The 104,382-nt window shown below is 47.0% G+C and carries 88 protein-coding genes, 2 tRNA genes, 1 rRNA gene, 1 pseudogene and 2 other annotated features; of the genes and pseudogenes, 12 read left to right on the plus strand and 80 right to left on the minus strand.

Going from position 1 to position 104,382, the window contains the following annotated elements; all coding sequences use genetic code 11:
- The 47 genes from PAEAM_RS12225 to PAEAM_RS12455 form a co-directional block, all read right to left on the minus strand.
- Window positions 1-387: ribosomal RNA gene (locus PAEAM_RS12225) — 16S ribosomal RNA — on the minus strand; the annotation flags it as partial.
- Between the two features lie 550 nt (window positions 388-937).
- The gene (locus tag PAEAM_RS12230) at window positions 938-2,560 is read right to left on the minus strand and encodes a LysM peptidoglycan-binding domain-containing protein (RefSeq protein WP_100527737.1); all 1,623 of its coding nucleotides are present in this window, start codon (window positions 2,558-2,560) and stop codon (window positions 938-940) included.
- A gap of 195 nt (window positions 2,561-2,755) precedes the next feature.
- Window positions 2,756-3,640 carry a branched-chain-amino-acid transaminase gene (gene ilvE, locus PAEAM_RS12235; RefSeq protein WP_100527738.1) on the minus strand — a complete coding sequence of 295 codons (885 nt, stop codon included), beginning with the start codon at window positions 3,638-3,640 and terminating at the stop codon, window positions 2,756-2,758.
- 148 nt (window positions 3,641-3,788) lie between these two features.
- Window positions 3,789-4,661 carry a prephenate dehydratase gene (gene pheA, locus PAEAM_RS12240; protein ID WP_100527739.1) on the minus strand — a complete coding sequence of 291 codons (873 nt, stop codon included), beginning with the start codon at window positions 4,659-4,661 and terminating at the stop codon, window positions 3,789-3,791.
- Entirely contained in the window at window positions 4,658-5,626 is a 969-nt protein-coding gene (gene thrB / locus PAEAM_RS12245) for a homoserine kinase (RefSeq protein WP_100527740.1), read from the minus strand. The genes pheA and thrB overlap by 4 nt, the downstream gene beginning before the upstream one ends.
- Window positions 5,623-6,693 carry a threonine synthase gene (thrC, locus tag PAEAM_RS12250; RefSeq protein ID WP_036605915.1) on the minus strand — a complete coding sequence of 357 codons (1,071 nt, stop codon included), beginning with the start codon at window positions 6,691-6,693 and terminating at the stop codon, window positions 5,623-5,625. Before thrC ends, thrB begins: the two co-directional genes overlap by 4 nt.
- A gap of 115 nt (window positions 6,694-6,808) precedes the next feature.
- On the minus strand, window positions 6,809-8,095 hold the full coding sequence (locus tag PAEAM_RS12255) for a homoserine dehydrogenase (RefSeq protein WP_017692626.1): 1,287 nt from the start codon (window positions 8,093-8,095) through the stop codon (window positions 6,809-6,811).
- 58 nt (window positions 8,096-8,153) lie between these two features.
- Window positions 8,154-8,591 carry an ACT domain-containing protein gene (locus PAEAM_RS12260; RefSeq protein WP_017692625.1) on the minus strand — a complete coding sequence of 146 codons (438 nt, stop codon included), beginning with the start codon at window positions 8,589-8,591 and terminating at the stop codon, window positions 8,154-8,156.
- 229 nt (window positions 8,592-8,820) lie between these two features.
- Window positions 8,821-10,131, minus strand: a complete 1,311-nt coding sequence (gene obgE, locus PAEAM_RS12265) for a GTPase ObgE (protein WP_036673545.1) — start codon at window positions 10,129-10,131, stop codon at window positions 8,821-8,823.
- A 17-nt stretch (window positions 10,132-10,148) separates the two neighbouring features.
- Window positions 10,149-10,946 carry a Spo0B domain-containing protein gene (locus tag PAEAM_RS12270; protein ID WP_017692623.1) on the minus strand — a complete coding sequence of 266 codons (798 nt, stop codon included), beginning with the start codon at window positions 10,944-10,946 and terminating at the stop codon, window positions 10,149-10,151.
- A 90-nt stretch (window positions 10,947-11,036) separates the two neighbouring features.
- Window positions 11,037-11,348 carry a 50S ribosomal protein L27 gene (gene rpmA / locus PAEAM_RS12275; RefSeq protein ID WP_017692622.1) on the minus strand — a complete coding sequence of 104 codons (312 nt, stop codon included), beginning with the start codon at window positions 11,346-11,348 and terminating at the stop codon, window positions 11,037-11,039.
- Window positions 11,349-11,371: 23 nt separating this feature from the next.
- Window positions 11,372-11,701 (minus strand): ribosomal-processing cysteine protease Prp, encoded by a 330-nt coding sequence (locus tag PAEAM_RS12280; RefSeq protein ID WP_047841180.1) that lies wholly within the window; start codon window positions 11,699-11,701, stop codon window positions 11,372-11,374.
- Window positions 11,702-11,715: 14 nt separating this feature from the next.
- A complete protein-coding gene (gene rplU / locus PAEAM_RS12285) occupies window positions 11,716-12,027 on the minus strand; it encodes a 50S ribosomal protein L21 (RefSeq protein WP_017692620.1) in 312 nt (103 codons plus the stop codon).
- A 14-nt stretch (window positions 12,028-12,041) separates the two neighbouring features.
- Window positions 12,042-12,126: a sequence feature (ribosomal protein L21 leader region), on the minus strand.
- 56 nt (window positions 12,127-12,182) lie between these two features.
- Entirely contained in the window at window positions 12,183-13,433 is a 1,251-nt protein-coding gene (locus PAEAM_RS12290; protein WP_100527741.1) for an Rne/Rng family ribonuclease, read from the minus strand.
- 106 nt (window positions 13,434-13,539) lie between these two features.
- Window positions 13,540-14,400, minus strand: coding sequence for a M50 family metallopeptidase (locus PAEAM_RS12295; protein ID WP_036605910.1), 861 nt, complete (start codon window positions 14,398-14,400; stop codon window positions 13,540-13,542).
- Window positions 14,393-15,244 carry a M23 family metallopeptidase gene (locus PAEAM_RS12300; RefSeq protein ID WP_100527742.1) on the minus strand — a complete coding sequence of 284 codons (852 nt, stop codon included), beginning with the start codon at window positions 15,242-15,244 and terminating at the stop codon, window positions 14,393-14,395. Before PAEAM_RS12300 ends, PAEAM_RS12295 begins: the two co-directional genes overlap by 8 nt.
- Before the next feature lie 149 nt (window positions 15,245-15,393).
- Entirely contained in the window at window positions 15,394-16,188 is a 795-nt protein-coding gene (gene minD, locus PAEAM_RS12305) for a septum site-determining protein MinD (RefSeq protein WP_017692616.1), read from the minus strand.
- Between the two features lie 3 nt (window positions 16,189-16,191).
- Window positions 16,192-16,854, minus strand: coding sequence for a septum site-determining protein MinC (minC, locus tag PAEAM_RS12310; protein ID WP_017692615.1), 663 nt, complete (start codon window positions 16,852-16,854; stop codon window positions 16,192-16,194).
- A 74-nt stretch (window positions 16,855-16,928) separates the two neighbouring features.
- A complete protein-coding gene (gene mreD / locus PAEAM_RS12315) occupies window positions 16,929-17,462 on the minus strand; it encodes a rod shape-determining protein MreD (protein ID WP_091037552.1) in 534 nt (177 codons plus the stop codon).
- Window positions 17,462-18,334, minus strand: coding sequence for a rod shape-determining protein MreC (gene mreC, locus PAEAM_RS12320; RefSeq protein ID WP_100527743.1), 873 nt, complete (start codon window positions 18,332-18,334; stop codon window positions 17,462-17,464). The genes mreD and mreC overlap by 1 nt, the downstream gene beginning before the upstream one ends.
- Window positions 18,335-18,519: 185 nt before the next feature.
- Complete coding sequence (locus PAEAM_RS12325; protein WP_017692612.1) at window positions 18,520-19,554, minus strand: rod shape-determining protein; 1,035 nt, start codon at window positions 19,552-19,554, stop codon at window positions 18,520-18,522.
- A 183-nt stretch (window positions 19,555-19,737) separates the two neighbouring features.
- The gene (gene radC / locus PAEAM_RS12330; RefSeq protein WP_100527744.1) at window positions 19,738-20,427 is read right to left on the minus strand and encodes a RadC family protein; all 690 of its coding nucleotides are present in this window, start codon (window positions 20,425-20,427) and stop codon (window positions 19,738-19,740) included.
- Window positions 20,428-20,464: 37 nt separating this feature from the next.
- Window positions 20,465-21,076: a Maf family protein gene (locus tag PAEAM_RS12335; RefSeq protein ID WP_036673538.1), complete on the minus strand. Its 612-nt coding sequence runs from the start codon at window positions 21,074-21,076 to the stop codon at window positions 20,465-20,467.
- Between the two features lie 94 nt (window positions 21,077-21,170).
- The gene (locus PAEAM_RS12340; RefSeq protein ID WP_036605903.1) at window positions 21,171-21,413 is read right to left on the minus strand and encodes a DUF4321 domain-containing protein; all 243 of its coding nucleotides are present in this window, start codon (window positions 21,411-21,413) and stop codon (window positions 21,171-21,173) included.
- A gap of 145 nt (window positions 21,414-21,558) precedes the next feature.
- A complete protein-coding gene (locus PAEAM_RS12345) occupies window positions 21,559-22,788 on the minus strand; it encodes an SPOR domain-containing protein (protein WP_165789902.1) in 1,230 nt (409 codons plus the stop codon).
- A 116-nt stretch (window positions 22,789-22,904) separates the two neighbouring features.
- Entirely contained in the window at window positions 22,905-24,224 is a 1,320-nt protein-coding gene (gene murC / locus PAEAM_RS12350; protein WP_047841184.1) for a UDP-N-acetylmuramate--L-alanine ligase, read from the minus strand.
- Window positions 24,225-24,280: 56 nt separating this feature from the next.
- Entirely contained in the window at window positions 24,281-25,657 is a 1,377-nt protein-coding gene (locus PAEAM_RS12355; protein ID WP_100527776.1) for a bifunctional folylpolyglutamate synthase/dihydrofolate synthase, read from the minus strand.
- A gap of 78 nt (window positions 25,658-25,735) precedes the next feature.
- Complete coding sequence (locus tag PAEAM_RS12360) at window positions 25,736-28,402, minus strand: valine--tRNA ligase (protein WP_100527746.1); 2,667 nt, start codon at window positions 28,400-28,402, stop codon at window positions 25,736-25,738.
- A gap of 61 nt (window positions 28,403-28,463) precedes the next feature.
- Window positions 28,464-28,745 (minus strand) — a binding site (T-box leader).
- A gap of 155 nt (window positions 28,746-28,900) precedes the next feature.
- On the minus strand, window positions 28,901-30,484 hold the full coding sequence (locus PAEAM_RS12365) for a LysM peptidoglycan-binding domain-containing protein (protein ID WP_100527747.1): 1,584 nt from the start codon (window positions 30,482-30,484) through the stop codon (window positions 28,901-28,903).
- A gap of 245 nt (window positions 30,485-30,729) precedes the next feature.
- On the minus strand, window positions 30,730-31,635 hold the full coding sequence (locus PAEAM_RS12370) for an RluA family pseudouridine synthase (RefSeq protein WP_100527748.1): 906 nt from the start codon (window positions 31,633-31,635) through the stop codon (window positions 30,730-30,732).
- Window positions 31,632-32,936, minus strand: coding sequence for a glutamate-1-semialdehyde 2,1-aminomutase (hemL, locus tag PAEAM_RS12375; protein WP_036605898.1), 1,305 nt, complete (start codon window positions 32,934-32,936; stop codon window positions 31,632-31,634). The genes PAEAM_RS12370 and hemL overlap by 4 nt, the downstream gene beginning before the upstream one ends.
- 26 nt (window positions 32,937-32,962) lie before the next feature.
- The gene (gene hemB, locus PAEAM_RS12380; RefSeq protein WP_076216943.1) at window positions 32,963-33,964 is read right to left on the minus strand and encodes a porphobilinogen synthase; all 1,002 of its coding nucleotides are present in this window, start codon (window positions 33,962-33,964) and stop codon (window positions 32,963-32,965) included.
- A gap of 102 nt (window positions 33,965-34,066) precedes the next feature.
- The gene (gene cobA, locus PAEAM_RS12385) at window positions 34,067-35,629 is read right to left on the minus strand and encodes a uroporphyrinogen-III C-methyltransferase (RefSeq protein WP_100527749.1); all 1,563 of its coding nucleotides are present in this window, start codon (window positions 35,627-35,629) and stop codon (window positions 34,067-34,069) included.
- 4 nt (window positions 35,630-35,633) lie between these two features.
- Window positions 35,634-36,590 (minus strand): hydroxymethylbilane synthase, encoded by a 957-nt coding sequence (gene hemC, locus PAEAM_RS12390; protein WP_036605896.1) that lies wholly within the window; start codon window positions 36,588-36,590, stop codon window positions 35,634-35,636.
- Between the two features lie 2 nt (window positions 36,591-36,592).
- Window positions 36,593-37,243 (minus strand): precorrin-2 dehydrogenase/sirohydrochlorin ferrochelatase family protein, encoded by a 651-nt coding sequence (locus tag PAEAM_RS12395; protein ID WP_100527750.1) that lies wholly within the window; start codon window positions 37,241-37,243, stop codon window positions 36,593-36,595.
- Between the two features lie 5 nt (window positions 37,244-37,248).
- A complete protein-coding gene (gene ccsA, locus PAEAM_RS12400; RefSeq protein WP_036605894.1) occupies window positions 37,249-38,076 on the minus strand; it encodes a cytochrome c biogenesis protein CcsA in 828 nt (275 codons plus the stop codon).
- A 14-nt stretch (window positions 38,077-38,090) separates the two neighbouring features.
- Window positions 38,091-39,476, minus strand: coding sequence for a glutamyl-tRNA reductase (gene hemA / locus PAEAM_RS12405; protein ID WP_100527751.1), 1,386 nt, complete (start codon window positions 39,474-39,476; stop codon window positions 38,091-38,093).
- A gap of 342 nt (window positions 39,477-39,818) precedes the next feature.
- Window positions 39,819-40,220 carry an adenosylmethionine decarboxylase gene (gene speD, locus PAEAM_RS12410; RefSeq protein ID WP_036673526.1) on the minus strand — a complete coding sequence of 134 codons (402 nt, stop codon included), beginning with the start codon at window positions 40,218-40,220 and terminating at the stop codon, window positions 39,819-39,821.
- Window positions 40,221-40,555: 335 nt separating this feature from the next.
- The gene (locus PAEAM_RS12415) at window positions 40,556-41,143 is read right to left on the minus strand and encodes a hypothetical protein (RefSeq protein ID WP_036605891.1); all 588 of its coding nucleotides are present in this window, start codon (window positions 41,141-41,143) and stop codon (window positions 40,556-40,558) included.
- Between the two features lie 267 nt (window positions 41,144-41,410).
- A complete protein-coding gene (gene yihA, locus PAEAM_RS12420; protein WP_100527752.1) occupies window positions 41,411-42,067 on the minus strand; it encodes a ribosome biogenesis GTP-binding protein YihA/YsxC in 657 nt (218 codons plus the stop codon).
- A gap of 156 nt (window positions 42,068-42,223) precedes the next feature.
- Window positions 42,224-44,563 (minus strand): endopeptidase La, encoded by a 2,340-nt coding sequence (lon, locus tag PAEAM_RS12425; RefSeq protein WP_036605889.1) that lies wholly within the window; start codon window positions 44,561-44,563, stop codon window positions 42,224-42,226.
- An 86-nt stretch (window positions 44,564-44,649) separates the two neighbouring features.
- The gene (lonB, locus tag PAEAM_RS12430) at window positions 44,650-46,404 is read right to left on the minus strand and encodes an ATP-dependent protease LonB (protein WP_036605888.1); all 1,755 of its coding nucleotides are present in this window, start codon (window positions 46,402-46,404) and stop codon (window positions 44,650-44,652) included.
- A 167-nt stretch (window positions 46,405-46,571) separates the two neighbouring features.
- Complete coding sequence (gene ispG, locus PAEAM_RS12435; RefSeq protein WP_017692591.1) at window positions 46,572-47,669, minus strand: flavodoxin-dependent (E)-4-hydroxy-3-methylbut-2-enyl-diphosphate synthase; 1,098 nt, start codon at window positions 47,667-47,669, stop codon at window positions 46,572-46,574.
- Between the two features lie 121 nt (window positions 47,670-47,790).
- Window positions 47,791-49,044 (minus strand): ATP-dependent protease ATP-binding subunit ClpX, encoded by a 1,254-nt coding sequence (gene clpX, locus PAEAM_RS12440; RefSeq protein WP_036605887.1) that lies wholly within the window; start codon window positions 49,042-49,044, stop codon window positions 47,791-47,793.
- A gap of 12 nt (window positions 49,045-49,056) precedes the next feature.
- Window positions 49,057-49,647 carry an ATP-dependent Clp endopeptidase proteolytic subunit ClpP gene (gene clpP, locus PAEAM_RS12445; protein WP_036605886.1) on the minus strand — a complete coding sequence of 197 codons (591 nt, stop codon included), beginning with the start codon at window positions 49,645-49,647 and terminating at the stop codon, window positions 49,057-49,059.
- A gap of 378 nt (window positions 49,648-50,025) precedes the next feature.
- Window positions 50,026-51,366, minus strand: coding sequence for a trigger factor (gene tig / locus PAEAM_RS12450; RefSeq protein WP_036605885.1), 1,341 nt, complete (start codon window positions 51,364-51,366; stop codon window positions 50,026-50,028).
- A 138-nt stretch (window positions 51,367-51,504) separates the two neighbouring features.
- Window positions 51,505-52,485 carry a hypothetical protein gene (locus tag PAEAM_RS12455; RefSeq protein ID WP_370511445.1) on the minus strand — a complete coding sequence of 327 codons (981 nt, stop codon included), beginning with the start codon at window positions 52,483-52,485 and terminating at the stop codon, window positions 51,505-51,507.
- 189 nt (window positions 52,486-52,674) lie between these two features.
- On the opposite strand from PAEAM_RS12455, the gene PAEAM_RS12460 reads away from it, so the two are divergent.
- A tRNA-Arg gene (locus PAEAM_RS12460) sits at window positions 52,675-52,748 on the plus strand.
- 500 nt (window positions 52,749-53,248) lie between these two features.
- The gene (locus PAEAM_RS12465; protein ID WP_100527753.1) at window positions 53,249-54,478 is read left to right on the plus strand and encodes a CynX/NimT family MFS transporter; all 1,230 of its coding nucleotides are present in this window, start codon (window positions 53,249-53,251) and stop codon (window positions 54,476-54,478) included.
- 128 nt (window positions 54,479-54,606) lie between these two features.
- On the opposite strand, the gene PAEAM_RS12470 is transcribed toward PAEAM_RS12465, so the two are convergent.
- The 3 genes from PAEAM_RS12470 to PAEAM_RS12480 all read right to left on the minus strand — a co-directional run bounded on the left by PAEAM_RS12470 (window position 54,607) and on the right by PAEAM_RS12480 (window position 59,999).
- On the minus strand, window positions 54,607-58,566 hold the full coding sequence (locus tag PAEAM_RS12470; RefSeq protein ID WP_279303088.1) for a S8 family serine peptidase: 3,960 nt from the start codon (window positions 58,564-58,566) through the stop codon (window positions 54,607-54,609).
- 392 nt (window positions 58,567-58,958) lie between these two features.
- Entirely contained in the window at window positions 58,959-59,729 is a 771-nt protein-coding gene (locus PAEAM_RS12475) for a class I SAM-dependent methyltransferase (protein ID WP_100527755.1), read from the minus strand.
- A 196-nt stretch (window positions 59,730-59,925) separates the two neighbouring features.
- Window positions 59,926-59,999: transfer RNA gene (locus PAEAM_RS12480), tRNA-Arg, on the minus strand.
- 292 nt (window positions 60,000-60,291) lie between these two features.
- Here PAEAM_RS12480 and PAEAM_RS12485 point away from each other — a divergent pair.
- Entirely contained in the window at window positions 60,292-60,585 is a 294-nt protein-coding gene (locus PAEAM_RS12485; protein ID WP_017692583.1) for a magnetosome magnetite crystal formation protein family, read from the plus strand.
- Window positions 60,586-60,762: 177 nt separating this feature from the next.
- Here the strand turns inward: PAEAM_RS12485 and PAEAM_RS12490 are convergent, their stop codons facing one another.
- On the minus strand, window positions 60,763-61,119 hold the full coding sequence (locus PAEAM_RS12490) for a hypothetical protein (protein ID WP_036605881.1): 357 nt from the start codon (window positions 61,117-61,119) through the stop codon (window positions 60,763-60,765).
- Between the two features lie 31 nt (window positions 61,120-61,150).
- Window positions 61,151-61,450 (minus strand): hypothetical protein, encoded by a 300-nt coding sequence (locus PAEAM_RS12495; protein WP_017692581.1) that lies wholly within the window; start codon window positions 61,448-61,450, stop codon window positions 61,151-61,153.
- A 192-nt stretch (window positions 61,451-61,642) separates the two neighbouring features.
- On the opposite strand from PAEAM_RS12495, the gene asnB reads away from it, so the two are divergent.
- Window positions 61,643-63,487, plus strand: coding sequence for an asparagine synthase (glutamine-hydrolyzing) (gene asnB, locus PAEAM_RS12500; RefSeq protein WP_100527756.1), 1,845 nt, complete (start codon window positions 61,643-61,645; stop codon window positions 63,485-63,487).
- A gap of 147 nt (window positions 63,488-63,634) precedes the next feature.
- Here asnB and PAEAM_RS12505 read toward each other — a convergent pair whose 3' ends face one another.
- The 10 genes from PAEAM_RS12505 to PAEAM_RS12545 all read right to left on the minus strand — a co-directional run bounded on the left by PAEAM_RS12505 (window position 63,635) and on the right by PAEAM_RS12545 (window position 74,017).
- Window positions 63,635-65,332 carry a methyl-accepting chemotaxis protein gene (locus tag PAEAM_RS12505; protein ID WP_100527757.1) on the minus strand — a complete coding sequence of 566 codons (1,698 nt, stop codon included), beginning with the start codon at window positions 65,330-65,332 and terminating at the stop codon, window positions 63,635-63,637.
- A 411-nt stretch (window positions 65,333-65,743) separates the two neighbouring features.
- Complete coding sequence (locus PAEAM_RS12510; protein ID WP_076319732.1) at window positions 65,744-66,604, minus strand: STM4011 family radical SAM protein; 861 nt, start codon at window positions 66,602-66,604, stop codon at window positions 65,744-65,746.
- Window positions 66,601-67,989, minus strand: a complete 1,389-nt coding sequence (locus PAEAM_RS12515) for an STM4012 family radical SAM protein (protein WP_100527758.1) — start codon at window positions 67,987-67,989, stop codon at window positions 66,601-66,603. Before PAEAM_RS12515 ends, PAEAM_RS12510 begins: the two co-directional genes overlap by 4 nt.
- A 47-nt stretch (window positions 67,990-68,036) precedes the next feature.
- Complete coding sequence (locus tag PAEAM_RS12520; protein WP_100527759.1) at window positions 68,037-68,822, minus strand: STM4013/SEN3800 family hydrolase; 786 nt, start codon at window positions 68,820-68,822, stop codon at window positions 68,037-68,039.
- Window positions 68,815-70,065: an STM4014 family protein gene (locus tag PAEAM_RS12525; protein ID WP_165789903.1), complete on the minus strand. Its 1,251-nt coding sequence runs from the start codon at window positions 70,063-70,065 to the stop codon at window positions 68,815-68,817. The genes PAEAM_RS12520 and PAEAM_RS12525 overlap by 8 nt, the downstream gene beginning before the upstream one ends.
- 21 nt (window positions 70,066-70,086) lie before the next feature.
- Entirely contained in the window at window positions 70,087-70,929 is an 843-nt protein-coding gene (locus tag PAEAM_RS12530; protein WP_100527760.1) for an STM4015 family protein, read from the minus strand.
- Between the two features lie 49 nt (window positions 70,930-70,978).
- Complete coding sequence (locus tag PAEAM_RS31780; protein WP_165789904.1) at window positions 70,979-71,164, minus strand: hypothetical protein; 186 nt, start codon at window positions 71,162-71,164, stop codon at window positions 70,979-70,981.
- Between the two features lie 115 nt (window positions 71,165-71,279).
- Window positions 71,280-71,903, minus strand: a complete 624-nt coding sequence (locus PAEAM_RS12535; RefSeq protein ID WP_017692573.1) for an XTP/dITP diphosphatase — start codon at window positions 71,901-71,903, stop codon at window positions 71,280-71,282.
- A gap of 1 nt (window position 71,904) precedes the next feature.
- Entirely contained in the window at window positions 71,905-72,660 is a 756-nt protein-coding gene (gene rph, locus PAEAM_RS12540; protein ID WP_017692572.1) for a ribonuclease PH, read from the minus strand.
- A 301-nt stretch (window positions 72,661-72,961) separates the two neighbouring features.
- A complete protein-coding gene (locus tag PAEAM_RS12545; protein WP_047841205.1) occupies window positions 72,962-74,017 on the minus strand; it encodes a GerMN domain-containing protein in 1,056 nt (351 codons plus the stop codon).
- A 272-nt stretch (window positions 74,018-74,289) separates the two neighbouring features.
- On the opposite strand from PAEAM_RS12545, the gene PAEAM_RS12550 reads away from it, so the two are divergent.
- Window positions 74,290-74,856 (plus strand): phosphatidylglycerophosphatase A family protein, encoded by a 567-nt coding sequence (locus PAEAM_RS12550; RefSeq protein ID WP_017692570.1) that lies wholly within the window; start codon window positions 74,290-74,292, stop codon window positions 74,854-74,856.
- 160 nt (window positions 74,857-75,016) lie between these two features.
- On the opposite strand, the gene PAEAM_RS12555 is transcribed toward PAEAM_RS12550, so the two are convergent.
- The 5 genes from PAEAM_RS12555 to PAEAM_RS12575 form a co-directional block, all read right to left on the minus strand.
- Window positions 75,017-75,670, minus strand: coding sequence for a ferric reductase-like transmembrane domain-containing protein (locus tag PAEAM_RS12555; RefSeq protein ID WP_165789905.1), 654 nt, complete (start codon window positions 75,668-75,670; stop codon window positions 75,017-75,019).
- A 36-nt stretch (window positions 75,671-75,706) separates the two neighbouring features.
- Window positions 75,707-76,750, minus strand: coding sequence for an FAD:protein FMN transferase (locus PAEAM_RS12560; RefSeq protein WP_100527762.1), 1,044 nt, complete (start codon window positions 76,748-76,750; stop codon window positions 75,707-75,709).
- Window positions 76,747-77,163, minus strand: coding sequence for a hypothetical protein (locus PAEAM_RS12565; RefSeq protein ID WP_036605873.1), 417 nt, complete (start codon window positions 77,161-77,163; stop codon window positions 76,747-76,749). The genes PAEAM_RS12560 and PAEAM_RS12565 overlap by 4 nt, the downstream gene beginning before the upstream one ends.
- A 198-nt stretch (window positions 77,164-77,361) precedes the next feature.
- Window positions 77,362-78,345 (minus strand): MBL fold metallo-hydrolase, encoded by a 984-nt coding sequence (locus PAEAM_RS12570; RefSeq protein WP_100527763.1) that lies wholly within the window; start codon window positions 78,343-78,345, stop codon window positions 77,362-77,364.
- 27 nt (window positions 78,346-78,372) lie between these two features.
- Window positions 78,373-79,116, minus strand: a complete 744-nt coding sequence (locus PAEAM_RS12575; protein ID WP_100527764.1) for a class I SAM-dependent methyltransferase — start codon at window positions 79,114-79,116, stop codon at window positions 78,373-78,375.
- Between the two features lie 232 nt (window positions 79,117-79,348).
- Here PAEAM_RS12575 and PAEAM_RS12580 point away from each other — a divergent pair, with 232 nt between their 5' ends.
- Window positions 79,349-80,224: a DUF72 domain-containing protein gene (locus PAEAM_RS12580; protein ID WP_100527765.1), complete on the plus strand. Its 876-nt coding sequence runs from the start codon at window positions 79,349-79,351 to the stop codon at window positions 80,222-80,224.
- 190 nt (window positions 80,225-80,414) lie between these two features.
- Here PAEAM_RS12580 and PAEAM_RS12585 read toward each other — a convergent pair whose 3' ends face one another.
- From PAEAM_RS12585 to PAEAM_RS12615, 7 genes are all read right to left on the minus strand, one after another.
- The gene (locus tag PAEAM_RS12585; protein WP_243391335.1) at window positions 80,415-82,559 is read right to left on the minus strand and encodes a glycoside hydrolase family 88/105 protein; all 2,145 of its coding nucleotides are present in this window, start codon (window positions 82,557-82,559) and stop codon (window positions 80,415-80,417) included.
- Between the two features lie 90 nt (window positions 82,560-82,649).
- Entirely contained in the window at window positions 82,650-83,471 is an 822-nt protein-coding gene (locus PAEAM_RS12590) for a polysaccharide deacetylase family protein (protein WP_165789906.1), read from the minus strand.
- 16 nt (window positions 83,472-83,487) lie between these two features.
- The gene (locus tag PAEAM_RS12595) at window positions 83,488-86,841 is read right to left on the minus strand and encodes a glycosyl hydrolase (protein WP_100527768.1); all 3,354 of its coding nucleotides are present in this window, start codon (window positions 86,839-86,841) and stop codon (window positions 83,488-83,490) included.
- Between the two features lie 20 nt (window positions 86,842-86,861).
- Entirely contained in the window at window positions 86,862-88,367 is a 1,506-nt protein-coding gene (locus tag PAEAM_RS12600) for an extracellular solute-binding protein (RefSeq protein WP_100527769.1), read from the minus strand.
- Between the two features lie 18 nt (window positions 88,368-88,385).
- Entirely contained in the window at window positions 88,386-89,273 is an 888-nt protein-coding gene (locus PAEAM_RS12605; protein WP_017692544.1) for a carbohydrate ABC transporter permease, read from the minus strand.
- A gap of 12 nt (window positions 89,274-89,285) precedes the next feature.
- The gene (locus PAEAM_RS12610; RefSeq protein ID WP_026081491.1) at window positions 89,286-90,215 is read right to left on the minus strand and encodes an ABC transporter permease; all 930 of its coding nucleotides are present in this window, start codon (window positions 90,213-90,215) and stop codon (window positions 89,286-89,288) included.
- 333 nt (window positions 90,216-90,548) lie between these two features.
- Complete coding sequence (locus tag PAEAM_RS12615) at window positions 90,549-92,954, minus strand: AraC family transcriptional regulator (RefSeq protein ID WP_100527770.1); 2,406 nt, start codon at window positions 92,952-92,954, stop codon at window positions 90,549-90,551.
- 215 nt (window positions 92,955-93,169) lie between these two features.
- On the opposite strand from PAEAM_RS12615, the gene PAEAM_RS12620 reads away from it, so the two are divergent.
- The 3 genes from PAEAM_RS12620 (at window position 93,170) to PAEAM_RS12630 (ending at window position 97,961) form a co-directional block, all read left to right on the plus strand.
- On the plus strand, window positions 93,170-94,525 hold the full coding sequence (locus tag PAEAM_RS12620; protein WP_076253298.1) for a dipeptidase: 1,356 nt from the start codon (window positions 93,170-93,172) through the stop codon (window positions 94,523-94,525).
- Window positions 94,526-95,583: 1,058 nt separating this feature from the next.
- Window positions 95,584-96,219: a TetR/AcrR family transcriptional regulator gene (locus tag PAEAM_RS12625; protein ID WP_243391336.1), complete on the plus strand. Its 636-nt coding sequence runs from the start codon at window positions 95,584-95,586 to the stop codon at window positions 96,217-96,219.
- A 155-nt stretch (window positions 96,220-96,374) separates the two neighbouring features.
- Complete coding sequence (locus PAEAM_RS12630; protein WP_100527771.1) at window positions 96,375-97,961, plus strand: oleate hydratase; 1,587 nt, start codon at window positions 96,375-96,377, stop codon at window positions 97,959-97,961.
- A gap of 607 nt (window positions 97,962-98,568) precedes the next feature.
- On the opposite strand, the gene PAEAM_RS12635 is transcribed toward PAEAM_RS12630, so the two are convergent.
- From PAEAM_RS12635 to PAEAM_RS12650, 4 genes are all read right to left on the minus strand, one after another.
- The gene (locus PAEAM_RS12635) at window positions 98,569-98,940 is read right to left on the minus strand and encodes a hypothetical protein (protein ID WP_036605859.1); all 372 of its coding nucleotides are present in this window, start codon (window positions 98,938-98,940) and stop codon (window positions 98,569-98,571) included.
- A gap of 164 nt (window positions 98,941-99,104) precedes the next feature.
- Complete coding sequence (nagA, locus tag PAEAM_RS12640) at window positions 99,105-100,325, minus strand: N-acetylglucosamine-6-phosphate deacetylase (RefSeq protein ID WP_100527772.1); 1,221 nt, start codon at window positions 100,323-100,325, stop codon at window positions 99,105-99,107.
- Window positions 100,322-101,050 carry a glucosamine-6-phosphate deaminase gene (gene nagB / locus PAEAM_RS12645; protein WP_100527779.1) on the minus strand — a complete coding sequence of 243 codons (729 nt, stop codon included), beginning with the start codon at window positions 101,048-101,050 and terminating at the stop codon, window positions 100,322-100,324. The genes nagA and nagB overlap by 4 nt, the downstream gene beginning before the upstream one ends.
- 9 nt (window positions 101,051-101,059) lie before the next feature.
- Window positions 101,060-101,923, minus strand: coding sequence for a MurR/RpiR family transcriptional regulator (locus PAEAM_RS12650; RefSeq protein WP_100527773.1), 864 nt, complete (start codon window positions 101,921-101,923; stop codon window positions 101,060-101,062).
- A gap of 209 nt (window positions 101,924-102,132) precedes the next feature.
- On the opposite strand from PAEAM_RS12650, the gene PAEAM_RS12655 reads away from it, so the two are divergent.
- Window positions 102,133-102,384 carry a hypothetical protein gene (locus PAEAM_RS12655; RefSeq protein WP_243391337.1) on the plus strand — a complete coding sequence of 84 codons (252 nt, stop codon included), beginning with the start codon at window positions 102,133-102,135 and terminating at the stop codon, window positions 102,382-102,384.
- 242 nt (window positions 102,385-102,626) lie between these two features.
- Here PAEAM_RS12655 and PAEAM_RS12660 read toward each other — a convergent pair whose 3' ends face one another.
- Window positions 102,627-103,166: a DUF4303 domain-containing protein gene (locus PAEAM_RS12660; protein WP_100527774.1), complete on the minus strand. Its 540-nt coding sequence runs from the start codon at window positions 103,164-103,166 to the stop codon at window positions 102,627-102,629.
- Window positions 103,167-103,336: 170 nt separating this feature from the next.
- On the opposite strand from PAEAM_RS12660, the gene PAEAM_RS12665 reads away from it, so the two are divergent.
- On the plus strand, window positions 103,337-103,597 hold the full coding sequence (locus PAEAM_RS12665; protein ID WP_036605854.1) for a hypothetical protein: 261 nt from the start codon (window positions 103,337-103,339) through the stop codon (window positions 103,595-103,597).
- Window positions 103,594-103,983 (plus strand): aspartyl protease family protein, encoded by a 390-nt coding sequence (locus tag PAEAM_RS12670; RefSeq protein WP_100527775.1) that lies wholly within the window; start codon window positions 103,594-103,596, stop codon window positions 103,981-103,983. Before PAEAM_RS12665 ends, PAEAM_RS12670 begins: the two co-directional genes overlap by 4 nt.
- Window positions 103,984-104,183: 200 nt before the next feature.
- Here PAEAM_RS12670 and PAEAM_RS12675 read toward each other — a convergent pair.
- Window positions 104,184-104,282 (minus strand): annotated as a pseudogene (locus PAEAM_RS12675) (LuxR C-terminal-related transcriptional regulator); the annotation flags it as partial.
- Window positions 104,283-104,382: the final 100 nt, after the last annotated feature.

Consider the following 104,382-nt stretch of genomic DNA (forward strand, 5'->3'; position numbering starts at 1 on the left):
CCATTGCGGAAGATTCCCTACTGCTGCCTCCCGTAGGAGTCTGGGCCGTGTCTCAGTCCCAGTGTGGCCGATCACCCTCTCAGGTCGGCTACGCATCGTCGCCTTGGTGAGCCGTTACCTCACCAACTAGCTAATGCGCCGCAGGCCCATCCCCAAGTGACAGATTGCTCCGTCTTTCCAGTTCTCTTCAGGCGAAGAAAACAATTATTCGGTATTAGCTACCGTTTCCGGTAGTTGTCCCAAGCTTGAGGGCAGGTTGCCTACGTGTTACTCACCCGTCCGCCGCTAACCATCCGAGAAGCAAGCTTCTCTTCAAGTCCGCTCGACTTGCATGTATTAGGCATGCCGCCAGCGTTCGTCCTGAGCCAGGATCAAACTCTCCAATAAAGTATTGAAAAGAGCGATAAGCTCATTTTGAATCTGACGAGATTAAAAATCTCATTTGTGCTCCAGTCGATCCAGGCCAAGGCTTGTCTCAAACTTTCGCGTTCATTCTGCAAGCAGAATGTTTACTCACTCGTTGTTCAGTTTTCAAAGATCAAACTTGTTTTGTTATCTCTTGTGTTTCCCGTGTCAGCACTGCGTTTCAGCGTCGACTTAAATAATATATCATACGGCTGAATGTAATGCAACAGTTTTTTTCATTTCTTTTCTTTAGTAGTTTTACATTAGCTAAAGCTATCATATCTGTACCCTATCTTGTCCTATCAATCATATTAGGTCATGCTCATAGGGTACAAATATTTTAACACATTTATGAAAGGGTTTACAATAACTTCTTAATAAAATGCTTTCTATTATTTCCTGAGCAACTATATCTCCGTTATGTGCAACTCAATGTTTACTCAGGTAAGCGGGAAGCCAGCTCTCTATTACAGAGCTGGCTTCCCGCTTATATAACAGGCACCTCACTTATTCATCAATCGCAATCTCCAGGTTAGTTCTGTATCCATGGATTACGACGCTTTTTATCGGATTTCCGTTGGCTGGAAGTAGCTGCACCCTCTCTGGACGGTTTCCCGGACACGGACACCTTGGATTTGCTCTTCAGAGGAGCCTTGCTTGTTCTGCGCTTTGCAGCGGCCGGCTTATTCCCCGCTTGCTTAGACTTCCCTTCCGAATCTGATCCAACCTCTTCAATTGCTACCTGACTTAAGTTAGCGTCTTCACGCCCCCCTTTTTTTCCACCCTTCCCTTGCCCCTGAGGAGGATACATTTCACCAAATGCTCCAAGCGGGGACGGGGGAACCATGTTCTGAGTAGGGTACGGATTCTGATAAGCATACTCAATAGGCTGGTTTGGCATCGTTGATGTGGACATTTCAGGCGGCATACCGTACGAAGGACCATACATATTCCAAGCCGGATCCTGATAACCAGGAGAAGGATAAGTATACTGAGGCATATGTGTATGTGAGCCACATCCGCATGGAGGGTACGGAAGCATTGAGTATGGAGATATGAAAGGCGGCTGATGATTCATATGACTAGGTGCTACATACGTTGGGAATGGACTATTCACTTCGCCAGCTGGCGCAATCGGAAATGAGTTGTTTTGCATTTCTGCGGACAGATTCGGCATAACGTTATTGTGGTTATAACCCTGCTCCGCGCCAGTCCACGGACTGTTAGGCAGATCACTGCCACCATAAGGACTAACTTCCGGAATCCCTGGAAACGACGCATTGTTACTCGCTCCAGCCGTGTACATGTCTTGCTGAGCACCATACACCTCTTGTACAGGAACCGGGATTTGAACATAAGGGTGCTCGGCTGGCGCATGATGCAACTTATTACCACAACCACAAGGCTTTTTCGTTGCTGGTGCAACCTCAGTTGGAGACTTTGTGTTAGGCATTACAGGCAAAGGCATAATTTCAGGCGAAAGATTAGGCATTGTGTATTTCTTGGATTCTGCTACCGGTTTTACATAAACTTCGGGTTTAACCTCTTCTTTTTTATGCGTTTCCTTTTCGGGTTTCACTTCAGGAAGCTCCGGTAACTGCGGCAGTACCTCCAGTTCAGGCTTCACATTCGGCTTCTCCGTATTGGCTGGTGGTGGAGCAGGGACCGGAACAGGAACCTCTGCTACCGGAGCAGGGGGAGTTGGCGCTACTGGAGCCGGTTGTTCCGGTTCTTTGACTCCCGTGTATTCCTTACCTTCAGGTGACAACTTTTCATGAGCAGCAATGTTGCCGGCACCCGAATTAGATGTGCTGTTTCCTTGTGCGTGCATAGATGGAATATAAACTGTCTCCCCCACCAGCAGAGCGTTCGGATTTTTCAACTGTGGATTGGCATTGACCATATCTTTTAAAGGAACTCCCCAGGCTTGTGCCAACTTCCATAACGAATCTCCTTGCTGTACCTTGTGACTGTGGAGCAAACCCTCCGGTTTCGGTGTTACTGGCTCTGCAGGGATTTTAACCTTCATGCCAATATCCAACTTGTCGGGATTTGTGATTTGCGGATTAGCCGCGATCAATTTGTCCAGCGCTACATTGTATTTTTGGGACAGCAGATATAATGTGTCGCCTTTTTTCACCATGTGTATTTTCACAGGGAACTAACCTCCTAGACGTCATACTTGGGCAGTACATTCGCCCATACCGTTACTACATCCTATGCAGAAACCGGGCTAATGACATCAACTAAACAAAAAAAATCCTCCTGTCTCTAAAATCCCCATACACCAGGTATGCAGAATTTTATCGGACAAGGAGGATTCCTGTTCCCTATGTTATGCAATTCTAACTTAAGATTCCCACACTTTATATCCATCTTTGTCAACAATCTGACGGAATGCTTCCAGCAGTCTCAGCGTTACCGGACCTGCTACTCCCGTGCCAATTGTTCTTCCATCGACTTCATATGCAGCGATAACTTCTGCAGCTGTCCCGGTGAAAAAGACTTCGTCTGCGATATACACATCATGCAGGGTGAATGGCACTTCTTTTAATTCAAGCTCCAGTTCGCCACATAGATCGATAATCGCTTGACGTGTAATCCCTTCAAGTGCTCCGAGATAACAAGGCGGCGTGTACACTACACCATTTTTGATGATGAAGATGTTATCACTTGAACCCTCAGTTACGTAACCTTGGGAATTCAGCATAATTGCTTCACCAGCATCTGAATAGTTAGACTGGATTTTAACCAGGATGTTATTCAGATAGTTTAACGATTTAATTTTTGGATTCAACGCGTCTGGGATGTTCCGGCGTTGGGATACCGACACGGCTTTCAATCCAGTAAGATACGCTTCCTCCGGATAGATCGCCAATTGCTCCACGATGATGATTACGGATGCCTTAGGGCAACGTAACGGGTCCAACCCCAGATTACCAGGGCCACGCGATACAATAAGACGAATATAACCATTACGCATATCATTGCGGCGCACCGTTTCAGCCATGACTTCCAGCATCTCATCAATGGACAGCGGAATGTTCAAACTAATGGATTTTGCCGAATCATACAAACGATCCAAGTGGGCCTTACATCTGAAAATATTTCCGTTATAGATCCGAATACCTTCAAAAATCCCGTCTCCATACAAAAATCCATGATCATACACTGAAACGGTTGCGTTCTCCTTGGTCACATACTGACCATCCAAATAGATCCATTGTTCTGCCACTGATGACTGCACCTCCATAAAATATCCATTCCCTGTACTCCGAAACGTTATTAACCCGTCCATTGTACACCAAATGACAAGCCATTACTCGCTCATTCTACCCCGACTTATGACAACCTTCTAACATTCCCAAACACCATCAGGTCAATTATCTCGAAGGATATGTATAACAAGGATAGCTACCCAGAACGCGCACCTGACAATTCAATGCTTCAATCTCTGCCATGGCTGCGGTAAGCAATACCGAATCGACCGTTTCCACAACATCAATGTAAAAATAGTAACTGCCCAATCGTTTCTTCGTTGGACGAGATTCGAGACGGGTCAAGTTCAGCTTCCGCCATGCAAAAGCCGACAATACCTGATGTAACGCACCTGGTGCATCTTCTGGCAACGTCACCAGCAAGCTGGTTTTTACATGATCCGGTTCACGCGGAATGTCCACAGGTTCATGGCCGATGAGCACAAAACGGGTATAGTTATTGTCATGATCTGTAACCCGTTCAGCCATAATGTCCAGACCATGCTTCTGAGCAGCAAGTTTGGTACCGATTGCTACCCAGCCCTTACCCGGATTTTTTTTTACAATTTCTACAGCTTCGGCTGTACTGTTCACACCTTCAAGCTCCGCCCCAGGCGAATGCAGCCGAATAAAATTCTGACATTGCGGAATAGCCACAGGGTGAGACATAATCTTGGTGATTCTACCAAAGTCATACTCGCCGCTCTCCGTCTTAAATTCCGAGCCATGTCCAATGACATTCTGGATGGATGGGTATACCCACTCCGCTTGCATTGGAATGTCGACTTCATTCACAAGCCAGTCCATATGCAGACTAACGGAGCCTTCAATGGTATTTTCAATCGGAATGACACTGTATTGTGCAGTCCCGCTATCCGTTGCTCTAAACACATCCGAAATCAGCTTGGAGTGAAGCAAATCTAACGGTTCACCGTTAAAAAGGAAATCAATTGCTTCATGGGAAACTGAGCCTTCAGGTAATACTGCAATTCGTTTCATGCATTAACTTCCCCTTTGATTCTGTCCAGAAAAGGACGTTCGTCTTGATCAGGCAGCACGGTTACACCGTCCAAATCCGGATCGAGCCACAGTGCAGAAGCAGATATACCCTCCCGCTCCATCGTGTCCAGCAAATATTGTTCCAATCCCGCTTTCCGGGTGTCATGACGATCTACCAAAGTCAATACGGTTGGTCCGGCTCCGCTCAGGGCAGCTCCCAAAGCTCCATGATCGACAGCATGTTCCAATATCTCAGCCATGCCTGGCACCAATGATGCCCGATATGGTTGGTGAATTCGATCTGACATCGCCTTCTGAATCATATCCAGTCGTCCACTCGCCAAAGCGGCAACGAGTAGTGAGGATCTGCTAATATTATGCACCACATCAGACATGCCAAATTGCTCTGGAATCACATTCCTTGCTTTTGAAGTAGACAGCTGGAATTCAGGTACAATAACCAAAGTCTGCAGATCCTGGTGTGGTTCAATACGTATATGATCTACCTGTTGACCATTCCATGCAGCCGTAATAATACCGCCATACAGAGATGCTCCCACATTATCAGGATGCTTCTCTAGGGATGTGGCCATATCCAGAAGCTTCGCATCGGATAAGGGAGCACCAATTAATGCATTCGCTGCTGCCAATGCACCAACGATGGCTGATGCACTACTCCCGAGTCCCCGCGTAAGCGGAATATCGGAATACATGGAAATCTCGAATTCAGGGATGGATACCCCAGCTTCATTGAATACCATCTGTGCAACTTCGTAAATCAAATTCGATTTGTCTGTTGGCAGGCCTGTCAAATGATTGCCGTGAAGATGAAATGACGTCTGCTCGGCAGGTTTCATTTCCAACCAGGCATACAAAGACAATGCCATGCCCAGGGTATCAAACCCCGGACCGAGATTGGCTGTGCTTGCAGGTATTTTTACGGTTACCTTTTCACGCAAACTCATACAGATTGCTGCTCCAGTTGTGCAATAGCCGCCATTACTGCTTCTTCCGTATCTTCAACAACAAGTGGCTCAGTCGCTACTGTTTTGATCGCAATATTAGGATCTTTCAGGCCATTACCTGTCAGTACACAAACTACAGTCTCTCCGCCTTTAAAGTACCCTTCACTCTTCAGTTTGTATACACCGGCAAGGGAAGCCGCAGAAGCAGGTTCAGCAAAAATCCCTTCCCGAGAAGCAAGTGTACGATACGCTGTCAGGATTTGTTCATCCGTTACATAGTTGATCTGTCCACCAGATTCCTCAGCCGCAGCTACTGCCGTTTTCCAGCTCGCCGGATTACCGATTCGAATTGCTGTTGCTACCGTTTCAGGTTCAAGGATCGGCTCACCTTTGACTATGGCCATCGCACCTTCTGCTTCGAAACCAACCATACGTGGAAGCGTGTTGGATTTACCTGCCTCTTTATATTCTTTGAAACCTTTCCAATAAGCCGAGATATTTCCCGCATTACCGACTGGAATAGCCAGAACGTCAGGAGCTTCGCCAAGTTGTTCAATTACTTCAAACGCTGCTGTCTTCTGTCCTTCAATCCGGAACGGATTCACAGAGTTTACAAGCGTGATCGGATGTTTGGCTGTGATCTCACGCACAATCTCCAGTGCACGGTCAAAGTTACCATTGATCGCAATCACCTTAGCTCCATAGATCATGGCTTGGGCCAGTTTACCCAGTGCAATGTTGTTATTCGGGATCAGTACGATACAATTGAGGCCACCACGTGCGGCATAGGCCGCTGCAGCTGCTGACGTATTACCTGTGGATGCACACATGATCGTACGGCTGCCCTCTTCCATAGCTTTGGCAACAGCCATAACCATACCGCGGTCTTTGAAAGATCCCGTAGGGTTCAAACCTTCATACTTGAAATAAACATTCAAACCGAGTTCCTCAGACAGATTCTCTGCATGAATCAACGGTGTATTTCCTTCCTGAAGCGTAAGCAGGGGTGTATTTTCATTAACTGGAAGGTGCTCTCTGTACGTTTGCAAAAGTCCTTGATATCTCATTGTGGGTAAACTCCTTTATGTTTTAATAATCTGAAATGATGACCTGTTGAACCGGATATGATTAACTTGTACGTTATAACTGAAATAATTGAGATGCCGTATGGGATACGGACAATTATCCTTCGACCCGGTAGACACTCTTAATGCGGCGAATGACGCTGAGTGATTCAAAATGTTTTAACACTTTATCCATGCTTGCCTTACTTGCGTTATGTGTAACGATAATGATCTCGGCATCCGGGTTGTGCTCATTTGGCTGTTGAACAACCGACGCCAGACTGACATCATATTCTGCAAAAATTTGTGTGATTTGTGCCAATACACCGGCTTTGTCGTCTACATGTAGTAAAATAAAGTTTTTCGACACGATCTGCTCGTCGCTTTGTAGTCGCTTAATCTTATAAGGAACAATTGCTTTGAGACCGTTCACGCCAAGTTTAAGGTTTTTGGTAACCGCCACAATGTCAGCTACAACCGAAGTTGCCGTTGGGAGTTCTCCCGCACCCGCACCGTAGAACATCGTCTCCCCTACAGCTTCACCGTGTACATATACTGCGTTGAACACACCGTTGACTGAAGCAATCGGGTGATTCTGTCTAACCATAGTCGGCTGAACGCTGATCGTGATCTCATCGCCAATACGGTCCGCAATACCAAGTAATTTCATCTCATAGCCCAGTCTTTTGGCATACATAATGTCTTCACGAGTTACGGAGGATATTCCTTTAACGGTTACATCCTTCAACTCCACATTGGTACGGAAACCGAGTGTACTCAAGATCGCCATTTTGCGAGCTGCGTCAAGTCCCTCCACATCGGAAGTTGGATCCGATTCGGCATATCCCAGAGCCTGTGCTTCAGCCAGTACTTCTTCATAGGATGCACCTTCCTGACTCATTTTGGTCAGAATAAAGTTCGTTGTTCCGTTCACAATCCCCATAATGCGGGTAATCCGATCAGAAGAGAAACCTTCAATCAGCGTACGAATGATCGGAATCCCTCCAGCAACACTCGCCTCATAGAACACGTCACATTGTTTTTCCTGTGCCTTCGCCAAAATCTCTGTACCGTGCAATGCCATGAGATCTTTGTTTGCTGTTACGATATGTTTCCCACGTTCCAATGCTTCAAGAATATACTCCTTCGTCTGATCAATGCCGCCCATGACTTCAACGATGACATCAATATCCGGATGACGAATGACTTCCCAAGGATCTTCCGTAAGTTTGGCACGGTCTACAGCAATAACACGTTCTTTCTCTGTATTTTTCACTGCGATCTTCTCGATGACAATCGGCGATCCAACCTGACTGCTCAGATCCTCCTGATTCCCTTCCACAATGCGAACGACTCCCGTTCCGACAGTTCCCAGACCCAACAATCCGACTTTTACTGGTTTCACTAACGATCTACCCCCTAATGTCTATTCTTGTCTGTCAGTCCTGTATGTTAAAGCCTAATTAACCTTGGCCTACAATACGCGTGCGTCTTACTCCAGGCATATCTTGCATTCGATCCAGCATTTCACCAATTTCGCCATGAAGATGTGTCGTTTCCACCGAAATGACAACATTGGCTCTTCCCTGAAGCGGGATACTCTGATTAATCGTGAGTACATTAGCTCCATAACCAGCTACATGTCCAAGCACACGAGACAAGATACCCGACTGATGCTCCAGATCAATGGAGATCGTTACAATCCTCTCGCGCTCAAGCTGGTTAATCAGATGAATTCCATCTTTGTACTTGTAAAAGGCACTCCGGCTTAATCCGACCTGTTCAACCGCCTCATGCACTGTTTTAACATCACCAGAAGCCAGTAGTTCTTTTACCTGCATGGTCTTCACCACTGCCTCTGGTAAAATATCTTCTCGTACTAAGTAATAGCGTTCGTTCACAGAACGTCCTCTCCTCAAAGACTCATGTATTCATATAGTGGACATTATATAGGATCTATGACAAAAGGGCAATACATGACACGCCTATTTTTTGAAATACGTTCCTCACAGTATACAAGTTTATCCCTCTCCCATGTCAGGAAAAAACAAAAAAAACGCAGAGTTGCGGGTCAACTTCCCACTTCTCTGCGTTCCTATATAGATCTCTCTCTTCACGGAAGACGACTACTTAGTAGTAACTGCTGCCTTCCACGAATTCGAATTCAAAGTCTCCAATACGAACGATGGTGCCTTCTACAGCTCCGCGCTTACGCAACTCAGCATCCACACCCATATAACGCAGTGTACGTGCGAGTTTCAGTATAGCCTCGTGCGAGTTCAGTTGCATCCGTTTCATCATGCGGTCAATCTTGGCACTTTCGACAACGAACATTTCATTCTCACGCACAATTTTGAAACCATCGTCTTCTTTTTTGTCCAGACTATATACTTTACGTTCAGATACATCTGCTACCTCTTCAACCACTCGCTCGTCTGGAGCCTGATCCAGCAGATCAGCTGCACGATACAGAAGTTCTTGAATCCCTTTACGAGTCAAGGATGAAATTGGCATCACTTCAATATCAGGTTGAACTTCACGAACTTGCTGTAAAAATTGCTCCAGGTTCGCTTCAGAGTCTGGCATATCCATCTTGTTAGCTGCTACAACTTGCGTTCTCTCGGCGAGAAGCGGATTGTACAACTTCAATTCGTCATTGATTTTCTGCCAGTCTTCAAAAGGATCGCGTCCTTCAGAACCCGACATATCTACGACATGAACAATAATCCGAGTACGCTCGACATGACGTAGGAACTCATGTCCCAGTCCGACACCTTCATGCGCACCTTCAATCAGTCCAGGCAAATCGGCCATAACGAAGCTCCGGCCTTCTCCTACACCGACTACACCCAGATTCGGTGTAATGGTTGTGAAATGGTATGCACCGATCTTTGGCTTGGCTGACGAAACGACAGAAAGCAATGTAGATTTCCCGACACTCGGGAAACCAACCAGACCAACATCTGCCATAACTTTCAGTTCGAGTACGATGTAACGCTCTTGTCCTTCTTCACCATTCTCGGCAAGTTCAGGTGCAGGATTGTTCGGTGTAGCAAATCGGATGTTACCTCGTCCGCCCCGACCACCACGAGCAATAACAACCTGTTGACCGTGACGTGTCATATCCGCCAATACTTCTCCACTGTCTTCATCCAAGATAATAGTTCCTGGTGGAATGCGCACAATCATGTTCTCCGCGTTTGCACCATGCTGACTTTTGTTACGTCCCTTCTCACCACGTGGGGCCTTGAAGTGACGCTGGTAACGAAAATCCATCAACGTACGCAAACCTTCATCCACGCGGAAAATGATGTCAGCTCCTCTGCCTCCATCGCCCCCGGCAGGTCCGCCGTTTGGTACATACTTCTCACGACGGAACGAAATAATTCCGTCCCCTCCGTCTCCGGCTTTTACATAAATCTTCGCTTTATCTACAAACATTGGTTAACCCCTTCTTCCTATATTCCACACGGCATTCTGAATTGTATAAACGTATCCTCAGACGGAAACTGCTCCGTTCTGACTTTTTTTCCTTTGAGTACGGCAGTAAGCTGCCGCAGTGTTTCCGGATCGGGTGTTTGATCCCCATCCAGTCGGACAACCACATCTCCATGATCCTGTCCGAAGTTTAAGGTCAGTTTGCGAACCTCTCCCCAAGAAGACCGGCCGCCGCCATATTGATAGGCCCTGATTGCATCCGCAATCGCCCCGGTAAGTGACTCGCCATCCTCGGGAGAGACCAGAGCACTAAGCTGCAACTCATCTTCTATTTCCACATGCAATTCCAGCGCAATTCCACTGGCGCGAAAAGACTGAAGATAAAATACGAGGGAAGGAATACCTAATCTAGAGATTCGGCTTTCTTCTGTAACCCGCTCTTTTATTCTTTCCACACATTGCAAGGATTTATCAAGTTTGCCCAGCCGAAGATATCCATATAACACCTGAAGGTCGTTCATCCAGTCGTGTCGATGATGATTTAATGAAGCAATTGCTGTTTTTTCCATAGATTGTATGATGGCTCTGCGTTCCGCCTCCGCCTGTTTCTTCATCGCATTCACAGAAATGAGCAATACTGCGACGGACCACAATGCGCACACGACGCTTGAGATCATCGCCGGATACAACATAACGAAAACCAAAGGAATCAGAAGTGAACATGCCGCAATCCACGGCACTCTTTTCCAAGATTTCATGGCTTCTCCCCGTTCTACAAAACTCGGTTGGTCTACACCCACCGTAACCAAGTATAACATGTCTTTTCTGCCAGTTCATTATCGAATAACCGTTGAATACAAAAAACCTTCGGCAAAAATGCCGAAGGCTCCTTAGGCGGAATGCCGATATTACGCTTCTACTGCTGCTGCTACAGGAGCAACATTAACAGGATAGATGCTTACTTTTTTGCGGTCGCGTCCCCAACGTTCGAATTTTACAACGCCGTCGATTTTCGCGAACAAAGTGTCATCTTTACCGATGCCAACGTTAGTTCCTGGGTGAATTTTCGTTCCGCGTTGGCGAACGAGAATGCTACCACCAGTTACAGTTTGACCATCAGCACGTTTAACACCCAGACGTTGAGCATTACTGTCACGTCCGTTCTTCGTGGAACCTACACCTTTTTTCGATGCGAATAACTGAAGATTTAATTTCAACATGATTGGTTGTCCTCCTTCTTTGATTATTTGAATTGCTGTATTTTAATATACTTCCCGTATGACTCTGCAATATTAGAGAGCATAACCACCATGGATTCGAGTAACAATTGTACCTGGGACCAAGTTTCCCCTCTCCCTAACAAAGGTAAAGAACCACTTAAAAAGCCATTCTTCATCTTGGCATCCATTTCGACACCGGTCAATGTTTCAATCGAGTTCACCGTACCCACTGTAACAGCGGATACCCCGGCACATACGATGTCTTCTCCCCGCTTGGCAAAATTAGCATGCCCTTCAATGGAAAAACGTTCGATGTTCCCGTCCTCATCACGAAAGATTTGAACGATAATCACTTATCGCACCTTCTTTACGCTTTGATTGTTTCGATAGTTACTTTAGTGTACGGTTGACGGTGACCTTGCTTCACATGGTAGTTCTTTTTAGGTTTGTATTTGTATACGATAACCTTTTGTCCTTTGCCATGTTTCTCCACTTTAGCCGTTACAGTAGCTCCAGAAATCAATGGTGTACCTGCTGTCAAACCTTGATCGTTAGATACAGCCAGGACACGGTCGAACGTTACGCTTTCGCCATCGTTCGCAGTCAATTTCTCGATGAACAGAACATCGCCCTCTTGGACTTTGTACTGTTTGCCGCCTGTTTCAATAATTGCGTACATTTGCCTTGCACCTCCTCATGTCTCAGACTCGCCCGTTCTCAGGTGACAGTGTCCTTGCGGAACTGTTCTTATACCCGTCCAGTGCGGTTACAGCATGTGCAAGACCATTAGGCTAAACACATACTTGAAGATTATATCACGCAATATATCAAAAATCAATGCAATGGTGAAATATATCTTTTTCCCGTACCATGACAGGAAGAACACGGCTCCACATAGGGCAACGTACTCTCTTCCCGCACTTTCTTACGGGTAAGTTCGAGCAAACCCAGCTTGGTCCAACCCATTACAAACGCTTTGGTCCGATCCTTCTTGAGCTCACCCTCCAAGGTTGCTGCGACTTCATGCCGATTCGATGCTTCCTCCATATCAATGAAGTCGACAATAATCATGCCACCGATATCTCGCAGGCGCATCAGACGAGCAATCTCCACTGCTGCTTGTATGTTGGTCTCTGTCACGGTCTCTTCCAGACTGTCACCGCCAGCTCCCGTATATTTGCCTGTGTTCACATCCACTACAGTCAGAGCTTCGGTATGATCAATGACAATGTATCCGCCTCCGGGCAACCACACTTTCCGGGCAAAATCCTTATTCAACTGTTCCTGCACACCATAGGCAGCAAAGATCGATTCTGTTCCCCGATACACCTGTACTTTGGGTTGATGACCAGGACTAATCTCTTCGAGCAATGCTTTTACTTCACGGGCTTGTCCTTCACTATCAGTGATGACTTCGTCACTCCCTGGCGTATACACATCTCTGATGATTCGCTGTACCATGCTATGATCCCGATGCAAGAGGCTTGGTGAAGGCAAACTGTCCGCTTTTTCACGAATCAGATACCACTGCGCGCGTAATGTTTCCAAGTCCGACTTAATGGCTTCATGCTGCTCTTCTCCAGATACGGTCCGAATAATAAGTCCTTCTTCATCCCGCCTCAGTTGCTCCCCAAGTGCCTTAAGACGGGAACGATCCCCTTCACGGGCAATTTTCTTGGATACCGCTACATAGTCAGCAACAGGCATGTAGACAAGCCAACGGCCCGGGAGTGAATAATGAGTCGTCACCCGGGCTCCCTTGCCTCCTACCGGTTCTTTCAGAACCTGAACAATGACTTCCTGACCCGGACGAAGCAACTCCGAGATGGAAGGCTTCACCTTGGGCTGTTTCTCCAGATGGGGATGCAACACATCGTCCACATAGAGGAACGCATTCTTTTTCTGACCAATATCCACAAAAGCAGCTTGCATACCTGGTAACACATTCACGACCCGTCCCTTGAAAAAGGAACCCAGCAGTCCACGATCACGTGTACGCTCTGCCGTAAATTCCACAGCTTTGCCTTCTTCCAGAAGCGCCATTTGCATGAGGTTATGTTTATTATGTACTATCATTTGTTTCATGGCTTCACCTCTAGAAGACAATTCAAATCATCCACATCCATTTCAGTATCTTTTCAATTCTCATTGTACATATATTAACCCATTTCAGAACAGGTCCACCAGAACACTACAATTTATTACCATTTTGTTGAAAATAGGAACCGATAATCCGTTGCTCAGGCAATACGGCCATAATTCGACCCTGTCTGTTCATCACGTATACCATATGGTATCTTTCTCTCTTTAATAGACGCAAAATAGTGTCCAAAGGTTTCGCCGGAAATGAGATTATCGGCTGCGCCAAACTGCCAGTAGCCGCGTGACGAGCAAACGCACCTTCCCGATTCATGAGAAAACGGATGAAGCGATAGGGCACATTTCGGTAATCCGTTACGTTGGAATAGAATAAAAAAAGGCCGATTAACAGAATGTTGAGCGGTAGGCCGTAGTCTCCAGTAAACCATCGGCTGATAGCATATAAAATAACCCCTACGCTACACAGAATGCTAATTCTGTAAGTCCACATTAATGTTGTATAGTAAGGTGCCCACAGACTGACAAGTGCCTGAACAACTTTACCTCCGTCCAGAGGAAGTACAGGCAGCAGATTAAATAGGGCAATGAGCAGGTTCCCCTGAATGATATAGTTGAGAAATACCGGATCGCCCAGATTGCCATACTGCAACAGCATAACCACGCCAACCATCAGGATGTTTTGTAATGGACCAGCCAGAGCAATCATGATTTCCCGGTAGGCCGTGATCGTACCTCCATCTTCGATAACCGCAACTCCTCCAAAAGGAAGCATCTGGATCGACAAGACACGATAGCCCAGAAGTGCTGCCGCCGCAGCATGTCCACATTCATGAATGAACACGATGGCAAACAACGTAATAAGCTCAATAAAATGTCCAGTCAGAAGGGAGGCCATCATGATAATTACAAAAAACGGATGAAACGTAATATGGACTCCCCACACCCTAATCAAGGGCAACAACTTCCGCCGGGTCTACGTACTCCTCCCCCTCTTTGACTGCAAAATAGAGCGTAGCCGGTTGTTCACCACCCTTAGCCTTGAGACTCCCCACTGGATTCCCCGCTTCCACCCAATCATTCACGCTCACTTCACTTTCGTTCAGCCGACCGTATATTGCCGTGACATTGCCTGTATGTTGGATGACAACTGTGAATCCACTTGCTGCATCTCCGATAACCTCCATGACACGCCCAGCATCAGAACTTGCGACCTGTATAAGTTCTGCACCTGCGGCATCCGGTACGATCTCAATTCCCTTCATGCTCAGCGCGAATGGCTGAACCACTGTGCCTGAGATCGGTTTGCCCAGTAACTGCCTTACTTTCAATCCGTTCACAGCATCCGTCGTATGTCCAAGGACCGGAAGAAACGAAGGCGTTCCTCCAAAATGCCGTTCATACCAAGCCGCTGCTGAGGCAAAATCCATATCCCGATGGAGTGCATCCGCAATTACTGTTTTGGGTGATGTCGTCCACGATGTATCCAACTGAAATAGACCCCATACTCCGCCAAATATCAAAGCGCTAATAACCGTCCGTTTGAGAAGTGACTTGAACAGGTTGAATCTCGAATGCCCCCCTGGAACGAAATGACCATTCTCTTTTTTCCACAACCATTCCGGATCTCTTTCCTGTGTCCCCTCACTAGGCGGCGTAAATGGTTTTGGGTGTATGATCTCATTCTTGTCCAACAGTGAACCTAATTTCTGCTCCTGTAAGACCTCCACAGTTGCACCATCCATCAGTCGCCGGATACGTTCTTCTCGTCTCTGCTTGATTCTGAGTTTCGTGTTCATGGAATGTCCTCCCGCCGAGGCTTGTTTACTACATCCTATGAAGAGGTGGTTGATAATATGAACAAGCCTGCCCGCAGGTAACAAAAAAAGCCGGGCTATAAGCCACGGCTGTCATGTAATCAGATAATGAATAAGTCCATTTAAATGAGTTAACCCATTCCCAAGAACTTTTTGAAACGAGTGAAAGCTCCCTTTTTCTGCTCCAGCTGCATTAATGGGACCGTATCTCCCAGAATGCGTCGTGCAATGTTGCGATACGCAATTGCCGCAAGTGAATCCGGATTCATGACCGTAGGCTCTCCTGAATTGGCCGCTTTGATGACCAGTTCATCATCAGGCACGATGCCAATCAGGTCAATATTAAGTACTTGTAAAATACCATCGATATCTAACATGTCACCCGATTTAACCATATTATTACGAATTCGATTCACCACCAGCTTTGGTGATTGAATGTGCGAACTCTCCAGCAGGCCGATGACACGATCCGCATCACGTACTGCAGCATTTTCCGGTGTAGTGACCACGATGGCCTGATCTGCTCCTGCTACCGCATTTTTGAAACCCTGCTCTATGCCGGCTGGGCAATCAATAATGACGTATTCAAAATCTTTTTTCAATTCAAGGATAATATCCTTGACCTGTTCTGGCGACACTGAGTTTTTGTCTCTCGTCTGCGCCGCAGGCAACATGTATAATTCTTCGAAACGCTTGTCTTTGACCAAAGCCTGATTCAGACGGCAGCGGCCGTCCGCAACGTCGCACAGATCGTAAATAATACGGTTTTCGAGTCCCATCACGACATCCAAATTACGAAGGCCGATATCGGTATCTACCAGACAAACCTTTTTGCCGAGCAGCGCCAGCGCTGTCCCGATGTTTGCCGAGGTGGTTGTTTTACCCACGCCGCCTTTACCCGAAGTGATCACGATCGCCTCTCCCATGAGCTACACTCCTTTAAACACATTAAAATCTCGGCGTAACCGAACGATATTGCTCATTTTGTCTATCTGCATCTGATTGTCCTGTAAGTAAGCAAATTCCATTCCGGTCTCTCGGCTCTCCCATTCATCGGGAGGACGACTGATGATATCCGCAATCCGTAGCTGCGTCGGTGCAAATACCGAAGCGGCAATAATCGCTTCCTCGTCCCCGCCAATTCCGGCATGAGCCATACCTCTGAGTGAACCCAACACATATATATCTCCGGTACACGTCACTGTGCCCCCCGGATTGATATCCCCAAGAAACAGGAGATTTCCTTCATGATGAAGCACCTGACCTGAACGCACCATACCACACATGGTTACAATCGGCGGTGGTCCTTTAACCTCCGGTTGGAGTGCAGGTGAGTCGATGGATCGAATAAGCAGATTCCCTTTTTGCTTCAATATATCGAGGATTGCTTCTTTCTGGTCCTCTGTCACTTCGCGGGCACCCAACTTGATATCCACATGAACAATCGGTCCGGTCAAAATATTTTGATGGCTGTGTTCCAGCTTATAGCGGAGCTCATAGAGCAATTCCTCGAATTCACATTGATCGTCCAACAGGAAAACCAGGCCGTCTCGGATGCCTTTAATCGTTACGTGATTCGATTTTACCGTCATAAGCCTGTCCCTCCCATCTCATTACATTTCGTGCCCGGGGCCCCAAGTTCCTGCTTTGCGCTCCATAAATGTATTTAGGAAGCTTCTTCTGTCTTGCTCCGTCTCTTGCCGATCCGCTCCAGTTGTTTCCGAAGCGGGACATAAATGATCAAGGCAAACACAAAATGAATGAACAAATTAGGAATCATGTATTCAATCAACGCCCAGTCAAAGGTCACGTGGTTAAGTTGGAAGAGCTTGTACAGGAAAAATAGCATGGTGTCATTAAGCAGACTTCCCAAAATGACAACCGATACCATAACCGGCAGTGGTGCACGCGGTGCTTGAAAAATGAGTCCCATCATATATGCCGATAATCCCATTGAGAATCCATAAGGTCCAATCATCTCGCCGTAGAATACGACGTCATGCAATAGTCCAAAAAATATACCGAGCACTAGTGCCGTGTGCCGATGATGATATACAGCGATAAACAAAATTACGATATAGACCAGATTGGCAGAAATACGCATGTGCCAGCCAGAAGGGATGAGCAGCGGCAAAATTGTGCCTTCCGCAATGAACAAAACGAATAGTAACAGGAACAAAACTTGCTTGCGCGTTACCATTATTCTTTTACCTCAGGCGGGATAATGACAATCAGCTCTTTCCAGTCAAGGAAGCTAGCATATGGTTCGATAATCGCAGTCCTTGTTAAACCGTACTCCCCAACTTCGACCTTCTCCACTTTCCCAATCCGCATGTACTTCGGAAAATTGTTAATAATTCCGGAGGAGATAATCTCATCATCCTTTTGGATATTAGAATCTTCTGAGATTTTAGTCATCTTGAGCATGCCCGTCTTCGGATCGTAGCTTTCAATCATACCAAACACTTTCTCTTTACCTACTGCCGTTGCTGCAATGGCATTGGATGTCGGATCATTGGCGTCCATGGACGTTAACAGATTAACCGTTGATGTATATGAGCTGACATGACTGATCACGCCGACCAGCCCTTCCTGGGAGGTAACGGCCATCCCCGGCTTGATTCCCGCATTTTCACCGATATCAATGTTAATGGTTCTGCTATTTGGATCCGAATTGGCACTGATAACCTGAGCAATTCGTGAACCGTAATTATAGCGATTCTTCTGTTCTTCTGTGAAATTGAGCGCTTTCTGAAGCTGCTCATTCACTTGCTCCATATCATTGTACTTCAGCCGATCCCGGGTATAGTGACCCATCGCGATGCGAAGCTCTTCATTCTCTTCATATACCGTACGCATGTTCGCTACATCTTTGAAAAAGCCCGCTACATAGGAAGCGGGCTTGTAAAATACGTATTGTACAAATCCAACTGAATCCTTCAGGAATTTCTCCGGCCAGGATAGAGTGGTTCGCGGACTGAGCGTAAAGCCCATTAACGCGATAAATGTAACAAGGCCCACCAGCAAAACAAAAAGTCTTTTGTTGCCTAGCAGTTTAAACAGTTCGAACACCCTCTAACATCCATATTCTCTTCCGAGCCATGCCCGGCGGGGAGACTGTCAGACCTGTAGTCCCTGCGAGAATATCAGCCGATCCTCCCCTGTTAAGCGGGTAATAGCTCATCCCCGGGGTTAACCGGGTCCTCTATAAAGATATCTTGCCACTTGGTCGCTATGCCAAGTTAGGCAAATACCAATTAACGTTTGGAACGAACTGCCGAACTGCTTCTGCTTTTGAACAAATGAATATTCTCTAGCGCTTTACCTGTTCCGATTGCTACACAATCCAGCGGGTTCTCAGCCACAATGACAGGCATTCCTGTCTCACCAGCGAGAAGCTTGTCCAGATTGCGAAGCAAAGCCCCACCACCTGTAAGAACGATACCCCGATCCATGATATCGGCAGCAAGTTCAGGCGGGCATTTTTCCAGTGTTACTTTTACCGCTTCAACAATTGCATTCACGGTATCAGCCAGCGCTTCACTGATCTCGTCCGAAGTAATCGTAATTGTCTTCGGCAGACCTGTTACAAGGTCACGTCCACGAATTTCCATCGTTTCTACTTGTTCCAATGGCATAGCTGATCCGATGTCCATCTTCAATTGCTCCGATGTACGCTCACCGATCATCAGATTGTATTGGCGTTTGATGTACTGGATAACGGATTCATCCATCTCGTCACCTGCTACACGAACCGAACGGCTCGTTACAATACCACCAAGAGAGATAACAGCCACTTCCGTTGTACCGCCACCAATATCGACAACCATACTACCCGTTGGTTCCCATACAGGCAGATCTGCACCGATTGCAGCTGCAAAAGGCTCTTCAATCGTGTAGGCTTCACGTGCTCCAGCCTGTTTGGTTGCATCTTCAACCGCACGTTGTTCTACTGCCGTGATCCCGGATGGTACACATACCATCACGTTTGGATGACGCTGGAACATGGAACGTTGTTTTTGCGCCTCACGGATGAAATATTTGATCATCGTTGCCGTTGTATCAAAATCGGCAATAACGCCATCTTTCATTGGACGAATGGCACGAATGTTACCTGGTGTACGTCCAATCATTTTTTTGGCGGCTTCACCTACTGCCTCGATGCTATTTGTATCTGTCCGTATAGCGACAACCGAAGGTTCTCGCACCACAATTCCTTTTCCTCGTACATAAACCAACGTATTTGCTGTCCCCAAGTCAATACCCAAATCTTTCGTAAAACCACCAAACATAACATAATCTCCTTTTCTGCCTCATATAGCCGCTCCATTCTGATCCAGAGCGTAATAATTTTATTCCCACGCAATACGTGGAGCTAATATTCGCATTTGTTTTTTTGCATTTGTAAAGTGAACCTATCTTTTACGGACAACGCCGTTAACATTCATAGGAAAACATCAACGCCAACCATTATATTATACTAAGCCCTTCTCCTTCAAACTTACGTACGTTCCATCTCCGATAATAATATGATCAAGCACGTCAATGCCAACAATAGCGCCTGCTTCAATCAGTCTCTTGGTTATTTGGATATCCTCCGGGCTGGGCGTAGGATCACCACTCGGATGGTTGTGTGCGCACACAATCGATGCGCTGCTGCATTTGATGGCAGCCCGGAACACTTCACGTGGATGTACAATCGAAGCGTTAAGGCTGCCCATGGAGAGTGTTTCCTGGGCAATAATATGATTTTTGCTATTCAGAAAGAGACACACAAAATGTTCTTTTTGCAAATAACGCAATTGTTCCATCAGGATATCAGCTGCATCACGCGGTGTACGAATTGAAGTCGACTGTGTGAGTCTGCTCTTGGCAATCCGATGACCCAGCTCAATGCCAGCTTTCAATTGCACAGCCTTGGCATTGCCGATCCCTTTCATCGCGGTCAGTTCTTCCAGACTCAAATCCATCAACGAGCGAATGCCACCCGCTTCGGCCAGAATCCGCTGTGCCATATGCACCGCGGATTCCTGTCTTGTGCCTGTTCGAAGTAAAATTGCCAGCAATTCAGCATGGCTTAAGGCGCCCGCCCCGTATTCCATCATGCGTTCTCTCGGGCGTTCTTCCTGGGGGATGTCGCGCATCATGTAGTGAGGCGACTCCATATGTTCCCTCTTTTCATTTCACAACATTTGGCTTCATTCATGTTCGTGGCAACACATGTACGCCGAACCCGTCCAACATATCACTTAGCAAAGATAGCGGCAAGCCAACCACATTAAAATAACATCCTTCAATGCGGTCGATCAGTGAAGCACCAATGCCCTGAATGGCATATGATCCTGCCTTATCTGAAGGCTCACCTGTCTGCACATAAGCACGGATGGTCGCATCCGACAGCTCTTTCATCGTTACATCGGTCTGGCGGTAATGAACTAACGACTGTCCATTGCCGGCATCAATACAAGCGACACCCGTAAACACCCGATGTACGCGTCCCTGCAGCCGGGATAACATACGTTCAGCATCCGCTTCGTCTAAAGGTTTGCCTAGAATCTCACCATCCAGAACAACAACGGTGTCACTACCAACAATAATGGCTTCCTGCTCGCGGCCTTCAAGCCCGCGATACACGGCAAGCGCCTTGCGCAAAGCAAGTTCCTGTACCGTCTGTTCAGGTGTCCACTCTGGTGGTGTATCTTCATTGGCATGACTTGGTATTACATCAAACGCTAGGTGGAGTGATGCGATCAGTTCTTTGCGCCGAGGCGATGTGGAGGCCAGAATAATAGGGCGCTGTTGTGTGTTATCCAAAATGAACGGCTCCTTATGCCACGGCAACATCCTGTCCGGATCACGATAATAGATGTCACTGGTTTAATTTTTTTCGTCATAACTCGTCATTCTCCTACAGTCTGCGATACAGCCACACAGCGGCAATCATACCGATCAGACTCAGAAGGCTCATTTGAAATTGAAGTGAAATATTATAACTGATAATATCCAGATCAGCCTGTGGCGACCAACGTATGGTCGTGGCTTTCGTAAGAAAGGCTACTGCCTTTACAGGCTGCAGTGCCTTGGCGATCCACGCTCCGGCCATCCAGCCGAGCAGCAGAAACAGCAATAACATGCCGAAGTTTTTTTTCATCGGTAATCTTCCCTCGCCATTTTTTGACACCCACATTATTATACGGGGTTTTGTACGTCAATACAAACACAAATCCGGCAACGGGAACTATTTCCAGTTCCTTGCCGGATGGGTATTTCCAAGCGTTGTTATGGGAAAGAGCATGTTACTGCTTTATCGCTTCAAGCCATTTTTTCTGCTGCAGTACATATTCCATCAGATCGGACTGCACGGACCACATGTGTACATCATCCGGGTTTTTGTTGTACTCCGCGATAGCCGTAATTGCACTGTTCATTGATTTCTCCATTCCACCAATAATAGGTTGTACATCTGCGGTCAGGCCAGGTGTAAGACTATTCAATCCCGTCAGCCATGACTCGTGCTTATTTTGAATCGCGGTCATCGTTTCTGTAGAAACTGCTGCCGGAACAGACTGTCCCAGCTGCTGAATGGACAAGGTAGATAATTGTTCCACCAGTGCAGAACTGTTTGTGAAAAAAAGATGCACATCCTCTTGCTTGCCACCGAATATAGCCGGATTGATCTCAGGGTTCACAATCTCCTTGACATACAGTTCAACTCCCTGGGCTTTTAGCCTGGAGCTAAGTAGCTTGGCCTCTTCACGATCAGCCGAAATGCCTGCATATACTCGATTGCCATCTTCAGGATCAGAACCTGCGGCTATACCTGCCTGAGCCAGTTCAAGCTTAGCCTGCTCAGCTCGTTCAGGAGAACTGAACACGCCGTATTGAAGTGCATAATACGTACTGCCAGTCGCCGCTGTCTGAAGCTGCTGTTCTGTACCTGCAGTCCCCTCCTGACCCGTCACAGTAGAAACTGCCTGATTGACTGGCAGAAGATCGCCTGGCTTCGCAGCTCCTTCTTTATTAAAAAATGAAAGAATAACCATACCAAAAAGTGCTCCGGTAACAAGTGCCCCAGTGACAGAACCAATCAATTTCCAGCCCCTTGGAGGGCGATTGCGTTTATAGGAATAGTTCTCGGAATCTGCAAGCCAGTCGTGGCCTTGATCATCATGGGTATTGGACAGATCACGACGCTCTTCCTCCGGATTATCGGTGTGATTAACATAACCATAACCGGTACGGTTCCCAAAATAATGGGCCTCATCCAAGTTCAAGTTCGAATCATGGCTCACCCGATCGTCAGGTTCAGGTACAGTAGAGCTTGTCAGCACCGTCTCTCCCCAGTCTCCGGGGATATCCTCAGGCGTCCATGATGGGGTTGTATCCATCTGCTTAGGCGTTAGCGGTTGATTATGCGGTAATTCTTCACTTAACGTCACCAATGGACTGGACGCGGATATCCTCTTGTTTTCAGGCTTGTCCGACTGATGATCCCCGAAGCGAAACGTCATTCTAGCATTGCTCACCCGTACCCTCTCCTTTGTCCCATTTATATAAGCTATATGCAGAGACTGGAGAACACATTCCATATAACGCAAAAAACGCCTGCTTCGTATCGAAGACAGGCGATTTCTCAATTGATCTATTTCAAACCTTTGGCAAGTGTATCGCCGACTTTCCAAATATCACCTGCACCCATCGTAATCACAAGATCTCCTGGCTGCAGACGATGCTGCAGATCAGCTACCACTTCTTCTTTTGTAGGAAGGTAACGTGCAGAAGCATTACTGTTTTGAACGATCAGTTCAACCAGTCGGGCTGAGGTTACCCCTTCGATCTGTTTTTCGCCCGCAGGAGAATAGATGTCCGTAATAAGCACCTCATCCGCTTCCGCGAAAGCACGACTGAACGCATCCAGCAGGAAGAATGTCCGCGTATAACGCTGTGGCTGGAATACCGCAATAATGCGTTTGCCCGTTGCTTTGGCCGCACTAATGGTAGCTTCAATCTCAGTCGGGTGATGAGCATAATCATCGATGATCAGCATATCGCGCGCCTCGCCCAATACCTGGAATCTGCGTTTGGCTCCGTGGAACTGGATGATAGCTGCCACAATCTTCTCAAATGGAATGCCTGCTTCCAAACAGGTAATCACAGTAGCCATCGCATTATAAACGTTATGCTTACCCGGCACTGATAATTCCACCGTGCCCATAGCAGCACCCTGATGATTCATCGTAAAGGAAATACGGCGATCGCCCAGTACAATATCCGTTGCCGTATAATCTGCAGCACGATCAATACCATAGGTTGTAATCCGTGACTTGAGTTCTGGCAAAATCGCTTGAACATTCTCGTCGTCAGAACACACAATCGCTGTTCCTTCCGGACGAATCTGGCTCAGGAACTGCACATAAGCCCTTTTGAGCTCCTCAAAATCACTGTTGTAATTCTCCAGATGATCTGCCTCAATATTGGTTACAATACCGAGCCATGGATGGTACTGCAAAAATGAACCATCGCTCTCGTCCGCTTCAGCGACTACCCAGTCGCCTTGACCGGCCTTCGCGTTGGTACCCACATTCATGATTTCTCCGCCAATAATGTATGTCGGATCTGTATCACATTTATCCATAACAAGTGCAATCATGGATGAAGTGGTTGTTTTACCATGAGCCCCAGCTACAGCCACACCTTTACGTTCGTTCAACAAACGTGCAAGCATCTGGGAACGATGCAGAATCGGAATGTTCAGCTCTGCAGCTGCTACCCGTTCCACATTATCAGCAGGCGCTGCTGTAGAGTAGACAACAAGATCTGCTCCAGTGACGTGCTCTGCCGTATGTCCGATATATATTTTCGCTCCCTTGGCTGCCAACTTCTCGGTCAACTCCTGTGAAGCGACATCCGATCCGGTAACGGTGTATCCCATTTCCAACATAACTCTTGCGATGGCACTCATGCCATATCCGCCAATCCCTATAAAATGAACGTGTTCCGATGTATTTAACAAAACTTTCACCAACCTTTTTCAGAATCGGTTTGATGCAAAAGGGCTGCCCGCACATCCGCAATCAGGTACAGTGTGCCGGAGACCACCCCCAGATCTTCCGCTTCCGTCCGTGACTTCAATAGATCAAGTGCCTTTGCCCATTCGGGCTCGACGATGATTTCCAGTTCCTGCTTCGCAATGGCGGGACGTACCCGTTCGACAATCTGCAGCAATTCGGCTGCATCCATTTTGCGTCGGAAATCTGGCTCGGTCAGGATCAGCGTATCCACTAGTGGCAGTATATGCTGCAAATACGCTTCGTGATGCTTATTTGCCAACATACCCATCATCAAAATTAACTTGTTGTGTGGATAGACATCCATAATGCTCTTGGCCAGTGACTCTGCCCCTTCCGGATTATGTGCTCCATCAAGCACAATTCGGGGTTCATCGACGACTTTTTCGAATCTTCCTGCCCAGAAAGCATTCTCCAGTCCAAGTGCAATATCGTTGTCATCCAGCATAAATGCCATGTATTGTCTAAGCAATTCAAGCACCATAAGTGCGGCCGCTGCATTGTCACATTGATGTGAGCCCTGCATGCGTATGCGAACGTCCAGATCACGGAACGGGCCTGTAAAATGAAAAGATTGTCCGTTCTCATTGCTGTCCAGTCTATGATAAGAGAATTGATCTCCAGCCAAATACACGCTTGATTGAAGCTGCTGTGCTTTCTCCTGAATCACCTTCACAGCTTCGGGTTGAGTCGCGCAAGTCACAACGGGTACTCCCGGCTTGATAATACCTGCCTTTTCTCCAGCAATCTGCTCAATCGTATCTCCAAGCACATCCGTATGATCCATACCAATGTTCGTGATGACGGACACAACAGGTGCGACAATATTCGTTACGTCCATCCTTCCCCCTAGCCCCGTCTCCCATACCACAACGTCAGGGTAACACTCCTCTGCATAGTACAGAAGCGCCAGAGCCGTGGACACCTCAAACATCGTGGGTGATCCAAGCGGAGTGGAGGCCATTTCCCTGACCAGTGGATGTAATCGGTTCGAGAGCTTAAGCAGGATTTCTTCAGGAATATCCTCACCGTTGTATTGAAAACGGTTTGTAAACTTGGTGATATAAGGCGACGTAAAGGTACCCACATCATATCCAGCCTGAAGAAGCACTGACGTCAAAAAAGCGCAAGTCGAACCTTTGCCGTTCGTTCCCGCGACATGAATAAATTTGAGACGTTGGTGTGGATTGCCTAACATGGACATCAGACTCTCGATTCGTTCCAATCCAGGTCGGATGCCAAAAGGAATAAGGCCATTGATCCAGTCCACGGCCTCGTTGTACGTAAGTAAAGGAGCTGCTGCATCTGTCACGTCTAATTCCGTCATCTGATTCACCTTCGGTCCCGAGTTTGAGTGAAAAAAGCGGCCGGATGGCATAATGGCTCTCCATCCGCCCCACATATATTAACCTTTAAGTTCCTTGATTCGTGCAATCACTTTATCCCGTTTATCGGAATAATCTGCTTGTTTGGCGCGCTCTTCCTCAATAACTTTGGCAGGAGCTTTGGCTACAAAGCCTTCGTTCGCCAGCTTTTTCTCTACACGGAGAACTTCGCCCTCAAGGTTCTCCAACTCTTTCTCCAAACGAGCCACTTCCTGCTCGATATCAATAAGACCTGCGAGCGGCAAGTATAGTTCTGCCCCCGTAATGATCGCAGTCATTGCCTTATCCGGTGAGTTTAAATCCAGCCCACTATCGAACTCGGACGTATTACAGAAACGTTTGATGTAATGGCTGTTACGTTCAATGATGCTGGACGTCTCAGCACTGTTAGCTTTGACCATCAGCTCGATCTTTTTGCTCATCGGCACATTCACTTCTGCACGAATGTTTCGCACTGCACGAATGGTATCCATAAGCAGGTTCATCTCGGCAACAGCCTCTGGGTTCTCAAGAGCAGGATCATATACCGGCCATGATGCCAGCGTAATGGTCTCACCTTCATGCGGCAGATGCTGCCAGATCTCTTCGGAGATGTATGGCATAAACGGATGAATCAGGCGCATGGTCTGATCCAGCACATAAGCAAGCACGGATTGTGTTTTCTTCTTGGCAACCGGATCTTCCCCATAGAAGGACAGCTTAGCAAACTCAATGTACCAGTCACACAGGTCATCCCAGATAAAGTTATACAACACACGACCCGTTTCCCCAAATTCATACGCTTCGATTAGACGCGTAATATCGCGGGAAGTTTCGTTCAAACGGTGCAAAATCCAATAATCCGCTGTACCAAGCTCTCCGCTAATGTCACGTTCCTCATAGGTGAATCCTTCCAGATTCATCAATGCAAAGCGCGAAGCATTCCAGATCTTGTTGGCGAAATTACGAGCCTGCTCCACCCGTTCCCAACGGAAACGCAGATCCTGACCTGGCGTGCTGCTGGTTGAGATCATGTAACGCATTGCATCTGCGCCGTATTTCTCAATCACATCCAGCGGATCTACACCGTTACCCAGTGATTTGGACATTTTACGTCCATCTGCATCACGGACAAGACCATGCATCAGCACATCCTTGAACGGAATCTCATCGGTGAATTCCAATGCAGTGAAAATCATACGTGCAACCCAGAAATATATGATGTCATACCCTGTCACAAGTACACTTGTCGGATAATAACGTTTCAGGTCTTCCGTATCTTCCGGCCAGCCTAGTGTGGAGAATGGCCATAAGCCGGAGCTAAACCAAGTATCGAGTACGTCTTCGTCCTGTCTGAGCTTGCGTCCAGCATACTCTGGCAGCGTTGTTGGATCTTCAGCAGATACGATGATTTCACCTGTTTCTTCATCATACCAAGCAGGTATACGATGTCCCCACCACAGTTGACGGGAAATACACCAGTCACGAACGTTTTCGATCCAGTTCAGATAGGTTTTCTCAAAACGATCTGGAACAAAATTAACCCCTTCGCCGCTCTGTTGTTTTTTAATCGCTCTCTCTGCAAGTGGCTTCATCTCAACGAACCACTGTGTAGACAGATACGGCTCAACAACAGCTCCGGTACGTTCACTGTGTCCAACCTGATGCGTGTGATCCTCAATGTTGATCAATACGCCCTGCTCTTTCAAGTCAGCAACAATCTGCTTGCGGCAGTCACTGCGGTCCAGTCCCTGATACTTGCCTGCCTCAGCATTCATTGTGCCGCTCTCATCCATTACCGTAATCTGAGGAAGATCATGACGAAGACCTACTTCAAAGTCATTTGGATCATGCGCAGGTGTGATTTTAACTGCACCACTTCCAAACTCTTTATCCACATAATCATCAGCGATAATTGGAATTTCGCGTCCAATGATAGGCAGTACAAGTACTTTACCAATCATATCTGCATAACGCTCATCCTTCGGATGAACAGCAACCGCTGTATCACCCAGCATCGTTTCAGGACGCGTTGTTGCCACTGTAACGTAGCCACTTCCGTCTTTGAGCGGGTACCGCAGATGGTACAGGTGACCCTGAACCTCTTTATATTCAACCTCAATGTCGGACAGAGCTGTCCGGTTCACCGGGTCCCAGTTAATGATACGTTTGCCTCGGTAAATAAGGCCTTTTTCATACAGTTGAACAAATACTTTACGAACCGCTTGGGACAGACCTTCATCCAGCGTAAAACGTTCACGTGAGTAATCAAGCGACAATCCCATTTTGCCCCATTGCTGACGAATGGTAGTGGCATATTGATCTTTCCAGTCCCATACCTTCTCCAGAAACTTCTCACGTCCCAGATCATAACGAGTCAGACCTTCTTCACGCAGCTTCTGCTCCACTTTGGTTTGGGTAGCAATACCTGCATGGTCGGAACCCGGAAGCCACAGTGCGTCATAACCTTGCATCCGTTTGGTGCGGATCAGAATATCCTGCAGTGTAAAATCAAGCGCATGCCCAATGTGCAGCATCCCGGTCACATTTGGGGGTGGAATTACAATCGTATACGGCTCTGCATCTTTACGTTGACCGGCTTTGAAATATCCACGCTCCATCCAGGTGGAGTACCATTTATCCTCTGCCGCCTTAGGATCGTAAGTGGTCGGCATTTCTGTTGCAGCTGATTTTTTTTCCTCAGACATGTGTCATTCCTCCGTTACTTCATCATCTTCGCCAAAAAAAACAAAAAAAACCTTTCATCCATCAAAGGACGAAAGGTTAGCTTTCGCGGTACCACCTTTGTTTCACGCTGACAGCAAGATAGACTTCACCCTCTGTACATGACGTGACACTTCAAGCAGATAACGGCTGCTACCGGCCCATCCTACCTCAGAAATAAATGACGATAGATCTCATTCATCCCTTGTATTCAAACAGGCAACTCCCGGGCGACTTCGATCAGTTGGTTCCTGCGGAATCTCACAGCGTTGCAATTCCACTCTCTGAAAGGTCATACTGTCTACTACTCCCGTTCCACGTTGTTCTTCAAAAAACCTACACACATCATACCTTGCTCGTGCGCGATAGTCAACCTGACAACAGCGGATAAAGAGCGCTGGAATGCAGGTTTAGGACGAATCATACAAAAACCCGCAATCCTCAAGGGGATCACGGGTCGTAACGAAGGCTTTAACTACGGATTAAGGGATGTACAATATCTGACCTTCTTCCACAACCTGCTCAGATAATCGGTTATACAACTGAAGTTCCCTCGTGCTCAATTGATATCGATCTGCAATGGCATCCAGTGTATCTTCTCGCTGAACGATGCACAGTTTCACCTTGCGGAATGGGGTCTGGTCCACGATCGTTCCCAGGAACAGGTTCTTCCATTCCACATCATCAGCTGGATACGTTTCTTCCTGTACTACACCCGCAGGAACCTCATCGCCTCGCTCCACTTCAGCATCGCGTGCCGCTCTACCGGAGGATAACAAGGAAGAGATACCTACGCCCTCTTCTTGCCGTGGTGCGGATTCTTTTTTGCTGCCAAAAGCAACCTTCAGCTCCGGCTTGTCTTCCGTCTCAGCCACAGGTTCAGGAACAAATGCTTCGTTCTGTACGAACTCGTCTACCCCAGTCGCTTCAAAAGACGGCCGATCTTCCTCAGCGTTGCCTGGTTCGGACGAAGCAAATACACCTTGCCAGTTCTCCGCCTGTGATTCAACCGGGACATCGGCAACTGCCTGATTCTCCTGCTGAGGTACAGATCTCGCTGATTCGAAGTGCCATACCTCTGGTGCGTCCGGTACATCCTGTGCTGCCAACTCATTAGATGATTGAGCTGCAGGCTCTGAGACTGCTTGATCTCCACCTCTCGAGTTCGCAGGTAATACATCCACGGAAGGCTCGGACCAACCCGAAGACTCATCTTCCAGAGGCAGCAATGGTTCCGACTCAGGGTAAGAAGCTAATCGATCTGCAGTCTCTGCCATAAATGACGAGATCGGAGAAGGTTCGCTGTATTGCTCATGAGATGCCAATTCATCTCCATTCGCTGTCAGAGATGCAGGATCTTCGTTTGCATCAGGTTGTCTGTTTTCGTTAGCGTACTCCGCACTTTGCTCCTCGGACTGAAGTGGCTCGACCGAAGACGAATCCGCATATTCTTGCTGCCATTCTTCGCTATTCCTTAATGTCTCTTCCCTTGTGGACAGGTCAGCGAATTCCGGAGCACCATATGCAAGTTCTGCTGCATTCGCAAGTCTCTCTTCCTCACTCCGCTGGAGCAGGTACTCTTGTGCAAATGTGTTGGGATCGCTACCTGCCTGTGCTGCTTCATCGGAACGGTTGGATTGCTGAACATCAGGTGAATGAACAACTGTAAACTCATCTGCTGACCATACTTGTGGCTCTTCAACAGGAAAACCTTCGATACCTCGCAGCGACAATACACCTGTAATGTTCAGACTGCGATTGGATAACAGATCCACGTCAAAATTTTCGATCTCGATGGAAATATCCTCAATCGATCTGACCCGGTTCAGCGGCACTGTGATCTCCACGGGAATGAAATGTTTGAGCTCCTCTGAAGCCTCATTTTCTCCTCTGTACGCACCTGTAAGTAAAAGATGCCCTCTTAATGTGGCATGATCATCCTGCCCTATGACTTGAATGCGTGGGTATAGTTCAATCTCCTCCAATTCCTCAATCGCAGGAACTCCCTCAGACAAATGAACGCGCTCATAAATATCGAACCGCAAACCATAAGGTTGATTCAACAAAGGTGGCGTCCTCCTTTCGGCATATGTTCACCATGATCCTTCTCATGGGACTGATCCATGGTCCAAATCCTTCGTTACCCCATCTATATGCCTTGAATGAGGGGAGCATGCCACCTTTTGAAAAACCTTGCTATATAAAGCGAAATAGAGAATGTTGCACCTAATCACTTCGATGACAGAATAACCTTCCGATCACTGTTATCCCCGTTCTCGTGTAACTATTAAAGTTCGCTTTATATCATTTATTAATACCCCCTTTCACGCTCTGCCAATTGTGTGAAGTCGGATGGCCAAGGGTCGTTCACTTCAATCATCGCTCCGGTTAAAGGATGACTAAACTTAAGCATCTCTCCATGAAGTGCTTGTCGCCCAATGGCATCCGCTCTACCACCATACAACGAATCACCAATGAGCGGGTGTCCCGCGTAACTCAGGTGTACACGAATTTGGTGTGTTCGTCCTGTATCCAGCTTTAATCGTACAAGGGTTGCTCTTTCCCACACTTCGACGGTCTCCACATGAGTAACAGCTTCCTGTCCACCTTCCGAGACACGTCTGCGCTGCTTGTGATGTCTATCCTTGCCAATCGGAGCATCAATTTTGTGGAGTTCAAGGGGAATTTGTCCACCTGCAATAGCTACATAATGGCGACCAATCTCTTTACGACGCATCGCTTCATCCAGTTTGGCGAGGGCAAAAGCATTTTTGGCATATAGGACAGGTCCCGTTGTATCCTCATCCAGTCGATGAACATGGCGTACGCTCGCCTGTATTCCGTTCATTTCATAATAAGAGGCAACCACATGATCCAGCGTGATCGCCTGATCGGTACGGCTTCCATCTGGATGCAGTTTCATGCCTGCAGGTTTGTGCATAACCAGACAGAAATCATCCTCATATAATACATCCACATCAGCCCAGCGTGGCTCAACATCGATTGGCTGGGACGCAAAAAGGGCCAGCCGAAGCCGGTCCCCTGCAAGTTGTATTCCTTGGTTTGCTTTCAGCTGACGGAGCAGTTTCTCCGGAAACTGAAGCTCAGACAATAACCATTGCTCTGCGGCCATCGGTTTGTCCGAGCTGCCTGTTACGGCTTTCCCTGGCATCAGCTCAAGCCATTCCCCGCGGCGTTTCCAACTTTTGATGGTCATAGCGATTGAAGAGCTTTACGATTCGCCTCAATCGTATCGTCAATATCCTGCTCCGTGTGCACACCAGAGACAAACATACCTTCGTATTGCGAAGGCGCAACACTCACACCTTGATCAATCATGGCCGCAAAATAACGACGGAATTGATCCAGATTGCTTTCTTTGGCAATATCATAATTGGTTACTGGAACGGCACTGAAGAATGGACAAACCATGGAACCCACACGGTTAATGGTTATCGCAATACCCGTCTCAGCTGCATTTTTCTCGAATCCGGCTTGCAGACGTGCAGACAATGTCTCCAGACGGTCATAGACCTCTGGTGTTAACAATTTGAGCGTTGTATACCCTGCTGCCATAGCCAGCGGATTCCCGCTCAATGTACCTGCCTGATAGATCGGTCCTGTTGGAGCAATCTGTTCCATCAGATCCCGACGGCCACCATAAGCACCGACCGGGAGTCCGCCACCGATAACTTTACCCAGACAAGTCAGGTCAGGTGTAACCCCATATCGTCCCTGAGCACAGTTCAACCCTACGCGGAAACCGGTCATGACTTCGTCAAAAATAAGCAGGCTGCCATATTGGGTAGTCAAACTCCGCAGGCCTTCAAGGAAACCGGAAGCCGGAGGAACAACTCCCATGTTACCTGCCACAGGCTCCACAATAACAGCGGCCAGTTCTTCACCATAACGTTCAAAAGCAAGTCTCACGGACTCCAGATCGTTATAAGGCACCGTAATGGTATTCACAGCTACGCCTTCAGGCACGCCTGGACTATCTGGCAGACCCAGCGTTGCAACACCTGAGCCAGCCTTGATCAGCAAGCTGTCTGCATGTCCATGATATGATCCTTCAAACTTCAGAATTTTACTGCGTCCGGTTACCCCGCGTGCCAGTCGAATGGCACTCATCGTTGCTTCCGTGCCAGAATTAACCATCCGCACGATATCGATAGAAGGTACACGCTCACAGACCAGTTTTGCCATCTCGGTCTCCAGCAAGGTAGGTGCACCAAAGCTTGTTCCTTTGAGGGCTGTCTCACGCAAAGCTTCTACAACGTCAGGGTGTGCATGTCCCATAATGAGTGGGCCCCACGATCCTACATAGTCAATAAAAACATTGCCATCAATATCGTAGATTTTGGACCCTTCACCGCGTTCTGCATAGATCGGAGTAAGTCCCACCGATTTGAATGCGCGTACAGGGCTGTTCACACCCCCGGGTATGTACTGCTTCGCTTCCTCAAACGCGCTGCGTGAGCGCTCATCATTGCGACGATTACCTTGTTGTGCAGTCATGAATATCCTCCTTAATGTAATGTATTTTATTTCTCAGCCAACCAGCGTGAAGCGTCTTTTCCGTAATAGGTAATGATCATATCTGCACCTGCACGTTTCATGCTGAGCAGGATTTCCATGGCAACTTTTTTCTCATCGATCCAGCCTTGAATCGCCGCCGCCTTCACCATGGCATACTCGCCACTTACATTATAGGCAACAAGCGGAAGATCAAATTGATCCTTAATCGTACGCATGACATCAAGATAGGAAAGGGATGGTTTTACCATCAACATGTCCGCTCCTTCGAGCACATCCGTCTCTGCTTCACGCAAGGCTTCACGCGCGTTCGCCGGGTCCATCTGATATGACTTGCGGTCTCCGAATTGTGGTGTGGAATCCGCAGCTTCACGGAATGGACCATAGAATGCAGATGCATATTTAACAGAGTAAGACATAATCGGAATATGACTGAATCCATTCTCATCCAGCCCCGCGCGGATCGCTTGCACAAATCCATCCATCATGTTGGATGGTGCAATAATGTCCGCTCCTGCTTTGGCTTGAGACACTGCCGTTTTCACGAGCAGATCAAGTGATTCGTCATTTAACACATCTCCGCAGATGTGACCGTCAATCTCCACGGTGTGTACCATACCGCAGTGACCGTGATCCGTGAATTCACACAGACAAGTATCCGCAACAACCAGTAGTTCTGGATACCAGGATTTGATCAATCTCGTCGCTTCCTGCACAATGCCATCTTCAGCGAAGCCAGATGAACCCACACTGTCCTTCGTCTCGGGAATACCAAACAATAACACGGCTGGAATTCCCAGCTCGGCAATTTCCGTTACTTCCTCCTGAAGACGATCCAGCGAGAAGCGGAATACGCCAGGCATGGATTTAATTTCAGATTTCACATTTTCTCCATACGTCACATAGATCGGTTGAATAAAGTCGTCCACAGTTAGATGGGTCTCTCTGACCATATTGCGAATACCTGTGGATTGACGTAAACGGCGATGCCGTACAATTGGAAAACTCATACGAGTAAAACCTCCCTGAAAGTTAAATAGAGCAAAAAGGGAAGCGCGCTGGTATCCTATCGAATTCAGCACGCTTCATATGTTGACATGATTACATGTGTATTAATTTCGAAGAGCGCCTTCTTTGGTGCCTGTCCGTTTCCAGTCGCATAGCACTGTGATCAAGCTATCCATCGTTGCTTCCTCTGCCATCAGTGTAACCTTCAGTCCAGCGGCTTCTGCCGTCTTCGCTGTAACAGGCCCGATACATGCAACCTCCACATCTTTCAATAACGGCAGTGGATCTAGCAACCCCATACGTTTCAACATACTCATGAAATTGGTAACCGTCGATGAACTTGTAAAGGTCACCGCATGAATACCACCTTCTTCAAGTAGCTTGAGTAGTTCGTCATCATCCTCACCAGCGAGGATCGTATCGTAGGTGATGGCTTCGGTGACCTGAATTCCTCGTTCTCTCAACTGGTCACGTAACCATGTACGTGCAAGATCACCGTGCGGAAGCAATACTCTCTGGCCTTCCTTCAGCTCACTTTCAAAAGCCTCAAGCATGCCTTCGGCCTGGAAAGGACCTTTGACAACCTCTGCAACGATGCCATGTTTGCGCAAAGCATCTGCTGTGGAAGGTCCTACGGCAGCAATTCTCGCTTGATGAATCGAGCGAATATCCTTGCCTTCCTGTTCCAGATGGCGGAAGAAAAACTCCACGCCGTTCACACTTGTGAAAAACACCCAGTCATAGGTATTTAAAGCACTGAAGGCGTCTTTGACACTTTGCTTGGCAGATTCACTGGACGGCATGACCGTCTCAATGACTGGAAACTCATACGGTTCGCCGCCGAGTTCCTCAATGCGATTCACCAGTTCACTCGCCTGACTGCGAGCACGGGTTACCAGAATTCGTTTGCCAAACAGCGGCAGCGCTTCTGCCCATTTCAACTGTTCCCGCTGATTGACGACATCTCCCACCACAATAACAGCTGGTGGTTGGAAATTAGCTTCGATCACTTTCGCTTCTATATCCTCAAGGGTACCTGTAAGGGTATCCTGTTCCGCTCGTGTTCCCCAACGAATTAGAGCTACCGGTGTTTGCGCTGGACGACCATGACGAATCAATTGTTCGCTGATATATCCAATTTTGGCAACCCCCATCATAAATACAAGTGTGCCCGTTGCATTCGTCACTTTATCCCAATGGATACTGCGATCAAGCTTGTCCGGACTCTCGTGCCCCGTAATAATAGAGATGGAAGATGCATAGTCACGGTGAGTCACAGGAATTCCGGCATACGCAGGTACACTTATTGCAGCGGTAACCCCAGGTACAATCTCAAACGGAATTCCGTTTTTGTGCAGCAAACCCGCCTCTTCGCCCACGCGTCCAAAGATAGTTGGATCGCCGCCCTTAAGCCGAACCACAACCTTGCCTTCAAGAGCCAGATCAACCAACAGTTGATTGATCTCTTCCTGTTTCATCGTATGCCGATCCGGGCGCTTGCCCACGTAAATCTTGACTGCGCCGGGTTTCATTTGTTTCAACAATCTCGGACTTGCCAAACGATCATAGACTACAGCATCGGCTTTCCCGATGGATTCCCACCCTTTTACCGTAATCAGCTTTGCATCCCCAGGACCTGCCCCTACCAAAAAGACCTTTCCCACCATGTCTTCATCCCCTAACTTCTGCCAGTATCTGCTCTGCTCCCCGTTCGATCAATCTCCACGCCACTTCTTCACCCAGACGAACCGGGTCCTTGCCGATCATGGCTTCCTTAAGAATCAGTCCACCATCCGGCGTGCCGACCATACCTGTTAATTGTAACGTGTTTTCACCATTCAGGGAATCTGCATCTTGCTGAGGCACCCACACCGCATGAGCACCGATCGGAACCTGACAGCCCCCATTTAATACACTGAGAAAACGGCGTTCCGCCTGTACAGGAAATGCTGTCTCGGGATCGTTATACAGCTGTAGCAAGTGCAATAGTTCCTCATCGTCTTCACGACATTCGATACCAAGCGCGCCTTGACCCACTGCCGGAAGGCAAGCTGTTTCCGTCAGGTACTCTGTGATTCGGTCTTCCCAGCCCATACGGTACAATCCTGCAGCTGCCAGAATAATCGCATCGAATCCTTCGGTCTCCAGCTTCCGCAGACGGGAATCAATATTGCCGCGAATCGATTCCAATTGCAAATCTGGACGATAGGCCTTTAATTGACTCGACCGGCGCAGACTGCTTGTTCCGACTCTAGCTCCTTCTGGCAGTTGATCCAGAGTAAGTCCACCATTGGAGATCAGCGCATCCCGTGGATCTGCACGACGAGGAATAGCACCATTGATTAATCCTTCGGGTAACTCGGATGGCATATCCTTCATACTATGCACAGCCATATCAATGGTACGATCAAGCATCGCTTGTTCAATCTCTTTGACAAACAAACCTTTGCCGCCCACTTTTGACAACGTTACATCCAGAATGAGATCTCCCTTGGTAACAATCTTATGTACTTCAAAGTCAAAAGCTAATCCTTCCCGCTCACAAATATCGCGTAAATCCTGAATGACATGACCTGTCTGGGTTAGCGCAAGCGCGCTCTGTCTACTTCCAACTTTAATTGTACGCATATCTACACTTCCTCCTGATTACGGGATATCCAATCCCCGATTTCTTCTTCGGTCCACCACCGAAAATGGCCTGTACGAATATCTTCTAATATGTGCATTTCAGTTAATTGCCGAAGCAACGTACTTCTGAGACTTGAAGAAGATACGCGTGACTTCACCTCAGTCCTCATCTGGTGCAAAAACTCAAGGTACGTCTCATACTCATCACCGAACTGTCGTTCGAGTGTGGCACGTATCTCCGCAGCTGCTGCCGGTCCCGCTCCTGCTGTGGATATTGCTATGCTTAATCTCCCACGCCTTACCACGCTTGGCGTAATAAAGCTGCTGTGCTCCGAAGACATCGCGTTATTGACCAGTATGCCCGCAGCCTCCGCATCCCGAACCACAGTTGAATTGACCTCTGAATGGTCAGTCGCTGCATATACGAGAAAGGCCCCCCGCAAATCTCCATTGCGGTAGGACCGGTCTATCCATTGAATTCGGGATTCATGATGCAGTTGTTTTAATACGGGAGTAAGCTCCGGACTAATGACCGTAATTTGTGCCTCAGCATGCAGTAATCCCTTAATTTTACGTTCGGCAACACGTCCACCACCAACCACGCAGCATTTCTTGCCTGAAGTATTCACAAATATCGGCGTGTAACGGTCCATCCCCTTCACTCTCCCGTCCAACGATGAAACGCTGAATACGCATTGGATAAAAAACTTATAATGACAAATCCGTACCCGATCAGTGTCCATCTTGCCATGATAATTGTAGAGAACTGTTTCCTTCTCTTGGATACGAAGTACCCCACATAGATGGCTATAGCAAGACCTGTCGCAATAACTTTGAGATCCAAGAGTAGAATCCAGCGTCTTTCCGCCACAATGGATAATACGGCAAGCATCACAGAAACGCCAAGGAGCGGTGTACCTATGAAATTAGCACCATCCATATACTTACCGATCACTTCCAGGCTTGGCATCCGTCGCATCGTATCATTCCACTTTTTTTTCTTCAACTTACGGTGCAGGAACAGATATAACATGGCAAATACCGTAGCAACGGTTAACGCCGCAAAACCAAGATTCGCCAAGGTAATATGCATAATGAGTAATCCATGTACCGTTTGCCAGTTATGCAGTGATATCTCTCCGGCCGTAAACCACAGTCGGTTTAATACCGTAACGGAAAAACCTACAACATTCAGCAACAAAATCACAAATTCGGAACGCTGGATGCGAGTCATGACGAGAGACATCAGCACAATACTGAATGAAAATATAAACAAAAAATCAAAGGTGGTATAGATGGGGAAATGGCCTTCAGTCCACATGCGCAATATGACATGCGTTACCTGCAATCCCCAAACAACGACAAGAAACCCTGTGCCTGTCCGCTTCGCCCCCGCATTGCGTCGAATGCAGTCCGAGAAATAGAACAGTAGGCTCAGGGCATACATATAGATTAGAGCTTCATAAACTTGTTCAGCAAGGGTCAAGCTACCCACCCGCCTTATACGCCTGCCGGAGCATAAGCCGGCACGGGGTCTTGCCGGTTTTCGTTAAGGTGAGCGGCCGGTTTCGCCAGAGCTGTGGCATCACTCTGACTCACTTTTTCAGCGGCCATCTCTACTGCATCTTCCAGAGCGAAAATCTGAGTAAACATGCGCAGAGCTTCATCACCTTGCTTCGTGCCTGCCATTTCCTTAATCCGATTAATCGGATCTGTCGTCATTTGGTTCACAATACTCTTGGTCAAACGACGAATGACTTTACGTTGATGTTCATCGAGCTCAGGCAGTTTATTAAACAGGCTATCCATCGTTTCTTCATGAATGGAGACACCTTTTTCCTGCAAAGCGCGAATAACGGGACGAACACCTAACGTTTTGAGCCAATGGTAATAATCCTCCATCTCAAGCTCAATCATTCTCTCAATCTTGGCAGCTTCCACCTTACGCATCTCCAGGTTGCTCTCCACGATTCCTTCCAGATCATCAATGTCATAGAGAAATACGTTGGATAATTCACCAATCGCCGGATCAATATCGCGTGGAACCGCAATATCAATCAGGAACAATGGACGAGATTGACGACGCTTCATGCTCTCTCGTACCACTGCTGCATCCATGACATAACGTTCAGCTCCAGTGGAACTAATCACAATATCAACTTCATTAAGTCGATCTAATGCCTGTTCCATCGTACAAGGTGTCCCCCGGAACTTGGCTGCCAATTCTTCAGCTCTTGCGAGCGTACGATTCGCCACGATGACCTCGGATGCCCCGTTGGCATAGAGATGTTTCACGGTTAGTTCACTCATCTTGCCCGCACCCAAAATGAGCACCTTCTTGTCTGTGAACATGCCAAAGATCCTCTTACCGAGTTCAACAGCAGCATAACTGACAGATACGGCGCTCTCCCCGATGGAAGTCTCCGAATGTGCCCGTTTGCCCAGCGTAACTGCCTGTTTGAACAGCATATTAAACCAGGTACCTGTTGATTTCTCTTCTTGCGCTTTAAGAAAAGCCTGTTTCACCTGTCCAAGAATCTGAGTCTCACCAATGACCATGGAATCTAGTCCGCAGATGACGCGGAACAAATGGCGCATGGCTTGATCATCTTCATATATATATAAGTGTTGCGTAAATTCTTCCCGTGGTACGTTAAACCATTGTTCCATGAATGTTCGAATAAAATAACCACACATGTGAAGACGGTCCACCACAACATACAACTCGGTACGGTTACATGTGGTTACGATTACACCTTCCAATACACTCTTGGTCAGCTTGAGCTGCTGCAGCGCTTCAGACAAATCCTTTTCTGCAAATGTGAATCGTTCCCTAACCTCTACAGGCGCCGTGCGATAATTCAAACCAACGACAACGATGTGCATTGCAAGTTCACCTGCCTAATAAATTTCCAATCAAAGTGCTTACTGCATATGTCTATCCATTTATGATTGACAAGGTTAATTATATCACACATCATAGCCGTGACCGGGTCATTTTTATGAAATGTTTATGAAATCACCATGTTCATCATCATATGCACTGTCATTTATTGTAGTGTCTCACCAAAGTTCACCGTTATGCGTTAAAAAGTGTCGATTATGAATATTCATAACGATACGCATATTAAAACAAATAGCCATGGAATTATTCCATGACTATTAGAGTTTGGGAGGTTATGTGTCCATCCCGATATGTGAACATTGTGTATGCAATATACTTTTTATTTAAACCCGTTCAGTCTGGTTGTTCATGTCTGGTGTTTCAACTTGCAATTCGCCCAAACCACGTACCAACTTCTTTGCATACGTTTTTTCAGGCTTTAATACGGATACCAGGTAGTCAATAGCAAGCTGTGGATCTACAGTCTCCCCACATGTGTAACAATCAATCGCTGCAAAACCTCTCTCAGGATACGTATGAATGGAGAGATGGCTCTCAGACAATAGTACAAGTACGGTCGCTCCCTGTGGATCAAACTGCTTGGACTGTACGGACATCACTGTCGCGCCACATGCCTCCGCTGCTTCAACCATTTGGGCTTCCAGATACTCTGCATTGTTCAGTAGATTAAAGTCGACACCCCAAGTATCAACAGCAACGTGTCTTCCGAAAGTTGAATATTCCATCCTTCGGTTCCCCCTTCCTAGGAATAAAATGTTTGAAAAATTTCATCCGCTAGGACCTACGTCATTCACTTCCCGAGGGAAAAATCTCTCGCAACATATAATGTCCTGAGTGAATCCTGGTTCCTATATTGTTTTCAACGAGATTAAAAATAACATTGAATCAGAGTGAAATCAACCCTTTTCCAGAATATTGTAAAATAAATATTTCCAATTCGGAATATTCGATCTCACATCAAAAAATCCCCCTGAAACCTCCACATTGGCGAGTGCCACTGCACGGAAGATACAAGGGAATTCATTATATACATATACGTTTATAAACATACAATTTAAAGCTAATAAGCTTCAAGCTCAAACAACCGTTTTTGATGACGAGCAAGGGTCTCATCAATCTGATGGAGCTGATCAGCAGTCGCATCTTTTCTAGTGTCCAGTAGTGAATCGATCTCGGCATACACACGGTTGATTTCGCGTTCTACATCTCTGGCCTGGAACAGATGTTGCAATTCAAGCAACGTATTTTTGTATTCATAGATCACTCGGGTGTTCTCCCCGGTCTTCTCCACAATTTTGCGGACAGTGCCTTGAGCATAAACATACGTCATGGTGAACCCTTTATAGATCCGATGAACGACCCCGTCACCCTTAAAAGTCACAAAGAGCTTCCGGACAACGTTGGTCAGATGCAGATTCACCAGGCGGCAAGATAACTCACAGATATAAAACCCTTCTATGCGGTCAAAAGGGAAATGCACTTCTTCTCCACTTACATCCCCCAGCACAACCTCCTGACAACCATTGTCCAACACCTTAACCCGGTGATGAAGCCTGCCGTCTTCTGTCATGCGCAAAAACTGATGCATCTGGGGTTCTGACAATTTCATAGTGGCCTTAACGTATTCTGTGGCTAACCGCTGAGCCATACAAATCCCTCAATTCTTTCCCGATTGTTTTGTCTTCCTGCACATGTAGCAGTCATCTCAAAATTCTTCAGGCCGGCATGGCCGGTAATTTTGGTACTGTTGGCAATATGCACCTATGCTCATTATACACTACCCTAACGTTATTTTTCTCCAGACCCAGATGATGAATTGTCACGAAATCCCTTAAAAAACCGGATTAATCTGGATCTCATCAAAGATTCACTTAGCATGCTCACTTTTCTGCACTAAAACGGTATACTATCTCGGTTATCCGTTAATTTCGTTGCTTTCTTCCTCATCAGAAGCACCCTCTGCATCCAGCACTGGTGCATACTTATCTATGCGGGCATGGCGGGTAATGATGTCCCATAACTCTTCTTTCCCCAATCCCTCTTCAGATGAAAAAGGTACAAACAAATCCCCTGAACGAAGACCCAGTGATTCCTTAATGACTTTGATATATTTGGCTCTGCGTGTTTTTGGAATCTTGTCCATCTTGGTTGCTACGACAACCAAAGGCAGTCCATTATGACGAAGCCATTCGTTCATCATCTTGTCCTCCTTGGACGGTTCATGTCTCATATCCACCATCTGCATAACCAATTTCAATTCCTCGCGTCCCAACAAATATTTCTCCATCATTTTGCCCCAGGCAAAACGCTGCTCTTTGGAAACTTTGGCGTAACCATATCCCGGGAAATCGACGAAGTAGAGATCCTGATTAATTTTATAATAGTTGAGTTGCTGTGTCTTACCCGGTGTTGAGCTAGTCCGAGCCAAATTTTTACGATTGATCAAACGGTTGATCAAGGAAGATTTCCCCACATTGGAGCGTCCCGCCAAAGCAATCTCTGGCAGACCGTCCTCGGGGTATTGTTCAGGCCGAACGGCACTGATAATAAATTCAGATTGATTTACTTTCATATTGTATCTTTCCTCTCTTGAAAACCTGTGCTATGCATCACCTGTTGAAGGTATTATGCCATGGATTGTTCTATCATACCAAAAAAACCGTTCCAGCGGACGCCGAAGCCTCCGCAGAACGGTCTAATCTTCATACGAACCTTTCGGATACGTGGATTACAGGTGAATTCCTGTCTGCTCAACAAGTGCATGCTGCAATACCTGATCCATATGGGCTACAGGGACAAACTCCACATCTTCCTTGATGCTGTCTGGAATGTCACGCAGGTCCCGTTCGTTATCCTTAGGCAATAATATTTTTTTATAGCCGGCACGATGGGCCGCCAGTGATTTCTCTTTCAGACCACCAATCGGCAGTACACGTCCACGCAGTGTTATTTCACCAGTCATCGCGATATCCTTGGACACATGTTTGTTCGTCAAGGCTGAGATTAACGCTGTTGCCATCGTAATCCCGGCAGATGGACCATCCTTCGGAATCGCTCCTTCCGGAACGTGGATATGGATATCGTTCTTCTCATGGAAGTCAGGCGAAATTCCAAGCTGTGTAGCTTTGGAACGGGTGTAACTGAATGCGGCTTGTGCCGATTCCTTCATGACATCCCCCAGTTTACCTGTGAGAGTCAATTTACCTGTTCCAGGCACAACAGTCACTTCAATAATAAGGGTATCTCCACCCACTTCAGTCCACGCCAGACCCGTTACGGTACCAATCTGATCTTCCAGTTCGGCCATACCATAACGGAACTTGCCAGGTCCAAGGTAGTCTTTGATCTCATCGGATGAGATGTTAATCTGACCTTCCACACCCGATACGATGTTCTTGGCAGCTTTCCGGCATAACGAAGCCATCTGCTGTTCCAGATTACGCACACCTGACTCCCGTGTATATTCACGAATTACACGCAACAACGCGTCATCCGGGATTTCCAATTGCTCTTCTTCCAGACCATGGTCCTGCTTCTGTTTGGGCAACAAATAGTTTTTCGCAATTTGTTGCTTCTCCAGCTCCGTATAACCAGGGATGTTGAGCATTTCCATCCGATCCAGCAATGGACGCGGAATATTGTGTACCGTGTTGGCAGTTGTTATAAACATAACGTTGGATAAGTCAAACGGCAATTCGACAAAATGATCACTAAACGTATTATTTTGTTCCGGATCAAGTACCTCAAGTAACGCTGCGGAAGGATCTCCGCGGAAGTCTGAAGCCATCTTATCAATCTCGTCCAGCAGGAATACCGGATTGAGTGAACCTGCCGTTTTCATCCCTTGGATGATACGCCCAGGCATAGCCCCTACATAGGTTCGTCGGTGACCACGAATCTCGGCTTCATCCCGCACGCCGCCAAGAGATATTCTTACAAACTCCCGACCTAGCGATCTCGCGATCGAACGAGCAAGTGATGTTTTACCGACCCCTGGAGGTCCAACCAGACAGAGAATTGGCCCTTTGAGCTTCTTGACGAGCTTCTGGACAGCCAGATATTCAAGCACACGCTCTTTGGGTTTTTCCAATCCGTAATGATCTGCATTGAGCACATCTTCGGCTTTTTGGATATCCAGATCATCCGCTGTCATCTGACTCCAAGGAAGGCCAAGCAGCCAATCCACGTAGTTGCGAATAACTCCGCCCTCGGCTGAACTTGCAGGCATTTTCTCCAGTCGATCAATTTCTTTCTCGACCTTTTCTTTCACCTTGTCCGGCAAGCCGAGTTCTTCCATCTGAGTGCGAAGTTCCTCGACCTCACCCGCACGGCCTTCTTTTTCACCCAGTTCTTTCTGGATCGCTTTCATCTGCTCGCGCAAATAATATTCCTTCTGCGTTTTCTCCATCTGTTTCTTCACACGTTGGCTGATCTTGCGTTCAAGCTCCAGCACTTCGCGCTCATTGTTCAGGATATCCAGCAATTTCTCCAGACGTTCCCGAACGTCGATGGTCTCCAGAATTTCCTGTTTATCCTTGATCTTCAAGGACAGGTGACTCGTGATGACATCGGCCAGACGCCCTGGTTCTTCGATGTCAGACACCGCTGCGAGTGTCTCTGGTGTCACTTTTTTGGACAGATTAATATAATTCTCGAACTGGTTCAGAACGGTACGCATCAAGGCATCCGTCTCCGGATGGGTATTCTCCTCTTCAGGCAGCTCTTTAGCCAGTACTTCATAATATTCCTCATTGTCCGTATATTCAATAATTTCAGCCCGTTCCAAGCCTTCAACGAGTACACGAATCGTACCGTTCGGAAGCTTCAGCATCTGTCTGACCTTGGCCACGGTTCCGATTCTGAAAATGTCCTCTTGTGTTGGTTCTTCAATATTTACTTCGGCTTGGGAACATAGGAGAATCAGATGTTCTTCTACCATCGCTTTTTCTAAAGCCTTGACCGATTTCTCCCGGCCCACATCGAGATGCAGTACCATACTCGGGTAGACGAGAAGTCCTCTTAAAGGCAGTAAAGGAAAACGACGACCTTTCGCTTTGCTCGGTCCCATCGCTTTCGCACCTCCAATGGCTCTCAGGTTGTAGTCATTCATTATTCTATCAAATGTTCACATAAAAAACCAATGAAGGGAAGCGCTTAGCAGCTTCCCGAATCTGTAACCTGTCCTGGACGAGGCACGTCCGCACGCAAATAGGAAGCGGATGCCGGTGGAAAAATCTCCGGTGCAGGTGCAACTGTCTCCTCTGCAAGCTTCGTTTGTTCCATTTGTTGTGATTCCGGAACCCAGGCGAACACTTCACGGAATACGTCCTGTACCGTATCTACCGGGATAACGCGCAAGCCATCCAGATTCTCAAAAATGGACTGCCAGTTCTCCGCGGGAATAATAACGGTCTTCGCTCCAGCCTGAAAGGCAGCCTCCACCTTGGCTAGCACGCCACCGATAGGCTTAACCCGACCATGAATACTGATCTCGCCAGTCATCGCTGTCTCATGATCCACAGGACGCCTCTGAATGGCTGATGTAATGGCAGTCGCCATGGCGATCCCGGCGGATGGACCATCAATAGGCGTCCCACCTGGGAAATTCACGTGTAAATCGTAATCATTCGGACGAATACCCATGGCTTTTAATACGGTTAACACATTTTCAACCGAGCCTTTGGCCATACTTTTTCGCCGGAGTGTACGCGAACCGCCTCCAATCTCTTCTTCATCCACAACGCCTGTAATGTTGATTCGGCCTTGATCTTTAAGAGCCGGAACAGCAGATACTTCGATCTCCAAAATGGTTCCCATATTCGGTCCGTATACCGCCAAGCCGTTAACAAAACCCACCTGCGGCTGTGTCGGGACCTTCCGATCAGGCCGTGGCTGAATCTGACTGCTACCCGCCACCCACTCCACATCAGACGCCTGAAGCGTCTCACGCTTCTCTGTCAGCGCAAGTCCAGCAGCCAGCTGGATGATATTGACCGCTTCACGTCCATTGGTTGCATATCGCTTGACCACATCAACGGCATCCGGACATGGACTGAACCCTATTTTCTGAACAGCATCCTCTGCAATTCGCCCAATCTCCTCAGGCAACAAAGGTCGGAAATAAACTTCCATGCAGCGGGAACGCAGAGCTGGTGGCAGTTCATGAGGCGAACGTGTCGTTGCTCCAACAAGGCGGAAATCGGCCGGCAGGCCATTTTGAAAAATATCGTGGATATAAGCAGGAGTATGCGTGTCTTCCGAGTTATAGTACGCACTCTCCAAAAACACCTTGCGATCCTCCAATACTTTCAACAGCTTATTCATCTGAATCGAATGTAATTCACCAATTTCATCAATAAAAAGCATTCCCCCATGCGCTTTCGTCACAGCGCCCGGTTTTGGTTGGGGAATACCAGCAACGCCCATAGCTCCTGCTCCCTGATATATCGGATCATGAACCGAACCAATTAAGGGGTCCGCAATACCACGTTCATCAAAACGGGCTGTTGTTGCATCCAACTCCGTGAATTTCGCGTCTGGCTTGAAAGGCGATGTTGGATTCTTCTTAGCCTCTTCCAAAACGACCCTTGCCGCAGCTGTCTTCCCGACTCCGGGAGGGCCATAAATGATAACATGTTGCGGATTAGCACTGCACAAAGCAGCTTTAAGGGCACGCAGCCCGTCTTTTTGCCCAACAATATCGTTAATGGTAGCTGGACGCGTCTTCTCCGACAACGGCTTGGTGAGTGAGATCGAACGCAGCTTGCGCAGCTTCTCCAGTTCCTTGCGAGATTCACGCTCAACGGCACTGCGGTTTGTTTTCTGACCACGCAGCAGGTTCCAGAAATACAAACCAATCACCACTCCAAAAAATAACTGAATCAACATGATGACCATACCAAATTCCATGTCTTCACATCCTCCTATTTTGTCGCTATTCTCATATGAGATCATGCTAATACTTGGTAGTATAGCCTTTTCAACGCGACGTAAACGGGCGATGCGGAATTTGTATGCGAGAAAATAAAAAGCCCGCCATCGCTGGCGAGCTTTTGTTGTAACAAGATATGAATCAATCAGTGCGAACGACCAGGAATAACACCTGTCTCTTCGTAGGCTTCGACGATTTTGTCGATCTCTTTTTTTAATTCCTCAACCATGATTTCTTCAGGCACTTTACGAATCATCTTACCATGACGGAACAAGAGACCTTCTCCACGAGCACCGGCAATTCCGATATCCGCTTCTTTGGCCTCACCTGGACCATTAACCGCACAACCCAACACCGATACTTTAATCGGCACCTTCAGTTTGGAGATATACTCTTCCACTTCGTTGGCAATGGAGAACAGGTCGATATCCAAACGTCCACACGTTGGGCAGGAGATCAATGTAGCTGCATTTGTGATGAGTCCAAATGTTTTGAGAAGATCACGAGCGACCTTAATTTCTTCTACCGGGTCCGCACTCAGTGAGATCCGCATCGTAGAACCAATACCCATGGACAATAAGGCTCCCATACCTGCGGAGCTTTTGATCGTACCGGAGAACAATGTACCCGCTTCGGTAATCCCGAGATGCAACGGATACGGAATGATTTGAGCTGCTTTGGTATACGCCTCAATTGCCATCGGCACATCTGATGCTTTGAGAGACACGATGATATCATGGAAATCAAGCTCTTCCAAAATACCAATGTGATACAATGCACTTTCTACCATAGCATCTGCCGTAGGATACCCATACTTCTCAAGGAGATGGTTTTCCAAAGAACCCGCATTTACTCCAATCCGAATCGGAATGCCGCGGTCTTTACAAGCCTTAACCACTTCTTCCACTTTTGCACGTTTACCGATGTTACCTGGATTAATCCGAACTTTATCGATGCCGTTCTCAATCGCAAGTAAAGCCAGCTTATAGTTGAAATGAATGTCCGCTACGAGCGGTATATTAATGCGTTTTTTGATTTCCTTGATGGCTGCGGCAGCTTCCTCATTATTCACCGTTACACGTACCACTTGACAGCCCGCTTCTTCCAGTCGCAGAATCTCTGCAACCGTTGCTTCAACGTCTGCCGTTTTGGTTGTACACATACTTTGGATAATGACTTCGTTACTGCCACCTATCGTTACGTTTCCCACTTTCACGGGACGTGTATCCTGTCTTAAATACATGAGTGATTTCTCTCCCCACAACGTCAAAGCTCCACCCTGACAGAGACAAGAATTCGCCTTCTGCCAAAGTGGAGAACTGACAAGTCTATATTTCAGAGTTCAACGGGATTCAGGCCTTTTATTAGGCGCTCTCTTCCTGCTTATCGTCCTTCGATTGGCTTAGTTCAGGCACGACTCTTTTCTCAACAACTTCTTCGGTAATGACACAGTTCGTAACATCTTCACGTGAGGGCACTTCATACATGATTTCCAGCATGATACCTTCAATGATGGCACGCAATCCACGTGCACCTGTGTTACGTTTAATTGCTTCTTTTGCAATCGCAAGCAATGCAGCTGGTTCAAAGACCAGATTCACATTATCCAGCTCAAGCAGTTTTTGGTACTGTTTGGTAAGCGCGTTTTTTGGTTCGGAAAGGATCCGTACCAGCGTATCTTCATCCAGCGGCTCCAAAGTGGAGATGACTGGCAGACGGCCTACAAATTCCGGAATCAGACCAAATTTCAGCAAATCTTCCGGCAATACCATACCCAGGTATTCACCTGGTTTCAGATCTTTTTGCTCAGAAACGGTATTAAAGCCAATGACTTTTTTACCGATCCGGCGTTTGATCATTTGCTCCAGACCATCAAAGGCACCGCCGCAAATGAACAGGATGTTTGTTGTATCGATCTGAATGAATTCTTGATGAGGGTGTTTACGACCACCTTGTGGTGGTACAGAAGCCACAGTTCCTTCAAGAATTTTCAAGAGAGCCTGTTGCACACCTTCGCCCGATACATCACGAGTAATGGATGGGTTTTCGGATTTACGCGCTACTTTATCAATCTCATCGATATAAATAATGCCACGCTCTGCTTTTTCCACATCATAATCAGCAGCTTGAATCAGTTTGAGCAGGATGTTCTCTACATCCTCACCCACATAACCCGCTTCTGTTAATGACGTAGCATCCGCAATAGCAAAAGGAACATTCAAAATTTTTGCCATCGTTTGCGCAAGCAACGTTTTACCAGAACCTGTTGGCCCTAACAGCAAAATGTTACTCTTTGACAATTCAACGTCTTCAATTTTGCTTTGTGTGTTGATCCGTTTGTAGTGATTATACACCGCAACAGACAATGATTTTTTCGCTTGTTCCTGTCCAATAACATATTGGTCCAGAATATTACGAATTTCTTTTGGTTTCGGAATATCTTTCAGGTCTACTTCTTCATCATGACCAAGTTCTTCCTCAACGATTTCGGTGCAAAGTTCGATACATTCATCACAGATGTACACGCCTGGTCCAGCGACCAACTTGCGTACCTGCTCCTGAGATTTACCGCAAAAAGAGCATTTCAATTGCCCTTTCTCATCGTTAAATTTAAACATGAAACCACCCCTTTAGGAATTGATCGGTCTACTGAGCACCTGGTCAATAATGCCGTACGTCTTAGCTTCTTCAGCGCTCATGAAGAAGTCACGGTCGGTATCCCGCTCAATTTTCTCAAGAGGCTGACCCGTACGATCGACGTATATTTGATTCAGTTTCTGACGTGTTTTAATAATCCATTCTGCGTGTATCTTAATATCCGCAGCCTGTCCTTGAATGCCGCCAAGCGGCTGATGAATCATTACTTCGCTGTTTGTCAGCGCATATCTCTTGCCAGGTGCACCGGCTGTCAGCAATAACGAGCCCATGCTTGCTGCCATCCCTACGCAAATGGTAGATACATCCGGCTTGATAAATTGCATCGTATCGTATATACCCATCCCTGCGGTGACAGAACCACCAGGTGAGTTAATGTACAAGCTGATATCCTTCTCAGGATCGTCGGCTGCCAAAAACAAAAGCTGTGCTATGACAAGATTGGCTACATCGTCATCAATCGCACTGGTTAGAAAGATAATGCGATCTTTCAGCAAACGTGAATATATATCGTAAGACCGCTCGCCTCGATTGGTTTGTTCTATAACCATTGGCACCAGACTCATGAGACCAACCTCTTTTCTACATGTAATTAGACATAGGCCACCTGTAAAGCAAACCCAAATTCATTCTAACACTTTCCTGTGACAATGTCATTTTTCACAAGAGGGGTGAGACATCAATTTGTTTACTTTTTTAGCCTGATCATATTTAACCATGTTTTCTATGTATGTGCAAATTGAAGCCATCCTATGCCGTCTTGCCGTTTTTTATTTGCATGAAGTAATAGGTATGTAAAAAGTGTACGCGGATCAATAAAATTAGTGTTCATCCATATAATTACTTCATTTTCTATAAAATGGATGTCATAATTTAAAAATAAGGCACGCAATAATTCACGTGCCTTATCGTTTATTCAACTGACAAGTTGATAACAGCTTGTCTTATTTTTCGTCAGCTTCTGCAACAACTTCTTCAGCTGGAGCTTCAACCGGTTCAACAACTGTGCTGTTCTCAAGGAGAACGTCAATCGTTTTACGCAGTTTAACTTCATCGCGAAGGCTGTCCAAGGAACCATTACCTTCGAGGATGCCACGGATCTCATCAGCAGGACGCTTGTAAGATTCAGCCATTTTCTCGAGTTCTTGATTCACTTCTTCATCAGATACTTCAATGTTTTCCGCTTTACCTACAGCTTCAAGCACCAGGTTGTTGCGAACACGTTTGGAAGCATCTTCTTGCATTTGCCCTCTCAGGTCAGCTTGAGTCTGGCCAGAGAAGCTCAGGAACATTTCAAGGTTCATACCTTGGTTACGCAGACGGTTGTCGAAATCACGCATCATGTTTTGTACTTCGCTCTCAACCATTGCAGCAGGAATGTCCACTTCAGCGTTTTCAGCCACTTTTTCTACAACTGCATTTTCTTGTGCAGCTTTGGCTTCGTCAGCTTTGCGGGATTCCAATTGTGTTTTCAGGTCAGCTTTGTACTCTTCAAGTGTGTCGAATTCGCTAACATCTTTAGCAAACTCATCATCCAATGCAGGAAGTTGTTTGCGTTTGATTTCGTGAATTTTCACTTTGAATACCGCTTGTTTGCCAGCAAGTTCTGCTGCATGGTAGCTCTCTGGGAAAGTCACTTCTACGTCTTTGAAGTCACCTGTGGACAGACCCACAACTTGTTCTTCAAATCCAGGAATGAATGTGTTGGAACCCAGTTCCAGGGAATAACGCTCAGCTTGTCCACCTTCGAAAGGTACACCATCAACGGAACCGTCGAAGTCGATTACTGCAACGTCGCCGTTAGCAGCGGAACCTTCGTCAATTACAACGAGTTCAGCGTGACGTTGTTGAAGACGCTCAAGTTCTTCAGTCACTTCTGCGTCAGTTACTTCGCCTTTTGCTACAGCAACTTCGATTCCTTTGTACTCACCAAGAGTAACTTCAGGTTTCACAGTTACTTTTGCTTTGAACTTGAATGTTTGTCCTTTAGCAAATTGTTCAACATCTACGTCAGGGCGATCAACCGGGAAGATATCCGTTTGGTCGATTGCTTCTGTATAAGCTTCAGGAAGCAAAATGTCGATTGCTTCTTGATAAAGGCTCTCTACACCAAAACGTGCTTCGAAAATGGAACGTGGTACTTTACCTTTACGGAATCCAGGTACGTTTGCTTGTTTAACCACTTTATTAAAAGCTTTGTCGAGTGCTGCAGTTACACGATCTGCATCCACTTCAACCTCAAGAACCCCAAGGTTCTTCTCTATCTTTTCCCAAGTTGCTTTCATTGTATACTTTCCCCTCCAAAATTCACATGTTCACGTAGGCAATCACGTACAAAATAACCATTTTAGTATAAACAAGATTAGATTCTTTTTCAAGGGGAATCCCTTGATACAGTTTAAGGAAAACGTTTCCGGCCTCGATTAACCATCCAAACCGGCAGATACAAACTGTTTCATGGAACGATAAGCCTGCTCCAGTCGAAAGCGCATCGCGCCTGTCACAGCATACATTGAGCGGGTATTTTCCTCATCATGCGAACCACCCAGACTGTCTGCAACGGTCATATGTAGAGCTGCTGCCCATATATCTGTCATGGAATCATTTTCTTCCAGCATCGATACATAATCACGGGTTCCATACACCGCCATGACATATTGTATCCACAGTTCCTGGGCAAAATAAAAGAGCGTAGGTTCATGAACCTCCGTCTGATCTGCCACTCGTTCCAGAATCTGAACGATTTGGAGCGGGAATTCCTCTGGTCTAAGAGGCACGGTGTCGATCTCGACTTCAACCTGCTCTTCGCCTCTCGTAAACAGGATCATACCTTGAACACCTCGGCGACGCAAGGTTTGCAACACCCGAAATTGAAGCAGAGGGTGAAGCGACTTATCTTTTAACCAACTCGTAAGTGCCTCATCAATCTTCGGTAGATCAAGATAGGCCAGCTGCTCCAAAGCCAGCATCGTCTGTTCAGACAGCGGCTCCTCCATTACGGTGCGAAGCATCTTATCTGCATAACCATCATCCTGTTCGAGCTTCATTCGGGCATGCTGCCGTGCCATGTCTTCCTCACTAATCTCTTCTTCCTCTTCTCGTTCTTCAAGAACGGCAGGCGAGGTTTCTTCATATTGAGGAAACGCAGCCTGAAGCCATTCGAGCAGAGCCCGCCATTCATCATAGTGGCGCTCTTCCTGGCCCTGACATTGCAGCAAAAAGTGAAGCAATTTCATCGCTTCACCATACCGTTCATTTTCAAGCATAACTGTCAATTGAATCTGGTAATAGTCCAGCGTCTTAGGAAACAGCACAATATTGTTGTTATGCTCGGTTTCCGGGGTCGTGGATTCCTTAATGGGAGCACCTCCTCTATATCCTGAATCTCCAGTCGGAATCAACATAAATAGATGTATATATTAAAACGATTGTTGATCTATTTTCTGAGTTCTCCTGATATTCTAACATAACCTTAAATATAATGAAAAAAACGTTACTGCCGCCAAATATCATATACGAAAAATAGTTTAAAATAAAATGCTTGATATTCCTGTATGCATATGATAAAATCAATTTTGCTTGAAAAATTTCATGTCTCAGTAGCTCAGCTGGATAGAGCAACGCCCTTCTAAGGCGTCGGTCGGGGGTTCGAATCCCTCCTGGGACGTATTAAAAAGAAGCTTCCTTCGGGAAGCTTTTTTTGCGTTCTGGGGATGAGAACCCCAATGGTTCGTCGGAGCATTCGCTTCGTTACATGCTCTATGTCGCTGCATTGGAGCGCCCGCATTTGCTCACTCTATAAGCAACGCGTTGAAAGTACCAACGTTCTAACGAACATAGGACACTTTATTTGCTCCCAATTCAGCATCATGGAACTCTAACGAATCTTAGAGAGCTTATTTCACCATTCTGGGGTATTAACCCAGTTATTCGCACTTCATAGCCTGCTTAACGTCGCTGAGGTTCGTTAGAATCTGAAAATAGCGGTTTTACCCATTATAAGACCACGTGGATTCGTTAGAGTTCACAGGGTAGTCAAGGCACCCATTGTCGATTGGGTGTTTTTTCATTTCATTGCTCAATATTGACATAGAATGTTATGCTTACCCAGTGGGTAATGTAACAATCCATACATATTAACTTCTTAGGAAACAGGAGATTTTATCAATGTCATCTTCAATACAGCAACACTCATCTATCCATACCGAGGAAGAACATTCTTCGACATCCAAAAGATTCGGCCTGTTATTAGCAGGCATTATCGTCATCGCCGCTACCATGAGGTCACCGATCACTGCAACGGGTCCCGTTGTGGAGATGATCCGCTCAGATACAGGTATCGGCCATACAATGGTCGGGCTTCTGACCTCACTTCCTTTGCTCGCCTTTGCAGCAGTCTCTCCTTTTGCACCACGTCTTGCCAAGCGGTTAGGACTCGAATCTGCTCTGCTATTGGCTGTTATGATTGTAACCATTGGGGTGGCATTACGCTTGTTGCCTTCCATTCTCTCCTTATATGCAGGAACCGCAATTTTGGGGTGCGGCATTGCATTAAGCAACGTGCTTTTGCCAAGTTTGATCAAACGTGATTTTCCATTGCGGGTAGGTATCGTCACCGGATTATACTCTGTATCCATGAATATATTTGGCGCCATCGCCTCAGGTGTGAGTGTGCCCGTAGCAGGAGCCACATCTATGGGTTGGCGTGCTTCGTTAGGCATGTGGGCCTTGTTGTCCATATTGGCGCTCCTCTTGTGGCTCCCCCAGATCGCCGCAGGACGTCAGCGAATGTTATTCATAGCCACACAGAGTGAAGGGACACCTGTACGTCTACGGACCTCTTCCCTGGCCTGGTTCATTACTTTATTTATGGGTCTTCAATCTCTAATATTCTATACAACGATTACCTGGCTTCCCGAGATTCTCGCTGAGCAAGGATTCAGCCCCACCTCAGCAGGGTGGATGCTCTCCCTGATGCAGATGGTTAGTGTACCAGCTACCTTTATCGTTCCAATCCTCGCCGGCCGAACGCGAGATCAGCGTGTTCTAACCGCGATAACGTGCTCTTCTTTAATTGTCGGGTATGCTTTATTGTTAAGTGGCATCGCTTCGCTCGTTACCATTGGTGTCACGTTGGCAGGAATAGGCGCTGGAGCTTCATTTGGCATGGTAACGATGTTCTTCGTCCTTCGCACAAAAGATGCCAGACAAGCTGCCAGCCTGTCCGGGATGGCCCAATCCTTCGGATATATGCTGGCCGCAGTTGGACCTCTACTGTTCGGTATGCTTCATGACTGGACAAAAGGATGGACCCTGCCGTTGCTAATACAGGTCATTCTGGCCATCGCTTTGCTAATCGCAGGGATTCAGGCCAGCAAAAATAGAATGATCGGTTAGTCATACAATTCATTTATAAAAAAAACAAAACGGCCTCCATCCTGCAAATCAGGATGGAGGCCGTTTATGCATAGAACAATTCCTTCATTAATTGAATCCATTTTAATCAATTTCAATGAGGAATGAACTTACTTCACTTTTACCTTAATCGTGTCTGTGCTGGTAACACCGCCTGCGTTAATTAACTCTGCCCGATACGTATACGTGCCCGATGTTTTCCCAGACAGTGTAGTCACAGCACTTTGCGCATAAGGTGTAGCCGAACGGAGTTCTTGCGTATCGATCAACTTATCATTTTCATAGAGACGATACTCTGTAGCGTTGGTCCCCCACCACAGGTTCATAGACACCTTATAATTGCCATCGCCATCCCAGTTATCGTGAGAAAGAACCGCTTTGCCTGGCGTTGCGTTGGTAACCTGAACAGTCAACGTCTGACTACGCGTTGTTCCCTTGTCGTTGGTCAGCTCAGCCACGTACGTATACGTGCCGTTGGCTTTGCCCGTGATCTTCGTCTGAGCAAACTGCGCCCAAGGCGCGTTGTAAGTCAACTTCTGCGTATCTACCAAAACCCCGTCCTCATATAACTTGTAGCTAGTTGCGTTCTCACCCCACCACAGGTTCATTGTAACGATATACGCGCCCTCTGGCAGGCCGTTGCCTACCCAGTTATTGTGAGACAATACAGGCGTACCTGGGGCCTTGGTTGCCGGAGTTTCAGGTTCGGTCTCCACGGCTTCCAATTTCAGTGCCGTATTGGCTGTACCCGAAAGCCCCTGTTGGTCTTTTACTGTAAGTTCAACAGCATAGTCGCCTGCTTCAATTCCCTCCAAAGGAAGGTTGAAGGTACCATCAGCTTGTACTTCAAAGAATCCTTCTTTATAAACCGAACCATCCTCTTTTTTCACAACATACGTTGCTTCCAGGGAAGCTGCCGGATCAAACGTGATGTCCCATCCGCTGGCAAGCGCAGGAGCTACACGGAAGTACAAGTCTTCCACGCTACCGTTAAGGACAGCAGACTCATCCTCTTTGAACTCCAACGCTTCTGGTGCAGTTACAGCCGGAGCTGTCTTTTTCACCAAAAATGGCGAAGTGTCTTCCTTATAGGTTTTGCCGTCCGTACCAATAGTAGTGATGTCTACCGTATATAAACCATCCGGAATCTCAGTCACTTCATCGGTTGTGTAGTCTGCATATGAGCCGTCCCAAGCAAGATTGTATCTTGCATTGGCATTGAAGTTGAAATAGTTACCAAAGATGGAGCCAATATAACCATCTTGATAATATCCACCTTCCGGATTAAGACCATCATAGATCTCAATCAGGGCAAATGTCATCGGATTATAGAATTCCATCGCAACATTCAGCGTATCCAACGTACCATCAGCCTTCAATGGATAGTGGAATGGATTTTTCTCAGTCCCTTTTACGGTTTCAATATACTTAACTCCACTCAACGTAACGTTGAAATGAGCAACATATGGCACAGTAAAAGTATTGGTTCCGTTTGAGAATTCAATGTATCCTTGTGCTTCTGTAGTCGCAGTAACCCCACGCGGAACGGAGATTGTTACTGCAAGTTCTTCCTCACCATTCAATGTGAAGGAACTCTTGTCTACCGCAACGGATACACCAGCCACATTACGAGTTGGATTCACATTTACGGTGTAATCCCCGCCACTACCATTCAGCGCTTCAACTTTAACCGTTTTGGTAATCGTCTTTTCATCTGTGCTCAGGAAATTACCGTAGTTGATACTTCCGGTGATATTCTCCTTTTCAACAACAGATCCACTTTCTGTGTATTGAGTCACATCAAGCACTTTGACAAAAGCCGCAGGATCAATGGTATTAACAGCCTGAATACGGCCAGCACCTTGATCAAATACATCAAACTTGGTTGTATCCAGCACCTTACTATTGTTCATCAGTGCAACTTTGATATCAAATGGTGTCCATTCCGGATGCTTCTCGATCAGAAGCGCAATCAAACCTGCTACATGAGGTGTAGCCATACTTGTACCTGATTTACGATCATAAGCTTGTGCGTAATCTGCGTCTGGCTCATCCTTGCCGTAGGCAGGAATCGTAGACAAAATGCTTGTACCTGGTGCAACAATATCCGGTTTGATGTCCAGCGTTACCTTAGCAGGTCCACGTGAACTGGATGAACTCATTTCATCGCCCGGAGTTTGGGAACGTTCAAAATCACTAAAGCTCACTTCAACGGCTTGCCCTGCGTCCAGCTCAGCCTTGATCACATCTCCATCTTCCTTGGACATGCTCAGTGTTGGAATGAGTTCAAAGTTATCGCCCAGACTTACACCAATTGGGCCAGGAATGTTGTTATATACAATAACAGCCAAGGCTCCGGCTACTTTAGCATTGGCGATTTTCTCTACAAATGCGATTTCACCACGCTGTATTAATGCCACTTTACCTGTAAGATCCTTACCTTCAAAATCAGTTGGCTTACCCAGTGCTCCATATTCAAGCTCATATTTCCCTGTCAAAACAGTTTCAGGGTCTGCTGACAGGCTCCATCCCATCAGATCCAGACGGTAAACCGACTCTGTAATAGCCAGTGGAGCTTCAGTCGGAGCAATTACAGACTCTTCTTCCGCAGGAGTAGCTTCAGGAGAAGCTTCAACAGGTGCAGAAGGTGATGCAGATGGAGTATTTTCTTCCGTTGTAGCTTCTTCTACATTCAGATCTTCAGCTTCGTTAGAAACTGTGTCCTCCACAGCCGCTGCACTTTCCTCATCAGCAGTTGCAGGTACACCTTGCTCTGAAACTTCTGGTGCTTCTGTTCCAGGTGCCGTACCCAGTTCAGGAGATTGTTCAACCTCTGGCACCGGTTGTTGTTCAGGTTGTGCCTCTTCGCCTTCCTCACCAATCCAGAAGTGAGTATCGGCTGTAATCAGCTGGCTAGGTCCTGTAGAGTTACCTACCGTAATGGCCATTGCAGACGCACCCGGAGAACCGAGTGTATAACGGTTAGGTCCACTGTTACCACTTGCTACAACCGCTGTCACACCAGACAACATCGCATTGTTCAGGGCAACCGAAGTGATATAACTCGGGTCGTTGGCGGCGTTACCTAACGAGAGATTAATTACGTCCATGCCATCTTGAACAGAACGATCAATTCCGCCGAGTACCCATGAGGTTTGACCACTACCATACGGTCCAAGTACACGGTAAGCATAGATATCTGCTTCAGGAGCAACACCAACAATACCGTAGTCCCCCGCTTCGCGAGCAGCAACGGTACCCGCTACGTGTGTACCGTGAGATGTGTAATAGGGGCTTCCAAGCTCGTTAAGCTCAGGCTCGCCCGATCCTTTCCATTCTTGATATGTTGTTTCATACGGATCATTGTCGTTTCCAACAAAATCCCATCCACCTTTGTAGGCTTCTTGCAAATTAGGATGTTCATAGTCAATCCCTGTATCAATGACGCCGACTTTAATGCCATTTCCTTTGTAACCCAGATCCCATACTTCAGGTGCACCAATAAAAGGAGCTGTGTCTTTCATGTACGGGTTCACTTCATCTGTCTCGGGCGCTATTGTAACTTCAAGGTCTGGATATACGCTGACCACGCCAGGTATCTGAAGCAATTGTCCCACCTGGTTTCCTTTAAGCTCAATCGCTACACCATTCAGGGCATATGCATATTCTTCCAATACTTCATGTTTGATTTTCTTCTGAGTGAGGCTATGTACAAATGACTGTTGTTGTTGCTCAACTTGAGTCACAGCCTTTGTTTCCATAGAGGAGGTAAAAGATTTTCCGGAGAGGGTTGATTCACCTTGCGCTACTGCAACAGGTTTATTGGAAAGCTCAACGATCACTCGGGTGTTCTCGCCACCCAGACCTTCCAAGCTTTTATCCAAAAATGGATCTGCGGCAAGTTTTGCTTCCCGTCCTGCAAGAATCTCTCTCCATTGTTTGGCTTCGGCTGTACTGGGTAAGTTGTCAAGCTGAATAACTGAATCTGCGGGAGCGGCTCCAGCCGCGGGGAGAATAATGGAAAAGACCATCAGAACACTTAATAACGTGGATATCAATCGTTTACTCAAGGCTTTGCCCCTCCTTTTAAATGTGAATACGTCACCAAATGATGGGTTCCTGCTGTTTGTGCGTACTGCAATACACACTCCAATTTCACCGCCTATCTGCAAGAAGATTGACCCTTGGTAAATTATTCTATCAAAATACCACATTTTCCTTCTAAATACTTACAAATATGATATAGAAATTACTTATATGGGTCTTGAGTATGATAAAAATATCCATTTGTAATTATTTGTCGTTTGAATATTTCATTTTTGAAATAATGCATCAAAAAAGACCAAGAGCCTCTTTATCCAAAAGAGGCTCTTGGTGTATAGGGGAAGCGTGGTTAGTATACAAAGGATCGTGATAGTTCGTCTAACATCGATAAAATTGCTACGTATCGCGAAATTTCACTTTATTCTGGCTTCACGGCTTCAATACGCAGGCGCTTGTAATCGGCATACATCGCATCATCTTTCCAAAGGTGAGACATCACGATCTGACTGGTTTCATGGCATATTTGTTGTATCTCTTCATGACTGAGACCGGCAAAATAGTCGCCTCCAAAATGAGCCAACCAGCCTACTATACCCTGCTCACCATCTGCCAGTCTGGTAGGACGGTCATAGTGATAGGCATGACGCACCATAAATCCACTTTGCTCTAAAATATGGCTATATTCTCCGATCGAAGGAAAATACCAAGGATTGCGTTCCGATGCACGAATGCCCGTATTTCGCTCCATAACCTGCTCTAATGCATTCACAATGGTCTGCACGTTCCCTTTACCACCAAATTCTGCTACAAAACGCCCTCCGGGCTTCAAAGATTTCCATATACTATCCACCACTAATCGCGGGCTTCGCATCCAGTGCAGGGCTGCATTGGAGAAGACGGCATCATATAGTCTATTCGTCTCAAACTGATGACCGTCTCCTTCCACGAACTCAAGTTCAGGGAATTTCTTCCTCGCACGGCGAATCATGTCCGTCGATGCATCCATACCAATAACTTCAGCTTCGGCCAGAGAAATTTCATGCGTCAAATCCCCCGTCCCGCAACCCAGATCAAGAATGTATTCCCCTTTTTGGGGTTGAAGCCAAGAGATCAGATTTTTGCCGTATCCGGACACAAAAGCCAGTTTGTTGTCATACTCATCTGGTTGCCATTGATTTAACGATTTCATGAATACCACCGTCGCTTTCGTTATTGATATCCTCATTGTGGCATAGAATTGTTTATTATTTAAATATATAAATTCTATATTGTTTATAGGTATAACCAATAAAAGTGCTAACGAAGCGGATGCTTCGACGAACCACTGGGGTTCTCTTCCCCTGAACGAAAAAAAGAAGCTTCCCGAAGGAAGCTTCTTTTTTTTACGTCCCAGGAGGGATTCGAACCCCCGACCGACGCCTTAGAAGGGCGTTGCTCTATCCAGCTGAGCTACTGAGACAAATATGTATAATAAATTTTCGGCGCGGTTCTTATTATACTCTGATTTCTATATTTTTCAATAGTTTTATAAAAAAATTAATAATTATACTTAAATGCGGGCTCAAACATGTACTTTTCGGTGTTATTCTCATACTCCAGCCCCTTTGAGAATATGATAGCTTGAACCAGGTTATATTGAGGAGATTGGGACATTTAGAGTAAGATTAACATCAGACATTTTCAATGTCAGAATTGCTGGGTAATCTTTTGCATACATACATTTCAATGATCCATTGAAGGAGAGAATCGTCATGAGACAGCTTTTATCAGCCCTATCCTATTTCAGTATTTTCTTTGCCCCGTTCCTGTTTCCGATCATTATATGGATTGTTGCCAAGGATGATTACATTGAGGGACATGCAAAACGCGCCTTATTCTCACATGTATTCCCCTTTCTCGCTGCCATTCCGTTATTTTATTTCTTCGTGACTGCGCATAGTCTGGGTTCCGCCGTTGGGTTTGTCATTCTATTCTTTGTGATTTACGGATTAAGCTTTGTGTACAATGTGGTTAAAGGGATTCAAGTGTTGCGCGAGTATGCTTGATCACATCTCCACCTGATCTGACCATCGCATAACAAAACCCGCCGTTCAACAACGGCGGGTTTTTCCAGTTACAGATACAGTCAGAGCAACCAGCAACAGCAACAGGTCACATCTACATATAGCTCAACATCGAACTCTATCCCACTATCGCCACATGTGTTGCTGGAGCGTTACCTGTTAAGCCTGCCCGATCAGATAACGCTGAAGTGTTGGACCAAGCAAACCAAAGGAAAACAACTCACTTTGAAACCGAGCTTTATCTTCTTCTACTGTCATACCTTCGCTGTTCTCAAATGCGGTATCTGTCGCCTCTTCAAACGCAGTATGCATATTATTGTTATACCAGTCGATCGCCGAATCGGAGTGATTGCGTACAATCCGAACAACTTCCAGCGAATTTCCGGGCTGTGTTGAAGCCACGTATACAAGTAACGATGGATCTCCGGCATTTCCAGGCTGCACTTCAACCTCTGCACAAGACAATCCATCCACCTCGGTTAATCTGCGTATTTTGGCATCTTGAATGGCATACATTCGTCATCGCGCTCCTTTTCCTTTGTGCTTATCATGTACTTTGTTCAATCTGGTATCGTGTCTCTGGTGTGCCCAATCGGTAAATCTCTCGATACACCTGTTGTAATACCGTTTCATAAGCTCGGTTTACGGACTCCTCCGGTGTATCTGGCCATGGGAATACCATGCCAGGAAAGGCCTCTTCCTCCTTTTCCTGCATGAGGCTCAGCAGTCCCAGTAATTGCTCCGCTTCCTGCGGCGTTGCCTGAATGATCCATTCATATGATGTTACCGACGGATCCGGAATAACGGAGCGGCCCATGACAGACACATAATACTTCATACTGTCCATTGCATGTTCTCTCCTTCACAGGCATGTTGAGGCCGTTGTCCCTAGAACTAGTTTCCGAAGAGGACAGACATTTTATGCCTGCTTTCGGCATATATTTGTTACGACCTCTGACGAAAAGACAACATTTGCTGGTTGCCAGTAACTAAGCAGCCATACGGATGAATGACTCGACCAAGAAAGGATGAACAAACCATGTGCGGTATTACCGGCTTCATACAGTGGAATCGGGATTTGACCCAGGAATCAGAGCTGCTGGTCCGTATGACGGATAGCTTGTCGAACCGGGGGCCCGACGCTTCAGGTACATGGATCTCCAATCCTTGTGCCTTTGGACATCGGCGTCTTAGTGTAATGGACCCCGAGAACGGCGCACAGCCCATGCATGCGTTACAGGGAGATACCTCCTATACCGTCGTGTATAACGGAGAACTATACAATGCACCCGAGTTGAAAAAGGAATTGCTCCAGCGGGGGCATCAGTTCCGCACGCAATGTGATACGGAAGTGTTGCTCGCCTCTTATATTGAGTGGGGACCGGCATGTGTTGACCGGTTTAACGGTATTTTTGCTTTTGCCATATGGGATGGGGGACGCGAACAGGTTTTTATCGCAAGAGATCGCCTTGGCGTGAAACCTCTGTTCTACAGTAATAACAAAGACACTCTCGTATTTGGTTCAGAGCCCAAAGCTCTGCTTATTCACCCTGACGTGGAAGCCGCTGTTGGCCCGGAAGGATTGGCCGAAGTGTTTATCGTAGGGCCTGCACGGACACCAGGACACGGCGTATACTCTTCACTAAGCGAACTCAAGCCTGCGCACGCGCTGATCTATAACCGAAACGGTACCCGAACCTATGCCTACTGGAAACTGGAAAGCCAGAACCACGAACATAACCTGGAAGAGACGGCAGCAGAGGTACGCTCTCTCTTGCAAGATACACTGGAGCGCCAGTTGGCTTCGGATGTTCCAGTATGCTCTCTTTTATCAGGAGGACTGGACTCCAGCGCCTTGTCTGCATTAGCCGTTGATTATTACAAGCGAACCGGGCAAGGCCAAATCAGTACGTATTCTGTCGATTATGTGGATAACGCCAAGCATTTCCAGGCGCATTCCTTTCAGCCGGGTGCAGATGGACCCTGGATTAAGCGAATGGTGGATGAACTCAAGACCGACCATCACTGGATTGAAATTGAGAACGGAGAACTGATTCATGCACTGACACAGGCCATGTTAGTCAGGGATCTGCCAGGTATGGCAGATGTAGACTCCTCGCTCTATTTGTTCTGTAAAGAAATCAAAAAAGGGGCCACCGTTGCCATTTCAGGCGAAGCAGCGGATGAAGTGTTTGGCGGTTACCCCTGGTTCCATCGAGAAGATATGCTGAACTCCGGTACGTTTCCGTGGTCTGTAGCACCTGATATGCGAGCAGCGTTGTTATCCCCGGATATTCGGGAATGGATTCAGCCACTCGATTATTTGGCAGACCGCTATTCGGATGCAGTGGCTGAAGTGCCTCTGTTGGATGGGGAAACAGGTAAAGCTGCACAAATGCGGGTGATGTCCTACCTGAATATTACACGTTTCATGCCTACACTTCTGGATCGCAAAGACCGGATGAGCATGGGGGCAGGACTGGAAGTGCGGGTACCTTACTGTGACCATCGTCTGATCCAGTATGTGTTTAACATCCCGTGGGAAATGAAAATAACCGGCGGGCGGGAAAAAGGTATTCTGCGTAAAGCTCTCGAAGGTGTCCTGCCTGACGATGTGTTATATCGCAAAAAGAGTCCGTATCCGAAAACACATAATCCGCAATATCTGGCCGCGGTCAAACAGCAGGTACTTGATATCCTGGATGATCCCACTTCGCCGATTTTGCCTTTGATCGACAAAACTCAGATCAGGAATCTTGCGTCTTCACCAGATGCAGCTTCCAATCTTCCCTGGTTCGGACAGTTAATGTCTGGGCCACAGTTATTTGCATATCTGACTCAGATCAATACCTGGTTGCGGACATATAAAGTCGCTATTCGTTAAGATCATGTTATGCATTGATTCAACATGATGAATTATTTAAGGGTGCCCAAACAGTAACTACTGTGTTTGGACACCCTTTTATTACTTTTTTATAAAAATCTCTGTACGGATGCGCTCGTTCTTCATCCACATTCCACTCAGTTCAATTTATTGCACTTTGAAACGACTGACGGTCTGTTGCAACTGTTCTGCCATCAAGGAGAGATCATTGGCTGCGGAAGCAATCTCCTGCATCGCAGACAACTGCTCCTCAGAAGATGCACTCACTTCTTCTGTTCCGGCGGCCCCCGTTTCGGTCACTTCCATGATTGTTTTCATAGACCTATTAATCTGTTCTACCCCTGTTGACATTTGCTCAATTGAAGCAGAGACTTCCTGTGTTTGCCCCGCTACGCCCCCAACCGCCTCACGAATTTCATCAAATGTGGCTCCCGCCTGGTGAACAAGTGTAATCCCCTCTTGAACCTCTGCGGATACAACCACCATAGATTCAGCAGCATTTCGCATTCCCTTCTCAATCGATGCCACCAATGGAACAATTTGATTAGCAGAAAGCGCAGACTGCTCAGACAGCTTCCGAACCTCTGTAGCAACAACCTGAAACCCTCTTCCCTGTTCGCCAGCTCGTGCAGCCTCAATAGCAGCATTAAGGGATAGGAGATTCGTCTGTGCTGATATTTCTGAGATGCTGTCCACCATTTTCACAATATCCTGAGAGTGTCTGCTCAGTTCCTGGATCACGACCGACAGATTCGACACCGTCCCTTGTATAGAATTCATTTGACCTATCGCAGACTGAACTGACTCGCTACCCGATATTGTTTTTACGGAGACTTTGGTAGCTTCTTCAGACATATGGAGTGTGTTCTCCGTAACTTGTTGAAAGCCTGTCGTCAACTCATTCATTGTCTGGAATCCATCACTCGCCATTCGAACCTGTGTATCCATACCTGTTGCAATCTCACCCATTGTGATAGCAACTTGCTCTGTGGCGGTTGCTGTCTGTTCGGTGCTTGCCGTCAACTCCTCTGAAGAGGCAGCTACCCGTTCTGCACTGTCTCCTACCTGATGAATGAGTGTACGCAAATTGGCAGACATGATGTTAAAGGCTTGGGCGAGATCACCAATCTCATCCTTGTTACGGACCACAATAGGCTCACCAGTCAGATCTCCGTCTGCAATCCGGCTCGCGGATTGGGCAATAGCAGCAACAGGCAAGGATATCATTCTGCCAATGACATACGCCACAAGTGCCCCGATTAGAAGAGAAGCCACTCCAATAATTGCAATCCACCTAAGGACCTGCACAATCTGAATATTAGCGTCCACAACGCCTGAGTTCATGGCATCTTGTTGATGCGTTTCCATACCTTCCACAATGCCTTCAAATTCAGAGATCAGACTTGGGGCTGTGTCCTTCAGTAATCTTGAGATTTCACTGTTATTCCCCTGTCTTGTCAATGTCATAATCTGCTGCGCAAGTTCATAATATTGGCTCATCGCTTCATCCGATCGTGAAAGGTAATCTTTCATCTTTGAACTTGAAACTGATGATTTTAATTCTTCATTTAATGCTATGTAATCTTCATAAGCTTTATTAAATGCCTGTTCGTTCTCCGCACTGTCTTCCAGAATATAATTTCTCAAAGCAATCTGCTGTGATTTAAGATCAATCGACATATTTTTAATGAGTAATAGTTTGCTTGTTCTATCATTAATTAATTCTGTATACGTTTTCTCAACGGCTATAAACTGCGTATATGTTATAACCGTTATAGCCACCAATAATAACAGCACAGATGAGAAACCCATAAGTAATTTACGGCTAATTGAGATTTTTTTCATGTGTACTCCCCCGAAAGTTCAGATAACGTGCACGATACTTCCTACCTCCACCCTCCTTTCAATTGAATTGAGACTTTAGACCCAATTAAAAATATAATTCGCGATTATATGTACAAATACTATTCATAACAGGGTCTTTTTTCCTATTCATACTAACCCATAAAATATAAAATTTGAATCATAAACTTAAAAATATTATTTTTCAAAATTGTCAAGTCCCTTTTAATAAAGAACACAAACACTAACTCTAGTCCGGTAAAACAAAAAAACACCTTCCAGAAGGCAAGTCCAAACCAAAGGTCTGATCCTGCCTATACTAAAAGATGCGTTTGAAGTTACGCTGATATGTGGTTTAGAAACGAATAAACCTATTCCAGCTCCCCAGTGGAATAGCTAAATATGAAATGCCGGTCAACGAATCAATACCGGATTACGTTCAAGCAGCCCGCTGCCAAACGTTTCCCTGAACGGGGAATCCTCCATATGGATATAACCGATGTAACAGCCACATTTTTTCATGCGACAGGGCCGATCCTCAGACAAAGCCTGCAAACCATCGCGATATAGATGTCCAATGATTCGTCGATCCTTGTAACATCTCTTCACATGCCCGGACCCCTGTATATAAAATACTTCCGAACCGGCAGCACATCGTTTGCCCAAGCTCTCATAATCCTGCAGATTACCTTCAAAAAGCGGATCAAGCCCACGTAAAAACTGAATCTCTTCCGGCGTGTAATACTTGGGCCGATCTTTGAAGGCATTAACCCACATATACACATCATCCGGCAAAGCCTGTCTCATGGACTCAATTGCGGGGAAAGCACTACGGAGTCCGACAGTACCGACACTAAAAGCAAGTCCCATCTGACGCAAGGTCAGACATTGTTTAACAAAAGAAGCCTCTTTTGTCTCACGAGGATGATACGTCGCCCAAAAGGCCGCTTTATTCGCATCCAACTCCCTCGCCCAATCCAGTTTGACGGACAGGTTGGTTTGAATTGCAACCTTATCCACATGTGGCATATGTGACAGCTCAACCATCGCTTCCCGGTACCACCGACGCACCAAAGCTTCACCATAGGGATTGAAGAAAATCGAAAATTGATGCCCAGCACTCTCTTGCTCCCTGACCCAATTCACAAATTGACGCAATTGTTGTTCATCCACTTCCAACGTCTCTTTGGAATCCACGGTTTTGCTAAAAGGGCAGTATGGACAGTCGTAATTACAGGAAGACAACTTCCCCCGATAATACAAAGTCGCTCTCATGAGAAAACAAACCCTTCCATCTGTTCACGAATTTCGGCAGATATAAGCCAATCTCCAATCGCATCGGAGTAACCCAGTCCTTCTTCTGTCAGACGCAGCACCTGCTTGTCCTCATCACTCTCCAACTCCGCCATGCCCTCTGTCAACAGTTCAGCCAACCAGACATAGTCGGACATCACATCGGTACCAAAGCGCTGTTGGTAGTCAGACAACGTCAATCCCTCCCGATGCAGCAAGGCTTTCAGAATAAAGCGACGTCTCTGTTCCTCACGGCTTAACACGATACCATAATCCGCCACATCGTAGCGCTCGGTCGCTACATAATCGGCAATGATGCTCTGTGTAGCCTTGTAACTCACGCCGTACTTGGAAGCATAATGTACTTCACTCGTATAAGATCGTGCGCCACATCCCAGTCCAACCATGCCCTCCTCCTGACAACTATAAGGCAGAAGCACTTTGGACGACGACTGTTCCTTGGCAAATCTGCGCATCGAATATTGCACATAACCTTTACTTTTTAAAGTCTCACGTGCAGCTTTATACAGTTCCATCCGAATATCAGGTCCCTGACGGCGAATATCATCAGGCTTCACGATTGTATTTTCCCGTGTATACAAGGGATAGATAAAAATTTCGCCCGGTTCGTAAGCCAGAACTCTTTCCAATGAATAGAGCCACGATTCCACCGTTTGACCCGGCAAACCATAGATCAGATCCAGATTTAACAATGGGAAATCATACCGAGTAAGCTTCTCAAGCGCTCGTTCAACTTCCTGCGGTTTTTGTGGACGATAGATGGCAGATGCTTCAGCTTCAATAAAACTCTGGATGCCCATACTGACACGATCCACACTTCGTTCCTTCATGATGGCCAGCTTGGCTTCCGTAACGGTATCCGGCGACGTTTCCACCGAAATCGATGCTTGTGCAGGGTCCAGCCCCATCACATGTTCAGCAATATCAAACAGACGATTCAACTGAACCTCATTTAATAATGTAGGCGTTCCCCCACCAATCGCGAACCGCGAATACGGTCTTCGAGATGTAATGGGTGCCCACTGCTTCGCCTGACGTTCCAGCGCATCTACATAGCGTTCATGCGTATCATCCCGTCGATCCGGCAGTGTGAACAGATTACAAAATCCGCAACGAGCAGCACAAAAGGGAATATGCATATATAAAAAATACGTATCGATATTTTCTCGTTCCCACAGTGGCCCTAACGGCAGTGGTGGGTCAAGCTCCCGATAGGCGGTCTTGTGTGGGTACGAGTATAAGTAAGAACGATAAGGGAATGCCAGTACTTCACTGAGACTTGTAGCTATATTGGATCCGGACTGTGTGGAATGGCCTGTTGTTGTATGTTGTATATGTTTCTCCATCGGTTTCCTCCTGTCTCCGGTTGTTGTCCTCATAAGATCAATACATTCTATACTAAAAATTCACGGTAAGGCACCGTCCAGACGACATCATGCGCAAGCCGGTGTCCTTGATACCCGTCTTCACCGTAAGCTGTACCATGATCGGAAAAAGCCAGGCAATACGCAGGCCGGGCGCGTTTCCTCATCGCCTCGAACAATGGTCCAAGAGCCTCATCTACATATCGAAGTGCAGCACGTTGAGTCTCCACCGAATCCTCCTTCGCTCCTTCCACGAAGTAACGATTGGGTCCATGAATGGCAGACACGTTCAAAAACATAAATATCTTTTCATCCGGCGCTGTCTGTTCAAGCAACTTTAATGCATGCTGTACCTGATGCTCTGTTGATTTGGGGTTGGTTACCCCAAAGTTCATTCGCCAGTAGCTCTGTTGGAAATAGCCAGGCAATACTTTTGCAAGCGGGTTTTTTTTCGTAAAAAAGATGACGCCGCCAATACAGATGGTACGGTAACCTTCAGCTGCGAACCCGGATAAAATATCCGGTGTATCAAACAGCCAGGTGTGCGGATGTGTTTTGAGTCCGGTATTCCGGGAATGAAATAGCCTTACATGAGATTCCTTATCTGTATTGGCAGGAGTCGGCATAAAACCACCAAAAAAAGCATGGTGTGCCGCATATGTAAAACTGCCTGGGGTATGACGCTTCTCCCACGGACCCGAACCACACAGATTAGGACAATTCTCCTCTTCCAGCTTGGCTACGTCATAGCGTAACGTATCCAGCGTAATCATTAACAGATCATGGGAGCCCACAATGGTGTTCATATCAGGCATGTTGAATAGGCTCCTCCTTTCGTAAAAGTTCCATTTCCCACTCATAGGTTCCGAGGCCATGATGCTCAACCCTGTATAACAGATCTCCAAATGGATTCACATCCAGCACATAGGCACGCGGATTCGAACCACTAGTAAGCATCACATCAATCCCGGCTGACCACGAGTTGGGAAATGCAGACATGGCTGCTTGCGCTGCCAACCGTACCAGCGACATCCGCTGTTCATCCAGGCCTGCTTCAGCAGGCAGCATACGCTCATTGCGCAGATGCAGATTGGTAATCGGGGTACGGCTCAGCCGCATAATCGCGTGACCTGCCTGTCCACCTGCAACCAGTTGGCGAATATCATAGGCCCGCTGATCAAGCGTGGCTTTTGGCATCCATCGTTCAATCTGTGCACCTTCTGCACATAACCAGTTCATCAGCGTAGCAATCTCTTCACTGCGGGTATACTTGCGTAGACGTCCTTCATTGAAGAAAATCGTCTTGCCCTGTCTCTGTTCCATCCCCATCGTTGTTACAGCGATTTCATCACCCGTTCGAGGATTGACTTGATAGGCAACAACTCCTGAAGCCCCGGAGCCGCACGCAAGCTTCACAAACACACGATGCATCTCGGCAGCCTTCATTGAGCTACGCAAGTCCATATAATTACGGATTGGCTGCGAAAATTGCAGCGCCGGAGGTACATCAACTCCATGTGAAGATAGATGCTGCTGACATGTTCTCTTGTCAAACATCAATTGGATATCGGCGGGATCATTCAAGAATCGGACTTCAGGCCATATTTCCCGAGACTCACGGCCGATTTGATCCAAACATGCTTTCCAGCCACGAAACCACTGGGCGGGAGCGTATATTCTTCCCCACTCCTGTTCCAGCGCAAGTGCCTGTTCTGCGGAAAATGCTTCTGTACCCATTCCACCCGTTAATGTTGACGTATCGTTCATAGCCCCAAGGAACAGTAGTTCACGCTCCACTTTCCACTCCTCACCAGGAGCATCAATCCGAATCAGGGGTACAGGCAGATTGAAATCTACTGTATCAGCGATGGTTCGTCCGTGTCTCCAATTCTGGAGCAATTGAGCATATGGCAGTACAACCGCAGGTTTCAAACCCAATCTATGCCTAGCCTCTTGCAGCCCTTGTGTTCGTCGGTTATCAGGGTTTCCGATCAATAAAAAGGGCTGATCTTGCGTTAGATCAGGTACATCTATTGGTTGATGCAAACTCTCATTCATTTCCTTTACACCTGACATCGACTATTCCGTTAACGATGGATAGCGCCAGTCATCCTCATCACTCTGTTGCTGGTCGCTAACGTCTACAGATATACCCGATCGGTTCCATCGACTGATCATTTCATTGGTCATGTAATGGTAACTTAGATCAAGATGTTTCAGTTTCTTGATCTTGTCACTGGCAAGCAACGCCTCAGCCCCTTCATCGGACAACGTTCCTTGCGATAGATCCAGTACTTCAAGTTGATCCAAAATAGGTGCTTCAGCTGCTACTTTGGCAATCTCATCCTGAATTTCACTGTCTTTCAGACCCAAGTAAACCAGCTTTGGAAACAATCCTTTTTCTAGCAAAGGAAGCACATCTTCAAGTGATCCATTGAAACCATAATTATCCACACCCAGGTACAGTTCCAGTTTACGCAATTCAGGCAACTTGGCATGGGTGATTGAAGATAACACTTCTTTCGGGAGACCACCACAAATAATAATCAATTCTTCAAGCTTGGCATGCTGGAGTGGTTCCAGACTGAGGCCGCTACTGCCCATTACAGAGAATGATTTTAATTCTGGAAAAGCACCTAACAGTGGTGTGAGATTTGTCTGGATAATCCACGATACTTCACATTCTTCGAATCCCATATCTCCAATAAACAGTTTCTTCAATGACGGAAAGCTTGGAGCAGACTCGACGAGCGTACCCATAAACTCATCAGGCGAATTTTCATAAGCCTGTCCCCAATCTCCGATGACCAGACTTTCCAATGAGCGAGCCTCCGGTTTAGCTGCCAGTTCCTTAATTAACTTTTCCATACGAATGCCGTCCTCATAATCATCGTAAGATACAACAAGCTTCACTTCTTGCATGAGTAGATCCCTCCGTTTAAGGTTCATAAGTGATTCGTTAGTTTGAATGTTAACCCATACCACACAAGGCTTGCAACTTCTTCCAACTCCAGTCCCAATGAGATTCCCAATCGTGCAATGTAAACCATTTCTCATGTAGGTACAAGAACATACGTTCTGATGTGTAGTCGCAGAAATAGCTATCTTCAATTAGGTATATGGATGGACCTTCACCAAACCCGATCAAATACTTCATTTCATAGAAAAAGCGTTAATGGCGGATGAAGCATCCCATCGGAATGCTTCTGTCCTTCCATTAACGCTTTGATGTTCACATATCATGAAGTTAAATCAAGATGTTTCGTTTAGTCTTAGCCTTCAAGTCTGGATACAAGCGCTCTCAGCGCATGACCACGGTGACTAATCGCTTGCTTTTGCTCAAGCGTCAGCTCTGCCATCGTCATCTCGTATTCAGGTACATAGAAGAGTGGGTCATATCCAAAACCGCCAGCACCTGCAGCTTGAGCCGTAATCCAGCCTTCCGCAGTGCCTTCTGATTCATACTTATCACCTGTTGTCGGATCGTACAGGACCAGCGCACAAACGAAACGAGCCGGACTTAGTAGCGGCTGCTCGGTGTCCTCACCGGATTTCAACGATTCCAGCGTCTCCAGCAACTTCGCATTATTCTGTGCATCCGTTGCTCCTTCGCCTGCATATCTCGCTGAATATACTCCCGGCTCACCATCCAACAGGTCTACACATAAACCTGAATCATCTGCCAGAACGGGCAAACCAAGCGCATCACCAACCGCTTTGGCTTTCTTCCAGGCATTCTCCGCAAACGTTACGCCATCTTCTACGACATCCGGCAGCTCCGGATAGTCAAACATGCTCTTAACCTCTTTGCCAAGCGGTGCGAAAGCATGAGCGAATTCACGGACTTTACCCGCATTGCGGGTTGCAACAATGAGGATTGGGCTGTCCAAACTCATCTTAGGCTTCCCCTAATCCACGCGCGCCGATCTTGAGCGCAATCGGTCCAAGCACTTCTTTTTGACGCTCGATCATTTCCAGAATTCCCTGTTCGCCCAGTTCCAACATGGCGTTCAGCTCACGGCGATCAAATGGTGCTTCCTCACCTGTTCCCTGAAGCTCGACGTATTTACCGCCACCTGTCATCACCAGATTCATGTCTACCTTGGCTTTGGAATCTTCATCATAGTTCAGATCCAGTACAGGCTGTTCACCCACAACACCCACACTTACTGCGGCAATGAAATCCGTAATCGGGAACACTTGCAGTTTGTGCTGTTGGGAGATCTTGTTCACGGCAAGCGCCAGCGCTACAAACGCACCGGTTATGGACGTTGTGCGTGTGCCTCCGTCAGCTTGAATAACATCACAGTCCAAGGTAATCGTACGCTCACCAAGAGCCTGCAGATTAACTACCGAGCGCAGTGCCCGACCAATCAGACGCTGGATTTCCATGGTGCGTCCAGTTAATTTGCCACGATTGGCTTCACGTTGGTTCCGGGTATGTGTTGCACGTGGCAACATGGAATATTCCGCTGTTACCCAGCCTTTACCCTGCCCTTTCATAAAGGGAGGAACACGTTCCTCTACTGTAGCTGTACAGATCACCTTTGTATCTCCAACTTCAATCAGTACAGAGCCCTCGGCGTATTTATTCGTGTTCACTGTTAAATTCAGCGGGCGCAGCTGTTCGCTGGTTCGTCCGTTTGATCTCATATTTTCTGCCTCCTACGACTTAAGCATCCTGTAATGTTGAACTTATTCACACTTTTAGAGATTGTTCAAAAAGCTCGCTTTTGATTACGAAAAATGCCTTAAGGCACCATCAGCATCGAATATGAAATTCAGCCGAAATGTCCGTTGCTCACGTAGTTTGCCTACGCTCCGCTACTCCATTTCTAGCTTCATCCCATCTTCTCGGTACTGAAAACCGATCTTTTTGAACACGTATTTTTACTAATCCCTTATATTTTACCAAAGAGTTCGGTTAAAAGCATCCTTAAGCATTCCTTGCTCATTAAATCGGAATTTCGTTGATATATTCAGGCTTGGAAACCGGCGCACTGTAATCCCTGTTGTCGTCACCCATGACTGTTTTTTGGCCATTCCATTCGATCTGTACTTTGGCATCCTTGCTGGCTGTGTTCTCCGCAGTGGTTAATACGACAGATTGTAACAGCTCGCTTGGCACGATATCCCCTTCGGCAAACATATCATCTTTCAAGGCAACCGTGACCGTGCCATCCTCTGCCGTTTTGACCGATTGTAGCTCCGTTCCGCCTGTCATGACCTCTTCCAGTTCTCCACCTTTGTCAGGTCCTTTGATGAGTTCGTTCAATGCTGCCTGCACGCGATCTTCACCAGGTGTAACCAGACGTGTCACCGGAACATAATATTGGATGCCTGCTGGCGAAGCAGCGGAGAAATAGACCGTGACCGGGCTGCTATTCGTCACAAACGTATCACCCAGATCCAGATTAATTCCCACAGCCCGATTCAGCGGTTCAGGCAACGGCGTGCTGTTCACAGGCATTTGCGTTAACTTTTTGCCATCCACCCAGATCTGCACATTCTCCACATCAGGTGTTCCCGTCAATGTCCACGTGACAGCTTCTAGCATTTTCCGTTCTTCCTTCGCATCATACTTGGCAAAATTACCCGAGAACTCAACAACCGCCAGCTTGTCATCCGCGTGAATCGTTACATTCTGCACAACCGTTCCCTGCGGGAGAACGCCCTGGAATCCTTCAGGTAGCATACCCGCGTAGGCCCCACCTGTGACAAGTGTATCCAGAGCTGTCTTTGGACTGCTTGCGTCTGTTCCAGAAGGAAGTGTCAGGGATACCGGAGCGAGCAGCCCCTGCTGGTCTTGCAGATATACCGTCGTTAACGGGAGCATTGCGAGTGCTCCATTCCCTTCGGCCGCTTGAATCATGGCTGCTTCCTGGATGGGCGGTGGTGGATCAACAGCTTCGGAAGACTGTGCTCCAAACATGCCGCAGCCTGACAACACCATAGGAATACTCAGCAGCGCTGCTGCCGATACCGTACGCAAAGAATGGATCTTTCTCATGATCACGTTCCCCCTCATCATTTTTACAGTTTGTACTACCATGTATACGAGCCTTTGTCCAAAAAATAACTAAAAGATAATAAGAAAAATGTCTATCAACGCACTTTCACGGAAGGCAGACCGTTTTTAGCTGAAATTTTTCATGTGTTAATCGAATTGTTCAACTTCACTGAAACTTATAATTTTATTATCTTAAAGAAACGTAAACCAGGTTAATAACGTATTAGGAAGCAAGAGTAGGGACATTGCTAACTTCAGAGGAGGAATCGCCCATGGAACATCCTGAGCAAGAAAAAATCCCTTACAGCCTGAATAGCCGCAAGGTGGCGGAGGCAACAAGGGAATGGCTGCATAAGCGGGGCGTCACGATCCCTGAGATCGCAGAGCTGGTCATGTTATTGCAACAAAAATATTATCCAGGTCTTACGATGGAAGAATGTATCGAAAATGTGGAGATGGTTCTCCGTAAACGTGAGGTACAGAATGCTGTTCTGACCGGGATTCAGCTTGATATTCTGGCAGAACAGGGGCAGCTCATATCTCCTTTGCAGGAGATGATTGAGAACGATGAAGGACTGTATGGCGTGGATGAGATTTTGGCATTCTCAATTGTCAATGTATATGGCAGTATTGGATTTACGAATTATGGTTATGTGGACAAGCTAAAACCAGGGGTGCTTGAACGACTGAATGACAAGAGCCTGGGCCCTGTCCACACGTTCTTCGATGATATTGTCGGTGCGATTGCATCAGCAGCGAGCAGTCGGATCGCCCATCGCAAACAATCCGAGCTTGAAGAAGCACTGGGAGAAAAACCTGTTAGTGATGACGCCGTATAATGCGTAAATCGTTTCATAAATGAAGCCATGTGGAACATTGGACATGTGGATGGATGCTTCGTGAAATGACTGTTCAATAAAATAACTGTTCATGGAAAAAGCGGCCTGATGGCCGCTTTTTTGCATGTGTAACGATACATATTGGATAATCCACATTTTATTATTTCAGATGTTTAGGTCGTACCGTTCCCACCAAACCAAAACCTTCAACCCAATTCTGCTCGGAAGGTGAACCAGATGTTGCCCGTTTCGGTCCAATCGTGATTTCCGGGCCTTTGCGTTCTCTCAACATGCCACGCAACACCGTGATACCGAGAATGCTGAGTCCGGTAAATACATATATCATCCGCATGATGATGTTGCCAGAATCCGTTCCGGTAACCATGCCGTGAACCAGCAGACCAATGAACACCGGATAGGACAACATGTGGAACATGAACCACAATTTACGGCCCAGCTTGTTCCGCAGATCACTGGATAACAGGACAATCACTAATCCGTAGAAGGCTAACGTTCCCAGACCACTGCCGATCGGATGTACGGAGGCGGTAAAAGGAATCAGAAGTTCTCCCCAGGTAAATGGGCTGTAATGATCAATATATAACGTTAATGCGTGCACGAGTCCAAGTCCGAAGGCGAGCCAGGTCGTTCGGGTATGCCATTTGAACATGGCTGCTTTTGGTTTGCCTTTGGCCATAGGCATCCCTTGCGCAATACCCAGAAACACACCGGCAAAGAGCAACACATAAGCAGCAATTCCACTAATTCGAATGATATTCCACGTTGGCAGGTAATCTACAATCCATTGTGCCATAACCGGCTCCCCCATATCTGTTAGACTTGTCCTCGTTTATAATAGACTGAAGCGATGATCCGGATCAAAACCGGGCCAGTGCTCAGCAAGCGTACCCGTATTCCCTCTAAAATAATTACTCCCATCCCGTGTCATCCACAGGACGTCATGCCGATCGTAATGTCGGTTTAACCAGCCCACCGCCTCGGCACTCCCCAGAATGCATACCGTCTTGGCAATGATCTCGCATTGCGAAGCATGCTGTCCCAGAACGGTACACTGCAATACGTCCGTATCTGCCGGCTCCATCGTCCGGGGGTCAATGAGGTGGTGTGCAAAGCTTCCATCCGTATTCTGCCATTGTCTGCGGGAAATACCCGAAGTGGCAACAGCTCCTCGCTGTAAACGGATCGCTTCCGACATAGCACCCTGATTCTGCAAAGGATCTGCTACTTGCAAGGTCCATTGGGAATGGTCTGGTGAACCCCATACTTGAATATCTCCACCCGCGTTAATCAAACCCGCTGGAATATGCAATGTTCGCTGCAACCAGTCTGCGATACGCTCCACTGCCCAGCCCTTAACAATGCCTCCCAGATCCAACTCAGCTCCGGGGTCTAGATGAACCATCCGGCTACCTTCCCGCTGAATCCAGCTCGGACGACTGTGGTCATATCGATCTTCTGTCATCCCTGAACATTCAGGCGTTTTTGTTCGCAGTATGCGTTCAAGCAACGGACGTTGCAATTGTCGTTGCTGCACCTTCTCGAAGCTTAGATCATATCCCGAAGCCTGAAGAGCCTGGGAGATACCCGGTTGAAAAATCCCTTCAGTCAGTCCAATATATCCATAGGCCAAACTCAAAACTTCATCCATCGCAGCGGAGATGGGCATCCATCCGGTTGAAGCATTCAGACGATTTAGTTCACTGTCTGCCACAAATCGGCTGAAGCGCTGCTCCTGCGTCTCAAACCAATTCTTCACCACAGTTGCTGCATGTTCAGCTTCTTCCCGCCCAGCGGACAGTTGCACTTCAACATCCGTGTTCATCGCACGGAATTGAAACCGGAGCGGACGAGCAACTTGCTCTGTGCGGCTCATGATGCACCTGTGCGTGACTGATAGTTGCCACTGCTGTATCCGGAGTCTGTACCCTGGTTATTTTGCCCGATACGCTGAGAATCTGAATAATTCCCCTCGTTACTCGAGCTCTGATCTGGCCGAGCTGCTTGTGTGCTATCGGATGTTCCATTATATTGACTATCATTATTGTCATTGTCCTGCGTGTTCCAGTTGTTGCTGTCCGTTGTACTGTTGATCCATTCATCCATCACATCATCATGCGTATCCACTTGGCTTGAAGCAGTAACGCTTGTATCTGTGCCATTTGCTGCTGCATAGGCCACATCAAAGGCATCCGAAGTTCTTACATATTGAAAAAGTGCAGCCACAGTCAACGTTGCTGCCGCTGAAGCTTGCCATTTTCTCCATTGATTCCGTTTTCTTCTGGTCATCGCTCTTCCCTGCTTTCTTTAGGGTGTGTCTTAAGACACGCCCTAGCGAAGTTCATAGATGTATCATAGGCGCGCTGGCTTAAAAATAGATGAATGAACCGTTAAGAGAGGCTAAAAAGGCCCAGAACAGGTGAATTTCCTGTCCCGAGCCTCTATATAAGATCGTATTATCATTTCATATCGATATCATCATTCCGTTTAGATTTGAAAATAGAACGTGCCATCCGGTTGCTGCTCTTGCTTCACTAGTTCGCGTCGAATTAACTCCTGCAAATGGGCTAACGTCTCACTCATGGCAAACCGCAGTTGATGGGTACCCAGCCGATTGCCAAACATGTGCACACAGATGTCATACGCATTCGCCGGTGACTCCTGAATTCGTTCCGTCATCTTCTGAAGACGTTCCTCGTGATGAGCCAGCAATTGAACTGTCCGTTCGGTGAACTGGGCAAAAGGATTCCGATGCCCTGGATACGCCTGTTTGACATTCAGCTCCCCGAGACGTTGCAATCCTTCCATATAAGATAATAATGGCTGAGGGTCACTGCCGGGTTGCAGACTGATATTCGGTGAAATCTGTGGCAAAACTGCATCTCCGCACAGAATCTCCATGGACTCCGGCGCATAAAAGGATAAATGGCCTGGGGCATGTCCACCCGTCTCCACAGCAACCCAACGTTTCCCGCCCATATCAAGCCACTCGCCATCTTCAATGGGTGTCACCTTCGGAAGTGGTGTGATCTGCGAAGTAAATGCCTTCATATGTTCATGTATCTGCTCAGTATTGTCTTCCGGCATACCATGACGACCATAATAATCAGGTAATATTGTATTGATGCGTGAATCAGATCCCCACATATAATCGGCCTCTTGGCGGGAGCGTGTGGACATTCGAACGGGTGCCCCCGTCATCTGTTGCATCCAACCCGACAACCCAAGATGATCTGGGTGATGGTGGGTGAGTACAATTTGACGAATATCGCTAAAGGTCAGGCCGAGATCTGCCAGCGCTTCACTCCACTCCTGTTCTGTTTCCGAATTACGCGGTCCCGGATCTATAATAGTTATCTTCCCATCCGATTCTGATAAGACATAACTGTTCACCCATCGTAAGGGAAACGTCATGCTGATCTTGACCCGGTGTATGCCCTCTGTCATGGACATCTCTTCTGTGCGCTTCATGTTATCCCCCTTCCAAACTGTCTCTGTTCACTCCACAGGACGACGACCAACAAAAATCATGCGCGGAGAAGTCTGCTCGTCATATTTCTCTTCGTCATAGCCGCCATGTACCTGATCTACCCGGAGTCCGGCGGCACTTAACATCTGACTCAGTTGTTCCCGTGTGTACAACTTCACACGTTCCTGATATACCCGCGGTTCATGTCCGGATGTGGTATCCGTAATGCGAATTTCCTTTTGCACAAACCCTTCCTCAATCTTGCGATACTCCTCAATACGCTGTCCTTCATCCTCTCGAACGGAGTGTTGCACCAGATGACGAGTTACATAAGCCGTATTCATAAAATCAATAATATAGCTGCCACCCGGGCGAAGCATGCGATGAATGGCACGTAATACTTTCAGTTGTTCTCCGTCCTCCAGGAAGTAACCAAACGATGTGAACAGATTAACTACAGCGTCAAAGCCACCTTTCAGCGGGAGTTCACGCATGTCCGCATGACACCAAGATACTCGGTGTTCAGTGTCCATTAGGCGCGCTTCACGTAGAAGCACATCGGACAGATCAACTCCGGTCACTCGCAATCCTGCGTCAGCAAGTGCCATGGAGTGCCGTCCCATACCGCAGCATAGATCCAATACTTCAGCATTGGGCTCAAGCTTCAACCAATTAATCATTTTATGTACTTCCTGATGGGCACCCTGCACATCCCGGTGCTTGTATACGAGCAGATAATCTTCTCCAAAACTCTTTTCATACCATTCCGTCATCCATTCTCGCCCTCCACTTGGTCACTGGCTCTCTATCTGTAGTACGCTATGTACAGGCCTGATCATTTCCACTAGCTTTAATGTATTGTAACGTCTTTATTCTGCAAACTCAAAAAATTCCAGTGATTTTCCAACATTGAAGAGCCAAAATGCACACGATATAATGTTAGACATATGCCTGCAAATCGGTTAATTATAAGAGGTTGTTCAAAAAGCAACAGGAGGTGTTCTTATGATTCACATCGGACTTACCGGATGGGGGGATCAGGAAGATCTCTATCCAAACCGTACCAAAGCCAAAGACAAGCTCAGTCTATACGGACAGTACTTCTCCACCGTCGAGGTGGATAGTTCCTTCTACGCCGTTCAGCCGCGGGATCGAATGGCACGGTGGGCTGCCGAGACGCCCGAATCCTTTGCTTTTATCATCAAAGCCTATCAGGGAATGACCGGACATCTGCGAGGCAAACCATACTTCACCAGCACGTCGGAGATGTATAAGGCTTTTCGAGAATCACTGGAACCGGTCATTGAAGCTGGTAAAATGCAAGCAGCCTTGTTTCAATATCCACCTTGGTTTGAGTGCAATAAAGACAACGTGAAAGAGCTTCGTGAAGTGAAACTGAGAATGGAGGGCATTCCGTGTGCCCTGGAATTCCGTCATCGTAGCTGGTATGAAGGTGACATGCGCGAGCGGACGCTTTCGTTCCTGAAAGAGCAAGGCTGGATTCACAGCGTCTGTGACGAACCTCAGGCAGGTCTAGGTTCTATCCCCATCGTGCCACAGGCGACAGATTCCGAGATGACACTGGTTCGCATGCACGGACGTAATGTGTCCGGGTGGCATCAGAATGGTGCGCCTAATTGGCGCGAGACCCGTTATTTATACCGTTACAACAAGGAAGAATTGTTGGAATGGAAAGGGTATCTGGAGCAATTGCAGGAGCAGAGCAAGGATGTCTATGTTATTTTTAATAACAACTCCGGTGGCGATGCAGCAGCGAATGCCCAGATGATGATGGACCTGCTGGACCAGCCAGTGAAGCCTTTCCCTGACCGTTCTGAACCGGAGAAGGAAGAAGGACCGGAGCAGCTAGAATTATTTTGATCCGTGTTCATAATTCAGTTATTTCTATTATTTGGTGAAGGTAAGTGTATTTATCATTTCTATTATGCAGAGCGGATTCGAAATTGGAAACAAACTAAAAGCGGCAAGCCCGAGGGATTTGCCGCTTTCTTTAGCTGGTAATCTACCTATAGAAGGCTATCCACATACAGCCGTTTCGTTGTGTCAAACATCAGCGCTGCGCGGCTGTAACCGAAGAATTGATATGCGCCTCACGGAGCTGCTGGTTCATTTTATACACTTCAATGCCAGCCAAGAGCACAATGCCGATTCCATGGGTATCGTTCAGATTCCATCCCAGATCATCGCGATAATATAAGGCGGTAAACGAGTACCCGGAACCCCGGCATACCCCGTATATATTGCCTTTATAGTCAATCGACAAACGTGTCATGCCTTCCCATCCTTTGCGCACTGCCTCCAGATAGGGCTCTGGCTGTTCCAGCCAGCCTTCCCGAATACCACGGGCATAGGCGTAGACGAACATCGATGTGCAGGAGGTTTCTTCATATGAATCCGGGCGGTTCAGAACCTGATGCCAAAGCCCATTTTCCCCTTGCAACGCCAAATAACCTTCACTTAAATCACGATAGAACTGTAATAGTTCCGACCGTTTCACATGATCATGTGGCAGGATGGATAACAATTCGGTTAATGAAAATAGCACCCAGCCGTTCCCCCGTCCCCATGGAATACCTGTCGCCCGACCACGCACAAAATCATACACGTGGGACATGATCTGTTGATCGGGAAGATAGAGGTATTTACGGAACATCAGGAACTGATTGATCGCATCATCCCAATACGTCGCATCTCCTGTCAACTGACCATAACGCATCAGAAAAGGTGTACTCATGTACAAGTCATCACACCACATCGTCTCCTGACGCATCTCTCCGCTGCCGCGAACCCGGTAAAAGGCACCATCCTCCAGACGCTCCTGCTCATCCATAATGTAACCTGCAATCCGATCGGCAGTATCTCTTCCCCCACGAATATCGCCGAACTCCATCGCAGCAAGCAGCGTGGACCCAAACGAACCGCAATCATCCAGGCTGTCGATGGCAGACAGCTGATTATTAATCCCTGCCGCACCGTACCCTTCCCGATCCCACAGACCATAGCGGTCAAATGAAGTACTCAGTTCAATATGTTGCCGCACGTACTGAATGTAATCATCCCGTCCCAATTCCTGTCCCGTCTGGAGTAGTCCAAGCAGGGTAACGCCGAGCGGATAATTCCACTTTCCGTAATGTGTATTTTCCAGGTAAGGACGAACATGGGTGTCGGGAAGATCTACACGCCAATACACACCTTTTGCGCCATCATCAAATACGGTATCGGTTCGCACGATATCGTCGTGGGATGGTTCAGCACCAGGAGCAAACACACCCGTGTACAGCCAGGGGTCAGAGCATCCCGCAACCGGATGAGGCGATTTCAGTCTCCAGCCTTTGGAATCCGAGCTCTCGGCATCTTCCAACGTGAATCCCCATGAGCCGCCAACTGCCTGGATTTCACCTTTCGCCACCAGATCGGATGTACCGTAACGGCGAGGAAGTTCAACGCGGAAATTACCGCTGCTTCCAGCAGAGTATACTTCCGTGCCATCCACATACAGAGTCAAGGCTCCATCATGACATCCTTGTAAAATAACTGGCTTTGGTTCTGGCAAGGTTACATCCAATCTGGACCATGCGTAGGCCACAGCGGGCTTTTCTGTACCAAAGATGCGGGCAAAAGAACCCATGCTCTGTTCCTCATCTGTCCAGCCCCTGCGCGGATACCAGGTAAGACCCGTTTCTTCTTCCGTCATGCCGTCACGAGGAAGAGATACTACAGGTTCATCGACGGGTTCCGAATATAACCAGCCCTCCTGACCCTGACGATCTGCCCCAGGAGTGAGGAAGTGCAGCGGGAAATTTTTGAACGAGGCTGTTCCGTAGATACCGCCGAATCCCACTTCTGTTTTGACAAAACATAGCAATACATCATTCCAGCCATAGTTCACGGAAATCGGAATCTGGGTTCTTCGCTCGGGAAATAATTCCTGCAACAACTCAGACTTGAATACCTCTTCACCATTCACGTAGATCGTCACCGGACTATAACAGTTCAGGCCCGTATTTAACGTTGCATTTTGCTCGCTCCATAACTTGCCCCACACATATACGTATTGCCCTGTACGCGCCTCTACGCACTTCTCATTCAGATTCAGGTTGTAACGATAGTCCCCTAGCCTGCGAAAACCTCCCTGATGATAGGCTCTGAACAAAAAGGAATGTTTCGGATGATCACCAATATAACGTTGAGCCACCGTAGTTAATATATCCGGAATTGAATCGTACACCTTGCCTGCAATCGCCTCGTTCTCATGAAAATAACGAATGATCGTCAGCTCCCTTCCTTATACCTTGATTCGTTCGCTTAGCCGCAATGTCTCTCCGCCCTGCACTTCAACAACCTGCTGATCTGCGGTGAACCAAACCGGGATGGCAGACGGATTATGGATGATGGATCGATCAGCCGAACACTCCAATCGTTGCACCGCTTTCCAATAAGCAATCACTTCGATGTTCGTGGCATACCAGATATCGTCCCTGCCGCCAATCTGCTCACCGAACTGTTCGATGATCTCCCAGTTGTCGTTGTCATTGAACTCATAACTGTGACCCCAGACGTAGAATAATAGTGGCGTACCTGTTTTGGAATGTTGGATAAAACGTTTGGCATGCGCCGCCAGATCATGGTTATGATGACACGTCGGATGCCATTCAAGCGACCGATCTGGCAACGTGTATCTGCCATGTGATTCAACGGTACGGGCATAATCAATGCCAAGCCACTCCAGCTTTGTACTTAACGCACGGTCGTACCCTCCGTTGGGATAAGCCATGCCTCGTACCGGATAACCGACGAGCTGCTCCAATGCTTTTCGGTCTTCGATAATCTCTTCGGTCAATAGTTCATTCGGAACATAAGGCAGCGTAGGGTGAGTAACCGTGTGAACGGCTACTTCATGCCCCGTATAAAGTTCAGCGACTTCCCCAGCCTCAATGCGGCCTGGATTACCCAGGGTACCGGAGTTCAGATTAAAGGTTCCCCGCAGACCATACCGATTACAGATTTCCACCAGTCTGCGATCATGCACCACTCCATCGTCATAACTGAGCGTTAACGCTTTCATCACACCACCTGGATAGCGGTCAAACTGAATACGATGTCCCATCCCTGCTACCACTCCTTTATCCGAATTCTTCAACAGGTACATGACCTGCATCCTGTAATCGATGATGTTCTGAATCAAAATACGTACCTTCAAGCAGGCCAATTAATGTGTTAGTGATCCGTACTTCAATGTCGTTGTCTCCCGGACGCAACCAGGAGGCCTCTCCCTTCCAGCGATACGGAGACCAGCATCGTACACCAAGACTCTGTCCGTTCACTCGCACCTCCGTTACATCCTGTACCCACCAATCGCTGAATTCCAGTTCAAATGTGGTCATATCTTCCCCTGGCTCATCCAGCCAGAACGTGCGTTTATAACTCATTTCCCCGGCAAAATGGGGATACAGTGGCTGCGGTTCAAATCCGATACGAAGGGCCGTATCCGACTCCCGCACGAGCGAAGCCATGCCTTCATGATGGAACTCCACGCCGAATCTTCCCTGTAGATACAAGGGATCCACGATGCCATTCTCATCTTTCGTTACCTGCACAATCACCGTCATTTCGTTGAGACCGCTGTGCAGCAGCTCCGTAATGTCACAAGCGATGTTATTGTGATCGGTTATTTCGATTGGATCGAACTGTTCTTTTCCAAGTGGTTGCCCATTAATCTCCATCGACCAAGTGCCCGAAATCGCCACTCTGTCCATAAATAACAAGCATGCAGGCAATGCCGTTCTTAGCTCAAATGTAGTCGTATATCGACATTCGATGGGATAGGCTAAGGATGCTTTTTTCGGTGTGCCAAATACCTGATTAAACTGGACTGGGAGATGCTGCTGCTCCGATAATTCTGCCGCCTGATCAATAAACGGTTTTACAGCTACATGCTGGCTTTCCAGAATCACACCATTAACATTGGAAGCCTGAAGATGGAATTGTCCCATTCGCAAAATGTTAGGCTGCACCGTTTCCAGTCGCCATGGCCCTTCCGAAGGGACCATAATCTTACAGGCCTGATTAGCTCCTGCCAAAACATCCGCTCCGAACGTCGAACCCGTTTTGTCTGTTACATCCACCTTCGTTGTTAATGCCTCTTCCTTCGCAGGTTGTAAAGTAAGACGAACAGCATGCGCTTCATAAGGCGCCAGTGTTAGTGAAATGCACCATTCCCCACCACTACTCGTATACGGCAATGTCTGAAGCTGCCCTGTCTCCAGATCGAGTCGTTCTGCCACCAGACAAGCACCCTCTGTCAGATCCGCTCCATCCCACAGCTGTCTGGCGACCAGCTTCAATTGACCTTTCAGGTCCTGACCCTCCTGATTGGTCAAGAAAACCATGTGCTCTCCATCTGACAATTCACGAGTGTGCATCAGCAGAGATGCACTTTCCTCCTCCATGATCCAGCAGATGGGTTCCGGCAATACCTGATCGAGCAGGAGAGAGATCAGCTCCAGTGAAAAGTCATCTCCTTGCCCTGTTCCTGCGGGTAGAAAATAGGCATTCCCCTCACCCTGATGCCACATGGTTTCACGGTTATCGTGATCTGCTGTCACGCTACGGCCCCAGTACACCTCTTGTGGCTGCTCGCCCGCACCAAAGAATTGGGCAGATTCATCTCCCTCCGGACTTCCCGGCTGAATCGCAATATGCGGAGGCATCCCAACAGAGATGACAGTTCCTCCCTGCCGAACAAATCGCTTCACCTGTTCCCAGGCCGCGGCCTCCAGATTCAGCATCGGTGGGAGAATCAGTACGTCATAACGGGCCACGCCAATCTGAATGATGCCATCCGTTAAGTCAGCTTCAGCCAACAATTCGGGATCAAGGTGATCATAGTCACGTCTGTTTTCGAGCAGATGTGTCGTGATCCTCATCCAGTCCTTCGTCAGGCGCTCCAGTTGTACCCGTTCTGCTTCGTCCTCGCCGCTATACTCAAATCCATGCAGCGGATTACCCATCAGACTCCAGAATGTCGTGGTTGGGTCAAGTACAGCAATTCGAATGTCTGCTGTTCCAGTGCTCATGAGATAGCTCAAACGTCCGGTGTAATCCCCCAACTGCCGGAAATGCTTCCAGTAGGGATTCTGTAAAAATTGAGACGGCGGTGCGTCATGCTTCGCAAGCCCACCAATCGTATAGAAAAAGGCGTGAAAGTTATAGAAATTGGTGCCCATGGCGGCCATTCGATCAATCATCCACTTGGCATCCTGTAGCGTCATGGACCAGCCTACACTGTGAAAACATTCAATCAGATTGCGGCTTCGGCCCAATTGCCGGGCAAGCGAACTGACCATCTTGGGATTGTCACGCATCTTTTGACCATATCGTTCCAGAATCCACGATAAGGATCGTCCGATTTTCTCATGTGCTGAATCACCACCTGGCATATGGCTGAACAACTGGGTCGTCATCCGTACACCAGGCACTTCAGCCGCATACTGGATTCCTGCTTCCTCACACCAATCATGCACCTGTTTGTGATAGGACTCCCGGAGAAGCAGGTGTAGGGACTGATAGTAGTCATACCGAATCCGATGCGCGTCCGGAACATCACCATATAACAGGGCCGGTAGGGAATCGATCAGACTATAACCACAACGCTCTCTGAAATAACGGGGAAGCTGTGGTGACCAGGGGATACAGCCCAGCGGTGCAATCTCATCTGAGAACATACCTTTGATTACGCTTTCAAATTGATCTCCAACCGCTGACTTATAACGCTCATGTGTCAGTTCAATAAAACGACTCATCGCTTCCTTGTGGCAAGGATCAACAAAGTTGCCGTAATATTTGAAATCGTCGATCTCCATTTCTTGAAATATAATCAACTCCCAATCACCCGGGGGAACATCCCACAACAAGCGGAACGCTGTTCGGTAGGTGAAGAACCGCTTGCGGTTATACGATGTGAGTCCAGTCTCCTGATACACCTGATCGGTCTGGATATTGCCGATTTTGCTGTGCAAGTCAATGGATTCATGCCACAACCGTTTGCCCTGTTCATCCTTGGGAATCGCCTTGGCAACCAAGACTCGTCCCCATGGCAACTCCAGATCCACAGCTTCTCCGCCCTGAACCACCAACTGATGATGCACGAGCTCACGCTGCTTCGCTTCAGGGAAATCAAGGGTCACTTCCCCACCAGCCATTCCACTCGGATAGGGATATTCGTCATATAACCATACCTGCATGCCATGATCGGCAGCTGCCTGCACTGCAATCCGAACCTTATCAAACCACGCCTCCGACAGATAGGGAATCTGTAGTCCCTGACGTGGACAGATGAAGAATCCACCTACACCTTGCGTGGCCATCTCAGCCACTTGCCGCTTAATCTGTTCTTCTTCCATATCCCCGTTCCAGAACCAAAAGGGATGGACCCTGTACTGCGCCTCAGGATTTTCAAATGCATCCCCGTTCCACATGTTGCTTTCCTCCCTTCACACTACTTCAGTGCAGCGTACAGTTCATTAACTTCTTTCACATAATCGTCTCCGCCATTATTCTTCCACAGGGCAACAGCATCTTCGAATCCTTTCTCATCAATCTGACCTACGATATATTTGATCCGCGCATCGTTGATGATATTGTCCAGCTGTGGTCCTTTCTGAGCGTAAACATCAGAGATCAGCGGTTCGCCAGGATTGGCAATGACAATCTCTTCGTTGGCTTTCTGCACCTGTGCAACCTTTTCACGGACAGGTGTCTGTTGGACACGAAGCGTTCTGTCTTCCGGCACAAACATCAAAATCTGATTTAATCCTTGCAGGTCCCGGAGCGCAAGCTTGTCAGTGCTCGGTATGATGTAGTCTTCTTTTTTCTCATACTGCTTGCCTTCCAGTCCGTTGTACAACAATGCCTGCAATTCCGGTTCATTCAGCTGATCCAGAAAGCTCAGTACCTTCTTCAGATCTTCTTCCGTTTTGACACTGCTTTTGGAGATCGCAATCAGGCCAGAGTAGCCAGACGTTGGCATATCACGCAATCCCTTTGGACCTTCCATCGCTTGCAGCACATCCACGCGTCCTGTCGCATTGGGGTCTTTATCGAGTATTTTTTGATCCATCCGCTGCGCATTATCTGCTACATCCACCATGACACCGGCTTGCCCATTCACAAATGGATCAGGCAGTTTCGTTGCATCCATCACGGCAAAGTCCTTATTCACCAGACCTTCGCTATAGATTTGCCGGAAAAATTTCAGGGCTTCCATGTATTCTGGTGTCTCATGCGCCGGGATCAGACCTCCGCTACCATCATCTCCCCATTTGTTGGGTGCACCGAACCATACCTGCATGTTATCCCATGGACCCGTGAACTTGCTGGCAACCAGACCGTACGTATCATCCTTGCCGTTACCGTCTGGATCATCCTTCGTGAACGCTCTCAATACATTGTAAAATTCATCAATCGTCTTTGGCTCTTCCAGCCCCAGATTCTCCAGCCAATCTTTGCGGATTGTGACCCCATTACGTCCTAGGGCGCGTGCCCGGTAGATCCCATAGGTTTTGCCATCGATTGACGCATTGTTGGTGATGATTTCATTCATCTGGCTCAGATTCGGATAATCTTTCAGATAAGGACCAAGCTCCCAGAATGCTCCGGTTCGGGCCGCATTAATAAAACTTGGGGACTTCCCTAACACCACCATAATCTGAGGCAGCTTTCCCGAGGCCAGTGTGATGTTGAATTTGTCTTCGTACGAGCTGCTCGGCACCCACTGCAGGTTTACATCCACCTTGGTCAGTTCTTCAAGCTTCTGTATGACCGGGCTGTTCTCCGGCGGATTCTCCGCTTCGAAGTTCGGAAGCATAATGGTAATCTCGTCAGTTCCACCCGCAGCGGTCCCTGAACCTGCTTTGTCCGTGGAGCATGCCCCTAAGATCGTACTAAGTACCAGTGACGCAGAGAGTAGCAGTGCACCTTTTTTGAATCCCGTTTTTTGTCCCATACGTTCTCCCCCTTGGCTTTAACCTTTGATTGAACCTAACATGACACCTTTGGCAAAATGCTTCTGCAAAAACGGATACACCAGCAAAATCGGAATGGTACCTACAACGATCACCGCCATTTTGATTGACTGCTCTGGTGGCTGCACAAAATTGGGGTCCATGTTAGCCATATCTCCGACACTGGCTTGCGAAAGTAACACGATCTGTCTCAGCATGACTTGCAGCGGCCATTTGTCACTGTCGGAAATGTACAGAAGTGCCGAGAAAAAATTGTTCCAGTGGCCTACGGCGTAGAACAAGGCAAACGTGGCAATGACTGGCTTTGATAAAGGCAGAACAATTCGCCACAGCACCCCGAGATCTGAACAGCCGTCGATGCGGGCCGCTTCCTCCAGCCCGGGCGGCATTTGCTGAAAAAAGTTTTTGACAACTATTAAGTTAAAAGCGCTGATCGCGCCAGGAAGCATAAGGGCCCAGTAAGAATCGAGCAGTCCCAGTCCACGAATGACGAGGTACGTTGGAATCATGCCACCACCAAATAACATCGAGAAAATCACCATGTTCATCATGACGTTACGGCCCCAGAAGTCACTTCTGGATAATGGATAGGCCATCGTTAGGGTGAAGAACAGATTGACCAGTGTACCTGCCACCGTGATGAAAATGGAAACACCAATGCTACGAAAGATCGTGGACGAGGAGAAAATATACTCATACGCACTGAAGGAAAACACCTTCGGAATGAGGAAAAAACTGCGTTCGGTGATCTCGGCTTCCGTTGCGAAAGAATTCCCTATAATATACAGGAACGGAAGGACGGTTAATATGCCCAGAATCCCCAGCATGACGTAATTGAAGATATCAAATACCTTGCCGGCAGGGCTGTTGTATAGACGGCTGTTCATGGGCGCTCCTCCTTAATAAATTCCGGGATGGCCGAATTTTTTCGCAAGTTTATTGCTGCCAAGCACCAGAATAATCCCCACCACAGACTTGAATAGTCCCACAGCGGTACTGTAACTGAATGCACCTTGCGTAATCCCCACCGTGTACACATACGTATCAAATACATCTGCGACATCCCGGTTGAGGGAGTTGGTCATCAGATAGATCTGCTCAAATCCGGTATCGAGGAAGTTCCCCAGTCTGAGAATGAGCAAAATGACTATGGTCGTACGAATGGCTGGAAGCGTGATATGCCACATCCGCCGTAACCGTCCTGCACCATCCACAATGGAGGCTTCATATTGTTCCGTATCGACACCTGCGAGGGCTGCCAAGAAAATAATTGTGCCCCATCCCATCTCCTTCCACATCATCTGAACAATAATGAGCGGGCGGAACGAACCCGGGCTGGAGAGTACATCAATGGGCTTGCCTGTAATCCAGGCGATCAGGTCGTATAACACCCCGCCCTGTGGGGTCAGGAACACGTACGTGATACTGGCGATAATAACCATGGATACAAAATGGGGTACATAGACCAGCGTTTGAATCGTTCTTTTGAAGAAAGCGACCCGAATTTCATTTAATAACAAAGCGATAATGATTGGTGCCGGGAAAAAGAAGATGAGATCATACAGGGCAAGGACCAGCGTATTACGTAATAGTCGGAAGAAGTCCGGATTGGAGAAAAAGTTCGTAAAGTTCTCTAGCCCTACCCAGTTACTCTCCCGGATGCCCAGAAAAGGCTGGTAGTCCTGAAAGGCAATGATGATCCCCCACATGGGCAAGTATTTAAAGATGACAAAGTACAAAAAGCCGGGAAGCACAAGCACATATAACCACTTGTTTCGTTTGATCTGCCTTTTCCAATTGGACTCCTGTTTTAATGGTCTTGTTGCCATATCCGCTTGAGCAGTTGCAGTGCCGTTGGTATTCCAGTCCGTCTTCCCGTTCATCATGTCTCCCCTCCCTCAAAGATGTAAGCGTTATCAATTCATCTGTTATTCAGACTATACAGCCGATCTTTTTCCGGCAACCTTCATTTTTTGCATCACTACGGCATGATGTTCGGAAAGCCCGCTATAACGCCATTTTCACAAGAAATTGCACATAACGTAGCAGGTAGAATTGCACATTTTTGCAGGTTTATCCTTCTTTGTATCACGGTAAAAAAAAGAAAAAACCGACATCCGTTAAAGCTGAATGCCGGGCTGAACTGACAAAGATATAAAAGGTTATTGTCCAAACCATTGATCGCGATACTGACTCGGGGTAACTCCCTCCTGTTTCTTGAAAATCCGATTAAAGTAACTATGCTGATATCCCACAGCCGCCGCAACATCATTGATTTTCATCGTTGTCTCCCGTAACAATTGCTTCGCCGCATCCATTCTCACACGTGTCAGATAATCAATAAAATTGATGCCCGATACCTGTTTGAATGCCTTGCTCAGTGCATAGGGTGTCATCTGCTCCTCGTCAGCACAATTCTCCAGCGAAATGTCGCTGCGGTAATGTGTATCGATGTACAACATCGTTCGTTCCACCACCAGTTTCAGCGGTTCCTGCGATCGTACCTCAACCTCTTGTATATAAGGTATGAGTACCTCATTCATCATCCATTGCTTCATCTGTACAGGTTCACGAATACCGGATAGTTGCTCATACATGTTGTAACCACCAAACAGCTTATAAGGTGTGACACCCGTTTGCAGCATCATGTGCTGAATACTGCCGAGCAATTGAAGCATCATTTGCTGAACTTGGAATTCGGTACTGCCCGTCCGCGTAATCTCACTCATGAATTGTTCCAGCACACGTTCCGCTTCGGTTTGTTTGCCCAGCCTGACCGCCTGTAACAATTCCCGTTCCAGCCCAAGCGGATAGGAAGCTGCTTCATTTCTGCGGAAACACGCCTCATCCTCCAGATCGAGAATCTGACTTCCTTCCTCCACACTGCGATAAGCCACGGCCTGTTCCATCTCGACGAATCGTCCGGGCAGTTCCTGAAGTGAAGCTGCCGGGCGACTGACCATCAAGGTCACCTTCATTTTGAGCGTACGTCCAATGACCTCCACCAGTTCCCGTCCCCATAACAGCGCTTGTGATTTCACAGGTTCGTCCTGGGGAGCAATCACAAGCATGGCGGAAGACAGGTCATGAAAGTTCATGACACTGATCTGTCTGAAATAATTTTTCGCCACTTCCTGAGTGATATTCACTGCTGCAAAGGTGACTAATCCCGTGTCCTGGCTTCCAAATCTGCCTTGCAGCTGCTCATACCCCGTATAATACATCTGCACCAGCAAAAACTGCTGGCCCTCCAGTTCAAAGCCAAGATTACGCATCCGCTGCTGGAGATCCTGCTCGTTATAGGCATATAGGTGCCCCTGTACAAGTTGTAAGACAAAACTGTCGCGCAGATGGGGAAGCTGTTCCTGCAATTGGCGATGTGCTGTGACACTGCGGGAGGTCAATTCGTTCCACTGTTGCTCCAGCAGCTTAAACTCGTCCAGCTTGGCATCCGTTAGTGTTGTTTCGTTTCTGCCAGGCGTAAGCAGATGCAGCATCCGTGCTACAGGCGAATAGATGCGGCGGGAAGCAAACCAGGATAACAACAATCCCAGGATGAGACTGCCTGCACTCGCAATGACGATGATTTTGGATACCAGTTTGACTGGCGAAGTGACTGAGGTCAAAGGTGCTGCGGAGACATAAGTCCAGTCTGAATCGATCCGACTCAATGAGCCATATGAGACAGAATAGGTCTGATCCTCATATCGGAACAGGAATGAGCGGCTGCCCGTATGCAGGGCTACTTCTTCTTTTAGCTGCTGCTCAAAAGCAGAAGTCTCTCCCGCCGTTCCCGGATTCCCGGTAACCAGTGTGTTTCCTTCCTGATCCATAAGGAACGTTAACCCTTCGTCGTATGGAGTAAGCGTTTTCAACAAACTGGCGACTTTTTCGTTATCCAGCGTGATGATCAGTGCACCAAACGGATTAATGCTCTCCCCCGGTATCTTATGTACTAGAACCAGTGCATTGCCTGCATCCGTATGCAGTGGACTATCGTTGGTCGAAGGTTCGGTATCACTGTTGATGCTGGAAATCCAATCTGTCCAGTACACGTGGTTCCCCATGGAAAGGTATCGATCATAGGCTTGTACTTTCGCTTCATCGTTCAATTCGGTATAATCCCGATTAAACAAGATTGGCTTCGGTTCCTGCAAATACAGCTGTGCTGACTTGATCAGTGGATGAGAACCTTGTAATACGTATAAGGTAGTCACAATCTCCTGCGTTTCATTAAAATAATACACAAAATCCAGCGTTCGCAGTGCATTGCCAAACCTCGGTTCAAAAGCCCAATGGGATAAGTTCATCTCCAGATAAGCCAGCTGGTCATCCACATTGCGTGCCCGGTTCTCAATCTGGTTCTGGTGCATCTGATTGAACTCGGTTTCCATCCGGCCAACAACCTGTTGATACATGACGATACCTGTGATTAGTCCGGGAATGCTGGCAATGAGTAAAATAAGCATGAGGCTGTTTCGATAAAATCGTCCTTTATGCCTTCCAGCCTTCAAATCGGATAACCGCTTGAATCTGCCAAATATTCGATCGCTCCTAGTCGGTTCCATCGCTGCTCACCTGCCTGCTTGCATCGAGTCTGACTGTCATGGAAACTTCCTCAACTCCCCTGAGAATATATGGATGAAATCCTTTTCTTGTATTATACGCACAATCCTCAGGTGAATGAAACGATCTGTAACCGATCATTTTTTTAACCAATGTTTTATTAACATGACAAAATGGATTACAATGAGATATAGCAAACATGAAGGAGGCCTTTTTAATGAAAGAACAGACTTATTTTGAACAAAATAGAGAAAAACACCTGGCAGAACTGAATGAATGGTTGTCCATTCCAAGTATCTCTGCCATTTCAGAGCATAAAGAGGATATTAATCGTGCAGCACAATGGGCAGCAGATGCGCTCACACGTGCAGGCATGGAAAACGTAGAGGTCATTCAAACGGCTGGACATCCGATTGTCTATGCAGATCACCTGCATGCACCCGGCAAACCAACGGCTCTGATCTATGGACACTATGATGTACAACCTGTTGATCCGCTTAACCTGTGGGAGACACCTCCTTTTGAACCTACCGTTCGTGATGGCAAGCTGTATGCCCGTGGTGCAACGGATGACAAAGGACAGATCTTCCTACATATCAAGGCAGTAGAAGCCATTCTCGCCGAAAACAAAGAACTGCCAGTTAACATCAAGTTCTGCATTGAAGGCGAAGAGGAAATCTCCAGCCCGAACTTGCCCATCTATCTGAATGAACATACAGACAAGCTGCGTGCAGACATGATACTAATCTCGGATACGTCCTTGCTTGAAAAAGGTAAACCGGCGATCTCTACAGGCCTGCGCGGCCTTTGCTCGCTTCACGTAGATCTGAACACAGCCAATACCGACTTGCACTCCGGTTCATTTGGTGGTGGTGTACCTAACGCACTGCACGCACTCGTATCCCTGCTCGCTTCGTTGCATGATGAGCAAGGCCGTGTAAGTGTAGATGGTTTCTACGACGGCGTACTGCCACTGTCTCCTGAGATGAGAGAAGAATTTGTGAAACAAGGCTTCAATGAAGAACAGCTTCGTCAAGACCTTGGGCTGGAGCAATTGTACGGCGAAGAAGGTTACTCGTTCGTGGAACGTGTAGGCGCTCGTCCAACATTGGAACTCAACGGCGTATGGGGTGGTTTCCAGGGCGAAGGCAGCAAAACGGTTATTCCGAAGGAAGCTCATGCCAAAATTACGTGCCGTCTCGTGGCGGATCAAGATCCACAACATGTATTGGATCGTATCGAAGCACATCTGCGTGCTCACGTTCAACCAGGTGCAACGCTGCATGTGAAACAGATCGAGAAAGCTTTTGCTTTCAACACCGATCCTTCCAATCCAATTCTGCAAAAAGCAGCAGATGCGTATGAGCACGTGTATGGCGTTCGTGCCCTCTTTACCAAAGATGGCGGCTCCATTCCGATTGTTGAGAAACTCTCACGTGTACTCGAAATCCCTGCTGTTATGATGGGCTTTGGCTTGCCGGATGAGAACCTTCATGCACCGAACGAGCACTTCAACCTGGAGAACTTTGATAAAGGGTTGTTGACGATTGTTCAGTTTTTGAAGAGTTTGTAATAGTTAGGGCTCATCGTGTTAAAACCAGTTCATGAGGGCGTGCTGAGTGGACGTTCCGGGGCCGAATCGTTCTTTAGATCGCTGTTATCGTCGAATTTTTTTGGATTCCCCTTCTCAAAGGGTAAAATCCGACGATAAAGGCGAACGCTCCGCTTCTTCAGAATCGATTTCGTCCCCTTCACTACGTTGCAGCTTCTCGCATGACTGATTTTAGGATTGAGCCTAACTATTGAATGGTTAGTGTAATGGGGAGAACAAAAGGACGGCCTTCGGGTCGTCTTTTTTGTTATTTATTTTGTTTCTTTGGTTTTTTGATTTTGTTTCTTGTTTCTTGTTTCTTGTTTCTTGTTTCTTGTTTCTTGTTTCTTGTTTCTTTGGTTCTTTGGTTCTTTGGTTCTTTGGTGAAATTGTAGTTTTTTTGATGGCTGCTTTTTATTATGGAGACGATGAAGACTTACTTTTAAATGGGTTAGTGTATTAGAGCTAACAACATGGTGACCTTATAGGCCGTTTCTTTGGATTTTGTCGCGATCGTTACGTTGTAGCCTTATCGCGGCTGCTTCGAAGGATTGGGTCTCACTTTGATGGGTTAGTGTGATAGATTACCTTAACGATGGGCTACTGAACACTTTTTCGATTTTTTTCTCGATCATTTCGTTATCGTTGTTCCTATGACTGATTTTATAGACGTAGTCTCAGTTTTAATGGTTTAGTGTATGGGAGATAACATACGCGACGGCTTATCGGCCGTTTTTTTAGATTGATCGGTATCCTTCACTAGGTTTCAGCTTTTACCCTGACTGGGCTACTTTATTGTGACTGGTTTTAGACGACGGCTAACTTTTAAGGGTTTTGATAGAGATAACTCAAGCGTTGGCCTTTGGAGTTTTGTTTGAATCGATTGATATTCAGTACTTAGAATGAACCTTATGGAGTATGATGTGGATCGGGTAACGAAGATGTTGATAGCTAAAGGGGTTTTGTGGATGGGAGGGTCTTTCGGGATTCCTGCATTTTGACTTGTTTGTGCTTAGCGACTTCGGCGCGGGGCTTTTGCCATGAGTGTTTACGTGCTGTTGCGCCCCGGCAAGCTAATCCAAAATGATGAGGTGAATGTTGTGTCTGCTTCTCACCTGACCAAAAATGCGCTGGCTCACTCGCTTAAATCACTGATGGAGCATACTCCACTGAACAAAATTACGGTCAAACATCTGGTTGATCATTGCGGCGTGAACAGGCAAACCTTTTATTATCATTTTCAGGATATTTACGCGCTGCTTGGGTGGATCTATCAGACTGAAGCGGTGGAGAGTCTTACGGAGTACCGAAGCTACAGCACATGGACGGACGGATTCTATAAAATCTTTTGTTACATCGAGAACAACAAAACGTTCTGCTGCAACACACTCAACTCGCTCGGGCATACCCACCTGGATGTATACCTCTATGAAGTAACCCATGATCTGATCATGGGTGTTATTGATGAGCTGGCCTGTGGGATTAAGGTCTGCGGTGAAGACAAAGAGTTTGTCGCCAACTTTTATACCCTGGCTTTCACCGGGCTGATCATTCAATGGATGAGGGGCAACATGCAAGAACCGCCAAAACAGATTATTGAGAAGCTCAGTGAGCTAATCGAAGGCAATGTCCTGAGAGCACTGCACAGGTATGAGAATAAGCTGCCATCCACTTAAGGATGCGCGGCTTTTTTCACATGTGATCTATGCCTAGGTTTTAGACACTTTACTACAAGTGACCAAAAAATGGACACTCCCGTTCTTTTAATCATACCTTACGGGACCTGCAAGGTTTACATTAGGGATGTGATTACAGTAACTTTTGGAGGCGAATGATCGTGAAGAAAGAACATGGTAATAAACAGGTCTATTTTGTAGGCGGCGGCATTGCATCTTTGGCGGGTGCAGCTTATCTGGTTAGAGATTGTGACTTTCCCGGAGAACATATTCACATTATCGAAGAAATGCCGATTCTCGGCGGCAGCAATGACGGTGCTGGTAATCCCGATCAAGGATATATCATCCGCGGCGGACGGATGCTCAATGACGAGGCCTATGAGAATCTGTGGGAGTTGCTGGCTTCCATCCCTTCCATCGACCGTCCGGGCATATCTGTCCGACAGGAAATCACCGAATTTGACGATGCCAATCCCACACATTCCAATGCACGGCTCATTAACCGTGACGGTAAGGTCGAAGATGTGCTCTCCATGGGTTTTGATATGGCGGACCGGTTGGCGATGGGCAAACTGATTATTACTCCTGAAGACACGCTGGGTAAATTGCGAATCAACGACTGGTTTGGCCCTCACTTTTTCAAAACGAACTTCTGGTATATGTGGGCGACCACCTTCGCTTTCCAGCCTTGGCACAGCGCCGTGGAATTCAAAAGATACATGCTTCGCTTTTTTCACGAATTCCCAAGAATTCAGACGCTGGAAGGTGTCACCCGCACACCGTTCAACCAATATGACTCGATAATCCTGCCATTGCATAACTACCTGGAACCGTTTGGCGTAGATTTCACACTGAAATGCACAGTTACTGATCTGGATTTCAAAGAGGGCGACGGCATTACAGTAAGTCGGATGCATGTGCTCAGGGGAGGTGAAGAGGAAGTCATTGACCTCCTCGAAGGTGATCTCGTCATTGTCACAAACGGTTCGATGACCGAAGGGGCCGATATCGGCTCCATGACTTCCGCACCGAAACTGAACGGCAAGGGCAGCTCATGGAAGCTGTGGGAGAACATTGCCGCCAAGAAACCGTTGCTGGGCAATCCTTCTTCATTTAATGATCATGTGGATGAGTCCAAATGGGAATCGTTTACGGTCACCTTCCAGGATTCGGTCTTCTTTGATCTGATGGAGAAATTCACACGCAACCGGGCAGGTACCGGTGCTCTGGTTACTTTCAAGGATTCCAGCTGGTTCATGTCTGTCGTTCTCGCCTTCCAGCCGCACTTCCGTGGTCAGCCGGAGCATGTCAACGTATTCTGGGGATACGGATTATCCCGGGATAACGTGGGCGATTACGTGAAGAAAAGAATGTGCGACTGTACCGGGGAAGAGATTATGCAGGAGTTGATCGGCCATCTTCATTTCCAGGAACATCAAGAGGAGATCATGAATACCGCCAACTGCATTCCATGCATGATGCCTTACATTACAGCGCAATTCATGCCTAGACTGAACAGCGACAGACCGAAGGTTGTACCTGAAGGCTCCACCAATCTGGCCTTCATCAGCCAATTCTGCGAAATTCCCGATGACGTGGTATTCACAGAAGAATATTCGGTCCGAGCAGCACGAATCGCGGTATACACTTTACTTGGAGAAAATCGTCCAATTGAGCCGATCAACCAGTATCAGTATGATGTCCGGACGCTGTTCAGCAGTTTTGTGACTTCGTTTAGATGACCACTTTTCATGAGGATTCAGACATTAGATGAATGAAGGAATGTTGGATGGATCTGTGGATAGGGATAGATCTTTGGAGATATCTATAGAATTCGGTGAGTAACTTTGTGATCTTTAGGAAGCTTTGTTATCTTAATTCTACGGATAGTGCCAAGTTAGTAAGATATGAGTTACTACATGAGTCAACTTCAGAAGCTTGTATCCCCGTTGAACGAGTTAATGAGTGAATATGGTTGTTGCTGAACTGATTAGTCGTTGTATAAAGAAAATAGAGAGAGTTCAGTCAGCTATGACAGGACTCTCTCTTTCGTTTACTCGTGTACTATCTAAGTCCAACCCATAGCTTTCATCGAGATTGCCAACTGTCGTCTAAAGAACCTCACAAACCTTATTACTTGAAATTTCGCAGGTTTGAAAATCTAACGAATCGTAGACACTTTATTTGTGCTGTAAGCATGTTTGGGTAGCAGAATATCACTAAATTGTACTAAATAGCGTATCTGAGATTCGTTACATTTTCTATGACTGCCAAATCATTGGAATAAGGCTTCACAGATTCGTTAGCGCTACTCACGCCGCTTATTACAGCCTACATATCACACTTCGCTTAAGTGCGGAATGTTGTGAACTTCAGCATGTGCACTAGCTTGGATAAATGTGTGATCTCCTGCTGGACTCCAGAGGTGTCCGTACCTGTCATTGCCTGATTTGCTCGCAGCGTTCTACGTGTATTCAGCATACCCTCGATCAGTTTCATGACTGTGTTGCGTCCACGATGATCCACAATCATATACTTTTTGCGTGCATCCAGCTCTACCCATACGATGTTGCTGAATGATGTGAACAGATGCCTGCGGTACAGCTCCATATCGGTCTCATTGTAATGCTCGCCATAAAAGGCATAATATCCGTGTATGTGCAACTTCTCCGCCAGCACTGTGATGAACGGATCATGTTCGAGCATAGCGTTACGTTCCATGTTTCACGCCTCCGTTATGCGTGATCCGCAGATCCCGTCTTTTTGAGATCTATTTTAACATATTGTGCAAGGTGTTGCCTCTACACAGATAAAAGCCAAGTTTTAACTCCGAAGACTGATGCATCACAATTGAGAGTTATTAGCACGATACTAATTTTCTATATCTAATATGACTCGCCGATCCGTCTGCCCTTGACCCACACACCCTCAATATCCAGCTCCGCATTCAGTAAAACGATATCTGCCTGCTTGCCTTGAGCCAGGGAACCTGTCCGGTGATCAATACCCAGCAGGCGTGCCGGGGTCAGACTTGCTGCACGTGATGCAGCGTTCAGGCTCATGCCCACTTCCTGTACCAGGTAACGGAAACCACGTATCATCGTCAGTGTGCTTCCCGCCAGTGCGCCGCCGTCCTTAAGTCTGGCCTCGCCATGCTTCACAATTACGGGCAGGTCGCCGATTTTGTACTCCCCATCATCCAATCCCGTAGCAGACATAGCATCTGTAATCAACACGAGTTGATCATCATGTTGCTTCAGCTGAGAGAGGATCGAGATCGCCGCAGGGTGTACGTGAGTACCATCGGCAATCACCTCAGCACTGATGCGCGGATCACTCAGCACGGCTCCGGCAGCCCCGGGTAGCCGATGATGCAACGGTGTCATGGCATTGAATGTATGTACCGCATGATGCAGTCCGGCTTCCACTGCCCGCTCCACCTCTTCATAGGTCGCATCTGTATGGCCGAGTGCCGCTGTAATCCGTTGTTCTCGCAGCCATGAAATGACTTCCAGCGCGCCTTCACGTTCCGGTGCTAATGTAACTTGACGGACCAGGCCAGGATATTGCTTCTCCCATGCTTCGAGCCAAGAAACATCAGGCAGAATGATGTGTTCTGGATTTTGCGCGCCAGGCCATTTCGGACTAAAAAACGGACCTTCCAGGTGCACACCCTCAAGCTGTGCATATGGCATTTCACTCGAACGATAGCGGTCGACTTCAGCAAGTACGCTGTCCAGGCGCTCTTTCGGAGCCGTCATGGAAGTCGCAAGCATCGCTGTGGTCCCCTGCGTACTATGGAAAGAAGTGATCTTGTCCAACACCTCCGGGCTTGCGTCCATAAAGTCTTCTCCGTTCCCACCATGCACATGGATATCAATGAATCCAGGCACAATGAGACCACGTTCTGGTACTGACAGCGGCGAAGCCTCGCTCCGAATCCGTTCAGGAAGACCTTCCGGTATCCCGACATAGAGGATTTTCCCATCCCTCCAGGCTATTACACCGTCTTCCAATATTTCATCTGCAAGGAGCAGCTTGCCCCGAAGAAGCGAAATATTTTCATCACGCTGGCTCCCACTAACACGGCTATTCTCCTCGGTCATCTCACCAGCCTCCCAGCCGCACGGTCTAGCAATACCACCACATTCGGATGACATTGCAAAAGCGATGCAGGACAGGCCGTTGTGATTGGCCCCATGAAGGCTTCCCGGATAATCTCGGCTTTTTCCTCTCCACGGGCAATGAGCAGAATCTGTTTGGCTTTTAAAATGGTACCGACACCCATTGTAATCGCCTGAGCCGGAACCTCATCGATGCTGTCGAAGAAGCGTGCGTTTGCCTTTCGCGTCTCGTCTTTCAGATCCACGACATGCGTTCGTCCTGTAAGTTCAGTTCCCGGTTCATTGAAGCCAATATGACCATTATGTCCAATACCCAACAGTTGAAGGTCTACCGGTCCACGATCGTCCAGCCGTTGTTCATAGGAATTACATTCCTGTTCCAGATCTGCAGCCTGACCATCAGGCACTTGCGTTCTAGCAATATCTACATCGATATGATTGAATAATTGTTCGTTCATGAAACTGCGGTAACTTTCGCGATGTTCTGTTGGAAGTCCAACATACTCATCCAGATTAAAAGAAGAAGCCTGTGAAAAGCTGACAAGCCCCTTCTGATATAACGTGATAAGCTGTTTATATATGCCTACAGGAGAACTTCCTGTAGCAAGCCCCAATACAGCCCGTGGTTTGGTCTGCAACAAGCTGGCAATGAGGCCAGCACCTGTGGCGTTCAAATCTTCTTCATTTTCAAAAATGCGTATATTCATCTTCATCTGTCAGGCACCTCCGTTGTGTTGGACTCGATAAGATTGCACATTGTGATAGGATTGTTCCAGTCTGGGGATAAAACGGTCAAAGTCGGCACTTACCATGCCTGTGAACAAAATATCGACCACATGCAGGAGTGCAATACGGGAAGCCATATCTCCACGCCTCATGCCTTCTTCCAGAGAGGACGTAAAGAGTGGGATATCGGATACAGTTGCAAGCTTGTTACTGCCATAGGAAGTCAGTGAAATCGTAGAAGCTCCGGCCTGTTTGGCACAATGCAGGGCATCGATGGTCTCTGGTGTTTCGCCTGAATAGGATACGGCCATCGCCACATCTCCCTCGGCGAGCGAAGATGCGGATGTAATCTGCATGTGTGAGTCGGAGAAAGCCGTACAGCTCTTGCCGATCCGCACCAGTTTCTGATAGAAATCCTGTGTAACAATCGAAGAGGTGGCCACACCGTACAGGTCGATGCGGCGAGCCTGGCACAATAATTGAACGGCTTGCTCCAATCTGCCCAAATCCAGCAAACGGGTGGTATCTGCAATAGACGCGAGGTGGTTGGCTTCGATAGCTTCAACAATTTTGGATAGGGAATTGCCCGCTACAATATCCTGATACGCCGTTTCATCGGATGCGTGGGACAATTCTGCGGCGAGTTTCATTTTGAAATCGGGAAAACCTTTGAAATGAAACGACTTGCAAAAGCGGGTTACCGTCGCCGCACTTGTGCCACTCCGCTCTGCCAGATGACTAATCGTCCAGCCGGGAATGTCCGATGGAGATTGCATAATGACTTCGGCAATACGTCGCTCCTGAGCCGGAAGGTTATTCAGTTCTTGCTGCAACGCACGTAATATGGCTGCCATGAGGACCTCGCTTTATGAAAATTATTTTTATTTATTTTTAATAAATTAAGAAAATCATTTTTATAACTTTATTCTAATCAAGACGATCCTGCAAATCAAGAGGAATTTAACATGACTTTTGCAATGATCTGAGCGTGTATAGACCCTCACCTGCTTGATACGCATAGTTGATGTCCTTTATATTGAGAATCGAGAGGGGTGCAATTCTAATGAATCGAAGACAACAGGAAAAGCTCATTCCTTCCATCTGGATTATGGCTTCCAAACAAACAGAAGGACACGCCTATTATGCCCTCTATGCTATCGACTGGAAACGCGGAGGTCGGCTGAGTTGGGAAGGCTGGAATCAGCTCGAAGACCTGCTGCAATTTCATATTCCGATCAAACGAAAAGCCGGAGGCCGAAAATCTTCTTCCCAGCCTGCCGCCAAAATTGCGAAAAAGAACTCCATCTTCATCTGAACGAAGCAGAGTTCGAGGAATTGGAGCAGCTCTTTTATCAGTCTTTTTCGAAGAAAAGATGGAGAAGTTTCATTCAAATGAATAGGAATCTATAAGTGATAAACTATTATGGATTCGGTTGTTTCATTTTTTCACGCTAAAACAAAAAAAGCCTCTTCCCTTCTTTGGATAAAGAATAGGAAAGACTTTCGCGGTACAACGATTCAATTCATTTTGATTCAATTTAACTAAGTTAGCTCGTTCTAATTGATGCCATCATATCGTTTTAAGAACTTACTGGCTAAGCTGGGGACAGTCATTTGATGGACCGATTGATTTTCAATTTCCTCCGCCAGATCATCATCTGTGAGAGAAACGAAAAACGTAATGTCTGCTTTGGTTTGTCCATATCGGGCGAAAACGTCATCTGCTGTCTCATTCACAACTTTGGCGATGATTCGAATGATCTCATCCTTATACTTCTGGACATCTTCTGTTGCATACAACAATCGACTGATGTGGTTAAAGTGTGTATCCTCGCCATATTGATATTCGGAGCAGCCCCATCTGTAATAGATCTCGTCCTCCTCACTATCACATAGCCCTTGCTCTTTCATACTCACAATATGCCTAGCCAGGGATTCCTCTGTATTTACCGCCATGAACAGCGTTACCCAATCACTGTCTGTTCCAAAGGCACAAGCATATACTTTCTCGTGCTCTACCTTAGCCAGCGTTTGTTCCAGATCGGGTAGAAAACCCGCTCGAAATTGGTTTTCAAATTCATTTAAGAAACCGTCCATTTAGCTCATCCTTTCATTATCAATGTAGATTAAGATTCAATTGGTTCATAATATATAGGTCTCTCAATAACTACAAGGTACCACATAATTACAAATAACGTGCTTACTTCCTACACCCTTAAACAACTATGCTATAATAAAAATACGACTATCCAAGCGAGGTGACGCCGATGAAATGGGGAGAGATTACTGAATTACACCCAGATCGTTTTGTGCTTGTGGAAGCAATCAAGGCAAGTTCCAGCAACCGTGTCCGTCAACTAGAGGATATAGCGGTTATTCAAAACTATGATAATCCTCAAGAAGCCTGGAGCGGTTATAAAGAACTGCACAAGCTCCATCCGACACGCGAGTTATATGTATTTCATACGAGCAGAAGCGATGTTGAGGTTGTAGAGGAATTTTTCTCAGGAGTGCGGCAACGAACATGAAACTACAACTACAGCAAGGCTTACCTATCGTATCCTTGACCATAAGCCACAATGAACAAACTATCATTTTGCATAATATTTTATTTGATACAGGCTGTGCAGCAACTGTGTTTGATACCGATGCATTAGCTGCAGTAGGTATACAGATTGATTTTATTAATGGACGAGCTAAGCGAATGTATGGGGTAGGTGGAACGAGCGAAATCTGCTATGAACAGCACATTCCCAATCTTCATATTGAGCATATTACTTTGACTGATTTTCCAATTCAACTTGGTTCAATTCAAGAACCTTATGGTTTTGACGGAATCATTGGCATTGATTTTATGATGAGAGCCTCATGCAAAGTCGACTTTGAATTAATGGATGTTCAATTTTCAACATAAGCCATGTAATGATAACCTTTGATGGTTGTCGTTGCGTGGCTTATTTTTGTACACCATGGTTGGGTGACTCAATCCCGGAACAGCGGATCATCTGATGTAACAAACTATAAACCACAGCAAAAAAGCCTTGCCCCATTCTTCATGACAAAGAATAGAGAAAGGCTTTCATGCTGCTACTTAATCCTAACTGTAATTCGCAACTAAATCTTCAGTTCTCCAAGCTTAATCAGCTCGACAACTGCCTGCGAACGACCCTTAACATTGAGTTTCTGCATCACATTCGAAATATGGTTTGAAACACACAAAAAACTATAGCGTACCCAATACGGAATGAATCTCAACATTGTTTGCTTTATCAACTGTAATGTTTGAAACTAATTTTTTCAGGATCAAGTTTAC

Origin of the sequence: Paenibacillus sp. GM1FR (genome assembly GCF_002803315.1) — a bacterium.
Taxonomy (GTDB): domain Bacteria; phylum Bacillota; class Bacilli; order Paenibacillales; family Paenibacillaceae; genus Paenibacillus; species Paenibacillus amylolyticus.

Bases quoted from the DNA above. Each gene is read 5' to 3' on its own strand.
- rplU (WP_017692620.1), bottom strand. From the start codon at position 12,027: ATGTACGCAATTATTGAAACAGGCGGCAAACAGTACAAAGTCCAAGAG.
- PAEAM_RS12475 (WP_100527755.1), bottom strand. From the start codon at position 59,729: ATGAAATCGTTAAATCAATGGCAACCAGATGAGTATGACAACAAACTG.
- PAEAM_RS12415 (WP_036605891.1), bottom strand. From the start codon at position 41,143: ATGGCTCAGCGGTTAGCCACAGAATACGTTAAGGCCACTATGAAATTG.
- yihA (WP_100527752.1), bottom strand. From the start codon at position 42,067: ATGAAAGTAAATCAATCTGAATTTATTATCAGTGCCGTTCGGCCTGAA.
- PAEAM_RS12580 (WP_100527765.1), top strand. From the start codon at position 79,349: ATGATTCACATCGGACTTACCGGATGGGGGGATCAGGAAGATCTCTAT.
- PAEAM_RS12665 (WP_036605854.1), top strand. From the start codon at position 103,337: ATGAAATGGGGAGAGATTACTGAATTACACCCAGATCGTTTTGTGCTT.
- PAEAM_RS12395 (WP_100527750.1), bottom strand. From the start codon at position 37,243: ATGGACCGTTACACGCCGATATTTGTGAATACTTCAGGCAAGAAATGC.
- minD (WP_017692616.1), bottom strand. From the start codon at position 16,188: ATGGGAGAGGCGATCGTGATCACTTCGGGTAAAGGCGGCGTGGGTAAA.
- PAEAM_RS12370 (WP_100527748.1), bottom strand. From the start codon at position 31,635: ATGACCATCAAAAGTTGGAAACGCCGCGGGGAATGGCTTGAGCTGATG.
- PAEAM_RS12465 (WP_100527753.1), top strand. From the start codon at position 53,249: ATGTCATCTTCAATACAGCAACACTCATCTATCCATACCGAGGAAGAA.
- hemA (WP_100527751.1), bottom strand. From the start codon at position 39,476: ATGCACATCGTTGTCGTTGGTTTGAATTATCGCACGGCGCCTGTAGAG.
- PAEAM_RS12455 (WP_370511445.1), bottom strand. From the start codon at position 52,485: ATGTTGATTCCGACTGGAGATTCAGGATATAGAGGAGGTGCTCCCATT.
- PAEAM_RS12290 (WP_100527741.1), bottom strand. From the start codon at position 13,433: ATGAAACAAATGATAGTACATAATAAACATAACCTCATGCAAATGGCG.
- hemC (WP_036605896.1), bottom strand. From the start codon at position 36,590: ATGCGTACAATTAAAGTTGGAAGTAGACAGAGCGCGCTTGCGCTAACC.
- PAEAM_RS12545 (WP_047841205.1), bottom strand. From the start codon at position 74,017: ATGAGAAAGATCCATTCTTTGCGTACGGTATCGGCAGCAGCGCTGCTG.
- PAEAM_RS12595 (WP_100527768.1), bottom strand. From the start codon at position 86,841: ATGTGGAACGGGGATGCATTTGAAAATCCTGAGGCGCAGTACAGGGTC.
- PAEAM_RS12360 (WP_100527746.1), bottom strand. From the start codon at position 28,402: ATGTCTGAGGAAAAAAAATCAGCTGCAACAGAAATGCCGACCACTTAC.
- lon (WP_036605889.1), bottom strand. From the start codon at position 44,563: ATGGGACCGAGCAAAGCGAAAGGTCGTCGTTTTCCTTTACTGCCTTTA.
- PAEAM_RS12555 (WP_165789905.1), bottom strand. From the start codon at position 75,670: ATGGCACAATGGATTGTAGATTACCTGCCAACGTGGAATATCATTCGA.
- PAEAM_RS12485 (WP_017692583.1), top strand. From the start codon at position 60,292: ATGAGACAGCTTTTATCAGCCCTATCCTATTTCAGTATTTTCTTTGCC.
- PAEAM_RS12590 (WP_165789906.1), bottom strand. From the start codon at position 83,471: ATGGGACATCGTATTCAGTTTGACCGCTATCCAGGTGGTGTGATGAAA.
- PAEAM_RS12505 (WP_100527757.1), bottom strand. From the start codon at position 65,332: ATGAAAAAAATCTCAATTAGCCGTAAATTACTTATGGGTTTCTCATCT.
- obgE (WP_036673545.1), bottom strand. From the start codon at position 10,131: ATGTTTGTAGATAAAGCGAAGATTTATGTAAAAGCCGGAGACGGAGGG.
- PAEAM_RS12650 (WP_100527773.1), bottom strand. From the start codon at position 101,923: ATGGCAGCCATATTACGTGCGTTGCAGCAAGAACTGAATAACCTTCCG.
- clpX (WP_036605887.1), bottom strand. From the start codon at position 49,044: ATGTTTAAATTTAACGATGAGAAAGGGCAATTGAAATGCTCTTTTTGC.
- rph (WP_017692572.1), bottom strand. From the start codon at position 72,660: ATGAGATCAAACGGACGAACCAGCGAACAGCTGCGCCCGCTGAATTTA.
- PAEAM_RS12520 (WP_100527759.1), bottom strand. From the start codon at position 68,822: ATGCCTGATATGAACACCATTGTGGGCTCCCATGATCTGTTAATGATT.
- PAEAM_RS12570 (WP_100527763.1), bottom strand. From the start codon at position 78,345: ATGAAGCGCACAGAAGAGATGTCCATGACAGAGGGCATACACCGGGTC.
- rpmA (WP_017692622.1), bottom strand. From the start codon at position 11,348: ATGTTGAAATTAAATCTTCAGTTATTCGCATCGAAAAAAGGTGTAGGT.
- PAEAM_RS12515 (WP_100527758.1), bottom strand. From the start codon at position 67,989: ATGGAGAAACATATACAACATACAACAACAGGCCATTCCACACAGTCC.
- tig (WP_036605885.1), bottom strand. From the start codon at position 51,366: ATGAAAGCAACTTGGGAAAAGATAGAGAAGAACCTTGGGGTTCTTGAG.
- PAEAM_RS12550 (WP_017692570.1), top strand. From the start codon at position 74,290: ATGGAACATCCTGAGCAAGAAAAAATCCCTTACAGCCTGAATAGCCGC.
- PAEAM_RS12635 (WP_036605859.1), bottom strand. From the start codon at position 98,940: ATGGAACGTAACGCTATGCTCGAACATGATCCGTTCATCACAGTGCTG.
- PAEAM_RS12560 (WP_100527762.1), bottom strand. From the start codon at position 76,750: ATGAGCCGCACAGAGCAAGTTGCTCGTCCGCTCCGGTTTCAATTCCGT.
- PAEAM_RS12525 (WP_165789903.1), bottom strand. From the start codon at position 70,065: ATGAATGAGAGTTTGCATCAACCAATAGATGTACCTGATCTAACGCAA.
- PAEAM_RS12535 (WP_017692573.1), bottom strand. From the start codon at position 71,903: ATGAGTTTGGACAGCCCAATCCTCATTGTTGCAACCCGCAATGCGGGT.
- hemB (WP_076216943.1), bottom strand. From the start codon at position 33,964: ATGAGTTTTCCAATTGTACGGCATCGCCGTTTACGTCAATCCACAGGT.
- PAEAM_RS12670 (WP_100527775.1), top strand. From the start codon at position 103,594: ATGAAACTACAACTACAGCAAGGCTTACCTATCGTATCCTTGACCATA.
- lonB (WP_036605888.1), bottom strand. From the start codon at position 46,404: ATGGAATTTGGTATGGTCATCATGTTGATTCAGTTATTTTTTGGAGTG.
- PAEAM_RS12565 (WP_036605873.1), bottom strand. From the start codon at position 77,163: ATGACCAGAAGAAAACGGAATCAATGGAGAAAATGGCAAGCTTCAGCG.
- speD (WP_036673526.1), bottom strand. From the start codon at position 40,220: ATGGAATATTCAACTTTCGGAAGACACGTTGCTGTTGATACTTGGGGT.
- PAEAM_RS12660 (WP_100527774.1), bottom strand. From the start codon at position 103,166: ATGGACGGTTTCTTAAATGAATTTGAAAACCAATTTCGAGCGGGTTTT.
- PAEAM_RS12270 (WP_017692623.1), bottom strand. From the start codon at position 10,946: ATGTTATACTTGGTTACGGTGGGTGTAGACCAACCGAGTTTTGTAGAA.
- PAEAM_RS12490 (WP_036605881.1), bottom strand. From the start codon at position 61,119: ATGTATGCCATTCAAGATGCCAAAATACGCAGATTAACCGAGGTGGAT.
- PAEAM_RS12300 (WP_100527742.1), bottom strand. From the start codon at position 15,244: ATGAACACGAAACTCAGAATCAAGCAGAGACGAGAAGAACGTATCCGG.
- PAEAM_RS12600 (WP_100527769.1), bottom strand. From the start codon at position 88,367: ATGGGACAAAAAACGGGATTCAAAAAAGGTGCACTGCTACTCTCTGCG.
- PAEAM_RS31780 (WP_165789904.1), bottom strand. From the start codon at position 71,164: ATGAAGTATTTGATCGGGTTTGGTGAAGGTCCATCCATATACCTAATT.
- thrC (WP_036605915.1), bottom strand. From the start codon at position 6,693: ATGAGATATCAAGGACTTTTGCAAACGTACAGAGAGCACCTTCCAGTT.
- PAEAM_RS12605 (WP_017692544.1), bottom strand. From the start codon at position 89,273: ATGAACAGCCGTCTATACAACAGCCCTGCCGGCAAGGTATTTGATATC.
- ispG (WP_017692591.1), bottom strand. From the start codon at position 47,669: ATGTATTTAAGACAGGATACACGTCCCGTGAAAGTGGGAAACGTAACG.
- PAEAM_RS12655 (WP_243391337.1), top strand. From the start codon at position 102,133: ATGAATCGAAGACAACAGGAAAAGCTCATTCCTTCCATCTGGATTATG.
- pheA (WP_100527739.1), bottom strand. From the start codon at position 4,661: ATGAAACGAATTGCAGTATTACCTGAAGGCTCAGTTTCCCATGAAGCA.
- minC (WP_017692615.1), bottom strand. From the start codon at position 16,854: ATGACGGTAAAATCGAATCACGTAACGATTAAAGGCATCCGAGACGGC.
- radC (WP_100527744.1), bottom strand. From the start codon at position 20,427: ATGGAGTCGCCTCACTACATGATGCGCGACATCCCCCAGGAAGAACGC.
- PAEAM_RS12630 (WP_100527771.1), top strand. From the start codon at position 96,375: ATGATCGTGAAGAAAGAACATGGTAATAAACAGGTCTATTTTGTAGGC.
- murC (WP_047841184.1), bottom strand. From the start codon at position 24,224: ATGAGTGCCATCGCAAGAGTTATGTTGGAAATGGGATACACCGTTACC.
- clpP (WP_036605886.1), bottom strand. From the start codon at position 49,647: ATGAGTCTGGTGCCAATGGTTATAGAACAAACCAATCGAGGCGAGCGG.
- PAEAM_RS12495 (WP_017692581.1), bottom strand. From the start codon at position 61,450: ATGGACAGTATGAAGTATTATGTGTCTGTCATGGGCCGCTCCGTTATT.
- asnB (WP_100527756.1), top strand. From the start codon at position 61,643: ATGTGCGGTATTACCGGCTTCATACAGTGGAATCGGGATTTGACCCAG.
- cobA (WP_100527749.1), bottom strand. From the start codon at position 35,629: ATGGTGGGAAAGGTCTTTTTGGTAGGGGCAGGTCCTGGGGATGCAAAG.
- PAEAM_RS12620 (WP_076253298.1), top strand. From the start codon at position 93,170: ATGAAAGAACAGACTTATTTTGAACAAAATAGAGAAAAACACCTGGCA.
- mreD (WP_091037552.1), bottom strand. From the start codon at position 17,462: ATGGTAACGCGCAAGCAAGTTTTGTTCCTGTTACTATTCGTTTTGTTC.
- PAEAM_RS12510 (WP_076319732.1), bottom strand. From the start codon at position 66,604: ATGAGAGCGACTTTGTATTATCGGGGGAAGTTGTCTTCCTGTAATTAC.
- PAEAM_RS12575 (WP_100527764.1), bottom strand. From the start codon at position 79,116: ATGACGGAATGGTATGAAAAGAGTTTTGGAGAAGATTATCTGCTCGTA.
- hemL (WP_036605898.1), bottom strand. From the start codon at position 32,936: ATGACTGCACAACAAGGTAATCGTCGCAATGATGAGCGCTCACGCAGC.
- PAEAM_RS12340 (WP_036605903.1), bottom strand. From the start codon at position 21,413: ATGAAAAAAAACTTCGGCATGTTATTGCTGTTTCTGCTGCTCGGCTGG.
- PAEAM_RS12325 (WP_017692612.1), bottom strand. From the start codon at position 19,554: ATGTTTGGTGGTTTTACGAAAGATTTGGGTATTGACTTGGGGACAGCA.
- PAEAM_RS12355 (WP_100527776.1), bottom strand. From the start codon at position 25,657: ATGACGGAATTAGACGTGACAGATGCAGCAGCTCCTTTACTTACGTAC.
- thrB (WP_100527740.1), bottom strand. From the start codon at position 5,626: ATGAGTTTGCGTGAAAAGGTAACCGTAAAAATACCTGCAAGCACAGCC.
- nagB (WP_100527779.1), bottom strand. From the start codon at position 101,050: ATGAATATACGCATTTTTGAAAATGAAGAAGATTTGAACGCCACAGGT.
- PAEAM_RS12610 (WP_026081491.1), bottom strand. From the start codon at position 90,215: ATGGCAACAAGACCATTAAAACAGGAGTCCAATTGGAAAAGGCAGATC.
- PAEAM_RS12625 (WP_243391336.1), top strand. From the start codon at position 95,584: ATGAGTGTTTACGTGCTGTTGCGCCCCGGCAAGCTAATCCAAAATGAT.
- PAEAM_RS12530 (WP_100527760.1), bottom strand. From the start codon at position 70,929: ATGCAAGAAGTGAAGCTTGTTGTATCTTACGATGATTATGAGGACGGC.
- nagA (WP_100527772.1), bottom strand. From the start codon at position 100,325: ATGACCGAGGAGAATAGCCGTGTTAGTGGGAGCCAGCGTGATGAAAAT.
- PAEAM_RS12615 (WP_100527770.1), bottom strand. From the start codon at position 92,954: ATGGAACCGACTAGGAGCGATCGAATATTTGGCAGATTCAAGCGGTTA.